This window comes from Streptomyces sp. DH37, assembly GCF_029813835.1.
Taxonomy (GTDB): Bacteria; Actinomycetota; Actinomycetes; order Streptomycetales; family Streptomycetaceae; genus Streptomyces.
Window position 1 is genome coordinate 1 of sequence record NZ_JARVKV010000006.1, and the last position, 108881, is coordinate 108881.

The 108881-nt window shown below is 74.4% G+C and carries 124 protein-coding genes and 3 pseudogenes; 33 read left to right on the forward strand and 94 right to left on the reverse strand.

Going from position 1 to position 108881, the window contains the following annotated elements; all coding sequences use genetic code 11:
* Positions 1 to 99: 99 nt before the first annotated feature.
* From fxsA to QC029_RS04855, 5 genes are all read right to left on the reverse strand, one after another.
* Positions 100 to 732, reverse strand: a complete 633-nt coding sequence (fxsA, locus tag QC029_RS04835; RefSeq protein ID WP_279554116.1) for an FxsA family membrane protein — start codon at positions 730 to 732, stop codon at positions 100 to 102.
* Position 733: 1 nt separating this feature from the next.
* Positions 734 to 1504, reverse strand: a complete 771-nt coding sequence (locus tag QC029_RS04840; RefSeq protein WP_279554117.1) for a polyprenol monophosphomannose synthase — start codon at positions 1502 to 1504, stop codon at positions 734 to 736.
* Positions 1501 to 3126 carry an apolipoprotein N-acyltransferase gene (gene lnt / locus QC029_RS04845; protein ID WP_279554316.1) on the reverse strand — a complete coding sequence of 542 codons (1626 nt, stop codon included), beginning with the start codon at positions 3124 to 3126 and terminating at the stop codon, positions 1501 to 1503. The genes QC029_RS04840 and lnt overlap by 4 nt, the downstream gene beginning before the upstream one ends.
* Positions 3127 to 3854: 728 nt before the next feature.
* On the reverse strand, positions 3855 to 5495 hold the full coding sequence (locus QC029_RS04850) for an amidohydrolase (protein WP_279554118.1): 1641 nt from the start codon (positions 5493 to 5495) through the stop codon (positions 3855 to 3857).
* Positions 5496 to 5571: 76 nt separating this feature from the next.
* The gene (locus tag QC029_RS04855) at positions 5572 to 6012 is read right to left on the reverse strand and encodes an Lrp/AsnC family transcriptional regulator (protein ID WP_279554119.1); all 441 of its coding nucleotides are present in this window, start codon (positions 6010 to 6012) and stop codon (positions 5572 to 5574) included.
* 206 nt (positions 6013 to 6218) lie between these two features.
* Here QC029_RS04855 and QC029_RS04860 point away from each other — a divergent pair, with 206 nt between their 5' ends.
* Both QC029_RS04860 and QC029_RS04865 read left to right on the forward strand, forming a co-directional pair.
* The gene (locus tag QC029_RS04860; protein WP_279554120.1) at positions 6219 to 6620 is read left to right on the forward strand and encodes a hypothetical protein; all 402 of its coding nucleotides are present in this window, start codon (positions 6219 to 6221) and stop codon (positions 6618 to 6620) included.
* A gap of 238 nt (positions 6621 to 6858) precedes the next feature.
* Positions 6859 to 7680 (forward strand): hypothetical protein, encoded by an 822-nt coding sequence (locus QC029_RS04865; RefSeq protein ID WP_279554121.1) that lies wholly within the window; start codon positions 6859 to 6861, stop codon positions 7678 to 7680.
* 75 nt (positions 7681 to 7755) lie between these two features.
* Here QC029_RS04865 and QC029_RS04870 read toward each other — a convergent pair whose 3' ends face one another.
* Positions 7756 to 8928, reverse strand: coding sequence for an acyl-CoA dehydrogenase family protein (locus QC029_RS04870; RefSeq protein ID WP_279554122.1), 1173 nt, complete (start codon positions 8926 to 8928; stop codon positions 7756 to 7758).
* A 214-nt stretch (positions 8929 to 9142) separates the two neighbouring features.
* On the opposite strand from QC029_RS04870, the gene QC029_RS04875 reads away from it, so the two are divergent.
* Positions 9143 to 10867 carry a bifunctional 3'-5' exonuclease/DNA polymerase gene (locus QC029_RS04875; protein WP_279554124.1) on the forward strand — a complete coding sequence of 575 codons (1725 nt, stop codon included), beginning with the start codon at positions 9143 to 9145 and terminating at the stop codon, positions 10865 to 10867.
* Between the two features lie 79 nt (positions 10868 to 10946).
* On the opposite strand, the gene QC029_RS04880 is transcribed toward QC029_RS04875, so the two are convergent.
* Positions 10947 to 11822 (reverse strand): alpha/beta fold hydrolase, encoded by an 876-nt coding sequence (locus QC029_RS04880; RefSeq protein ID WP_279554125.1) that lies wholly within the window; start codon positions 11820 to 11822, stop codon positions 10947 to 10949.
* 433 nt (positions 11823 to 12255) lie between these two features.
* Here QC029_RS04880 and QC029_RS04885 point away from each other — a divergent pair, with 433 nt between their 5' ends.
* The 4 genes from QC029_RS04885 to QC029_RS04900 all read left to right on the forward strand — a co-directional run bounded on the left by QC029_RS04885 (position 12256) and on the right by QC029_RS04900 (position 15994).
* Entirely contained in the window at positions 12256 to 13419 is a 1164-nt protein-coding gene (locus tag QC029_RS04885) for a S1 family peptidase (RefSeq protein WP_279554126.1), read from the forward strand.
* Between the two features lie 296 nt (positions 13420 to 13715).
* Positions 13716 to 13919: a cold-shock protein gene (locus QC029_RS04890; RefSeq protein WP_006373337.1), complete on the forward strand. Its 204-nt coding sequence runs from the start codon at positions 13716 to 13718 to the stop codon at positions 13917 to 13919.
* Between the two features lie 307 nt (positions 13920 to 14226).
* Complete coding sequence (locus tag QC029_RS04895; RefSeq protein WP_279554127.1) at positions 14227 to 15678, forward strand: DEAD/DEAH box helicase; 1452 nt, start codon at positions 14227 to 14229, stop codon at positions 15676 to 15678.
* Positions 15679 to 15796: 118 nt separating this feature from the next.
* Entirely contained in the window at positions 15797 to 15994 is a 198-nt protein-coding gene (locus QC029_RS04900) for a DUF2795 domain-containing protein (protein ID WP_279554128.1), read from the forward strand.
* A 115-nt stretch (positions 15995 to 16109) separates the two neighbouring features.
* On the opposite strand, the gene QC029_RS04905 is transcribed toward QC029_RS04900, so the two are convergent.
* Positions 16110 to 16313, reverse strand: coding sequence for a hypothetical protein (locus QC029_RS04905; protein WP_279554129.1), 204 nt, complete (start codon positions 16311 to 16313; stop codon positions 16110 to 16112).
* Positions 16314 to 16672: 359 nt separating this feature from the next.
* Positions 16673 to 17590 (reverse strand): phosphorothioated DNA-binding restriction endonuclease, encoded by a 918-nt coding sequence (locus QC029_RS04910; RefSeq protein WP_369281314.1) that lies wholly within the window; start codon positions 17588 to 17590, stop codon positions 16673 to 16675.
* 150 nt (positions 17591 to 17740) lie between these two features.
* Between QC029_RS04910 and QC029_RS04915 the strand changes: the two genes are divergently transcribed.
* A complete protein-coding gene (locus QC029_RS04915; RefSeq protein WP_279554131.1) occupies positions 17741 to 19489 on the forward strand; it encodes an alpha-glucosidase in 1749 nt (582 codons plus the stop codon).
* A gap of 49 nt (positions 19490 to 19538) precedes the next feature.
* Here QC029_RS04915 and QC029_RS04920 read toward each other — a convergent pair whose 3' ends face one another.
* Positions 19539 to 19934 carry a DUF1330 domain-containing protein gene (locus QC029_RS04920; RefSeq protein WP_279554132.1) on the reverse strand — a complete coding sequence of 132 codons (396 nt, stop codon included), beginning with the start codon at positions 19932 to 19934 and terminating at the stop codon, positions 19539 to 19541.
* 229 nt (positions 19935 to 20163) lie between these two features.
* On the opposite strand from QC029_RS04920, the gene QC029_RS04925 reads away from it, so the two are divergent.
* The 3 genes from QC029_RS04925 (at position 20164) to QC029_RS04935 (ending at position 22526) form a co-directional block, all read left to right on the forward strand.
* Complete coding sequence (locus QC029_RS04925; protein ID WP_279554133.1) at positions 20164 to 20475, forward strand: hypothetical protein; 312 nt, start codon at positions 20164 to 20166, stop codon at positions 20473 to 20475.
* Complete coding sequence (locus tag QC029_RS04930) at positions 20475 to 21212, forward strand: peptidoglycan-binding domain-containing protein (RefSeq protein ID WP_279554134.1); 738 nt, start codon at positions 20475 to 20477, stop codon at positions 21210 to 21212. The genes QC029_RS04925 and QC029_RS04930 overlap by 1 nt, the downstream gene beginning before the upstream one ends.
* Before the next feature lie 309 nt (positions 21213 to 21521).
* Positions 21522 to 22526, forward strand: coding sequence for a 2-hydroxyacid dehydrogenase (locus tag QC029_RS04935; RefSeq protein ID WP_279554317.1), 1005 nt, complete (start codon positions 21522 to 21524; stop codon positions 22524 to 22526).
* A 79-nt stretch (positions 22527 to 22605) separates the two neighbouring features.
* On the opposite strand, the gene QC029_RS04940 is transcribed toward QC029_RS04935, so the two are convergent.
* The 7 genes from QC029_RS04940 to QC029_RS04970 all read right to left on the reverse strand — a co-directional run bounded on the left by QC029_RS04940 (position 22606) and on the right by QC029_RS04970 (position 31845).
* Entirely contained in the window at positions 22606 to 25269 is a 2664-nt protein-coding gene (locus QC029_RS04940) for a cation-transporting P-type ATPase (protein WP_279554135.1), read from the reverse strand.
* A 145-nt stretch (positions 25270 to 25414) separates the two neighbouring features.
* Positions 25415 to 25795 carry a hypothetical protein gene (locus QC029_RS04945; protein ID WP_279554136.1) on the reverse strand — a complete coding sequence of 127 codons (381 nt, stop codon included), beginning with the start codon at positions 25793 to 25795 and terminating at the stop codon, positions 25415 to 25417.
* The gene (locus QC029_RS04950; protein WP_279554137.1) at positions 25792 to 26469 is read right to left on the reverse strand and encodes a DUF4389 domain-containing protein; all 678 of its coding nucleotides are present in this window, start codon (positions 26467 to 26469) and stop codon (positions 25792 to 25794) included. Before QC029_RS04950 ends, QC029_RS04945 begins: the two co-directional genes overlap by 4 nt.
* 14 nt (positions 26470 to 26483) lie before the next feature.
* Entirely contained in the window at positions 26484 to 27038 is a 555-nt protein-coding gene (locus QC029_RS04955; protein WP_279554138.1) for a flavodoxin domain-containing protein, read from the reverse strand.
* Positions 27035 to 27976 (reverse strand): universal stress protein, encoded by a 942-nt coding sequence (locus QC029_RS04960; protein ID WP_279554139.1) that lies wholly within the window; start codon positions 27974 to 27976, stop codon positions 27035 to 27037. Before QC029_RS04960 ends, QC029_RS04955 begins: the two co-directional genes overlap by 4 nt.
* Positions 27977 to 28171: 195 nt before the next feature.
* Positions 28172 to 30826, reverse strand: coding sequence for a pyruvate, phosphate dikinase (gene ppdK, locus QC029_RS04965; protein ID WP_279554140.1), 2655 nt, complete (start codon positions 30824 to 30826; stop codon positions 28172 to 28174).
* Positions 30827 to 30987: 161 nt separating this feature from the next.
* Complete coding sequence (locus tag QC029_RS04970; RefSeq protein WP_279554141.1) at positions 30988 to 31845, reverse strand: universal stress protein; 858 nt, start codon at positions 31843 to 31845, stop codon at positions 30988 to 30990.
* A 239-nt stretch (positions 31846 to 32084) separates the two neighbouring features.
* On the opposite strand from QC029_RS04970, the gene QC029_RS04975 reads away from it, so the two are divergent.
* The 3 genes from QC029_RS04975 (at position 32085) to QC029_RS04985 (ending at position 36212) form a co-directional block, all read left to right on the forward strand.
* Positions 32085 to 34796, forward strand: coding sequence for a GNAT family N-acetyltransferase (locus QC029_RS04975; protein ID WP_279554142.1), 2712 nt, complete (start codon positions 32085 to 32087; stop codon positions 34794 to 34796).
* Positions 34797 to 34828: 32 nt separating this feature from the next.
* Positions 34829 to 35548: a CBS domain-containing protein gene (locus QC029_RS04980; RefSeq protein WP_279554143.1), complete on the forward strand. Its 720-nt coding sequence runs from the start codon at positions 34829 to 34831 to the stop codon at positions 35546 to 35548.
* Positions 35549 to 35666: 118 nt separating this feature from the next.
* A complete protein-coding gene (locus QC029_RS04985) occupies positions 35667 to 36212 on the forward strand; it encodes a flavodoxin domain-containing protein (protein ID WP_279554144.1) in 546 nt (181 codons plus the stop codon).
* 105 nt (positions 36213 to 36317) lie between these two features.
* Here QC029_RS04985 and QC029_RS04990 read toward each other — a convergent pair whose 3' ends face one another.
* On the reverse strand, positions 36318 to 38033 hold the full coding sequence (locus QC029_RS04990; RefSeq protein ID WP_279554145.1) for a GAF domain-containing protein: 1716 nt from the start codon (positions 38031 to 38033) through the stop codon (positions 36318 to 36320).
* A gap of 333 nt (positions 38034 to 38366) precedes the next feature.
* Here QC029_RS04990 and QC029_RS04995 point away from each other — a divergent pair, with 333 nt between their 5' ends.
* Positions 38367 to 38651 (forward strand): DUF1540 domain-containing protein, encoded by a 285-nt coding sequence (locus tag QC029_RS04995; protein ID WP_279554146.1) that lies wholly within the window; start codon positions 38367 to 38369, stop codon positions 38649 to 38651.
* A 45-nt stretch (positions 38652 to 38696) separates the two neighbouring features.
* On the opposite strand, the gene QC029_RS05000 is transcribed toward QC029_RS04995, so the two are convergent.
* Both QC029_RS05000 and QC029_RS05005 read right to left on the reverse strand, forming a co-directional pair.
* The gene (locus tag QC029_RS05000) at positions 38697 to 39689 is read right to left on the reverse strand and encodes a nitroreductase family protein (RefSeq protein WP_279554148.1); all 993 of its coding nucleotides are present in this window, start codon (positions 39687 to 39689) and stop codon (positions 38697 to 38699) included.
* Positions 39690 to 39815: 126 nt separating this feature from the next.
* On the reverse strand, positions 39816 to 40070 hold the full coding sequence (locus QC029_RS05005) for a DUF1876 domain-containing protein (protein WP_279554149.1): 255 nt from the start codon (positions 40068 to 40070) through the stop codon (positions 39816 to 39818).
* A gap of 472 nt (positions 40071 to 40542) precedes the next feature.
* Between QC029_RS05005 and QC029_RS05010 the strand changes: the two genes are divergently transcribed.
* From QC029_RS05010 to QC029_RS05025, 4 genes and pseudogenes are all read left to right on the forward strand, one after another.
* Positions 40543 to 42147, forward strand: coding sequence for an AAA family ATPase (locus QC029_RS05010; protein ID WP_279554150.1), 1605 nt, complete (start codon positions 40543 to 40545; stop codon positions 42145 to 42147).
* 107 nt (positions 42148 to 42254) lie between these two features.
* Entirely contained in the window at positions 42255 to 43619 is a 1365-nt protein-coding gene (locus tag QC029_RS05015; protein WP_279554151.1) for a nicotinate phosphoribosyltransferase, read from the forward strand.
* A gap of 118 nt (positions 43620 to 43737) precedes the next feature.
* On the forward strand, positions 43738 to 44349 hold the full coding sequence (locus QC029_RS05020) for a TetR/AcrR family transcriptional regulator (RefSeq protein ID WP_279554152.1): 612 nt from the start codon (positions 43738 to 43740) through the stop codon (positions 44347 to 44349).
* Positions 44350 to 44457: 108 nt separating this feature from the next.
* Positions 44458 to 44574: pseudogene (locus QC029_RS05025) on the forward strand (IS5/IS1182 family transposase); the annotation flags it as partial.
* A 41-nt stretch (positions 44575 to 44615) separates the two neighbouring features.
* Here QC029_RS05025 and QC029_RS05030 read toward each other — a convergent pair.
* The 7 genes from QC029_RS05030 to QC029_RS05060 all read right to left on the reverse strand — a co-directional run bounded on the left by QC029_RS05030 (position 44616) and on the right by QC029_RS05060 (position 48832).
* Entirely contained in the window at positions 44616 to 45086 is a 471-nt protein-coding gene (locus QC029_RS05030; RefSeq protein WP_279554153.1) for a hemerythrin domain-containing protein, read from the reverse strand.
* Positions 45087 to 45481: 395 nt separating this feature from the next.
* Positions 45482 to 46174 carry a hypothetical protein gene (locus QC029_RS05035; RefSeq protein WP_279554154.1) on the reverse strand — a complete coding sequence of 231 codons (693 nt, stop codon included), beginning with the start codon at positions 46172 to 46174 and terminating at the stop codon, positions 45482 to 45484.
* Positions 46171 to 46563, reverse strand: a complete 393-nt coding sequence (locus QC029_RS05040; RefSeq protein ID WP_279554155.1) for a DUF6114 domain-containing protein — start codon at positions 46561 to 46563, stop codon at positions 46171 to 46173. The genes QC029_RS05035 and QC029_RS05040 overlap by 4 nt, the downstream gene beginning before the upstream one ends.
* A complete protein-coding gene (locus QC029_RS05045) occupies positions 46554 to 47174 on the reverse strand; it encodes a DUF6230 family protein (RefSeq protein WP_279554156.1) in 621 nt (206 codons plus the stop codon). The genes QC029_RS05040 and QC029_RS05045 overlap by 10 nt, the downstream gene beginning before the upstream one ends.
* A gap of 423 nt (positions 47175 to 47597) precedes the next feature.
* Positions 47598 to 47807 carry a DUF4236 domain-containing protein gene (locus QC029_RS05050; RefSeq protein WP_279554157.1) on the reverse strand — a complete coding sequence of 70 codons (210 nt, stop codon included), beginning with the start codon at positions 47805 to 47807 and terminating at the stop codon, positions 47598 to 47600.
* 124 nt (positions 47808 to 47931) lie between these two features.
* A complete protein-coding gene (locus QC029_RS05055; protein WP_279554158.1) occupies positions 47932 to 48237 on the reverse strand; it encodes a hypothetical protein in 306 nt (101 codons plus the stop codon).
* On the reverse strand, positions 48230 to 48832 hold the full coding sequence (locus tag QC029_RS05060; RefSeq protein WP_279554159.1) for a hypothetical protein: 603 nt from the start codon (positions 48830 to 48832) through the stop codon (positions 48230 to 48232). Before QC029_RS05060 ends, QC029_RS05055 begins: the two co-directional genes overlap by 8 nt.
* A 945-nt stretch (positions 48833 to 49777) precedes the next feature.
* On the opposite strand from QC029_RS05060, the gene QC029_RS05065 reads away from it, so the two are divergent.
* Positions 49778 to 51016, forward strand: coding sequence for a cytochrome P450 (locus QC029_RS05065; RefSeq protein ID WP_279554160.1), 1239 nt, complete (start codon positions 49778 to 49780; stop codon positions 51014 to 51016).
* Here the strand turns inward: QC029_RS05065 and QC029_RS31070 are convergent.
* From QC029_RS31070 to QC029_RS05080, 3 genes are all read right to left on the reverse strand, one after another.
* Positions 51006 to 51515: a DUF397 domain-containing protein gene (locus QC029_RS31070; protein WP_336621557.1), complete on the reverse strand. Its 510-nt coding sequence runs from the start codon at positions 51513 to 51515 to the stop codon at positions 51006 to 51008. The two genes, QC029_RS05065 and QC029_RS31070, sit on opposite strands and share 11 nt — an antisense overlap.
* 266 nt (positions 51516 to 51781) lie before the next feature.
* Entirely contained in the window at positions 51782 to 53029 is a 1248-nt protein-coding gene (locus tag QC029_RS05075) for a HEAT repeat domain-containing protein (protein ID WP_279554161.1), read from the reverse strand.
* A gap of 779 nt (positions 53030 to 53808) precedes the next feature.
* Positions 53809 to 55014, reverse strand: a complete 1206-nt coding sequence (locus QC029_RS05080) for a winged helix DNA-binding domain-containing protein (RefSeq protein WP_279554162.1) — start codon at positions 55012 to 55014, stop codon at positions 53809 to 53811.
* A gap of 122 nt (positions 55015 to 55136) precedes the next feature.
* On the opposite strand from QC029_RS05080, the gene QC029_RS05085 reads away from it, so the two are divergent.
* From QC029_RS05085 to QC029_RS05100, 5 genes and pseudogenes are all read left to right on the forward strand, one after another.
* On the forward strand, positions 55137 to 55562 hold the full coding sequence (locus QC029_RS05085) for a VOC family protein (protein WP_279554163.1): 426 nt from the start codon (positions 55137 to 55139) through the stop codon (positions 55560 to 55562).
* 20 nt (positions 55563 to 55582) lie between these two features.
* Positions 55583 to 55834, forward strand: a complete 252-nt coding sequence (locus QC029_RS05090; protein ID WP_279554164.1) for an aldo/keto reductase — start codon at positions 55583 to 55585, stop codon at positions 55832 to 55834.
* A pseudogene (locus QC029_RS31160) lies at positions 55831 to 55959 on the forward strand (aldo/keto reductase); the annotation flags it as partial. The gene QC029_RS05090 and the pseudogene QC029_RS31160, both read left to right, overlap by 4 nt.
* Positions 55960 to 56053: 94 nt before the next feature.
* Positions 56054 to 56380 (forward strand): aldo/keto reductase, encoded by a 327-nt coding sequence (locus QC029_RS05095; protein ID WP_279554166.1) that lies wholly within the window; start codon positions 56054 to 56056, stop codon positions 56378 to 56380.
* A gap of 255 nt (positions 56381 to 56635) precedes the next feature.
* Positions 56636 to 57652, forward strand: coding sequence for a YafY family protein (locus QC029_RS05100; RefSeq protein WP_279554167.1), 1017 nt, complete (start codon positions 56636 to 56638; stop codon positions 57650 to 57652).
* A 364-nt stretch (positions 57653 to 58016) separates the two neighbouring features.
* Here QC029_RS05100 and QC029_RS05105 read toward each other — a convergent pair.
* Both QC029_RS05105 and QC029_RS05110 read right to left on the reverse strand, forming a co-directional pair.
* Positions 58017 to 58166 (reverse strand): annotated as a pseudogene (locus QC029_RS05105) (peptidase C39 family protein); the annotation flags it as partial.
* Positions 58167 to 58374: 208 nt separating this feature from the next.
* Positions 58375 to 58656: a hypothetical protein gene (locus QC029_RS05110; protein WP_279554169.1), complete on the reverse strand. Its 282-nt coding sequence runs from the start codon at positions 58654 to 58656 to the stop codon at positions 58375 to 58377.
* Positions 58657 to 58868: 212 nt separating this feature from the next.
* Between QC029_RS05110 and QC029_RS05115 the strand changes: the two genes are divergently transcribed.
* The 3 genes from QC029_RS05115 to QC029_RS05125 all read left to right on the forward strand — a co-directional run bounded on the left by QC029_RS05115 (position 58869) and on the right by QC029_RS05125 (position 60011).
* Positions 58869 to 59480: a GntR family transcriptional regulator gene (locus tag QC029_RS05115; protein WP_279554171.1), complete on the forward strand. Its 612-nt coding sequence runs from the start codon at positions 58869 to 58871 to the stop codon at positions 59478 to 59480.
* A 129-nt stretch (positions 59481 to 59609) separates the two neighbouring features.
* Entirely contained in the window at positions 59610 to 59774 is a 165-nt protein-coding gene (locus tag QC029_RS05120) for a hypothetical protein (RefSeq protein ID WP_279554172.1), read from the forward strand.
* A 9-nt stretch (positions 59775 to 59783) separates the two neighbouring features.
* Positions 59784 to 60011 carry a hypothetical protein gene (locus QC029_RS05125; protein ID WP_279554173.1) on the forward strand — a complete coding sequence of 76 codons (228 nt, stop codon included), beginning with the start codon at positions 59784 to 59786 and terminating at the stop codon, positions 60009 to 60011.
* Positions 60012 to 60449: 438 nt separating this feature from the next.
* Here QC029_RS05125 and QC029_RS05130 read toward each other — a convergent pair whose 3' ends face one another.
* The gene (locus QC029_RS05130; protein ID WP_279554175.1) at positions 60450 to 60641 is read right to left on the reverse strand and encodes a hypothetical protein; all 192 of its coding nucleotides are present in this window, start codon (positions 60639 to 60641) and stop codon (positions 60450 to 60452) included.
* A 224-nt stretch (positions 60642 to 60865) separates the two neighbouring features.
* Between QC029_RS05130 and QC029_RS05135 the strand changes: the two genes are divergently transcribed.
* Positions 60866 to 61789, forward strand: a complete 924-nt coding sequence (locus QC029_RS05135) for a site-specific integrase (RefSeq protein ID WP_279554176.1) — start codon at positions 60866 to 60868, stop codon at positions 61787 to 61789.
* 144 nt (positions 61790 to 61933) lie between these two features.
* Here QC029_RS05135 and QC029_RS05140 read toward each other — a convergent pair whose 3' ends face one another.
* The 43 genes from QC029_RS05140 to QC029_RS05350 form a co-directional block, all read right to left on the reverse strand.
* Entirely contained in the window at positions 61934 to 62260 is a 327-nt protein-coding gene (locus QC029_RS05140; protein ID WP_279554177.1) for a hypothetical protein, read from the reverse strand.
* 176 nt (positions 62261 to 62436) lie between these two features.
* On the reverse strand, positions 62437 to 62751 hold the full coding sequence (locus QC029_RS05145) for a hypothetical protein (protein ID WP_279554178.1): 315 nt from the start codon (positions 62749 to 62751) through the stop codon (positions 62437 to 62439).
* Between the two features lie 30 nt (positions 62752 to 62781).
* Entirely contained in the window at positions 62782 to 63066 is a 285-nt protein-coding gene (locus QC029_RS05150; protein ID WP_279554179.1) for a hypothetical protein, read from the reverse strand.
* Positions 63067 to 63087: 21 nt separating this feature from the next.
* The gene (locus QC029_RS05155) at positions 63088 to 64029 is read right to left on the reverse strand and encodes a LysM peptidoglycan-binding domain-containing protein (RefSeq protein WP_279554180.1); all 942 of its coding nucleotides are present in this window, start codon (positions 64027 to 64029) and stop codon (positions 63088 to 63090) included.
* A gap of 62 nt (positions 64030 to 64091) precedes the next feature.
* Positions 64092 to 66134 carry a right-handed parallel beta-helix repeat-containing protein gene (locus QC029_RS05160; protein WP_279554181.1) on the reverse strand — a complete coding sequence of 681 codons (2043 nt, stop codon included), beginning with the start codon at positions 66132 to 66134 and terminating at the stop codon, positions 64092 to 64094.
* A 10-nt stretch (positions 66135 to 66144) separates the two neighbouring features.
* The gene (locus QC029_RS05165) at positions 66145 to 66765 is read right to left on the reverse strand and encodes a hypothetical protein (RefSeq protein WP_279554182.1); all 621 of its coding nucleotides are present in this window, start codon (positions 66763 to 66765) and stop codon (positions 66145 to 66147) included.
* Positions 66766 to 66775: 10 nt separating this feature from the next.
* Positions 66776 to 67696, reverse strand: a complete 921-nt coding sequence (locus QC029_RS05170; protein WP_279554184.1) for a hypothetical protein — start codon at positions 67694 to 67696, stop codon at positions 66776 to 66778.
* Positions 67696 to 68853 carry a phage tail protein gene (locus QC029_RS05175; RefSeq protein ID WP_279554185.1) on the reverse strand — a complete coding sequence of 386 codons (1158 nt, stop codon included), beginning with the start codon at positions 68851 to 68853 and terminating at the stop codon, positions 67696 to 67698. The genes QC029_RS05170 and QC029_RS05175 overlap by 1 nt, the downstream gene beginning before the upstream one ends.
* 1 nt (position 68854) lies before the next feature.
* Complete coding sequence (locus QC029_RS05180; protein ID WP_279554186.1) at positions 68855 to 69733, reverse strand: hypothetical protein; 879 nt, start codon at positions 69731 to 69733, stop codon at positions 68855 to 68857.
* 12 nt (positions 69734 to 69745) lie between these two features.
* Positions 69746 to 74788 (reverse strand): peptidoglycan DD-metalloendopeptidase family protein, encoded by a 5043-nt coding sequence (locus QC029_RS05185; protein ID WP_279554187.1) that lies wholly within the window; start codon positions 74786 to 74788, stop codon positions 69746 to 69748.
* A 22-nt stretch (positions 74789 to 74810) separates the two neighbouring features.
* Positions 74811 to 75164, reverse strand: a complete 354-nt coding sequence (locus QC029_RS05190) for a hypothetical protein (RefSeq protein WP_279554188.1) — start codon at positions 75162 to 75164, stop codon at positions 74811 to 74813.
* Positions 75165 to 75217: 53 nt separating this feature from the next.
* Positions 75218 to 75565, reverse strand: a complete 348-nt coding sequence (locus QC029_RS05195; protein WP_279554189.1) for a hypothetical protein — start codon at positions 75563 to 75565, stop codon at positions 75218 to 75220.
* Positions 75566 to 75656: 91 nt separating this feature from the next.
* Positions 75657 to 76247 (reverse strand): phage tail protein, encoded by a 591-nt coding sequence (locus tag QC029_RS05200; RefSeq protein ID WP_279554190.1) that lies wholly within the window; start codon positions 76245 to 76247, stop codon positions 75657 to 75659.
* 76 nt (positions 76248 to 76323) lie between these two features.
* Positions 76324 to 76722 carry a hypothetical protein gene (locus QC029_RS05205; protein ID WP_279554191.1) on the reverse strand — a complete coding sequence of 133 codons (399 nt, stop codon included), beginning with the start codon at positions 76720 to 76722 and terminating at the stop codon, positions 76324 to 76326.
* A complete protein-coding gene (locus tag QC029_RS05210) occupies positions 76722 to 77051 on the reverse strand; it encodes an HK97 gp10 family phage protein (protein WP_279554192.1) in 330 nt (109 codons plus the stop codon). Before QC029_RS05210 ends, QC029_RS05205 begins: the two co-directional genes overlap by 1 nt.
* A 12-nt stretch (positions 77052 to 77063) precedes the next feature.
* Entirely contained in the window at positions 77064 to 77426 is a 363-nt protein-coding gene (locus QC029_RS05215; RefSeq protein ID WP_279554193.1) for a hypothetical protein, read from the reverse strand.
* The gene (locus QC029_RS05220; protein ID WP_279554194.1) at positions 77426 to 77839 is read right to left on the reverse strand and encodes a hypothetical protein; all 414 of its coding nucleotides are present in this window, start codon (positions 77837 to 77839) and stop codon (positions 77426 to 77428) included. The genes QC029_RS05215 and QC029_RS05220 overlap by 1 nt, the downstream gene beginning before the upstream one ends.
* A gap of 9 nt (positions 77840 to 77848) precedes the next feature.
* The gene (locus tag QC029_RS05225) at positions 77849 to 78826 is read right to left on the reverse strand and encodes a glycosyltransferase family 4 protein (protein WP_279554195.1); all 978 of its coding nucleotides are present in this window, start codon (positions 78824 to 78826) and stop codon (positions 77849 to 77851) included.
* A gap of 56 nt (positions 78827 to 78882) precedes the next feature.
* The gene (locus QC029_RS05230) at positions 78883 to 79842 is read right to left on the reverse strand and encodes a phage major capsid protein (protein ID WP_279554196.1); all 960 of its coding nucleotides are present in this window, start codon (positions 79840 to 79842) and stop codon (positions 78883 to 78885) included.
* A 15-nt stretch (positions 79843 to 79857) separates the two neighbouring features.
* On the reverse strand, positions 79858 to 80457 hold the full coding sequence (locus QC029_RS05235) for a hypothetical protein (RefSeq protein WP_279554197.1): 600 nt from the start codon (positions 80455 to 80457) through the stop codon (positions 79858 to 79860).
* Positions 80458 to 80517: 60 nt separating this feature from the next.
* Positions 80518 to 81288, reverse strand: coding sequence for a hypothetical protein (locus tag QC029_RS05240; RefSeq protein WP_279554198.1), 771 nt, complete (start codon positions 81286 to 81288; stop codon positions 80518 to 80520).
* A complete protein-coding gene (locus tag QC029_RS05245) occupies positions 81269 to 82687 on the reverse strand; it encodes a phage portal protein (protein WP_279554199.1) in 1419 nt (472 codons plus the stop codon). Before QC029_RS05245 ends, QC029_RS05240 begins: the two co-directional genes overlap by 20 nt.
* Entirely contained in the window at positions 82684 to 84414 is a 1731-nt protein-coding gene (locus tag QC029_RS05250; RefSeq protein ID WP_279554201.1) for a terminase, read from the reverse strand. The genes QC029_RS05245 and QC029_RS05250 overlap by 4 nt, the downstream gene beginning before the upstream one ends.
* A complete protein-coding gene (locus QC029_RS05255; RefSeq protein WP_279554202.1) occupies positions 84407 to 84844 on the reverse strand; it encodes a hypothetical protein in 438 nt (145 codons plus the stop codon). Before QC029_RS05255 ends, QC029_RS05250 begins: the two co-directional genes overlap by 8 nt.
* Positions 84845 to 85548: 704 nt before the next feature.
* Complete coding sequence (locus tag QC029_RS05260; protein ID WP_279554203.1) at positions 85549 to 85764, reverse strand: hypothetical protein; 216 nt, start codon at positions 85762 to 85764, stop codon at positions 85549 to 85551.
* Between the two features lie 290 nt (positions 85765 to 86054).
* Entirely contained in the window at positions 86055 to 86600 is a 546-nt protein-coding gene (locus QC029_RS05265; RefSeq protein WP_279554204.1) for a bifunctional 2-polyprenyl-6-hydroxyphenol methylase/3-demethylubiquinol 3-O-methyltransferase UbiG, read from the reverse strand.
* Between the two features lie 38 nt (positions 86601 to 86638).
* Positions 86639 to 87313, reverse strand: a complete 675-nt coding sequence (locus QC029_RS05270; RefSeq protein ID WP_279554205.1) for a hypothetical protein — start codon at positions 87311 to 87313, stop codon at positions 86639 to 86641.
* Positions 87314 to 87615: 302 nt separating this feature from the next.
* Complete coding sequence (locus QC029_RS05275) at positions 87616 to 87888, reverse strand: MerR family transcriptional regulator (protein ID WP_279554206.1); 273 nt, start codon at positions 87886 to 87888, stop codon at positions 87616 to 87618.
* 116 nt (positions 87889 to 88004) lie between these two features.
* Positions 88005 to 88685: a GIY-YIG nuclease family protein gene (locus tag QC029_RS05280; RefSeq protein ID WP_279554207.1), complete on the reverse strand. Its 681-nt coding sequence runs from the start codon at positions 88683 to 88685 to the stop codon at positions 88005 to 88007.
* Positions 88686 to 88702: 17 nt separating this feature from the next.
* Positions 88703 to 89254, reverse strand: coding sequence for a hypothetical protein (locus QC029_RS05285; RefSeq protein ID WP_279554208.1), 552 nt, complete (start codon positions 89252 to 89254; stop codon positions 88703 to 88705).
* 15 nt (positions 89255 to 89269) lie between these two features.
* A complete protein-coding gene (locus QC029_RS05290; RefSeq protein ID WP_279554209.1) occupies positions 89270 to 89485 on the reverse strand; it encodes a hypothetical protein in 216 nt (71 codons plus the stop codon).
* A gap of 158 nt (positions 89486 to 89643) precedes the next feature.
* Entirely contained in the window at positions 89644 to 90129 is a 486-nt protein-coding gene (locus QC029_RS05295) for a hypothetical protein (RefSeq protein WP_279554210.1), read from the reverse strand.
* Between the two features lie 198 nt (positions 90130 to 90327).
* Entirely contained in the window at positions 90328 to 92331 is a 2004-nt protein-coding gene (locus tag QC029_RS05300) for a hypothetical protein (RefSeq protein ID WP_279554211.1), read from the reverse strand.
* Between the two features lie 11 nt (positions 92332 to 92342).
* Entirely contained in the window at positions 92343 to 93464 is a 1122-nt protein-coding gene (locus tag QC029_RS05305) for a hypothetical protein (protein ID WP_279554212.1), read from the reverse strand.
* Between the two features lie 22 nt (positions 93465 to 93486).
* A complete protein-coding gene (locus tag QC029_RS05310; RefSeq protein WP_279554213.1) occupies positions 93487 to 93702 on the reverse strand; it encodes a hypothetical protein in 216 nt (71 codons plus the stop codon).
* 6 nt (positions 93703 to 93708) lie between these two features.
* Positions 93709 to 94020 carry a hypothetical protein gene (locus tag QC029_RS05315; RefSeq protein WP_279554214.1) on the reverse strand — a complete coding sequence of 104 codons (312 nt, stop codon included), beginning with the start codon at positions 94018 to 94020 and terminating at the stop codon, positions 93709 to 93711.
* Positions 94021 to 94102: 82 nt separating this feature from the next.
* A complete protein-coding gene (locus QC029_RS05320; RefSeq protein ID WP_279554215.1) occupies positions 94103 to 94309 on the reverse strand; it encodes a hypothetical protein in 207 nt (68 codons plus the stop codon).
* Positions 94310 to 94349: 40 nt separating this feature from the next.
* A complete protein-coding gene (locus QC029_RS05325) occupies positions 94350 to 94655 on the reverse strand; it encodes a hypothetical protein (protein ID WP_279554216.1) in 306 nt (101 codons plus the stop codon).
* An 84-nt stretch (positions 94656 to 94739) separates the two neighbouring features.
* Positions 94740 to 94919 (reverse strand): hypothetical protein, encoded by a 180-nt coding sequence (locus QC029_RS05330; RefSeq protein ID WP_279554217.1) that lies wholly within the window; start codon positions 94917 to 94919, stop codon positions 94740 to 94742.
* Positions 94920 to 95003: 84 nt separating this feature from the next.
* On the reverse strand, positions 95004 to 95420 hold the full coding sequence (locus tag QC029_RS05335; protein WP_279554218.1) for a hypothetical protein: 417 nt from the start codon (positions 95418 to 95420) through the stop codon (positions 95004 to 95006).
* Positions 95421 to 95483: 63 nt separating this feature from the next.
* Complete coding sequence (locus QC029_RS05340) at positions 95484 to 95669, reverse strand: hypothetical protein (protein ID WP_279554219.1); 186 nt, start codon at positions 95667 to 95669, stop codon at positions 95484 to 95486.
* Positions 95670 to 95751: 82 nt separating this feature from the next.
* Positions 95752 to 96051, reverse strand: coding sequence for a hypothetical protein (locus QC029_RS05345; RefSeq protein WP_279554220.1), 300 nt, complete (start codon positions 96049 to 96051; stop codon positions 95752 to 95754).
* A 100-nt stretch (positions 96052 to 96151) separates the two neighbouring features.
* Positions 96152 to 96673 carry a hypothetical protein gene (locus QC029_RS05350; protein ID WP_279554221.1) on the reverse strand — a complete coding sequence of 174 codons (522 nt, stop codon included), beginning with the start codon at positions 96671 to 96673 and terminating at the stop codon, positions 96152 to 96154.
* A 277-nt stretch (positions 96674 to 96950) separates the two neighbouring features.
* On the opposite strand from QC029_RS05350, the gene QC029_RS05355 reads away from it, so the two are divergent.
* The 4 genes from QC029_RS05355 to QC029_RS05370 all read left to right on the forward strand — a co-directional run bounded on the left by QC029_RS05355 (position 96951) and on the right by QC029_RS05370 (position 98871).
* Positions 96951 to 97205 (forward strand): hypothetical protein, encoded by a 255-nt coding sequence (locus QC029_RS05355; RefSeq protein ID WP_279554222.1) that lies wholly within the window; start codon positions 96951 to 96953, stop codon positions 97203 to 97205.
* Positions 97206 to 97343: 138 nt separating this feature from the next.
* A complete protein-coding gene (locus tag QC029_RS05360; protein ID WP_279554223.1) occupies positions 97344 to 97976 on the forward strand; it encodes an NUDIX domain-containing protein in 633 nt (210 codons plus the stop codon).
* Entirely contained in the window at positions 97973 to 98386 is a 414-nt protein-coding gene (locus tag QC029_RS05365) for an NUDIX hydrolase (RefSeq protein WP_279554224.1), read from the forward strand. Before QC029_RS05360 ends, QC029_RS05365 begins: the two co-directional genes overlap by 4 nt.
* A 140-nt stretch (positions 98387 to 98526) precedes the next feature.
* A complete protein-coding gene (locus tag QC029_RS05370) occupies positions 98527 to 98871 on the forward strand; it encodes a hypothetical protein (protein ID WP_279554226.1) in 345 nt (114 codons plus the stop codon).
* Between the two features lie 54 nt (positions 98872 to 98925).
* Here the strand turns inward: QC029_RS05370 and QC029_RS05375 are convergent, their stop codons facing one another.
* From QC029_RS05375 to QC029_RS05460, 18 genes are all read right to left on the reverse strand, one after another.
* Positions 98926 to 99174, reverse strand: a complete 249-nt coding sequence (locus QC029_RS05375) for a type II toxin-antitoxin system RelE/ParE family toxin (protein WP_279554228.1) — start codon at positions 99172 to 99174, stop codon at positions 98926 to 98928.
* A 99-nt stretch (positions 99175 to 99273) separates the two neighbouring features.
* Complete coding sequence (locus QC029_RS05380; protein ID WP_279554229.1) at positions 99274 to 99561, reverse strand: hypothetical protein; 288 nt, start codon at positions 99559 to 99561, stop codon at positions 99274 to 99276.
* 230 nt (positions 99562 to 99791) lie between these two features.
* Complete coding sequence (locus QC029_RS05385) at positions 99792 to 100058, reverse strand: hypothetical protein (RefSeq protein ID WP_279554231.1); 267 nt, start codon at positions 100056 to 100058, stop codon at positions 99792 to 99794.
* The gene (locus QC029_RS05390) at positions 100055 to 100813 is read right to left on the reverse strand and encodes a site-specific DNA-methyltransferase (protein WP_279554318.1); all 759 of its coding nucleotides are present in this window, start codon (positions 100811 to 100813) and stop codon (positions 100055 to 100057) included. Before QC029_RS05390 ends, QC029_RS05385 begins: the two co-directional genes overlap by 4 nt.
* Entirely contained in the window at positions 100813 to 101436 is a 624-nt protein-coding gene (locus tag QC029_RS05395; protein ID WP_279554232.1) for a hypothetical protein, read from the reverse strand. The genes QC029_RS05390 and QC029_RS05395 overlap by 1 nt, the downstream gene beginning before the upstream one ends.
* Positions 101437 to 101504: 68 nt before the next feature.
* A complete protein-coding gene (locus QC029_RS05400) occupies positions 101505 to 101756 on the reverse strand; it encodes a hypothetical protein (RefSeq protein ID WP_279554234.1) in 252 nt (83 codons plus the stop codon).
* On the reverse strand, positions 101753 to 103138 hold the full coding sequence (locus QC029_RS05405) for a hypothetical protein (RefSeq protein WP_279554235.1): 1386 nt from the start codon (positions 103136 to 103138) through the stop codon (positions 101753 to 101755). Before QC029_RS05405 ends, QC029_RS05400 begins: the two co-directional genes overlap by 4 nt.
* Positions 103131 to 103355: a hypothetical protein gene (locus QC029_RS05410; RefSeq protein WP_279554236.1), complete on the reverse strand. Its 225-nt coding sequence runs from the start codon at positions 103353 to 103355 to the stop codon at positions 103131 to 103133. The genes QC029_RS05405 and QC029_RS05410 overlap by 8 nt, the downstream gene beginning before the upstream one ends.
* The gene (locus tag QC029_RS05415; RefSeq protein WP_279554237.1) at positions 103352 to 103591 is read right to left on the reverse strand and encodes a hypothetical protein; all 240 of its coding nucleotides are present in this window, start codon (positions 103589 to 103591) and stop codon (positions 103352 to 103354) included. The genes QC029_RS05410 and QC029_RS05415 overlap by 4 nt, the downstream gene beginning before the upstream one ends.
* Positions 103591 to 103851 carry a hypothetical protein gene (locus tag QC029_RS05420; RefSeq protein WP_279554238.1) on the reverse strand — a complete coding sequence of 87 codons (261 nt, stop codon included), beginning with the start codon at positions 103849 to 103851 and terminating at the stop codon, positions 103591 to 103593. Before QC029_RS05420 ends, QC029_RS05415 begins: the two co-directional genes overlap by 1 nt.
* A complete protein-coding gene (locus QC029_RS05425; protein WP_279554239.1) occupies positions 103848 to 104939 on the reverse strand; it encodes a DNA cytosine methyltransferase in 1092 nt (363 codons plus the stop codon). Before QC029_RS05425 ends, QC029_RS05420 begins: the two co-directional genes overlap by 4 nt.
* Entirely contained in the window at positions 104936 to 105217 is a 282-nt protein-coding gene (locus QC029_RS05430; protein ID WP_279554240.1) for a hypothetical protein, read from the reverse strand. Before QC029_RS05430 ends, QC029_RS05425 begins: the two co-directional genes overlap by 4 nt.
* 37 nt (positions 105218 to 105254) lie before the next feature.
* On the reverse strand, positions 105255 to 105512 hold the full coding sequence (locus QC029_RS05435; RefSeq protein ID WP_279554241.1) for a helix-turn-helix domain-containing protein: 258 nt from the start codon (positions 105510 to 105512) through the stop codon (positions 105255 to 105257).
* Entirely contained in the window at positions 105509 to 106327 is an 819-nt protein-coding gene (locus QC029_RS05440; protein WP_279554242.1) for a DNA adenine methylase, read from the reverse strand. The genes QC029_RS05435 and QC029_RS05440 overlap by 4 nt, the downstream gene beginning before the upstream one ends.
* Entirely contained in the window at positions 106324 to 106635 is a 312-nt protein-coding gene (locus QC029_RS05445; protein ID WP_279554243.1) for a hypothetical protein, read from the reverse strand. Before QC029_RS05445 ends, QC029_RS05440 begins: the two co-directional genes overlap by 4 nt.
* The gene (locus tag QC029_RS05450; protein ID WP_279554244.1) at positions 106635 to 107312 is read right to left on the reverse strand and encodes a hypothetical protein; all 678 of its coding nucleotides are present in this window, start codon (positions 107310 to 107312) and stop codon (positions 106635 to 106637) included. Before QC029_RS05450 ends, QC029_RS05445 begins: the two co-directional genes overlap by 1 nt.
* Positions 107309 to 108367 carry a hypothetical protein gene (locus tag QC029_RS05455; RefSeq protein ID WP_279554245.1) on the reverse strand — a complete coding sequence of 353 codons (1059 nt, stop codon included), beginning with the start codon at positions 108365 to 108367 and terminating at the stop codon, positions 107309 to 107311. The genes QC029_RS05450 and QC029_RS05455 overlap by 4 nt, the downstream gene beginning before the upstream one ends.
* A gap of 98 nt (positions 108368 to 108465) precedes the next feature.
* Positions 108466 to 108867 (reverse strand): GIY-YIG nuclease family protein, encoded by a 402-nt coding sequence (locus tag QC029_RS05460; protein WP_279554246.1) that lies wholly within the window; start codon positions 108865 to 108867, stop codon positions 108466 to 108468.
* Between the last annotated feature and the right edge of the window lie 14 nt (positions 108868 to 108881).

A 108881-nucleotide genomic window follows, 5' to 3' on the forward strand; every position in this document is an offset into this window, starting at 1 on the left:
GGCCACCGGTTGGTGGCCGGACCCTCGCGCCTCCGTGTTCTCCGCGGTTCTCCGTGTCTTCCCCGGGCTCGCGTCCTCCCGGGTTCCCGGACGGATCCGCTAGCGCGCTCCCCCGGTCTCCCCGCCGCGGTCGTCGCGGGCGTCGTCGCGCACGACCTCGCCCTGGACGACCTTGCCGTCGGGCCGGTGGATGCGGATGTGCTCCTCCGCGGTGCGCGCCTGCCGCAGGGTGTCCCCGAGGGAGCCGGGCGCGAAGCCGGCGTGGCGGCCGAGCCGGCGCTCCACGCCCCGGCGCAGCAGCGCGGCGGTCGGTGGGAAGACGCACAGCAGGCCGACCGCGTCCGAGAGCAGACCGGGCAGCATCAGCAGCAGACCGCCGAGCATCGCCAGCCCGTGCCCGCCGCGGGCGGACTCCGGCCGGGTCCGCGGCGCGGCGCCCGGCTGGAGGCTCTCGACGGTCTCGACCAGACCGCGCCAGGCACGGCGCCCCGCGTGCTTGACGACCAGGGCGCCGGACACGGCCCCCGCCACCAGGACGGCGAGGACGACCAGCCCGCTCGTGGCGTCCGCGAGCAGGGTCAGCAGCCAGATCTCCAGGATCACGAAGGCGGCCAGGCCCACGGGGACGAGGCTCCGCCGGGGCCGGCGCCCGGGCCGGGCGCCCGGGTCCCCCCGCCCGGGCCGGGACTGCTGCGGAGGGGGCTCGTACGGGTACGGTGCGCCGGTCGTCATGTCATCCAGTGTGCCTGCGTCCGAGCACCTGGTTCACGCGGGACCGCACGCCCCACGCGGTGACCCGCCACAGGGCCTCCACGAGGATGTCACGGCTCATCTTGCTGTCGCCGCGCTCGCGCTCGACGAAGGTGATGGGGACCTCCACCACCTGGTACCCGGCCTGCACGGCCCGGTGGGCGAGGTCGACCTGGAAGCAGTACCCCTGGGAGGCCACGTCGTCCATGCCCAGTCCCAGCAGGGTCTCCTTGCGGAAGGCCCGGTAGCCGCCGGTGATGTCCTTCAGCGGCATCCCCAGCAGCGTCCGGGAGTACATGCTGCCGCCGCGCGAGATGAACTCCCGGGACCTGGGCCAGTTGACCACGCGCCCGCCCGGCACCCAGCGCGAGCCGAGCACCAGGTCGGCGCCCTTGAGGGCGGTGAGCAGCCGCGGCAGTTCCTCGGGCTGGTGGGAGCCGTCGGCGTCCATCTCGACCAGGACGTCGTAGCCGTTGTCGATGCCCCAGCGGAAGCCCGCCAGGTAGGCGGCGCCCAGCCCCTCCTTGCCCTCGCGGTGGAGGACCCTGACCCGCTCGTCCTCGGCCGCCATCTCGTCGGCGACCTTCCCCGTGCCGTCGGGGCTGTTGTCGTCGGCGATCAGGACGTGGGCCTCGGGGACGGCGGTGCGCACCCTGGTGACGACCGGCCGGATGTTGTCGACCTCGTTGTAGGTCGGGATGATCACGAGGATCCTGCCGAGCGGATCCTTCCGGCGCTGTCGCGCGTCGTTCACTGCTGCTGCCTCTTCTCGTCCGTCCTGTTCACCCCGTGTGCCCGCCCCCGTCGGCCGGACACGAAGGCCGCGGCGCAGGACAGGACGCCCACGATAGCGAGGACCCACTCCGGCGCGGAGCCGATCCGGTCGGCGAGGGTGGTCCCGTCGCGCAGCGGGAGGTCGGCGGTGATCACGTCCCGGGTGAACTCCTGCGTCCGCTGCTCGATCGTCCCGTCGGGGGCGACGACCGCGCTGATGCCGCTGGGAGCCGCGGTGACCACGGCCCGCCCGTGCTCGACGGCCCGCAGCCGCGACATGACCAGCTGCTGCTCGGGCTGGCCGGTGTTGCCGTAGGTGGCGTTGTTGGTCTGGATCACCAGGGCGCGGGCGCCGTCGTTGACGGTGTCGCGCACGATCCCGTCGTAGGCGACCTCGAAGCAGATGACGTCGCCGAGCCGGGCGGGGCCGACGTCCAGCACCCCGGTGCGCTCGCCGGGCCAGAAGTCGCGCGGCACCCGCTGGAGGCGGGTGATGACCTTGCTGAGCTGGTCGCGGTAGGGGACGTACTCGCCGAAGGGCACCGGGTGCTGCTTGGTGTACGAGGCGCCCGGACCGGTCTGCGGGTCCCAGACGATGCCCTGGTTCTCGACGTAGCCCTCGCGCTCGGGGTGGTCGACGAGGGCGCCGACGAGGATCGGGACGCCGACGGCCTTCGCCGCCCGGTCGATGGCGTCGTACGCCTGCGGGTACCGGTGGGGGTCCAGGTCGGAGGCGTTCTCCGGCCAGATCACCAGGTCCGGCCGCTCCTCCCGGCCCGCCGCCACGTCGGCGGCCAGCTCCAGGGTGGCCCCGACGTGGTTGTTGAGGATCAGCATCGGACGGCCGAGGAAGTCCATGCCGGGCTGCTGGACGTTGCCCTGGACGACGGCGATGCGGACGGTGTCGTCCGCGCCGGTGGGGACCGGCACGGCGTGTCCGGCCGCGGTCACCGCCGCGGCCAGGGCCGTCGCCGCGGCGGCGGTGAGGGCCGGGCGCGCCGGACCGGGGCCGCCGGCCGCCCCGCCGTCCGCGCCGCTCCCGCGACTCCCGCGGCGGCGGGCGGCCACCGCGGCCGCTCCTGCGACGGCCGCCGCGGCGAGCAGGGCGCCGGTCAGCGCGACGGCGAAGGTGACCAGGGGCGCGCCGCCCAGGGCGGCCAGCGGGAGCAGCGGGGAGCCGGTGTTGGCGAAGGCCAGCCGGCCCCAGGGGAAGCCGCCGAAGGGGATCCGGTCGCGCGCCCACTCCTCGGCGACCCACAGGCAGGCGCCCCACAGCGGCCACAGCGGCAGCCGCGAGGTGGCGGCGAGTCCGGCGCCCAGCGGGACGAAGAACAGCGACTCGATCAGGGCCAGGCCGGACACCGCGTCCCAGCCGACGACGTGGAGCCACTTGAGCAGCACGAAGAAGAACGGCAGGCCCATGGCGAAGCCGAGCCAGGCTCCCTGACGGGCGGTCCGCCCCCGGGTGAGCAGGGCGATCACGGCGACGGCCGCGAACGACAGCGGCCACAGGCCGTACGGCGGGAAGGCGGCGGCCAGGGCGACGCCGCACCCGGCGGCGAGCGCCGTGCGCCACGCCTCGCGGCGCGCCAGGCGGGCCAGCCGGACGGGGAGCCGGGGCCGGGCGGGACGTCCGGCGGGCCGGGACCCGGCCGCACGGGCGGGGCCGGCGGCTTCCGCGGTGGCGGCGCCGCCGGACGCGGCGGCCGGGCGGGGGCGCGGCGCCTGGTCCGGCCGGCCGGCGACCGTGCCTCCGGTCTCGGCTTCGGCGGTGGTCTCGGGACCCGATGGCACGGTCGCGGCCTTCCTTGCAGATCGTGCGGTGACGAGCCCGACCGTACAACGCCCGGCGGCTCCCGTGGGGGCGGGGTGGGGCGTATGAGGAGGTTCCGCACGGGGCGGGCCCCGCCGGACGCGGCCGGGCCCCTCCGCGGGATCGGGGCCCGGCGCCCTTCGGGCCGGCCTGGGACCCGCTGGCTGCGGATCGACCGAGAGCCGTTGTCTACTGAGCCTCCGGGCCCCCACCCGGGTCACACCTGCCGACCGGCCGGGACCCTTCCGTCCCCGTGCCGCGGACGCTGGACCTGGCTCCCGGCCGTACGCCGGCGCGACGCACCGCTCATGACCCAGCTCGTTCGACGACTGCGTGCGGAGGATCCCCGGTCGGACGTCCTGTGGTGGACCCGGCCGAACCTACCCGCCGACGGCCGTCGCCTGTCAACAACCTCGTGACCTGCGGTTTTCCTTCAAACCAGCAGGTCAGTGCCGAGTGCGCCGCCGGAGGCCGGCGGGCCGGGGGGCATCGTTCGGCGGTACGGGCCCGGCCACCGTCACCCGTTCGGGTGCTCGTACACCGTCCGTCCGGCGACCACCGTCCGCAGGCAGACCGGCAGCCGGCGGCCCGGGGTGAGGTCGGGCAGGCCCGGGGTGCCCGAACGCGGGTCGGTGGACCAGGCGGCGATCCGGCCGTCGGGCACCTGCACCACCAGGTCGCCGGTGCGCCAGACCGCGTAGTCGGCCGGGGCTCCGGGGGCGAGGACGCCGGCGTCGTCGCGGCCGATCGCCCGCCAGCCGCCGCGGGTGTGGGCGGTGAAGGCGGCGCGCACGGAGATCCGGTGCTCGGGGGTGTGGTGGAAGGCCGCGGCGCGCAGGGTGCCCCAGGGATCGAGCGGGGTGACGGGGCTGTCGGAACCGAGCGCCAGGGGTACGCCGGCGCGCAGCAGGGCGGCGTACGGGTTGAGGGTGCGGGCGCGCTCGCGCCCCAGGCGCCGGGCGTACATGCCGTCCTCACCGCCCCAGGCGGCGTCGAAGGCCGGCTGCACGGAGGCGGTGAGGGCGAACTCGGCGAAGGCGGCGATGTGGGCGCCGGTCAGCATCTCGGCGTGCTCGACGCGGTGCCGGGCGGCCCGCACCCGGCCCGTGCCGACCCGCTCGGCGGCGGCGCGCACGCCGTCGGTGACGGCGGTGAGGGCGGCGTCGCCGATGGCGTGGAACCCGGCCTGGATCCCGGCCTCGGTGCAGGCGGCGACGTGGGCGGCCACGGCGTCGGCGTCCAGGTGGCAGGTGCCGCGGTGGTCGGCGTCGGCGTAGGGCTCGTGCAGGTGGGCGGTGTGGGAGCCCAGGGAGCCGTCGGCGAAGAGGTCGCCCGCGGCGCCGAGCGCGCCCAGCTCCCGCACCCGCCGCGCGTCCGCGGGGGAGGTGATGTGCTCGGCCCAGTAGCCGACGACGCGGGGGCCGGGCTCGGCGGCGGCCAGTTCCAGCAGGCCGGCGAGGTCGTCCTCGCTCGAGATCTCGGGGCCCGCGCACTCGTGGAGGGTGCCGATGCCGCGGGCGGCGGCGTGGCGCAGGGCGGCGCGCTGGGCCTCGGTGCGCTGGGCGGGGGTGACGGAGGCGTGGGCGACGGCGCGCACCGCGTGGTGGGCGTCGCCGGTCAGGGGGGCGTCGGGGGCGTAGCCGGACAGGCCGGTGACGCCGGGGACGAGGTCGAGCAGGGCGGTGGTGACCAGCGCCGAGTGGACGTCGACGCGGGTGAGGTAGAGCGGCCTCCGGCCGGCGGCCTCGTCGAGCTCGGCGCGGGAGGGGGGCCGCTGCCCGGGCCAGGCGCTGGCGTCCCAGCCGTGGCCGAGCAGGATCCGGTCGGCGGGCCTGGCCCCGGCGTGGGCCCGTACGCGGTCCAGGACCTCGGCGGGGGAGCGGGCGCCGGTCAGGTCCAGGCCGGTGAGCGCCAGGCCGGTCGCGGTGGCGTGGACGTGGGAGTCGGTGAAGGCCGGGGTGACGAGCGCGCCGTCGAGGTGGATCACCTCGTCGACGCCGTCGGCGAAGGAGTCCGCCGCTCCTTCCGAACCGACCCAGGCGATGCCGTCGCCGTCGACGACCATGGCGGTGGCGAAGGGGTCGGCGGGGCTGTGGACCTCGCCACCGCGCAGCAGGACGGTGCGGGGGCGGTCGAGGGGGGCCGTGCTGTCGCTCATGGCTGCCAGTCTCCCCCCTCCCCGCCGCGTACGGCCGCCGGGGTCGCCCGTGTGCCCCGCGCGCCGGGTCCGGGCCTCACACGCGGGGCGGCCGGGCCTCGTACGGGGTGGAGAGCACGACGGTGGTGCGGGTGGAGACCCCGGCCAGGGAGCGGATGCGGGCCAGCAGGTGCTCCAGTTCGATGGGGGTGGCGACCCGGACCTTGAGGATGTAGTTCTCGTCGCCCGCGACGCTGTGGCACGCCTCGATCTCGGGCACCTCCGCGAGCCGGTCGGAGATGTCGTCCGGCGCGCTGGGGTCGAACGGCTTGACCGAGATGAAGGCGGTCATCGGCAGACCGACGGCCTCGGGGTCGACGATGGCCGCGTAGCCGCGGATGACGCCGCGCTGCTCCAGTCTGCGGACGCGCTGGTGCACCGCCGAGGTGGACAGGCCGGTGGCCTTGCCCAGGTCGGTGTAGCTCATCCGCCCGTCCTTGACGAGCAATTCCACGATGCGACGATCCAGCTCCTCCACGACAGGCAACCTACTGCGCCGGGCGCACCACGGCACACCGGACGTGCGGCCCGTGGACACACGGGCGCGGCCGTGTGACGAACACCACATCCGCGCCCCCGTGTCCACGGGAGCGCGGAGATTACGGATGGGCAACGGAGGGAAATGCTTGCTGTGGCCGGGGCTCCCGCGAGCGGACGCCCGGCGGCCCGTCCAAGGGGGATTGCATGCGCAATGTGAAGTCGCTCCACGCCGGTCACCCGGACACCGAAGCCCATGAGGAGAGCGCCGAGGCGTACGACGCATACGAGACCTACGAGATCTTCCGGGTGGTCTGCCCGGACTGCGCGCAGCCGATCGCGCTGCTGGCGGACGAGGAGACGCTCCCCGAGCACGCGCTGTGCCCGACCCCGTGGAACCCCTTCGGCCTGACGGTGTGCCAGGGATCGGGGCGCTCGGTGGACGACGCCGGGCCGGAGGGCTCCGAGCACGAGGCCCAGGAGCGGGACGTGGCCACGCTGCTGACGCTCCCCGAGGGGCTGCACTGGCGGATGCAGCCGTTCTCCCACGTGGGCGGCCCGGGTACGCACCCGATGCGCGTCCCGCACGGGCGGCACCCGCGCCACTGACGGCTCACGCCTCCTCCCCGTCGCCGGCGGGCGCCGTTCACGGCCGCGGCCACCAAAGCCGCGCTTCCTCGCCGCGCGGGCCGGCACCGCCGGTCCGCGCGGAGACTCGGCAGCGGAACCGCTCCGCGGGCCGTTCCCCGTCGGTTGGTGACGGAGCCTCAGCACCCTCCCCCACCGGGCCGTCAGCGTCCGGTGCCGTTCCCGGAGGGGGGTACGGGCGAGTCACCAGGAGGCTGCCATGCGGTCCGGCACCGGCCGTTCCGTCGCATCCGGGCGGACGATCGGCACGGTGCCGGTCATCGGCGCCCTCGCCGCCACGCCCGCGGCGCCGGCCGGCCAGGGCCGGGAGGACGACGGCCGCGGGACGGTGAGCACGCCCTACGGCCCGCTCACGCCCACGGACCGCGACTTCGTCCGCAGGGTACGGCTCGCCGGCCTGTGGGAGCCGCCCTCGGAGCGGCGGGCGCAGGAGCGCGGCTCGCGGGAGGAGGCCGGGACCGCGGGCTGGCACCTGATCGAGGGCCACACCGAGCCGGACCGGATGTCCGTCGACGCCGGCCGCGCGCTCGGCGTCGAACCGGCCGACCGGCCCGGCGAACGGCAGCGGCAGTGGTCCGCCGCGGCCGGCATCGACCCCGACGAGCCGGGCCCGGTCGCCGACGGCCTACGGCTCGGCGGGATCCTGGTGGACGCCCGGGGCCGGACGTTCTACCGCTTCGACGAGGACTCCGCCCGGCCGGTGAAGTCCAGCCGCGCCGGCGAGTGCCTGGAGACCTGGAAGCCCGCCGAGCCCGCCGAGCCCGCCGACGGGAGCCTGGTCGAGGACGTCGGGCCGGAGCTGCTCGGCACCCTGGAGCGCCCCGGCGGCACCGAGCAGCTCCCGATCGACTGCCGGCCGCCGTACTGGTTCACCGGCGACACCGGGCCCGGCGACGTCGACGGGCACGGCCGGGGCGGCGCCTGGCACGCCGTGGCGGAGGACGGCGGGGAAGGCGCAGTGGGACCGGCCGCAGCGCATCGGCCCCGGCGGGCCGGCGCGGCGGGACCGCGGCGCCGGTGACCCCCTGTGACCCCCCTCGGGCGGGAGGCCACGGGGCCGCCGCGTACGCGCGTGAGGCGTGCGCGGCGGCCGGCGTCAGCGGCTCTCGGGCCCGGCCAGGTGGCGGGCGATGACCACCCGCTGGATCTGGTTGGTGCCCTCGACGATCTGGAGCACCTTGGCCTCCCGCATCAGGCGCTCGACGGGGTAGTCGCGGGTGTAGCCGTACCCGCCCAGGAGCTGCACCGCGTCGGTGGTGACCTTCATCGCGGCGTCCGTGCAGAACAGCTTGGCCATCGCGGCCTGCCGGGCGAACGGCTCCCCGGCGTCACGCAGCCGGGCGGCGGCCAGGTACAGGGCGCGGCCGGCCTCGATCTGGGTGGCCATGTCCGCGAGCATGAAGCGCACGCCCTGGAAGTCGGAGACGGGACGGCCGAACTGCTCGCGTCCGGCGGTGTAGGCCAGGGCCTCGTCGAGGGCGGCCTGGGCGACCCCGACCGCGCAGGCGGCGATGCCGAGCCGGCCGGAGTTGAGGGCGTCCAGGGCGATGGGGAAGCCCTGCCCCTCCTCGCCGATGCGGCGGGCGTCGGGGACGCGCACCCCGTCGAAGTGGACCTGGGCCGTCGGCGACCCGCCCATGCCCATCTTGCGCTCGGGCGCGGCGGCGCTGAGCCCCTCGGCGTCGCCGGGGACGAGGAAGGCGGTGATGCCGCGCGGGCCCTCTCCCCCGGTGCGGGCCATGACGGTGTAGAAGTCGGCGACGCCGCCGTGGGTGATCCACGCCTTGGTGCCGTCGATCACCCACTCGTCCCCGTCGCGGGCGGCGCGGGTGCGCAGCGCGGCGGCGTCGGAGCCGGAGGAGGGCTCGGACAGGCAGTACGCGCCCAGCAGCCCGCCGGCGAACATGGCCGGGAGGTGCTCGGTGCACTGCTCCTTGGAGCCGTAGTGGGCCAGGGCGTGGCAGGCGAGGGTGTGGACGCTGACGCCCAGGCCCACGGTGAGCCGGGCCGCGGCCAGCTCCTCCAGGACCTGGAGGTACACCTCGTAGGGCTGGGCGCCTCCGCCGAACTCCTCGTCGTAGGGCAGCGAGAGCAGGCCGGACTCCGACAGGAGGGTGAAGGTCTCGCGGGGGAAGCGGCCAGCTTCCTCCTCCTCCGCCGCGGCCGGCCGGATCTCGCGCTGGGCGAGATCGCGCACCAGGGCGAGGAGATCGCGGGCCTCCTCGGTGGGCATCCGGCGTTCCACCGGCTGGGGGCCGTACTCGGTCATCGCGGCGCTCTCCTCCCTGTCGGGCGCTACGGCGGCGGGCGCTGGGGTGGAGCGGCGCCGCCGGGACGTGATGCCCGGCCGAGGCCGCCTCCTCGGGTTGCGAGAGCGGCTGACCAGCGGCTGTGGCGATTGGAGTATGCCCGATAGGCGGCCCCGCGTCACCGCCGGGCGGAGATCGGCGGCGGTTGTCGGTCCCCGCTGCGAGACTCGCCCCATGCGGGACGATCGGGACTCCACGGCGGGGGACGGGCGGGAGCGCGCGGTGCGCTGGGCGGTGGCGGTGACCGCCGAGGGCGCGGCCCGGCTGTGCCCGCTGGACGGGCGGGGGCGCGCGGCGGGCCCGGTGGTGACCGAGCCGGACGTGGCGCGGGCCGTCGCGTCGCGGGCCGCGTCCGGTTCGGCCGTCCGGTGGGTGTGGCGGTCGACGGCGGAGGTGTATCCGCGGCTGCTGGACGCCGGGGTGCGGGTGGAGCGGTGCCACGACGTGGAGGTGTCCGAGGCGCTGCTGCTGGGCCACGAGGGCCGGTGGGGCGAGCCGCGGTCGCTGGCCGCGGCCCTGGCCCGGCTGCACCGGTCGCCGGTGCCGGACGACCCGCCGCTGCCCGCGGCCGACCAGCAGCCCTCGCTGTTCGCGCCGGGCCCGGTGCCGCTGCCGCCGGGCACGGATCCGCTCCGGGCCCTGCTGGAGGTGTACGCCGAGCAGGTGCGGCGGGTGGAGGCGTCCGGGAGCCCGGAGCGGCTGCGGCTGCTGCTGGCGGCGGAGTCCGCGGGGACGCTGGTGGCGGCGGAGATGAACCGGGCGGGGGTGCCCTGGCGGGCGGACGTCCACCGCGAGCTGCTGCGGGAGCTGCTGGGCGAGCGCTATCCGGGCGGCGGCGAGCCCAGCCGGCTGGCGGAGCTGGCCGAGGAGGTCTCGCGCGCGTTCGGGCCGGGGGTGCGGGTGCGGCCCGACCTGCCGGCGGACGTGGTCCGGGCGTTCGCGCGGGCCGGGATCCGGGTGCCCTCGACCCGGGCGTGGGAGCTGCGGAAGGTCGACCATCCGGCCGTCGCCCCGCTGCTGCGCTACAAGACGCTGTACCGGCTGCACACCGCGCACGGCTGGTCCTGGCTGCGCACCTGGGTGCGCGACGGCCGCTTCCACCCCGAGTACGTGCCCGGCGGCTCGGTCACGGGCCGCTGGACGAGCAACGGCGGGGGCGCGCTGCAGATCCCCAAGGTGGTGCGGCGCGCGGTGGTGGCCGACGAGGGGTGGCGGTTGGTGGTCGCCGACGCCGACCAGATGGAGCCCAGGGTGCTGGCCGCGGTCTCCCGCGACCGGGGGCTGATGGAGGTGGCCGGAAGCGGCCGGGACATGTACTCGGTGCTGTCGGACCGGGCCTTCGGCGGCGACCGGGACCGGGCCAAGCTGGCGCTGCTGGGCGCGGTGTACGGGCAGACCTCGGGGGACGGCCTGCGGCACCTGGCGGACCTGCGGCGCCGCTACCCGGCGGCGGTGGCGTACGTGGACGAGGCGGCGCGGGCCGGCGAGGAGGGCCGTCTGGTGCGCACCTGGCTGGGCCGCACCTGCCCGCCGGCGGCCGCGCGGGATGCGGACGCCGGGGACGGCGGGGTCGGGCCGCCCGAGGCGGACGCGGCGGACGGCGGCGCGGCCCGGGCCCGCGGCCGGTTCACGCGGAACTTCGTGGTGCAGGGCAGCGGGGCCGACTGGATGCTGCTGGTGCTGGCCTCCCTGCGCCAGTCCCTGGCCGGGATGCGGGCCGAACTGGTGTTCTTCCAGCACGACGAGGTGATCGTGCACTGCCCCGCCGAGGAGGCGGAGGCGGTGGTGGAGGCCGTCCGCGCGGCGGGCGAGCGGGCGGGGCGCGCGGCCTTCGGCGAGACCCCGGTGCGCTTCCCGTTCACCACGGCCGTGGTGGAGTGCTACGCGGACGCCAAGTGAGCCGGGCGGGGCGCGGGCCGGCCCCCGGCCCGCCCGCGCCCCGGAACGGGGCTCAGCCCGTCCGCGCCCGTTCCGGGACTCAGTCCGTCCGCGCCCGTTCCGGGGCGAGGAAGGCGCGCAGCGCTCCGGCGAGCTGCTCGGGGGCCTCCTCGGCCATGTGGTGGCCGCTGTCGATCGTGCCGCAGGTGACGTCGTCCGCCCAGTTCCGCCAGATGCCGGGGATGTCCGGGTAGAGGTCGCCGAGGTCGTCCTTCTCGGACCACAGCACCAGCGTCGGGCAGGTGATCCGGCGGCCCGCGGCCCGGTCGGCCTCCTCGTGGCGGCGGTCCACGGTCAGCCCGGCGCGGTAGTCCTCCAGCATGGCCCGCACGGTGGCCGGGTCGTGGACGGCCCGCTGGTAGTCCTCCCACGCCTCGGCGCCCATCCTCTCCTCCGAGCCGCCGTACCAGGCGGCGGGGTCGGCGAGGATGGCGCGCTCGGGCTTGTCGGGGACGGCGAAGAAGAACCAGTGGTACCAGGCGCGGGCGAAGCGCTCGTCGCAGCGGGCCAGGTGCTCGCTGATGGGGATGCAGTCGCCCACCGCCAGACGGGTCACGGCCTGCGGCGCGTCCAGCGCGAGCCGGTGGGCGACGTAGGAGCCCCGGTCGTGGCCGAAGACGGCGAAGCGGTCGTGGCCCAGGCGCCGCATCAGCTCCCGGCAGTCGCGGGCCATGGCGCGCTTGGAGTACGGCGTGTGGTCGGCGTCGGTGGGCGGCTTGGAGGACTGCCCGTAGCCGCGCAGGTCGGGGCAGACGACGGTGTGGCCGTCCGCGAGCAGGGGCGCGACGCGGTGCCAGGTGGCGTGGGTGCGCGGATGGCCGTGGAGGAGCAGCAGCGGCGGCCCGGATCCGCCGTGCCGTACCCGTAGGACCGCGTCGCCCACGTCGATCCGCTCCAGCGCGAAACCGTCGAACACGCCCGCTCCCTCCGTCGGCCGTCCTGCCGGCCGCCCCGCGCGTGCCCGCCGGCGCGCCGCACGCGCGGGCGGGCGGGGCCCGCGGGGGCACGGCCGTGTGCCCGGGTACACCGGCTTCCCGCGTTCCGAGGAGTCACACCACGGGCGACGCGGCGCAGGCCGGCGTCGCCGGACGCCCGTCACGGGCCGGCGCGCACCACACCCCGGAGGAAAGGACCGCTCCGAGGCCCGCACCGGCGACCGAGCCCGGCGGCGGGCTCCCGCGGCCCGGCCCCCCACGGCGGGGGGACCGGGTCGGCCACCATTGGTATGGACATGACTCCAGATCCCTTCTACGCTCTCCTGGACCAGACCTGAGAGCGCTCTCATGTCTCCGCTGTCCGACCCCACCTCCACCTCGACAGGTAGAGCCGACAGAAGGAGAACCATCGTCATGCGACGCAGGATCGGTGTGCGCGCGGGCCTGTCCGCGCTGCTCGCGCTGGGTGCGCTGACCGCCACGGGGGGCGGGCTCACGTCCGCCTCGGCCGCCCCCGCGCCCGGCGACGGCGCGCCCGCGCGGGCGCTGGTGGACGCCATGGAGCGCGACCTCGGGCTGACGGAGCGCCAGGCGCGGGAGCGGCTGCGGCAGGAGGCGGCGGCCATGGAGACGGCCCCCAGAGCCGAGCGGGCCGCGGGCTCCGCCTTCGCCGGCTCCTGGTTCGACGCCCGCTCCGGCGAGCTGGTCGTCGGCGTGACCAGCCCCGGCAAGGCCGCCGCCGTACGGGCGACGGGCGCCGAGGCCCGGATCGTCGAGCACAGCGCCGAGGAGCTGGACGCCGCCAAGGCCCGCATCGACGCCCGGGCGGAGCGGAAGGCGGCTCCGGAGGCGGTGAGCGGCTGGCACGTCGATCCCCGCGCCAACACCGTGGTGGTCGACCTCGTGAAGGGGGCCGAGCGCGACGCCGCGGTGCGGGGCTTCCTGGCCGACGCGCGGAAGGCCGGCCCGGTGACGGTGCGCGAGACCGCCGGCGAGGCGCCCCGCACCTTCGCGGCCGGCGTCGTCGGCGGCGACCCGTACTACACCGGCAGCGCCCGCTGCTCCATCGGCTTCTCGGTGCACGGCGGCTTCGTCACCGCCGGGCACTGCGGACGCGCGGGGGACTCCGTGCGCGGCTGGGACGGCTCGCAGATGGGCGCTTTCCGGGGCTCGTCCTTCCCCGGCAACGACTACGCCTTCGTGAGCACCGGCCACGGCTGGTGGACGGTCCCGGTGGTGCTGGGCTGGGGGACGGTGCCCGACGTCCTGGTGCGCGGCTCGGCCGAGGCCCCCGTCGGCGCCTCGATCTGCCGTTCCGGCTCCACCACCCGCTGGCACTGCGGCCAGGTGCTGGCGAAGAACGAGACGGTCAACTACAGCCAGGGCGCCGTCCACCAGATGACCAAGACCAGCGTCTGCGCCGAGCCCGGCGACTCCGGCGGCTCGTTCGTCAGCGGCGACCAGGCCCAGGGCGTCACCTCGGGCGGCTGGGGCAACTGCTCCGGCGGCGGCCAGACCTGGTTCCAGCCGGTCAACGAGATCCTGTCGGTGTACGGCCTGACGCTGCACACCGCCTGACACCGCGCCCGGGGGGTGCGCGGAGGAGGGGTCGCCCGGTGCCGGCCGGGCGGCCCCTCACCCCTTCCCCGGGCACACCCGTCAGGGGCGGGCGCGCCCCCGCGCGGGGGCGGGATCTGTGTTACGTTGGTCCACGTTGCAGTTTTGGTACCCATGAACTTTGTGCGCGCCTGACGGTTTGTGACCTTCAGGCGCGTTTGTTTTGTCCGGCTCTTCCGGTGGGGTCTCATTGCGGCGACACGGGAGTCCACGCGGTGTGGATTTCCCGCACTGCCCCGTACATGGAGGAGAAAAGCATGGCTACTGGCACCGTGAAGTGGTTCAACGCGGAAAAGGGCTTCGGCTTCATCGAGCAGGACGGCGGCGGCGCCGACGTCTTCGCCCACTACTCGAACATCGCCACCCAGGGCTTCCGCGAGCTCCACGAGGGCCAGAAGGTCACCTTCGACGTCACCCAGGGCCAGAAGGGCCCGCAGGCGGAGAACATCCTCCCCGCCTGACGGCGCCGCGTTCGGTGAACGCGTCGCACAGCACCACCCAGAGCCGGGGCCCGCACCACAGGGTGCGGGCCCCGGCCGTGCTGCCGCTCCGGCGCCCGGCGCACCGGCTCTCCGCCGTGCGCCCTCCCGGCCGTCCGGCCGGCCCTCCGCGCGGCGTCGCGGCCGACCGCGGCCCGGCCGCCGGTTCCCCGCCGCGCCACGGCAGCGCGATCCGCTCTTTCACCGGCTCGTTCCCGCGATTCTCCGCCCGGCCACATCCGCGGAGTCTTCCCCGGCACGCGCCGCACCGAGGAAGGTTCCCCTCCGTATGAACTCGAACTCCCCAGCCCGTTCCACCCGTCGTCGCCGCCCCCGTTCGGGGGGCGCCGCGCGGATCCCCGCCCAGAGCCAGGCCCGCGGCCGCGAGAAGGCCCCGCGCCGGGACGAGCCCGTCGCGCCGGCCGGCACCCCCGGTCTGCCCCCGGCCGCCTCCTTCGCCGAGCTGGACATGCCCGCGCCGCTGCTGGAGACGCTGAGGCAGCAGGGCGTCACCGTGCCGTTCCCGATCCAGGCGGCCACCCTGCCCGACTCGCTGAACGGCCGCGACGTCCTGGGGCGCGGGCAGACCGGTTCGGGCAAGACCCTCGCCTTCGGACTGGCCCTGCTCGCCCGTACCGCCGGCCTGCGCGCCGAGCCGCGCGGCCCCCTCGCCCTGGTGCTCGTGCCCACCCGGGAACTGGCCCAGCAGGTCACCGAGGCCCTCACCCCCTACGCGCGGGCCCTGCGGCTGCGGATGACCACGGTCGTGGGCGGTCTGTCGCTCGGCCGCCAGGCCGCCGCGCTCAGGAACGGCGCCGAGGTGGTCGTCGCCACCCCCGGGCGGCTGAGGGACCTGGTCGAGCGGGGCGACTGCCGGCTGGGCGAGGTGCGGACCACCGTGCTGGACGAGGCCGACCAGATGGCCGACATGGGCTTCCTCCCGCAGGTCACCGCCCTGCTGGACCAGGTGCGCCCCGACGGCCAGCGGATGCTGTTCTCCGCCACCCTGGACGGCGACGTGGACCGGCTGGTGCGGCGGTTCCTGTCCGACCCGGTGGTCCACTCCGTCGATCCCCCCGCGGGCGCCGTCACCACGATGGAGCACCACATCCTGCGGGTGAGCACCGACGACAAGAACGCCGTCGCCACGCGCATCGCCGCCCGCGACGGGCGCGTGATCATGTTCGTGCACACCAAGCGCGCCGTGGACCGGCTGGTCAGGCGACTGCTGGCCAGCGGCGTCCGGGCAGGCGCGCTGCACGGCGGCAAGTCCCAGAACCAGCGCAACCGCACGCTGGAGCAGTTCAAGGACGGACAGGCGACGGTGCTGGTGGCCACCAACGTGGCCGCCCGCGGCATCCACGTCGACAGCCTCGACCTGGTGGTCAACGTCGACCCGCCCGCCGACCACAAGGACTACCTGCACCGCGGCGGCCGTACCGCGCGGGCCGGCGAGTCCGGCAGCGTCGTGACCCTGGTCACCCCCGAGCAGCGCCGCGAGGTCGACCGGATGGTGGCCGCCGCCGGTGTGTCGCCCCAGGTCACCCCGGTCCGCTCCACCGGTGAGGAGCTCGCCCGGATCACCGGGGCGAAGGCCCCCTCCGGCGTTCCCGTGGTCCTCGCCACGCCGCCCGCCGAACGGCCCCAGCGGCCCCGGCGCGAGACGCCCGCCTCCCGCGGGCGCCGACGGCGTCCGGCGCGGGGGCGGCGTACGCCGGGCGCGGCGGGCAGCGCTTCCTGAACGGCTCCCGTACGGCCCGGCCACCCGGCCGTACGGGACGGGCCGCCGTGCATGCGCCGTGAGCCGCCGGGGTACTCCGGCGGCTCACACGGCACACAGCCCGCACGGGAGGCATCCGATGGCGAAGATCAACAACCCGATCGAGCTGCAGAAGGCCCTGGGCGGCGTGGACTATCCCGCCGACCGCGAGTCCCTGGTCAGGAACGCCAAGGAGAAGGGCGCCAAGAAGGAGGTCGTGGAGGAGCTCTCGTCGCTGAAGAAGGACCGCTTCGACGGGCCGGACGACGTGAGCAAGGCGGTCTTCGGCAACGGCTGAGCCCGCCGCCCGCCACCACGGCGCCGCTCCGGGGCGCGACCGCCGAGCGGTCGCGCCCCGGAGGCGTCGGAGGCGTACGGGGGCCGACGGGTTCCGCCGCGCGGGCTTGCCGCGGCTAGCGGCCGCCCTCGTCCTGCTCCCCGGTGAGGTCCTCGCGGTCCACACCGGCCTCGGACATGGCGTCCTCCAGCTCCCGCCCGACGTTCCCCCGGTCCTTGTTGGCCTCCTCGGCCCTGCGGGCGGACTCCTGGCCCTGCTCGTCGAAGACGACCTGGTCGGTCTTCTCGGTCTTGGGGCGGCTCTCCTCGGGCATGGTCATGGCGGTCTCCTCGGCTTCGTGACGTCTGTGGTCGGTTGCGACCTTTTGTGATCGCTTGTGACAGGAGGACGCCGTACCCGCTCCCGGGCGACGCATGCGCATCGGCGCGGGAACCGCGGACACCGGCGCAGCGCCGGTCACGGCGGCGGGGCACGGGGTTCCGCCCGGTCCCCGGCGGGCGGGGCCGGTGACCGGGCGGACGGCGCCGGGCCGCACCGCGGCGCGCGAGCCGGGCTCCGGCGGCAGCGGGCGCGCCGTACCGGCCGTCGGGCGCGTGCCCGGGGAGGCGCGGCCGAGGGTCCTCGCGCCCGGCGCCCGCGCCGCCGCGGCGCGTTCCACCCACCGGCGCCCGTGACGGGTCAGGCGGTCGCCGTCAGGCGGTCGTGCTTGAAGACCTGGCGGTCGTGCCAGCGGACGAAGGCCTCGTCGACCGGCGGCCGTCCGGGGCGGGGCCTGGCCAGCGGGGCGTCGTGGAGGTCGTCCACGGCCCGGCCGGCCCGGCCGCGGGCGGTGTAGCGGGGGGAGACGCGGATGCGCAGGTCCGGGGTGAGACCGAGCGCCCCCAGGTCGAACAGCGCGTGGTGCAGGGCGCACAGCGCGAGACCGTTGGACAGCTCGTCGGGGCCGTCCTGGCTGTGCCACCGCACGTGGGCGGCCTCCAGACCGGCCGGGTTGCGGCCCAGCGCACCGTCGTAGCCGCACATCGCGCAGGCGAAGGCGTACGCGTGCAGCACCCGCTCGGCGAAGTCCGGCCGGCGCGGACGGCGGCGCCGGACCGGCAGGGCGAGCGCGGCCTCCTCCACGGCGGTCAGGTCCAGTCCGGCGTCGGCGCGGATGGCGGGTTCGAGCGCGGGCGTGAAGTGGAGGTCCAGCAGGAGCCGGGCGGCGGCGGCCAGGGTGCCGGGGTCGGCCAGGAGGCGTTCGACGGCCGGGCGCAGCCGCCCGGTCGCGCCCCGGGCGCGCAGCCAGGAGCCGCCGCGCGAGGGCGCGCTGGGCAGCGGACGGCCGTCGGCGTCCCGCGGGTCCCACAGGGTGCGCTCCAGGTGCACGAACGGCATGGCCGCGCGGTCGGCGGCCTTCGCGTGCGGGCCGTAGTCGTCGATCATGCGGCTGACCGGCTCCTCGGCCTCGGCGTAGGCCACCGCCGTGCTGCCGGTGGCGGCGAACCGGCCCAGCAGCCACAGCACCAGCAGCGGCTTGTGGGGCGCGCGCCGCGTGCCGACGGTGGCCCGCCGCAGGTTCGCCAGCGCGGACAGCAGGTCGTCCTTCGCCGTCACGTCCCTCGCCACGTTCCTCGTCACGTCCCTCGTCACGGGGCCACGGCCGGCCGGTCCCGCGCCGGGAAACGGGGGTGAGGACCGGCGCCTCCCGGGTAGGTCTCCCCCGCACCGGCCGCCCGGCCGGCCGACCGATGCGAGGTTCGACACGTGACCGAGACCGCCGGCGCAGACGAACCGTGGTGGAAGACCGCCGTGGTGTACCAGATCTACCCCCGCAGCTTCGCCGACTCCGACGGCGACGGGATCGGCGACCTGCGCGGGATCGCCGAACGGCTCGACCACCTGGCCGGGTTGGGCGTCGACGTGCTGTGGCTCTCGCCCGTCTACCCCTCGCCCCACGACGACAACGGCTACGACATCAAGGACTACCGGGACATCGACCCCCTCTACGGCACCCTGGAGGACTTCGACCGTCTGCTGGCCGCCGTCCACGGGCGCGGCATGCGGCTGATCATGGACCTGGTGGTCAACCACACCTCCGATGAGCACCCCTGGTTCACCGCCTCCCGCGACGGCGGCGCGGACGGCCCGATGCGCGACTGGTACTGGTGGCGCCCCGCCCGGCCGGGCACGGTCCCCGGCACGCCGGGCGCCGAGCCGAACAACTGGGGTTCGTTCTTCTCCGGGCCCGCCTGGGAGTGGGACGAGGCGTCCGGCGAGTACTACCTGCACCTGTTCTCCCGCAAGCAGCCCGACCTCAACTGGGAGAACCCCCAGGTGCGGCGGGCGGTGTACGCCGTGATGCGCTGGTGGCTGGACCGGGGCGTGGACGGCTTCCGGATGGACGTCATCAACCTGATCTCCAAGGACCCGTCCCTGCCCGACGGCGAGGTGCCCGCCGGCGGCCGGTACGGCGACGGCTCCCCGTACTACGTCTGCGGTCCGCGCATCCACGCGTACCTGGCCGAGATGCACCGCGAGGTGTTCGCGGGGCACCCGGAGAGGCTGCTGACGGTCGGCGAGATGCCCGGGGTCACCGTGGAGGAGGCGCGGCTGTTCACCGATCCGGCGCGGGCGGAGGTGGACATGGTCTTCCAGTTCGAGCACGTCGGACTGGACCACGGCCCCGGCGGGAAGTTCGACCCCCGCCCGCTGCGGCTCACCGAACTGAAGGCGTCGCTGGCCCGCTGGCAGACCGGGCTGGACGGGGTCGGCTGGAACAGCCTGTACTGGAACAACCACGACCAGCCCCGCGCCGTCTCCCGCTTCGGCGACGACGGGCCCGCCCACCGGACGCGGTCGGCCAAGGCGCTGGCCACGGTGCTGCACCTGCACCGCGGCACGCCGTACGTCTACCAGGGCGAGGAACTGGGCATGGCCAACGCCCCGTTCGCCTCCGCCGCGGACTTCCGCGACATCGAGTCGCTGCGCCACTTCGCCGAGGAGGTCCGGCACGGCGCCGACCCCGGGGCGGTGCTGGAAGCGCTGCGGGTGATGGGCCGCGACAACGCCCGCACCCCGATGCAGTGGGACGCCACCGAGCACGCCGGGTTCACCGAGGGCACCCCCTGGCTGGCGGTCAACCCCGACCACACGGAAGTCAACGCCAAGACCCAGCTCGCCGACCCGGACTCCGTGTACCACCACTACCGCCGGCTGATCGCCCTGCGGCACACCGAACCGGCCGTGGCCTTCGGGGACTTCACCCTGCTGATGCCGGACGACGAGCAGGTCTACGCCTTCGTCCGACGCCACCCGCACGCCCCGGACGGCGTCACCGAGCTGCTCGTCCTGGCCAACCTCAGTTCCGAGGCGGCCACCGCCGCCGTCCCCGGCGGCTGGGCGGGCACGGAGGTGCTCGTCACCAGCCACCCCGCCGGCGCCCCGCTCTCCTCCCCCGTCACGCCCCTCGCGCCCTGGGAGGCCCGCGTCCACCGCCGTACGACGGGCGGGTGAGGGCGGGTGAGCCCTTCCCGCCCCGCTCCCGCCCCCGCTCCCGTCTCCGTCAGGCCCGTTCGGCGGAGGGGCCGCCCCGGGAGGACCAGGGAACGGTCGGCTGGAGCACGGCCTCGGTCAGCGCGCGGGTGCGCAGGGCGGTGACCTCCTGGTACTCGGGGTCGGCGACCATGCGGCAGAACGCCTCCCGGCTGGGGTAGCGCACGAGCAGCACCGCGTCCCAGGCCTGGCCGTCCTCGGCGACCAGGGCCGTCGTGCCGTCGCCCGCGTAGAGCACCTCGGCGCCGTAGCGCTCCAGGAAGCGCTCCTTCAGGTGCCGCGCGTACTCCCCGTAGGAGGCCCGGCCGTCCGGGGCGAACCGCAGCAGGTTGAGCATGACGACCGGGCCTCCCGGGTCCTCCGCCAGCATGCGCTTGAGGTCGGCTCCGGTGGGATCGACGGCCATGGCGTCTCCTTGTCGTCACGTCGGTGTGCCGGTGTCCCGCCGTCGCCGGGGGACCGGCAGGAGCTTAGACGCGCCGACCGCCCGCTGCATACCGTCTGGTCGGTCAGTGTTCCGCGGCCGAGGTTCACCGATACGGCCGAGCCTGCCCCGGGCGCCGGCGGGTAGGCCCCTTCCCGCACCGCGGCGCACGACCGCTCGCCCCCACCCCTTCGGCTGCAGGAGAACCACCTTGCCCTCCCCACTGTCCTCTCCCCCGTCCCCCTCGCCCTCCTCCCCACCGTCCCCCGCGCCCTCCCCCAGACCGACCCGGCGCGGCTTCCTGGGCCTGACCGGCGTGACGGCCGCGGCCGCCGCCGGCGCGGTCGCGCTTCCCGCCCTGGGCCCGCTCGGCACCGGCACGGCGGTCGCCGGGTACCGGCTCCCGGCGGTCACCCACCCCTACCACCCGGCGGCCCTCTACCCCGAGGACTCCGACGACGACGCCCCCGGCGAACCCCTGAACGCCGGGGTGGGCTGCTGCCAGGAGCGGGTGGACGCCTGATGGCCGTCTTCGTCCCCCGCCCGGCCTGGGGCGCCCGCGCCCCGAACAACCGGCCCACCGCCATCACACCGGGGAACGGCGGCACCACCGTCCACCACGTGGGCGGCACCCGCACCGCCCGCGCCGACCACGGCGAGTGCGCCGCCCAGGTGCGCGGCATCCAGAGGCACCACATGGACGGCAACGGCTGGGCCGACATCGCCTACACCTATCTGGTGTGCGTCCACGGCCACGTCTTCGAGGGCCGGGGGCCGTGGGTGCGGACCGCCGCCAACGGCACCGACGCCGGCAACCAGAACTGGTACGCGGTGTGCGCGCTCACCGGCGGCTCCTCCTCGGACTACGACCCCGTCACCGACCAGCTCCTGGACGCCTTCCGCTGGTCGGTCGCCAACCTGCGCGACATCGGCGGCGCGGGCGGCGGGATCAACCGGCACAGCGACCACCTGCCGACGTCCTGCCCGGGCAGGCTCTCCTCCTACGTGCTGGACGGCTCGATGGAGCCCGGCGCCGGCCCGCCCGCCTGGCCCGGCGTCTACTTCAGCCACCCGCCGGCCACCGAGCACCCCGGCGTGCGGCTGTGGCAGCGGCGGATGCGCGAACGCGGCTGGTCCCTCGGCACGGACGGGCGGTACGACGCGCGTTCCAAGGAGGTGTGCGAGCGCTTCCAGGCACGGCACGGCCTGATGGTCGACGGCGTCGTCGGCCCGAAGACCTGGGAAATCGCCTTCCGCTGAGCCGTCGGCCCCGGGCGCCGGACCCGCCCCGGACCACCCGTCCCGGAGCCCTCGCGCGGGCCGGGTGGCCCGTTCGGCCCCGGGCCGCGCGGAGGCATCCACGGAAGGCTCGCGGGCAGCGTGTTCAACGGGGCGCCGGCCGGGGACCCGGCACCCCGCCGGCCCGCCCCGGCCCGCCCCGGCCCGTGCGGGTCCGGCCGGCCGGACCCGCACGGGCACGCACGGGCACGGACGGACACACGGACAGCGAGGGAGACAGCGGTGGAGGAAGCGGTGGACGGCACGGTGGACGGCGTCACGGGGAAGGCGGTGGACATCGTCGCCTACGGGGTCGTCGCCGACGAACGGCCCCTGCTGGAGAAGGCGTTCGGCGGGCGGCACCGCCTGCGCTGCCTGGACCTGGTCCTGGACCGGGACACCGCCGCGACGGCCGCCGGGTGCGCGGTGGTGTGCAGCAGCGTCAACGACGTGCTCGACAGGGACGTCCTGGCCGCCCTGGCGAACGGCGGAACCGAGCTGATCACCCAGCGCGCCACCGGCCACAACAACATCGACCTGGCCGCCGCCCGGGAACTGGGCCTGTCGGTGGCGCGCGTGTCGCACTACTCCCCCTACTCGGTGGCCGAGTTCGCCTGGGCCCTGGCACTGGCGGTCAACCGCCGGGTGACCCGCTCGGTGGTCCGCACCCGCGACTTCGACTTCCGGCTCAACGGCCTGATGGGACGCGACTTCCACGGACGCACCGCCGGGATCCTGGGCACCGGGAAGATCGGCGCGGCCTTCGCCCGCATCGCCGCGGGCTTCGGCATGCGCCTGCTCGGCTCCGACGTCGCCGAGAACCCCGAGTGCCTGGCGCTGGGCATGGAGTACGTCGACCGCGACCGGCTGTTCACCGAGTCCGACCTGGTCAGCCTGCACCTGCCCCTGCTGCCCGACACCTACCACGTGGTCGACGGCGACGCCCTGCGGCGGATGAAGGACGACGCGATCCTGATCAACACCAGCCGGGGCGGCCTGATGGACGCCCACGCCCTGGTGGAGACCCTGCGCGAGGGCCGGCTGGACGGGGTGGGGCTGGACGTCTACGAGGAGGAGGCCGGGGTGTTCTTCTTCGACCGGTCGCTGGACGTGATGACCGACGACACGCTCGCCCGGCTGATGACCTTCCGCAACGTCCTGGTCAGCTCCCACCAGGCGTACTTCACCCACGACGCGGTGGAGCAGATCGTCGGGGCCACCGCGCTCAACGTCGAGGACCACCTGGCCGGGCGCACCGGCGACAACGTCCTCGTGCCGCCGCCCGCCCCGCGCTGACCGGGCGGCGCCGGCCGGGGGCGGGCGAGGACGGCGGCGCGGCCGTTCCCGCCCGGCCCGGCCGTGGCGCCCCGGCACCTCAGCCCGCCGGACCGCGCCGGGCGCCCGCCGGACCGCCGGACGGCGCGGGACCGCGCGTGGAACGGCTCTCGAACCGGGCCCCGGCGAACCCCGCCGCCCCGGCGGCCAGGACGGCCGCCGGGGCGGGCCCGCCCAGCGGTTCGGTGAGCAGCACCGTCCGCAGGAACGGCACCGCCACGGTGGCCGCGCCCAGCACCGCCGCGACCAGCACCGACGCCGGCAGGAGCGGGTTCTCCCGCGTCAGCAACCGCTCCCGCAGCCCCAGCACGACGCCGAGCTGGGCCGCCAGCAGGGACAGGAAGAGCGTGGTCTGCCACGGCTGCCCCGCACCGCGTGCCCACAGCGCCGCCGCCAGGCTCGCGGCCGTCATCAGCCCGGCCAGCCGCAGGATCCGCGGCCACAGGCCGTCGCCGAGCACGGACCGGCCGGGGGACCGCGGCGGCCGGTGCATGGCGCCCGGGGAGACGGGTTCGGCCACCATGGCCGCGCCCGTCAGACCGTGGGCGAGCAGGCCGATCCACAGGATCTGGCCCGCCCTCAGCGGCACCACCAGGCCGAACAGGGGGCCGGTCAGCATCACCAGGATCCCCGCCGCTCCCCCGGCCAGGCCGTGGAGCAGGAAGCGGCGGATGTTGTCGTGGACCCGCCGGCCCTCCTCCACCGCCGCGACCACCGTGCGCAGCTCGTCGTCGGCGAGCACCAGGTCGGCGGCCCGCCGGGCGGCCTCGGTGCCCCGCCGCCCCATGGCCACCCCGATGTCGGCCCGCCGCAGCGCCGGGCCGTCGCCGACGCCGTCGCCGATCACGGCGGTCACCGCGCCGCGCGCCCGCCAGGCCCGGACGACGTCCACCTTCTGCCGCGGGTCGGTGCGGGCGAACACCCGTACCGCCGAGGGGTCGGCGATCTGCCCGGCGGCCAGGGCGCGGCCGGTGACCACCTCGGGGGGCTCGGTGGGCGCGGCCCCGTCGGTGCCGGTCGGCCCCGGGCCCCGGTCGAGGATGCCGAGCCGGGCGGCGACCGCGCGGGCGGTGGCCGGATGGTCCCCGGTGATCATCACGGGGGTGATGCCCGCCTCCCGGCAGGCGGCGACGGCGGCCCCGGCCGCCTCCTCGGGCGGGTCGCTCAGCGCCGCCAGGCCCAGCAGCCGCAGCCCGCCGACGGCCTCCTCCCAGCCTGCGGGCGCTTCGCCGAGCGGACCCGACGCCACGGCCAGGACGCGGTAGCCCTCCGCCGACAGCGCGGCGGCCTCCCGGTGGGCGCGTTCCAGCCGCTGGGGCGTCTCGTCCAGGACCGAGCCGTTCAGGACCGCCTCGGGGGCGCCCTTGAGGCACACCACGCACCCCCCGGAGGGCTCCCGGTGGACGGTGGTCATGCGCCTGCGGAGGCTGTCGAAGGGCACCTCGCCGATCCGGGGGTGCTCGCGCAGCACCCCGGCGCGGTCCAGGCCCGCCTCGGCGGACGCGGCCAGCAGGGCCGCCTCGGTGGGGTCGCCGAGCGCCGACCGGCCCTCCTCCTCGTGCGGGGGCCGCGGCGCGGCGTCGCTGCACAGCACGGCGGCGGTCAGCAGGGCCCGTACGGCCTCCGTCGCGGCCGGGCCGGGCGGCCCGTCCCCGGCCGGCAGCCCGGCGGCCGGCCCGGACCCGCCTCCGGTGAGACGGACCGTGCCCTCGGGGGTCCACACCCGCTCCACGGCCATCCGCCCCTCGGTGAGGGTGCCGGTCTTGCCGGTGGCCAGCACGGTGACCGAACCGAGGGTCTCCACCGCCGACAGCCGCCGCACCAGCGCGTCGCGGGCGGCCATCCGCCGGGCGCCGAGGGCCAGGGCGAGGGTGACGACGGCCGGCAGCGTCCCGGGGACGGCGGCCACCGCCAGGCCGATCGCGACGAGGGCCATCGTCTCCAGCGTCTGGCCGCGGGCCAGGCCCAGCAGCAGGACCACCAGGCACAGGCCCACCGCGACCGCGGTCAGCACCCGGCCCAGTCCCGCCAGGCGGCGCTGGAGCGGGGTGGGTTCGCGGCGGGGGCGCTGCGGGACGGCGACGCGGCCCGGCGCGCTGTCCGCCCCGGTGGCGGTGACGGCGGCCACCGCGCGGCCGCGTACGACGACGGTGCCCGCCCGCAGGGCGGCCCCCGGGCCGGCGGCGCGGACGTCCTTGTCCACCGGCGCCGACTCGCCGGTCAGCGCGGACTCGTCGACCGACAGGGCGGAGGAGCGCAGCAGGTCCGCGTCCGCCGGGACGATGTCGCCCTCGCCGAGCAGGAGCACGTCGCCGGGCACCACCTCGGCCGAGGGCACCTCCCGCTCGGCGCCGCCGCGCACCACCCGGGCCAGGGGCGCCGACAGGGCGGCCGGCTCCGCGACCGCGTGGTCGGCGCGCCGCTCCCGGACCACCCCCACGCCCGTGCCGACCACGATCACCAGGGCGATGACCAGCGCGTCGCCGTGGTCGCCGGTCAGCACCGCCAGCACCACCGCGCCGAGCAGGACCAGGACCAGCGGATCGCGCAGCCGCGCGGCCACGCGCGCCCACGGCGGCGTGGCCGGCGGCCGCCCCACCTCGTCGCGCCCCGGCTCCGCCAGGCGCCGGGCGGCCTCCTCCTCGGCGAGGCCGTCCGGGCGCGCGGCCCGGGGCGCGGAGGGGAGGGCGGGCGGATCCTGCATGGTCTGCTCCGGTTCGTCACGTGTCCGCTCGGGGCCGCGGCGGGGGCTCGCGGCCCGGCGCCTGCGTCCGCAGGACCGCGCGCCGCACCGGGCCGGTCCGGCGCGGGCCCCGGCGCGGGGCGGGGTCTCAATGCGGGGCGGGGTCTCAGTACAGGGAGGCGGGCCAGGCCAGCGTCACGGCCAGGATGATCCCCGCGTCCAGCGCGATGCCCAGCAGCAGCCACGGGTCGAACCAGACCACCTTCAGCACCAGCCCGCCCGCCGCCGCCACCACCGCCGCCGGGGCCCACCAGCCGGCGTCCGCCAGCAGGGCCACGCCCGCGATGGCGTACAGCAGGGCCGTGACCACCGCCAGCCCCGTCGCCGCGGCCCGGGAGGTCTCCTCGGTGACGTGGGCGGCCGACAGCGCCCAGGAGCGGCTCGGGGAGAAGGGGGGCGGGTTCTCGGGGTCCGGCGGCGTCACCCAGATCCTGAAGTGGACCAGCGCGTGCGCGACGAGGAGGACCACCGCCACCGCCCTGATCACGGCGCCCGCTCCGGCCGCGGTTCCGAGCCGCCCATGTCCAGCCGGAAGGGCGGATAGACGTCCGTCATCAGGGCCGCGTAGGCCACGACCCGCAGCACCCAGCGGTTGAGTCCGACGATCAGGTCGAACAGCCCCTTCGGGTAGGTGCGGGTGAAGGCCTTGGCGATGATCGCGATGAACGCCAGGACGGTGATGAGCCCCGCCGACCAGAACCACTGCCCCTCCGCGCCGCCGCCGCTGCCGCCTCCGCCGGCGAAGAAGGCGATCACGATGTAGTGCGGGATCGCCAGCAGCCACCACTTGACCAGGACCAGGCCACGCGAGAGCCGCTCGGGGTAACCGATGTCCAGCCGCGCCGGGTAGTCCGGCTCCCGGTCCAGGCTGAAGGGCGGGTAGCGGTCGGTGGCGAACGCGCCGGTCGAGTAGAAGGCCACGCGCCAGCTCCAGCGCAGCACGCCGACGTTGAAGTCGAACAGCGGCCTGGGGTAGCGCGCGGTGAACAGGATCGCGAAGAACGCGACCACGCTCACCACGAGGAACGCGCACCACAGGAGGAACAGCACGAGGTAGTGCGGGATCAGCAGGATCCACTTCACCAGCCACAACCACCTCGACAGCGGTTCGTCCAGTTCCGCGTCCACCGCCACGGGCCGGCGGGTCTTGGATGCCGCCATGGAGACCACGGTGATCAGCTCCTTCGTTTCCCGGCGTTCGGAGCCGCCCGGGTCCGGCCGGGGACCGGGCGCAGGGAGCGGGCGACGGCGTCGGCGAAGGCGTCGACCGCCTCCCAGTCGCGGTAGTCGCCGTAGCGCAGGCCCATCGCCCGGAAGACCGCGCGTCCGGCGCCGGACAGGTTCTCCGGCGCGACGACCCCGGAGAACATGGCGTGGTCGCGGGGGCCGAGGTCGGCCAGGACCTCCTCGGTCACCCTCGGCTCCTCCCTGGCCGCCATGGGCCTCCACGGGCCGCGCAGGGCCGCGGGCATGCCGACGCTGAAGATCCACACCGGCCGGCCGGCCAGCAGCTCCCGGTGGGCGTGGACGAACCCGGTGGCCGCCGGCAGCCAGGCCATCCCGTGGACGGCGCTGCCCAGCACGAAGGCGTCGTAGCCGCCCACCTCGCCGACCGCCTCCAGGGACGCGGTCTCGGCCTCGACGCCCCGCGCGGCCAGCCGGGCCCCGATCCGCTCGGCGATCTCGCGGGTGGAGCCGTGGGCGCTGGCGTACCCCACCAGAACGGTCATGATCCCCCTCCTCCCCCGCCGTGTCCCCCGCCGCGCGGGACCGGCACCACGAGCACCGGGCAGTGGGAGTGGTGGAGCAGGGAGTGCACCACCGGACCCAGCCGCATCGCCAGCCGGCCGCGCCCGCGGTGGGCGGCGACCACCACCACGTCCGCCGTCTCGCTGGCCTCGACCAGGGCGTGGGCCGCGCCGCCGTTGACGGCCCTGACCTGCGCGCGCACCTGCGGGTACCGGCTCCGGAACGGATCCAGCACCCGTTCGGCCGCGGCCGCCTCGGCACGCGCGACCCGCGCGACGTCCTCGCGCCGCGGACTGGTGGGCACCAGCGGCTCGCCGGGCGGGGCGAGGTGCCGGTAGGTCCAGGCGTGCAGCGCCACCAGGCGGGCGCCGCGCGCGGCGGCCTCCCGGAAGGCCAGGCCGACCGCGTCGGCGTCGGCCTCGCTCTCCACGCCCAGCACGACGGTGTCGTACCGGGCGCGGTCGTGCTCCGGCGGCGGGTCGCCGCGCACCACCATCAGCGGTCCGGCGGTGTGCGCGGCGACCCGCAGCCCCACCGACCCCAGCAGCAGGCCCGTGAACCCGCCCAGCCCGCGGGAGCCGACGACGGTGAGCGCCGCCCGGTGGCTCAGGCGCACCAGGGCGTCCGGGGCGTCCTCGTCCACGGCCGAGGCCAGCACCTCCAGCCGCGGCGCCAGACGCCGGGCCCGTCCGGCCGCCGCCTCCGCCAGCGCCCGGGCGTCCTCGCGGGAGGGGGTGTGCGCGGCGGGCTCCGCCCCGGTCTGCGGGAGCGCGGCCCACGGACGGCCGTGCACGACCTCCAGCGGCACCCCCAGGCGCCGCGCCTCGGCCGCCGCCCGCTCCAGCGCCAGCTCGGCGTGCCGGGAGCCGTCCACCCCGACGACCACATGGCCCCGGGGCCCGGCTGCGTCGGCGTCCATCGTCGTTCCTCCCGTCCTGCCGTGCGCGACGGGGCACCGGCATGCGTCCCGTCACCTACCAGCCTGGCCGGAAAAGTCCGTTTCCGCCTGGGGCCGTCCGTCCCCCCGGTGGTCCGTTCGGCCCCGTGCGGCGGGCGGACGCCGGGCCGCTCCCGCCCGGCCGTCCCCTGATCACCGCCCGGCCGTCCCCCGGTGTCACGCCGTCGCCGCCCGCCCCCGGTCCGGGCCGAGGGCCGCGCGGCCCGCCTCCAGCCGGGCCACCGGCACCCGGAAGGGGGAGCAGGACACGTAGTCCAGGCCCACCTCGTGGAAGAAGTGGACGGACTCGGGGTCGCCCCCGTGCTCGCCGCACACCCCCACCGTCAGCCCCGGCCGGGCGGCACGGCCCTCGGCGACCGCGATCCGCACCAGACGGCCCACCCCCTGCCGGTCGAGCGTCTCGAACGGCGAGGTCTCGATGATGCCCCGCTCCAGGTAGGCGGAGAGGAACGACGCCTCCACGTCGTCGCGGGACAGGCCCCAGGTGGTCTGGGTCAGGTCGTTGGTGCCCAGGGAGAAGAACTCCGCCTCCCGCGCGATCCGGTCCGCGGTCAGCGCCGCCCTGGGCAGCTCGATCATCGTGCCGACCGGGCAGCCGACCTCCACGCCCGTCTCCCGGGAGACCTCCGCCAGCACGGCGTCCACCTCCTCGCGCACCGTCCGCAGCTCGTCGGAGGTGTCCACCAGCGGCACCATGATCTCCACCCGCGGGTCGCCGCCGTCGCGCAGCCGCCGCGCCACGGCCTCGCCCACCGCCCGCACCTGCAGGGCGATCAGCCCCGGCACCACCAGGCCCAGCCGCACCCCGCGCAGCCCCAGCATCGGGTTGTGCTCGTGCATCCGCTCCACGGCCCGCAGCAGCCGTACGTCGTGCGGGTCGGGCTCGCCCCCGGCCGCCTCGGCGGAGGCCACCCGCACCGCCAGCTCGGTGTGGTCGGGCAGGAACTCGTGCAGCGGCGGGTCCAGCAGGCGGATGGTCACCGGCAGGCCGTCCATGGCCTCCAGCATCGACACGAAGTCGTCGCGCTGCGGCGGCAGCAGCGCCGCCAGCGCCTCCTCGCGCTCGGCGTCGCTCCGGGCCAGGATCATCGCCTCCACCAGCCGCCGCCGCTCGCCCAGGAACATGTGCTCGGTGCGGCACAGGCCGATGCCCCGCGCGCCGAAGCGGCGGGCCCGCTCGGCGTCCTCGGGCGTGTCGGCGTTGGCCCGCACCTGGAGGCGGCGCGCGGCGTCGGCGTGCTCCATCAGCCGGGCCACCGCCTCGACCACGCCCGGCCGCCGCTCCCCCGTCTCGAAGTACCGCATCACCGGGGAGCCCACCAGCGGCAGCTCACCGAGGTAGACGGCGCCGGCCGACCCGTCCACGGACACCACCTCGCCCTCGGCGACCACCGTGCCGCCCACGGTGAAGCGGCGCGCGGCGGCGTCGATCCCGATGTCCTCCGCACCGCACACGCACACCCGGCCCATCCCCCGGGCCACCACGGCCGCGTGGCTGGTCTTGCCGCCCCGGCTGGTCAGGACCGCCTGGGCGGCCACCATGCCCGGCAGGTCGTCGGGCGTGGTCTCGCCGCGCACCAGCACGACCCGCTCACCGGCCGCGGCGCGGCGGACGGCCTCGGCGGAGTCGAAGACCACCGCCCCGAAGGCCGCGCCCGGCGACGCCGCCACACCGCGGGCCAGCGGCGCACCGGCCCCCTCGGTGTCGAAACGGGGGAACATCAGCCGGGCGAGCTGCTCCCCGCTCACCCGGTCCAGCGCCTCGTCCCAGCCGATCGTCCCCTCGTCCGCCAGCTGGGCGGCGATGCGGAAGGCGGCCTCGGCGGTGCGCTTGCCCACCCGCGTCTGCAGCATCCACAGCCTGCCGCGCTCGATGGTGAACTCGATGTCGCACAGGTCCCGGTAGTGCCGCTCCAGCGCCGCCATGTGGTCGCACAGCTGCGCGTAGCACTCGGGCTGCAGACGCTCCAGCTCGGCCAGCGGCACGGTGTTGCGGATGCCGGCGACGACGTCCTCGCCCTGGGCGTCGGCCAGGTAGTCGCCGTAGACGCCCTGCAGCCCGGTGGCCGGGTCGCGGGTGAAGGCCACACCGGTGCCCGAGTCCGGGCCCGTGTTGCCGAACACCATCACCTGGACGTTGACGGCCGTGCCCAGGTCGTCCGGGATGTGCTCGCGGCGCCGGTAGACCCGGGCGCGCTCCACGTTCCACGAGGAGAACACCGCCCGCACCGAGCGCCGCAGCTGCTCGCCCGGGTCCTGCGGGAACTCCTCGCCCGCCCGCTCCCGCACGATCCGCTTGAAGTCCTCCACCAGGAGCCGCCTGTGCCCCGGATCGGGGCGGCGGGCCAGCGCCTCGGAGAACAGGGCCCCGTCGATCCCCAGCACCGTGGTGCCGAACATCTGGATCAGGCGGCGGTAGGAGTCCCAGGCGAAGCCCTCGCGCCCGGAGCTCTTGGCCAGGCCGTGCACGGAGGCGTCGTTCAGCCCGATGTCGAGGATCGTCTCCATCATCCCCGGCATGGAGTAGCGGGCGCCGGAGCGCACCGACAGCAGCAGCGGATCGTCCGGGTCGCCCAGAACACGGCCGGCGGTCCGCTCCAGCGCCGCCAGGTGCTCGGCCAGCTCGCGCTCCAGCCCCTCGGGCTCGGCGCCGGTGGCCAGGTAGACCCGGCACGCCTCGGTGGTGACGGTGAAGCCCGGCGGCACGGGCAGGCCGATGCGGGTCATCTCGGCGAGGTTGGCGCCCTTGCCGCCGAGCAGGTCGGCCTGCTCCCGGCCGCCCTCGGCGAAGTCCTGGACGTAGCGGACCATGGTCGTCCTCCTCAACGGCTCGACGTCCGTACGGGCCCTGGCGTACGGGCCCCGGCCCGGCAACGGAACGCCTCGGCGGATGGGGTCGCGGGGTCCCTGCGCGGATCGCCCGGCGCCGGCCCGCCCCGCGACGGGCCGGCCGGGCCGTGCAACGGCGCGGCTCAGTCGTGCGGGACGACGGCCACCGGCGCCGGCGAGTGGTGCATCAGCGCATGGGTGACCGGCCCGGTGTGGAAGCCCAGCCGGGCACGGCGGTTGCGGCGCCCCACCACCACCAGGGAGGCGTTCTCGGCGGCCTCCAGCAGATGGTGGGCGGCCCTGCCCACCACGGCCCGCGGCCTCACCTCCACCCCCGGGTGCCTCTCCCGCCAGGGAGCCAGCACACGCGCCAGGGCGTCGGCCTTCTCCTCGGCCAGGTCGTCGATCAGACGGGGGCTGACGGCCACCGGGTTGATGCCGTACACCGGCGGCGGGTCCCAGCCGTGGACGACCACCAGCGGCGCCCCGCGCCGGACGGCGGCGTCGAAGGCGAACTCCAGCAGCTCCTCGCGCGGCCTGGCCAGGTCCAGCCCCACCACGACCTCGGCGGTGTCCCGCTCGGCCGTCCCGGCCCGCACCAGCACCACCGGGCACCCCACGTGCGCCACGGTGGACAGCGCCACCGAGCCCACCAGGAAGCCCGCCAGCGCCCCCCGGCCCCGCGAGCCCAGGACCAGCAGCCCGGCCTCCCCGGCCGCGTCCCCGATCACCTCCGCCGGACGGCCGGCCAGCCGCTCCACGGCGGCATCCAGCCCCGGGTGGCGGCGGACCAGATCGGCCGCCGTCTCGTCCGGCAGCCCCTCCCACCGCTCCCGCGCCTCCGGGTCCAGCTCCGAGAGGACCCTCGGGTGGGAGTCGCTCTCCTGCACGTACAGGAGCCGCAGCGGCAGCTCGCGGCGCAGCGCCTCGCGGGCCGCCCACTCCGCGGCGGCCAGGCTCTCGCGCGAGCCGTCCAGGCCCACGGTGACGGTGCGGGTCATGGTGTGTACCTCCAAGCCTCCGGACGGAACGGCCCTCCGCTCCTCTTCCAGGCTGCTGCCGGGTACCCGCGGCCGCGAGGGGACACAGGTCCCGACGGGTGGACCCGACCGGCCCGACCGGCGGCCCGCCGGGACCGGCAGGGGGCCGAACGGTCCCCCGTCCGGGTCCCTGCCGGCCCTGGGAACCCCCCTGCCCCCGCCCCACCCTGGAGACGAGGCAGACGGAGAGAGGACCGGCCATGACAGGCACCAGGGGCACCACGGACACCGCACCCCCCGTACGGCGGACCCACGCGCTGCTGGCCGACGGCCGGACCGTGGAGATACGCCCCGCCCGCCCCGAGGACCGCACCGGCGTCGAGGGGCTCTACGAGCGGATGTCGTCCGAGAACCTGCGCCTGCGGTTCTTCGGCTCCGGCCGCGGACTGGGCCGGCAGGCCGCCCGCCGTGTCTGCGGCCCGCCCCGCCCCGGCAGCCTGGCCCTGCTCGCCCTCCACGAGGGGCGGGTCGCGGGCATCGCCGAGTACGAGGGCGACGACGGCGGCACGGCGGAGGTCGCGCTGGCGGTGGCCGACGAGTTCCACCACCGCGGCGTGGGCACCCTGCTGCTCGAACACCTCGTCCACGCCGCCCGCGCCGCCGGCGTCACCGTCTTCACCGCCGGCGCCCTGGCCGACAACCACGCCGTGCAGAAGGTCTTCGTCGACCTCGGACTGCGCACCACCCGCCACCACGACGACGGCGAGGTCCGCTGGACCATCCGGCTGGACCCCGACGAGCACTACCTGACCGCCGTCGACGAGCGCGCCCGCACCGCCGACACCGCCAGCCTCCGCCCCCTGCTGCGCCCGCGCTCCCTCGTCGTGGTCGGCGCGGGCCGCTCGGAGGGATCGGTGGGCCGGGCCGTCCTGCGCAACCTGCGCCGCACCGGCTTCACCGGCCGCCTGCTGGCCGTCAACCCCGGCGCCCGCTCCGTCGAGGGCGTCCCCGCCCACCCCTCGGTGACCGCCCTCCCCCAGGCCCCCGAGCTGGCCGTCCTCACCGTCCCCGCCCACGCCGTGGCCGAGACCGCCGAGCAGTGCGGCAAGACCGGCGTCCGCGCCCTGGTCGTCCTCAGCTCCGGCCTCGACGCCGAACAGGGCGCCGCCCTGCTGGCCGCCTGCCGCCGCCACGGCATGCGCCTGGTCGGCCCCAACTGCCTCGGCGTCGCCAACACCGAGGACGGGATCCGGCTGGAGGCCACCTTCGCCGCCGCGCCCCCGGAGGCCGGCACCGCCGGAGTCGCCGTGCAGTCCGGCGGAGTGGGCATCGCCCTGCGCAGCGGACTGACCCGCCTGGGCATCGGCGTCTCCACCTTCGCCTCCCTCGGCGACAAGTACGACGTCAGCGGCAACGACATGCTCCGGTGGTGGGAGGGCGACGGCCGCACCGGCCTGGCCCTCCTCCACCTGGAGTCCTTCGGCAACCCGCGCGCCTTCTCCCGCACCGCCCGCCGCGTCGCCCGCCGCATGCCCGTGCTCACCGTCGACGCCGGACGCTCCGAGGCCGGACGCCGCGCCGCCGCCTCCCACACCGCCGCCGCGGCCACCCCCACCATGACCCGCGGCGCCCTGTTCACCCAGGCCGGAGTGATCGCCACCCGCGGCATCGGCGAACTCCTCGACGCCGCCGCCCTCCTCCACTCCCAGCCCCTGCCCACCGGCACCCGCGTCGCCGTGGTCTCCAACGCCGGCGGCGCCGGAGTCCTGGCCGCCGACGCCTGCGCCGAGGCGTCCCTGACCGTCCCCGAACTGCCCGGCGCCCTCGCCGCCGCGCTGCGCGGCGCCCTGCCCCCCGGCGCCTCCACCGCCAACCCCGTCGACGCCGGCGCGGCCGCGACCGGCCCGCAGCTGGCCGACTGCGTGGGACGGCTGGCCGAGCACGGAGGCGTGGACGCCGTCCTGGCCGTCCTGGTGCCCACCGCGACGGCCGCCGCCACCGGCGACGACCCGGTCCGCGAACTGCTGCGCGCCGCCTCCGCCCACCCCTCCCGCACCATCGTCGCCGTCCTGCCCGACCAGGCCGAACGGGTCCGGCTGCTCCACACCGGCGACGGCACCACCCTCCCGGCGTACGCCGACCCCCAGGACGCCGCCCGCGCCCTGGCCCACGCGGCCGAACGCACCCGCTGGCTCGGCCGCCCGCCCGGCGAGGTCCCCGAACTCCACGGCGTGGACACCGAGGCCGCCCGCGCCCTCGTCGACGCCTTCCTCGCCGGCCACCCCGCGGGCGGCTGGCTCGACCCCCGCGACTGCGCCCGCCTCCTCGACCACTACGGCGTCCCCCGCCTCCCCCAGGCCTGGGCCGACGACGAGGACACCGCCGCCGAGGCCGCCGCCCGCCTGGCGGGGCCGGACGGACGCGTCGCCCTCAAGGCCCACTGGCCCGGCCTGCTCCACAAGAGCGACCAGGGCGCGGTGGTCCTCGACCTCGAGGGCGAGGACGGCGTACGCACCGCCTGGCGGGACCTGACCGCGCGCCTGGGCGACGCGATGACCGGCGCGATCGTCCAGCCCATGGCACGGCGCGGCACCGAACTGGTCGCCGGCGTCGTCCAGGACGAGGTCTTCGGCCCCCTGGTCCTCTTCGGCCTCGGCGGCACCGCCACCGAGGTCCTGGCCGACCACGCCGCCCGCCTCGCCCCGCTCACCGACCGGGACGTCCACGACCTGATCACCGCGCCCCGCTGCGCGCCCCTGCTGTTCGGGCACCGCGGCGGCGGGCCGGTGGACCTCGACGGCCTGGAGCAGATCCTGCTGCGGCTGTCCCGCATGGCCTGCGACCTGCCCGAACTCGCCGAGGCCGATCTCAACCCGGTCGTGGCCCGGCCCGACGGCACCACCGCCGTCGACGCCCGCGTACGCCTGCTGCCCAGGCACGCCCACGACCCCCACCTGCGCCGGCTGCGCTGACACGCCCGCCGGAGAGAGACACGGAGGACACCATGAAGCACGAAGCGGTCGGCGCCGTCATGACGACCGACGTCGTCAAGGCCCGCCCGGCGACCCCCTTCAAGCAGATCGCCCGCCTGCTCGCACGGCACGGCGTCAGCGGCCTGCCCGTCGTGGACGACGACGACAAGGTCCTCGGCGTCGTCTCCGAGACCGACCTCCTCACCCACCAGGCACGCCAGGGCGCCGAGGGCTCCGCGCACCGCGCACCGCTGACCCGCGCCGCCCGCCGCGGCGCCGCCTCCGGCCGCCCCCTCACCGCCGGCGAGCTGATGACCGCCCCGGCCGTCACCGTCCACGCCCTGGACCCCGTCGCGCGCGCGGCCCGCACCATGGTCCGGCACGGCGTCCAGCGGCTGCCGGTCCTGGACGAGGAGGAACGCCTCGTCGGCATCGTCACCCGCCGCGACCTGCTGGGCGTCTTCCTCCGCCCGGACGCCGCCATCCGCGCCCAGGTCGTCGACGAGGTCCTGATCCGGTCCCTGTGGCTCTCCCCCGACACCGTGGGGGTCACCGTCGCCGACGGCGTGGTCACCCTGACCGGACAGGTCGAGCGCCGCAGCGAGATCCCCGTGGCCACCGCCATCATCCGCCGCCTCGACGGCGTGGTCGACGTCGTCAGCCACCTCTCCTACCGCCTGGACGACTCACGGCTGCGGCCCGAGGAACCCGCACTCCACGGCATCGCCGACAGGTGGCTCCACCACCACTGACGCGCCGCCCGCGGAAGGAGGCGCACCACCGGCCGCGCGGGGCACCCACCCGGCCCGCGCGGCCCCCGGCACGGCCGCGCACCGCCACGCACGGCCACGCACAGGAAGGCGATCACCGATGACCACCCCGCACACCCCGCAGCACCACGTACTCGTCGCCTACGGCTCCAGGAACGGCTCCACCGCCGAGATCGCCGAATGGATCGGCCGAGCCCTGCGGGAGAGCGGCCTGACCGCCGACGTCCTGCCCGCCGGCGAGGCCGCCGCGCTCGACACCCTCGACCCCTACGACGCCGTCCTGCTGGGCTCCGGCCTGTACGCGGGCCGCTGGCTCCGGGAGGCCACCCGCTTCGCCCGCCGCCACCGCCGGGCACTGGAACGGCTCCCGGTGTGGCTGTTCAGCAGCGGCCCTCTGGACCCCTCCGCGGGCGAACGCGACATCCCGCCCGCCCCCGGCGCGGCACGCGTCGTCACCCTGCTCGGCGCACGCGGCCACACCACCTTCGGCGGCCGGCTGGACCAAAACGCACGCGGCTTCATCGCCCGGCAGCTCGTCGCCCGGGGCAGGGGCGGCGACTTCCGCGACCGCGAACGCGTCCGGCGGTGGGCCCACTCGGTCGCCGGCGAACTCGCCCGGACCGACCGGACCGCCCGGAGCATCTGAACCCGGTCCCGGTCCCACTCCCACAGGAGCCCGGCCGCACGGGAAGGCACGGCGAGGACCGGGCCCCGCGGCGGGGCGGGACCCGCGGCAGGCCGTGCGCCGCGCTCAGCCCCCGCTCAGCGGCACCCGCCACACCAGACGGGAGCCGCCGGACGGCGGCCTCTCCACCAGCAGCTCACCGCCGAGCTTCTCGGCCCGCTCCGCCAGGTTGACCAGACCGCTGCGACGGCCGCCCTCCGGAACGCCCACCCCGTCGTCGGCCACCGTGGCGGTCAGGGACCCGTCCGCCACCACCAGCGAGACCTCGGCCGCCGTGGCGCGCGCGTGCCGCGCCACGTTCGACAGGGCCTCCGCCAGCACCGCCACCACATGATCGGCCACGGCCGGCGGCACGTCGGTGTCCACCAGCCCCTCCATGCGCAGGGCCGGGGTGAACCCCAGGTTCCCCACGGCCTCCTCCACCAGCCGGGCCACCCGCACCCGCAGCCCCTGCCGGCGGGACGGGCCGCTCCCGTGGCTGCGCAGGCCGAAGATCGTCGACCTGATGATCTTGATCGTCTCGTCCAGGTCGTCCACGGCCCGCAGCAGGCGCTCGCTCGCCTCCTGGTGCTGGACGAAGCGCACCGCGCTCTGCAGCGTCATCCCGGTGGCGAACAGCCGCTGGATGGCCAGGTCGTGCAGATCGCGGGCGATGCGGTCGCGGTCCTCCAGCAGGGCGACCTGCTCGGCGGCCCGCCGCCGCTCCGCCAGCTCCATGGCCACCGCGGCCTGTCCGGAGAAGGACGTCAGCGGCGCCGTCTCCGTCTCCGTGAACGGCGCCCGTCTCTCCCGGCGCGCCAGCAGCAGCACACCGTGCACCCCGTCGCCGGCGCCCATCGGCACCGCCACCACCGGGCCCATGCCCTTCCAGCGCCCCGTACCCGCCGTGATCCGGGGGTCGTCCGCGATGTCGGCGCTGGTGATCGCCTCGCCGGCGGCCAGCGCCGCCCCCACGAACGACCCCTCACGGGGCAGCACCAGCCCCCGGAACCCCTCGCTCCCCTCCCCCTCGGCCAGCACCACCTGGAGGTTGCCGGTGTCCTCCAGGGGCAGGGCCAGCACGCCCAGGTCGGCGGAGAGGATGTGGCGCGCGTGGTCGACGACCAGCGCCAGCACCTCGTGCTCGTCCACCCCGGACAGCAGTCCGGCGGTGATCTCGGCGTTGGCCTCCATCCAGCGCTCGCGGTTGCGTGCCTGCTCGTAGAGGCGTGCGTTCTCGATGGCCACGCCCGCCGCCACGGCGAGGGTGGACAGCACCGCCTCGTCCTCGGCGTCGAACTCCCGGCCGCCCCGCTTCTCGGTCAGGTAGAGGTTGCCGAACACCTCCTCGCGCACCCGGATCGGCACGCCGAGGAAGGAGTGCATCGGCGGGTGGTTGGGCGGGAAGCCCGAGGAGTTGGGGTGCTCGGCCAGCTCCGGGATGCGCAGCGGCTCCGGGTGGCGGATCAGCTCGCCCAGCAGTCCGTGGCCCGACGGCAGCGGGCCGATGGCGTCGATCAGCTCCTCGTCGACGCCCACCGGGATGAACTGGGACAGCCGGCCGTCCTCGCCGATGACGCCGAGGGCGCCGTACTCGGCGTCGACCAGCAGCACCGCGGCCTCGACGATCCGCTGGAGGGCGTGGGCCAGGTCCAGCTCCTGCCCCACCGACATCACGGCCTCGAGCAGGCTGTGCACCCGGTCCCGGGTGCCCCGCACGGCGTCGACGCGAGCCTGCAGCTCGTCCAGCAACTCGTCCAACTGCAGCCGAGGCAGACGCCCTGCGTCCTTCTCGCTCCCCATGCCATCCGGTCCTTCCGTCAGGCCCAAGAGCCTTTTCCCCAAAGGTAGTGGTTCACCCGGGCGGACCGCCGTCCCACCCCCGTCCCGTCCCCGGTGCTCCCCCGGCGCCGTGCCTCCCGGCCGCTCCTCGGGGGAGGCCAGTCGCGCGCATATCGTCTTTTCGTCTGCTTGGCATACTTTTTCTGCCGAGAGGCCGACGGCCCGTCGTACCCGTCCTTCGGGTGAACTCCGGTCCCCGGCAGGGGGGCACCGCCACCCGGCGGGAACCACTCCCCGGGCGGCCGCGCCCGCAGGCGGACGCCGGAGAACACCCGAGGAGCACTGGAGACCCCCATGGAGATGCCCGCTGTCACCGAGTGCGCGGTGGAGCCCTGCGTGTACAACAGGGAGCACGCCTGCCACGCGCTCGCCATCACCGTCGGCGACCCCCTGCACGCGCACTGCGACACCTTCTTCACCGCCCCGCGCAAGGGCGGGAGCCCCGAGGCGGCCGCGCACGTCGGGGCCTGCAAGATGTCCGACTGCCGGTACAACACCGACTTCGAGTGCCAGGCCACCGGCATCTCGGTGGGCGCCCGGCACGACTCGGCGGACTGTCTGACCTACTCCCCCCGCTGACCGCGCCGATCCCCCCGCCGGGGGGATCGGCGGGACCGGGGGCGGCTAGGGCTCGATGTCGAGCACCTCGTCCGGCGGGCGGCGCGGGGTGCCGGGCCCGGGCGGGCCGTAGCCCAGCCGCAGCACCATCTGCACCTGTCCCCTGCCCGACACCGGGTCGCGCAGCGGCCAGCGCAGGTCGGGCCACTCCACGGGCTGGTTGGCCGGCGAGCACACCAGGTCCTCCAGGGTGGCCAGCAGCAGGACGCGCTCCATGGCCTGGCCCGCCCGCAGCCAGTCCTCGGGCCGGTCCTTCAGGGTGCTGAGCAGGGCGACCTGCGGGGAGCGCTCGAACCGCGCCGGGCGCCGTCCGGGCACCCGCCCGGCGCCCGCGAAGTCCCGTACCGGGGCGCGTCCGTCGAGCCTGCGCGGCCCGAAGGCGTACCCGGGGATCCCGTCGTCGGCCAGGTCCGCCACGGCGGTGTCCACATGGGTCCAGCGCGCCAGGTCCTCCGCCTCGCCGCGGTCGGTGCGGTTGCGGGCCTCGGCCTCCTCGACCAGTTCCAGCACCCACCGCAGGTGCCACGGACTGGGGAAGTCCAGCAGGCCGCCCTCCCGGCGGGCGGCGTCGGACAGGGCGGTGCGCAGCGTCCCGGGGATCTCGGTCTCGGCGAACGGCAGGCGGCTGGTGTGCCGGCGGTGGACGGCCGGGTGGAGCGCGCCGAGCTCGCCCTCGCCCCTCTCCGGACCGGCCGGCCGCACCACGGCGAGCAGGGCGGGGTCGTCCGGGTCCGGCAGCAGCCGGACCACCGCGCGCCGCCCCTCGTGGGCGAGCGCGACCCTCAGGTTGAGCAGGGCGGCGCCGCAGCCGATGTGGAGGGCGCGCGCGTCGGGGTCGGCGTGCGGCAGGGCGCGCCCGAAGTCCGCGCGCACCTGGAAGACGCCCTCGTCCCTCAGATAGCGGAAGCGCCACGGCTGGGCGTTGTGCATGGACGGGGCCGCGGCGGCGTCGCGGACCAGGGCCGTGACCCGCTCCTCGGGCAGTGGCTGCGTGCTCACCGGACCTCCCCGGTCGTGGCTCGCCGGCCGGTCGGTGTGCGCGGGGCCCGGCGCGACGGCCGGACCCCGGCGCGCGCCCGCGGGCGGGGGCGCGCCGGGGTCCCGCCGCGCCGGCTCGGGCCGGACTCAGGGACCGGGGTGCGCCACGCCCTCGATGTCGCTGCGCGCGACGCTCAGCAGCTTCTGCGCCAGGTCGTTCATCGCACGGCCCGCCGCGAGTTCGTCGCCGATCTCCGGGATGTCCCTGTCGTGTGGGTTGCGCCGCGCGACACCCTGCCCGGTGATCGCCGTGCCCCCGAGGTCCAGCACCGCCTGGGCCTTCGTCGTCCCCCCGTCCTCGTAGAGGTGGAGGCGGACCTTCCAGTCCTGTGTGTGCGCCATCGTCTGCTCCCTGTGGTGGTGCGGGACCGATGCGGTCCGGACGCGTTCGGCCGGACCCCGGGCCCCGCTGCCGCGGGACGGGGGCGGGGGCGGCGGCCCGCCCGGTGTCCGCGCCCGCCGCGGTCCTCCGCGTGACCGTGCGCTCCCGCGGCGCTCTCCGTCCGCCGCCGTGGTGCGGCCGGGCGGACCGGCGGCGCACCGTCGGCCCGCCCGGGCGCGGAGCGCCCGCCGGGTCCGTTCGCCGCGGTGGTCGTCGCATCGGGCATCGACGGCACCTCCTCGGCGTCGATGCGCGTCCGGCCTCTTCCTCCACGGTAACCCCGGGGCCACGGGGGTTCCATCGGACGGCGCACGGTCCGCGCCCCCGGTCCGGACGGGGCGGCGGGGTTTCCGGACCGGGCCTCCCCGGTACTCCCCACCCGGCGCCCGGGCGGCCCGGAACCGCCCATCCGCACAGCCAGGGAGCGACAGGATGCCCACACCTCGAACCACCGGTCCCGCACCCCGGGCCGACACCGGACCGGCGGTGGCGCGGTCCCCGCGCGCGGACGTCCGCGAGACCCACACCGCGGTCCTGTTCTTCCTCGGGGACCGCGTCTACAAGCTCAAGAAGCCGGTCGGCCTGGGGTTCGTGGACTTCACCACCCCCGCCGCCCGGCGGCGGGGGTGCGAGCGGGAGGTCGCGCTCAACCGCCGCTTCGCGCCCGACGTCTACCTGGGGATCGCGGAGGTCCGCTGCCCCGGCGCGTTCCCCGGCGCGTTCGCGGGCGGGCCGGCGGACGGGGACGCGGGCGGGTCCGGCGAGCCCGAGCCGCTCGTGGTGATGCGCCGCATGCCGGCCGAGCGCCGTCTGGCCGACATGGTGCGCCGGGGCGCGGACGTGGAGGATCCGCTGCGGGCCGTGGCGCGGCTGCTCGCCGCGCGGCACGCGGACGCGCCGCGCGGCCCGGACGTGGCGCGCGAGGGCACCCGGGACGCGCTCGCCGGGCGCTGGGAGGCGAGCTTCGCCGAGGTCCGCGACCTGGCGGACGAGATCGCGCCGCCCGACGGGCTGGCCGAGACCGAGCGGCTGGTGCGCCGCTACCTCCGGGGCCGCGAGGTGCTGTTCCAGACCCGCATCCGGCAGGGGCGGGTGGTCGACGGCCACGGCGACCTGCTGGCCGAGGACGTCTTCTGCCTCGACGACGGCCCGCGCGTCCTGGACTGCCTGGAGTTCGACGACCGGCTGCGCCACGTCGACGGCCTCGACGACGCCGCGTTCCTCGCGATGGACCTGGAGCGGCTGGGCGCGCCGGACGCGGCGGCGTTCTTCCTCGCCCGGTACAGCGAGTACTCCGGGGACCCCGCGCCGCCCTCCCTGTGGCACCACTACGTCGCCTACCGCGCCTTCGTCCGCGCCAAGGTCTCCCTCATCCAGGCCACCCAGGGCGCGCCGGACGCGGCGCAGCGGGCGCAGCGGCTGGTCACCGCGGCCCTGCACCATCTGCGCGCCTCCGCCGTGCGGCTGGTCCTCGTCGGCGGGCTGCCGGGCCGCGGCAAGTCCACGCTCTCCGGGGCGCTGGCGGACCGGCTGGGCGTCACGCTGCTCAGCAGCGACCGCCTCCGCAAGGAGCTGGCGGGCGTCCCGGTGGAGCAGCCGTCGGCCGCCCCCTACGGCGAGGGCCTGTACACGCCGGAGTGGACGCGCGCCACCTACGCGGCCCTCCTGGACCGCGCGGCCGCCCTGCTGTCCTCGGGCGAGTCGGTGGTGCTGGACGCCAGCTGGACGGATCCCGAGCAGCGCGAGGCGGCCCGGCGGGTGGCCGAGCGCACCAGCGCCGACCTGGTGGCCCTGCACTGCCGGACGTCGGGCGACGTGGCCGCGTTCCGGCTGGCCAACCGGCCGCGGGGGACGTCCGACGCCGGGCCGGAGGTGGCCGCCGTGATGGAGGCCCGGGAACCGCCGTGGACGGAGGCCGTCTCCGTGGACACAGGCGGCCCGCTCCAGGCCGCGGTCGACCGGGCGCTGGCGGCCGTGCGCCCGTACGGGACCGGTCGCGCGCCGGCCTTCCGCCGTCCCTATATGGAGCCGGACTGACGGTCCGTGGGCGGCCGGCCCCGCCACGCTCGGACGCGGCGCGGACGTGCGGCGCGGACGTGCGGCGCGGACGTGCGACCGGAGGAGCGCGGACGGACACTTCGGGTATGACCGGACAGATGACCGTCCCCGGAGCGCTCACCACGGACGTGTACGAGGTGAGCATGGCCCTGGCGTACCTGCGCGAGGGCATGACCGGCGAGGCCACCTTCAGCCTGTTCGTGCGGAAGCTGCCGCCGCGCCGCGGCTTCCTGGTGGCGGCGGGCCTGGAGTCGGCGCTGGCGTACCTGGAGGGGCTGCGGGTCGGCTCCGCGGAGGCGGCCGCCTTCGCCGAGGCGCTGCACCGCCCGGTGGAGGACCTGGAGCCGCTGCGGGGACTGGAGTTCACCGGCGAGGTGCGGGCCGTGCCCGAGGGGCGGATCGTGCTGGCCGGCGAGCCGCTGCTGGAGGTGACCGCCCCGCTGCCGCAGGCCCAGCTCGCCGAGACCTGCCTGCTCAACCAGCTCAGCCACCAGACGGCGGTCGCCTCCAAGGCGGCGCGCTGCGTCCTGGCCGCCGCGGGCCGCCCGGTGGTGGACTTCTCGCTGCGCCGCACCCACGGGGTCGAGGCCGGTCTGCGCATGGCCCGGCTCGGTTCCCTGGTGGGCTTCGCCGGCACCAGCAACGTGGCCGCGGCCACGGCCTACGGGATGCCGGCGGTCGGCACCATGGCGCACTCCTTCGTCGAGGCGCACGAGGACGAGGAGGCCGCGTTCCGCGCCTTCGCCCGGGCCCATCCGGGCCCGGTGACCTTCCTGGTGGACACCTACGACACCGAGGCGGGCGTCGGGACGGCGGCGCGGGTGCTGCGGGACCTGGGGTACGGGCCCGGCTGCGCCGTCCGGCTCGACAGCGGCGACCTGGGCGCGCTGGCCGTGCGCGCGCGGCGGATCCTGGACGGCGCCGGACTGCCGGAGGTGCGGATCGTCGCCAGCGGCGGCCTGGACGAGCACGCCGTCGACCGCCTGGTGCGCTCCGGCGCCCCGATCGACGTCTATGCCGTGGGCACCCGCGTCGGGGTCTCGGCCGACGCCCCCTATCTGGACTCCGCCTACAAGCTGGTCGCCTACGGCGGGCGGCCGGTGATGAAGCTGTCCGCGGCCAAGGCCACCGCCCCGGGGGCCAAGCAGGTCTTCCGCGGCCCGGGCGCCGCCGATGTCGTCGGGCTGCGGGACGAGGCGCCGCCGCCCGGCACCGAGCCGCTCCTGGAGACGGTGATGACCGGCGGCCACCGCGTCGCCGCCCCCGCGCCGCTCGCGGCCGCCCGCGAGCGCTTCGAGGCCGATCTGGCCCGGCTCCCGGACGAGGCCCGGCGCATCGACGACCCGGTGCCGCCCGAGCCCGCGGTATCCGGCGCCCTGGCCCGCCTCACCGAGGAGGTCCGCGACCGCATCCGCGCGCGGGTGCTCGGCGGCCGGGTGGCGGGCGGCTGAACCGGGCGCCGCCGCGCGGGCGGCGGCGCGCCGGGGTACGCGACCGGGGCCCCGCCCGTCCCGCCCGCCCCGGCGGCACGCGTCGGCCCGTCCCGCCCCCTCGGCTACGCTTCCCGCGATGACGACGCAGCGCAGAAGCCCCGGCACCGCCCGGCGCAGCCGGGCCACCCGCCGGGCCATCCTCGACGCCGCGCTGGAGCTGGCCGGGGAGGTCGGGTACGCCGGGCTGAGCATCGAGGGCATCGCCGCCCGGGCCGGCGCGGGCAAGCAGACGATCTACCGCTGGTGGCCCTCCAAGGGGGCGGTGCTGTTCGACGCGCTGCTGTCGCTCTCCGAGGGGCAGGACGGGGAGCCCGCCGAACTGCCGGACACCGGCGACCTGGAGGCCGACCTGAAGACGGTGCTCCGCGCCACCGTCGACGAGCTGAACGACCCGCGCCTCGACGGGCCGATGCGCGCCCTGACGGTGGAGGTCCTCCTCGACCCCGCCCTCGCCGCCGACTTCGCCGAGCGGCTGGACGGGCCGATGAGGGAGCTCAAGCTCCGCCGTCTGCGCAGGGCCCGCGAGGCGGGGCAGCTCGCCCCCGGCGCCGATCTGGAGGTGGCCCTCGACCTGATCTGGGGACCGCTGCAGAGGCGCTGGCTGCACCGTGAGGGACCGCTGACGGCCGAGTTCGCCGACGCCGTGGTCGAGACCGCCCTGAACGGCCTGCGTCCCCGGCCGAGCTGAGCGCCTGGTCGTGCCCGGGGGCGCCGGCTCGGCGGCGACGGGCACGGTCCGTCCACGGGAACGTCACCCGCCGCCCGACGGCACGCCGACGCCGTCCGGAGGGGCGCCCCCCGCCGCGCGACCGTCGACGTGATCCGCCACGTCGTCGGCACCGGCCGCGAAGGGCGGGCCCCGCCCGGAGACTTCCCGCCCCGGCGGACCCGCCGCGGGTCCGCGGCCCGCTGGAAGGTGGCGGCCACCACCGCCGCCCACGGTCCGGTCCGGGGTCACATCGGGCCCAGCGCCTCCCGGGGCGCGGCCGCCAGCTCAAGGGTCTCGAGCACGGTGAGCAGTTGCCGCTCCTCGTAGCGGAAGTGGTTCTCCATGATCGCGGCGATGCCTTCGAGGTGGTGGTCGAGCTCCTCGGGCGGCGCGGCCCGGTCGACCGCGGCACGGAGGCCGCCGAGCAGGTGGGCGATCATCGAGTGGTCCTGCTCGAGCGAGCGCAGCACGGGGCGGAGTTCCGGGTGCGCGGCTGCGACGGCCGGGAACAGGGTGCGGTCCTCGCCCTGGTGGTGGCCGTCGAGGGCCGCGCAGAAGCCGTGGCAGTACAGCAGCAGTTCACGGGTGGCCGCCTCACCGGGGGCGCCGTCGGCGAGGGAGGCGCGGGTCACGGCCAGCGCTTCCCGTAGCCGGTGGTGCACCTGGCGGAGTTCTCGGCTCCAGGCGACGAGCCTGGTCGTCTCGCGCTCAGTCACGCGAGAGCGAAGGGTGCGACGAGTGCGAGCGCATCGTCGACCTCCTTCGGTCCGGCGCCTCCATGCCTGACACGGTCTGCCACCGGCACGCGACGCTTCCCGCACACTACCGCGCCTGCCGCCTCGCCGGTACCGCCGCCGTCCCGCACGCCGGGCGTGACGGCCCACGCGGCACCCGGCGAGCGCCACGGCGATGCGCGGGTTCCGCACCGTTCCCGCTGCCCCGGCGGCCGCCACCCGCCCGGGCTCCCCCATCGGTTCTCCATCGGCCCGGTCCGGGAACGGGCGCCGGCGCCCCGTCCTTCCGGCGGGCCGGAGCGTACGCGCGGCACGGGCCCCGGGCGGCGGCCTGGTCGCCGCCCGGGGCCCTTCGGAAGGGACCGACGCCCGCGGGGCTAGCCGGTCACGGTGATCTGCGACGCGGGGTCGGTCACGTCGGTGATGTTGTAGGCGGCGTTGAAGACGGAGCTGGTGGCGCTGGTCGGGCAGCCGAATCCGCCGACGACGTCGACGGGCACGGAGGCGTTGGTGAAGGTGAGCCTGGACGGCGCCCCGTTGGTCCAGGCGCCGGAGATCGAGGCGGCGCCGTCGGGCGCGGCGGTCACGGTGCAGTTGGCCAGACCGCTGGTCTTCAGCACGAAGCCGCCGCTGGGCATGGTCAGGCTCGCGGTGGACGGCGACCCGTGCTGGACGGAGACGCCCCACTCGCCGCTGGTGGTGATGGAGGCGGAGACGCCCGGCATGCTGGTCCGGCACGAGCTGTAGGTGGGCGGGTTGAGGGGGTTGGAGACCGGGCCCGCGGCGTTGCTGTTGTCCGGCGCCTCCGGGACGCGGTTGGCGTCGCCGGCGCCCGCGGGGACGGAGCTGGAGACCGTGCAGGTCACCGTCACCGCACCGGCCTTGAACGTGGCGCTGCCGGTCAGGTTGGCGGCGAAGTAGTGCCCGGCGGGGGAGACCGTCGTGGGGCCCGCGACGGCGGCCGGTCCGGCCGCGGCGCTGCCGGCCCCGGTGAGGGTGAGGGCGGCGGCGGCCGCCAGGCCGGCGCCTATGGCGAGGGGGGTGCGGGAACGTGACGGACGGTTGATCACGCTTCCTCCTTGACTGTCGGGGGGTTGGGGTGGGGGGACACCGGCGCGGGCGCCTCCGGCTGCCAGCCGAAGACGAGCCCGCCGCCGACGACACCGGCGACCGTTCCGATCAGGAAGCCGCCGAGATTGGAGAGGACCAGCGCGGACGCGGCGACCATGACCGTGAGGACGCCCGCGAGGGTGCGGTGGTGCGGCGTGAACCAGGCGGACAGGCCCAGCACGACCATGACGGCTCCCAGGAGGACGGACGCGGTGCCCGCGACCCCCTGGTGCAACATGACCTTCAGCGGGGCCAGGGGGATGGCGGCGATCTCCACGCCCGCGGCGACGGTGACCAGCCCTCCCCAGAACGGCTGGCTCCGGCGCCAGCGCCGCCACCTCAGAAGCATTCGCGCTTGCCCTTGGTGATCTTCATGCTGAGGTCGGCGAGCTTGAACGTGCCCGCGTTCGTCGCCCACGCGGTCTGCTCCAGATCGCGGATCTCCAGGGTGTCGGCCTGCTGGGAGAAGGCGTCCTGCATGCCCTGGCCGCCGTCGGGGCCCTTGTCGAGCGTGGAGGCGTCACGGCCGATCTCGATGTTCGAGAACGAGGCGTCGCCCGAGAGCTGGGTGGCGTCCACGAACAGGTCGGTGGCCTCCACCGGCTTGTCGCCGGTGCCCGCGGAGAGCTTCAGCGAGATGTCGCCGAGGACGGGCAGGGTGGTGACGACCGACTGGCACAGGCTCTCCATCCGCGCCTGCCTGATGCCGGTCACCGCGACGGGCAGCAGCTGGTCGCGGGCGTTGACGTCCACGCTGCCGTACTGCACGAAGCCGGTGCCGGTGAGCCGGTCCGCGGACACCTTGAACTGCTGCCCGGACACGGCGAACGACGCGGCGAGGGCCCCCTCGGCCAGCGCCACGGCCAGGACGCCGGTGACGGCGAAGCCGGGGACGCACACGGCGGCGAACCTGCGCCATCTGACGCGGCCGTCCACGGGTCTTTCCTGATCGTCCTTCATCACACACCCCTCCGGCGGCGCCCGCGAGTCCTCGCGGACGTGCCTCTGGCATACGGACTGCGATGGATCGGTGCTGGGTAGCGTCGGCCCGGCGCCCGACGGGCACCGGTCCGGTACGTACGGTGGCACGGCTCCGCCCCGCGCCTCCACGGGGCGCACGGGGGGACGTCCGGTATTAGTGAACATGTCAATACCGGCGAGTAGGTTGACTGTATGTACGCCACCGGTCACTGGCAAGGTTCCGTGCAGTCCCTTTTCGGCCATTCGCCGCGGTCTCGCGTTCCGCCCGCCCGGGCGGCGCCGAGCCCTGCGGAAGCCGCGGGTCCCCGCGCCGGAGGACCGGCCCCGGAGCCCTCTTGGGGCTCCGGGGCCGGTCCGGTGCGCGGTGTGTGGTGTGGTGCGCGGTGTGCTACCGCCGAAGCGTCAGCGGCCGCCGCGGCGGCCGCGGCTCGTCGTCGTCTTCCGGTATCCGAACGGACCGGGAAGGTCCATGGACGTGGTGCGGCGCCCGGTCGAACTGACCGTGTGACGCGGCCCCTTCCCGCTGCCCAGGGTGAACGACCAGGAACGGCGGTTGATGTTCAGGCGCACCCCGGGCAGGATCCGGAAGCTCCTGCGGAACGTGACGGCCATGCGGTCCTCCTCGACTCGGCTGTCCTCGGCGTTCCCGGCGGCGAACCGCCCTGCCGAATGCGGATGTCGTCCGTGTTCCCGGCTCCGGCCCGGCCGAACTCGCCCGCCCGGCCGGGCCCCGGGCTCAGCCGGACCCGCCCGCCGTACCGCCCTCCCCCTCCTCCGCAGGGGGAGCCAGGCGGGCCGCCTCCGCCAGGGCCTGCTCCCTGCTCATCCCGACGAGCACGCCGGCCGGGACCGCCGCCGCGGCGCAGCCGCCGTCGTGGTCGTACGCGAGGTCGTCCAGGAAGCCCTGCCTGCGGAGGGACCACACGCGCGGACGCACCGTCAGCGGGCGCCCGCGCAGCAGCAGCGGCCCCCCGCACACGCAGCAGTGCGTCACCTCCGGCTCCCACGGGCCGCCGACGGCACGCACGACGGGCTCAGACATCGCGCCCCTCCCCTCCGTCCTCTCCCCGCCCGCCGGCGCGGGCGGCGCGCAGCAGCGTCCTGCGCGTCCACCACTCGCTCAGCGTCCACTCCAACTCCGCCAGGGCGCCGGCCGCCAGCACCGCGCTCGCCGCCCAGCGGCACACAGCGTGCCAGAACGAGGCGCCCTCGGGGGCCGCGAGGGCCAGTGCGCCACCCGCGCCCAGCAGGGCGATCCCCAGGTTGTAGGTCAGCGCCGCCCGGCGGCTCAGCCGCAGCCACTCCCCGAAGTGACGGCGCTGCTCCCGCCGCAGCACCTCGCCGGAGGGCCTGCGGGAGTCCGGCGGGTGCCAGGACTCCACGTCCGCCGGGGAGTAGAGGTGCCGGCGGGCGTGGAAGCCGTACTGCACGCTGCCGACGAGCGCGGCGAAGGCGAGGGTGAGCAGCAGCATCGCCGGGCCGGGCCAGCGGAACTTCTCGGCGTCGGCGCCCAGGACCCCGACGGTGGCGATGCAGGCCCCGGCCAGCAGCGGCGCGGCGACGAAGTGGGCCGCCTCGGCCGCGCCGCCGTGGCCCAGCGGCACCGGCCTCCCCCAACTCCCCGGCTCGTCGGCCATGTTCTCCCCCTCCGCCGCCCGCGCCCCGCGTACCGCTCGGCCCAGTGTCACGGCCGGGGGCGCGGGGCGCAAAGCGCGTTCCGGCCCGGCGGCGTGCCGGGAAGCAGCGGGCGGCCTCGCGCCGGTCCGGTTCGGTGGAGCGCGGCCGGATGACGGACGGCACGCCGAACGGCACCGGTCCCGGGCCGATTCGGGTACTGCCTCCGGCGGCCGGCGGCGCTCAGCGAGCCGGCCACCCCGGCGTTCACCCCGGAGCAGGCCGCCACCGGGTCGCGTCCGCGGTGGCGTGGGACGTACGAGCCGGACACCGGAGGCTCACCGCGGCGATGCCGCTCAGCCCGGGAACAGGGCGCGCGCACCATGTCACCGCCCTTCGGCGGGCGTGGGAGTGTCCGCGCGGCGAACCGGCACCGGCCCGGTGGTCACGGGAGCGGCAGGTGCGCTTCCGCCGCCGCCGTCCACGTCCCCGCGATCGCCGTTGCGCGAAACCCCGGTCGGCGCGGCGGGAAACCCTCTCCCGCGCCCCTCCCCCGCGCCCCGCCGCGAGCCGTCGGGCGGTTGGACCCGTACGTCGGCGGCGGCCGCGACCGCCGGGACAGCCTCGCGCGGCGGACGGCCGGGGATCCCCCACGCCCCGTACGCGTCGCCGGAATCCTTCCGAGGCGCGAGCGGCGGGACGGATCCCACCCGCCACCCCGCCACCTCCACCGCATTGACCGATTCCGCCGTAGCCCGGAGGGAGGCGGGCGGCGGACCATGACCGGGTGCGGTGACGGACCGGTCGCACCGTACGGACGCACCGGCGTGACGGGGACGGGCCGAGCGGCCGGCCGGGACGGCCCGGCCCGCGGAGGCGGCGGTGTGCGCGCACGCGCTCCGCGGCGCCCACGCGTCCCGCGACCGCGCACCGCCCGCACCGCCGGCCCCTCCCACGAGGAGACCCCGATGGACCGACAGCCGATGGACCCACCGGTCCTCGTACTGGATCCCAACGGCGCCGACCGCCGGGCCGAGGACGCCGCCCTGCGCGCCCGCGGTCCGGTGGCTCCGGTGGACATCCTGGGCGTGCGCGCCTGGGCGGTCACCGACCCGGAGGTGCTCAAGGGGCTCCTGACCGACCCGCGGGTGTCCAAGGACGCCTACCGGCACTGGCCGGCGTTCCCCGACGAGATCGTCGGCCGGTGGCCGCTGGAGCTGTGGGTGAGCGTGCGGAACATGTTCACCGCCTACGGACCCGAGCACCGGCGCCTGCGCCGGCTGGTCAGCCCGGCGTTCGCGGCCCGCCGCGTCACCGTCCTCGTCCCGCGCATCGAGGCCGTCGCCGCCTCCCTGCTCGACGACCTCGCCGCCGTCCCGCCCGGCGAGAGCGTCGACCTGCGCGAGCGCTTCGCCCACCCCCTGCCGGTCCAGGTGATCAGCGAACTGATGGGCCTGCCCGACCACTCCCGCTCCGACTTCGGCCGCACCGTCGACGGGGTCTTCGACACCACCCTCACCCCCGAGCAGGCCGCCGCCAACACCCGGGAGCTGTACGGCGTCCTGCGCGACCTCGTCGCCGCCAAGCGGGCCCGCCCCGGCGACGACATGACCTCGGTCCTGATCGCCGCCCGGGACGAGGGGGGCGACGGCTCCGCCCTCAGCGAGGAGGAGCTCGTCGACACCCTGCTGCTGGTCATCAGCGCGGGGCACGAGACCACGGTCAACCTCCTGGACCAGGCGATCGTCGCCCTGCTCACCCACCCCGACCAGCTCGGCCACGTCCGCGCCGGACGCGCCGGCTGGGGCGACGTCATAGAGGAGGCCCTCCGCTTCGAGTCGCCGATCGCCCACCTGCCCCTGCGGTACGCCGTCGAGGACATCCCCGTGCCCGGCGGGCCGGTGATCCGGCGGGGCGAGGCGATCCTCGCCTCGTACGCGGCGGCCGGCCGCCATCCGAGGCTGCACGGCGACACCGCCGACTCCTTCGACGTCACCCGGCCCGGCAAGGAGCACCTGTCCTTCGGCCACGGCGTCCACTTCTGCCTCGGCGCCGCCCTCGCCCGGGCGGAGGCCGGGGCCGCTCTCCCGGCCCTCTTCGCCCGCTTCCCCGACCTGCGCCTCGCCGTCCCCGCCGACGCCCTGCGCCCCAACGCCGGCCTGATCTCCAACGGCCACGCCTCCGTCCCCGTCCACCTCACCCGCTGAGGGGCGACGGCGGCCAGGCGCCCGGCGGCGGCCCCGCGGGACGGGGGCGCGGACGCGACGCGAGCGTCGGACGTACGAGCGGGACGCCGGGGCGAGGAAGGACGCCCAGGCGTCCGGCCCGACCGCGCCGGGCCGTGTCCTCGGAGCCCCGTACGTGGACGGTGCCGGTACGGGCGGCGGCCTCGACGCCCTCACCACCGGCTCCACTGCTGTAACTGCTCTTGGACCAGGAAAGACCGGCCGAGCCCTCCCCGGCGTGCGGCAGGAGTTCGGCAGCCGGGCCGACGGCGTGGTGAAGCCCCCGGCAGACGGGTTGCCGACCGAGAGAACCGTCTCCACCAGAGGCTTCGCATGCCCGCCCACCCGCCGGGCGTCGACGTGCCCGGTGCCGCCCTGTGCTCCCTGGCCACTCGTCTACGGCGGCACCGCCGCGCGATCGGCTCCCGCCGGCCCCGGCCGCCAGACCCTGCTCACGCCCGCCCACCTGCGGACGGAACACACCTGTGCCCAGCCCGCGGCCCGAACCCGGGCCGCCCGCCCCGCTCCGCGTCCCCCTCCCCCGCCATCGGCTCTGCGCTGCACGAGCTCCACCTGGCAGCCGGAGCAGCCTTCCGCTCGTCCGCCGAGCCGTCGCCGCCGAACTGCCGTCCCCTCAGCGGAAACTGGTGGAGGGCCCGCTTTCCTGCCTCGGAGCAGTGCAGCGTTCAGGACGGCTCTGACACCGGATCCGCCCGACGCCGCATCCGGCAGCGGGCGCCCGTCCCCCTATGCGGGCATCTCCGCGTAGGCGCGCATCGCCGCGCGGTCCTGGGGCAGGCCCCACGCCCGCAGGATCTCCAGGAAGTTCACCCATCGCCACGTGCCGTCGTCGAGCGCGGCCAGTACGCGGACCAGGCGCTGCTGACGGCGGTCCAGGTCCGCGAACGCCGGAAGGCCGGTGGGGCGCTGCCCGCCGAAGGCCAGGTGCAGGGCTGCCGCGGCGACCGCGAAGCCGGCGGGCCCCGTGGTGGCGGCCAAGCCGTCCGTCACGGCGTCCAGGGCTTCGGCCGGGTAGCGGTCGGCCAGCTGGGTGAGGCTCGCCGCGGCGTAGCCGCGCAGGTCACCCTCGTGGAACAGGATGCCGGGCGGGCCGGGCTCCGGCGGGTCCGCCTCGGCGGCGGCCAGTTCGGCGAGCACCTCCGTGCCCACCGCGACTCCGGAGTCCGTGCTGCCCAGGCGTGCCAGGGCGGTCGCCGCCGCCCACCGCACCGCCCGGTCCCCGGCGGTGAGGAACGTCCGCAGCCTGTCGGCCTGGGTGGCATCGCCCAGCAGGCCCACCGCCACCAGCGCCGTGGCCACCACGGCCCGGTCGGTCTCGCGGTCGAGCAGATGGAGCAGGTGCGGCACCGTGCGGCCGGCCTCCTCCGGGAACCAGGCCAGCAGGTACGCCGTGGCCGCGCGCACGGCCGGATCGTCGTCGCCCAGCAGGGCGCACAGGGCCGGCACCTCCTGCCGCACCGCGTCGTAGGCGCCCAGTTCGGCGTCGGCAGCCCGCAGTTGCGCGTCGACGTCGAGCATCGCGCGGTGCATCTCGCGCACGCGCCGCTCGCCCTCGTCGGGCGCCTCCGCCACCCACGTGTCGTACTCGGCGCGTATCTGCTCCGGATCCTCCGCCGCGAACCGCGCGACCTCCTGCCGCCAGCCGGATATGTCGACGCCGCCCGGCAGGTGCGCCTCGTCGTAGCCGACGGCCAGCGCCGCCAGCAGTTCCAGGGCCTCGTGCCGGTCGGGCAGCGAGGCGTCGGCCGCCATGCGGGCCAGGAACGGCACGGCCGCGGCCGACGCCTCGTAGCGGCTGCCCTGGTGGAAGATGTTGCCGTACAGCTCGTGCAGGGCCTTGGCCCGCTCCTCGGCGTCCGCCCCGCACAGCGCCCGCAGCTGCCCCGGGACGTCGTCCGCGGCTCCGTAGGCGTGCTCCAGGGCCGACCAGTCGACCGCGTCCAGCCCGGCCAGGGGATCGTTCTCCGTCGTCATGAGCGGCAAGGTCTCACACCGCTCTGACATCCAGGGCCTCCGCCCGGTGCATTCCTGCCCCGCGAGCCCTGGCCCCTCACCACACCGAACGCCGTTCCCTGACGCGGCCGGCTCCAGAGGAAAGGGCCCGGAGCCGATGCCCGGGGAGTCCGGAGTACCCCATGGTGCCCTCACGGCCCGCACAGGCGCTGGGCGCGCGGTCGACCGGAGACGCGCCGGGCCTGCCCGAGGACTGGACGAAGGGAGTGTTCCGCTGTGACGCGTGCGCACGAGGAAGAGGTCCCGGACCGGATCGCCGAGGGGCTCGTCCACACCGAGTCGGAGGCGGCCTTCCTCACCGCTCGGCGCCGTACCGAGCAGGTCTTCGAGTACGACCGCACGCCGCCGGGTGAAACGGAGAGACGCCGACGGACGAGGACCTCACCGCACGCGCTGCCGGACGTCAGGCGGTTCCCCCCGGACCGCCGGACGGGGCAGAGGGAGGGGCGCCCGCGTTGCGGAGGCCGGCGCGGTAGACGGTCGCGGTCCTCCCGCGGCGGGGCGGCGATACCGCACCGCCCGCCATGACGGGCACGGCTACGGCTTCCTGGGCGGCACCACCCGGCTCAGCCCCGTCCACGGGAACGGGTTCCGGTCGACGGCCCGCCCATCGTCGCGGTTGCCTTCCGTCACCGCCGGAAGTGGGACAGAGCCGCTCGCTCGACAGCCCCCGGACGCGGCCTCGCCGTGCCGCTCCACAGAAGTCGCGCCGGGACCCGTTCTCGCGACGGAGGCCGGTGTCACGTCCTCATCGCGGGTGAGGTGTAGACGGGGGTGACGCGGAAGCCGTCGAGCCAGGCGGTCAGCCGTTGCGCCTCCTCGTCGAGCAGGCGTCGTTCGGCGGGGGTGACGGACTCCAGCAGCCGGAGGTGTACGCGTCCGGCCACGTCCTGCACCCAGCAGCCCACCACCCGGCCGTCGACCCAGGCGGTCGTACCGGCGTTGCCGCGGCGTTCGAAGAGCTGGGCGCGGTGCGGGCCGAGGTAGAAGTCGCGGCCGCACCAGCCCATCACGGTCGGGTCGAGGACGGGCAGCAGTGCCGCCCAGCGGCCGGGGTCGGTGACCTCCTGGAGGTCGTCGGGCAGCAGCCAGCCGGTCGCTGCGGTGTCCAGCGTCACGGGGAGCGCGCCGAGGTCGGCGAGGGCGGTGCGGACGGTGGTCCTCGTGGCTCCGAGCCACCACACCAGGTCGTCCTCGGTGCCGGGGCCGAAGGTGTACAGCCAGCGGCGCACGATCTCGCGGTAGCCGGCGGCGGGGTCGAGTGCGGCGGGCGGGGCGCCGAGCCAGTGGCGCGTCAGGGTCCAGCGGGGACGGGAGGCGTACCAGCCGGCGGTGTTGGTGCCGCGGACGATGTCGGCGGTGGCGCCCAGTTGGGTCAGTACGCGCGAGGCGGTCCAGGGGTCGCCCGGCCTGACCGCCACCTTCACGTCGATCGCCGGTACGGCCCGGCGGATCTCCCGGGCCGTGAGGCCGTCCGCGGCGGTGGTGAGCAGGGCCAGGACATCGGCGCGGGCGTGGTCGAGCCAGGCATGGCCGTCGGAGGCGAGGCCGGCCTCGACGACGTCACCGGCCATGCGGGCGCGCTCGGCGGCGGCGACCCGGGCGGACGGACCCGCCCAGGCCGCGGGGAGCAGGTCGCGGGGGAAGACGAACAGGGTGCGGCGCATGGCGAGCTGCCTGACCAGACCGCGTTCGATGAAGAGGGCCCGGTCCACGTCGGCGGTCGTCAGCGCGTTCGTGCGGGCGTGGCAGGAGAGGTGGACGGTGGCCGGTTCGGTGGCGTGCAGGACGGTCATCGCCCGGGTGACGTCCTGCGGTGATCCGGCGCGGAACGAAGGGGCCAGCATGTGCCGGACGGCGAGCCGGGCGCGGCGTTCCGCGTCGGTGACGTGGCGTACGGGCGGGCCTGCGGCGTCCGGTGACCGGCGGGGGAGAACTGTCGGCATGGGGGGCATCGTCCCCGGGGTACAGGTCATTCCCTGGCCTCTACCCCTGTGAATGTCTCCCCTGCCGGGGCACACGGCCCCGGCGGCCCGCGAGGGCCGGAAAGAGGAACAGGAACCACGGCATGAGCATCAGGACCGTCACCCACATCAACCTGCGCGGCAATGCCCGGGAAGCGCTGGAGTTCTACCGGTCCGTCTTCGGTGGTGACCTCGTCGCCGTCACCTACGCCGACCTTCGGGCGGTGACCGAGCCGCAGGAGGCCGACCGGCTCTCGTGGGGTCAGGTGACCTCGCCGGCGGGCTTCCACGTCATGGCCTTCGACGTCCCCTCCGCACGGCCGTACGACCAGGGTGTGAGCTCCTACTTCGTCTCCGTCCGCGGCACGGACGCCGACGAGATCAGCCGCTACTGGCACAGGCTCCGCGAGGGCGCCACCATCGTCTCCGACCTCGCCCCGTCCGCCTGGGCACCGCTGTACGGCATGCTCACCGACCGGTTCGGCGTCACCTGGACCCTCGACGTCGCCACCGAGTACGTCCCCTCCTGAACGGCGCGAGGACCACGGACGTGAGGACACGCGCACCGGGGCGGACCGGCATCCGGTCCAGCCCCTGCCGCCTGGGCACCGTGGTGTTCGGCAGACCCGGCAGTCCCGACCACGAGGACCGCGCCCGCACCGTCCACCGGGCCCTGGACGCCGGCGTCAACCTCATCGGCACCGCCGACGTCCACGGGTACGGCGGGACCGGGGAGATCACCGGCGAGGCCCCGAGGGCCGGCGCGACGACGTGGTCCTCGCCACCGCGTCCCACGGCGTGACGGGACGGGATCCGAACCGGCGTGGAGGCTCACGGCGCTGGATCACGACCGCGGTCGAGGACTCCCCGCGCCGGCTGAGGGTCGACCGCGTCGGCCTCTGCCGGATCCATCGTCCCGAGCCCGGTACGGACCTCGAGGAGACGCTTCCGGCGCTCACCGGCCTGCCGCGCAGCGGCACGGCGCGGCCGTCGGCTCCTCGGACTCCCCGCTTCGGGGATCGTGGAGGGGCGGTGGCCCGCCGGGCGGCGCGGGCCGGCCCGTCCGCGCACCGAGCAGCCGACGTGCTCCGTCCTCAACCGGGCGACCGAGCGCGAGGTGCTGCCGGTGCGTCGGCGGTACGGCGTCGGCACGCCGGTGTGGAGCCCGCTCGTCTCGGACGTGCTCGCCGGCCGCCACCGCGAGGGGCGGCCCCCGGACGGCCGGCGGTCGCAGTGGGGGCCGAAGCACCTGACCGACGAGCGGGCCCTGGACCTGGTCGAGCAGCTCATCGCCCTGGCCCGGGAAGCGGGGTGCCGATCACCCCCATGGCGACGGCGTTCGCCGTGAACCACCCGGACGTCACCTCGGCGGTCATCGGCCCGCGTACGCTCGCACACCCGGAGGACCTGCCGGCGGGCGCGGGCGTGGTGCCGGAGGACGCGCTCCTCGACCGCACCGACGCGCTCGTCCCGCCCGGCGGGCACCGCCGGAACCCGGTCCACCCACCGGGTACGGGGAGAACGACACCGGGACGGACCGGAACGGCGCCCTGCCGCGGGACAGCGGTCGACAGCCCGGGGGAACGCGAGAGAGGACGGGAATGTGCCCACCAGTTCGGCACCGGCGGCATCGCAGCGCCTGCTCAACCTCCTGAGCCTGCTCCAGACCCGCCGGGACTGGCCGGGCGCGGTCCTCAGCGAACGCCTGCACGTCAGCCCGCGCACCCTGCGCCGCGACATCGACCGGTTGCGCGACCTGGGCTACCCCATCACCGCGACCAGAGGACCCGACGGCGGTTACCGGCTCGGGGCCGGTACCCGGCTGCCGCCCCTGCTCTTCGACGACGACCAGGCCGTCGCTCTCGCCATCGCCCTGCGGACGGCCGTGGTGAGCGGCGCCGGGATCGAGGAGGCGGCCGGGCGCGCGCTGGCCACGCTGAGCCAGGTCATGCCGGCCCGGCTGCGCGCCCGCATCGACGGCTTCGACGTCACCCCGGTCGCGCACGCCGAAGGGGACGGTCAGCCGGCGGATCCTCGGACGCTGCTGGCCGTCGGCGCCGCCGTCCGCACCCGTGAGGAGCTGCGCTTCGACTACCGCACGCCGGGGCGGACGGAGGACCACGAGGCCCTCCGGCCGCCCCGGCAGGTGCAGCCCCATCACCTCGTCGCCCGTGCCGGGCGCTGGTACCTCGTCGCATGGGACCCCGGGCACCAGGACTGGCGTGTCCACCGCGTCGACCGGATGACGCTACGCAGCCCCAACGGCCCCCGCTTCACCCCCCGCGAGCTGCCCGGCGGCGACGTGGCGTCCTTCCTGGCCGCCCGCTTCAGGGGCGCACAGGACACCGACGCCTGGCCCTGCCGGGCCGACGTCGTCATCGGTCTCCCTCCCGACCGGGTCCTCCCCTTCGTCGGGGACGGCATCGTCGTGGCGACGGAGCCCGACCGCTGCCGCGTCAGGGTCGGCTCCTGGTCCTGGGCCGGCTTGGCGGCATGGCTGCTGCGGTTCGACGCCGACATCGAGGTGGTGGACTGCCCGGCCCTCCGCCGCGCCTTCGCCGTCGCAGCGGCTCGATCGGCCCGTGCCGCCGGAGGCGACGACACCGATGCGGCCGGGTGAGCCCCCGCCCGGCGCGGCGAGACGTGCACGGTGGCCTCCGGGCCCCCTGGCACCGCCGTGCTCGCCGGGACCGCCGAGCTCGCGGATCCGGCCCCTCCTGGCCGTCCTTGGTGCCCGCGGGAACACGGGCCTTGTAAGTCCCATCCGTTGACGCAGGCCGGGGCCGGGGCTCGCGCTTCTCCTCGGTCATGCCGGCCCGGATGTCGACCCGGTCACCGTTCTCCAGGGCGGCGTCCAAGCGGATCCCCTTGACGGTGGACGGGGCACCGCTCCATCAGGACCACGGCGCACCGTTACGGCCGCCTCACCGCCGACGGCCCCGCGTGCCTGCCGGCAGGCGCGCGGGGCCGTCCTCGGCGGCGGGTCAGCGGATGCCGAGCTCCCGCAGGGCGCGGCGCTGGGCCGGGGAGGGGTGGGCCGGGAAGAGGATGTAGCAGACGCCGCCCGTGCCGCTCCGCACCCGACCGTTGGCGTCGTACCGCTTCGTCCTCAGCCAGATGTTCTCGAACTGACGGCAACAGAGAGGCCCACCTGGAGGCGTGTCCGGTTGAGTCACTTCTGGCGCCCTGACCTGCTGAGATCTGTTGAGACGCATTGTGATTCACTGAGACAAGTTGGGCTCGATTCCTCTCCCCGTGCGCTCCCCGCTCCCCAGATTCTCCCCAGGAACTCTCCCGCTGAAGGCCGCGCGACAGGCCGTCTACGGCCGGTCAGGGCGCTGTCTACGCGTCGGACTTCCCCAGTTGGCCGGGCTCGTAGATCTCGCCGCGCCGCTCGGCGGCACTGCGCCGGTCGGCCTCCAGCGCGAGCACGCACTTCCGGCAGGCCCGTACCTCGTGTTCGCCGCCGGCCTGCGGTCGAACCCGGCCGATCCGCGCGGTGTCCACGCCCGTGCGGGCGCAGCGGAAGCACGTGCCCGGTCTCCAGCGGTAGCAGTCGAGGATCTTCTCCTCGGTCGGCATGAGGGTCCTCCTGCTGAGCGACGGCGTGGGGGCGGTAGTCATCCGTGTGCCTCCCGCGGGTTACTGCATGCGGCCTACAGCGGTGCTTCACCCCTTCGAGTGAACAAGTGTTCGAGTGCCCGGAAATGCGTCCAGCCCTGCGGCAGTCACAGGCGGCAGGGCTGGCGTCCGTGATCTCTACGCTAACCGCTATGTAGCAGTTTCAACAGCCTCTCCTACGGTGGCGATCTCAAGATCACTGCCCGGGGGCTGCCATGGTGGACGCGCCGCACCGACGGCTCGCCGCCGCACTGCGTCAGCGCATCACCGACGGCACCTATCCCCCCGGATCCCGCTTCCCTTCCCACCGTCAGATCGCCGATGAACACGGCGTCGGCGCGGGCGCCGCCTACCAAGCCGTGGCGCTCCTCCGTCGGGAGGGCCTCCTGGACGGCCGACCCGGCGCCCGGCTGACGGTGGCCTACCCTCCGGCCGTGCGCACCCTCACCGATCCGGATGCCCCGTGGCCGCACGGGACGGGCGATGTGGAGCGGGGCACGGTCCAGGCCGACGGGGAGCTGCGGGCCCGGCTGGGGCTGGCCCGCCGTGTCGCCGTGCAGTGGGAGCGGGCCGAACTGCTGGACCCCGACGGGCGGCCGGCACTTCTGCTGACCCGCTGGTGGCGCGGCGCGGTACCCCGTGAGCACGCCGCGGTGCGGTGCGAGCTGCGGCCTCATCAGATGACGGCCGGGGAGGCGGCGGCGCTGGGTCTGGCGGCGGGGACGGCGGCGCTGTTGGTGGAGCGGACTCGGCTGGACGAGACCGGGCGCCCGGTGGAGACGGCTGATCTGGTCCTCCCTGCGGACAGGTGGCGGGTGAGTCTGTAAGGAGCGTTCCTCTGGACGCCGATTTGACCACGGCCCTGGCATATGCGGGAAGGGTGTACAGGGAACGGATCTTCGCTGGACACGGATTTGTCACTTCCGGTGTCACACCAGGCGCGTAATCTGCTGGGCGTGGACACTCCCGAGCGGCTCCCGACGGCGGACGAGGCGAACGCCGCGCTGCGGGCCTACGCCGCCGGCCGCCGGTCGTGGACGGCGGCCGAGCTGGAGGAGCTGGACCGGCTGCGCCGGGCGTGGGCAGAGGCGGTCCGCCGTGAGTGGGCGACCGCGGCGTAGCATCCGGGCGTGGACGTACCCGAGAACCTGATCGAACTGCAGAGGGCGTCGAACGAGGCCCGCGCGAAGCTGGAGGCGGCGACCAGCGAAGAGGAGCGTCGCGAGCAGCGGGAGGCGTGGCGCATGTGCGCCGAGGCCGTGCAGGCGGCCATCACCCAGCACGCCGTGGAGCAGAGCCTGAACCGGTACGAGCTGGGGCAGGCAGTGAAGGACGCGGCCCGGCAGCCGGAGGCGTGAGGAAGCCCCGCCCGCGACAGGGGACGCGGACGGGGCAGACCGGGGGTCAATCCTCCTCGGGGAACAGCTCGCTGCAGGACGTGTAGTGCACGGGCGCGCTGTCGATGCCCCACTCGCCGGTCTTCTTGTCCCACCAGCCGTGGCGGTGGTCGGCGGTCACGAACGCCATCGTGTAGCCGCCATGCGACCAAGCGCGGATCACGTCGAGGCCGGTCGACCGGGTGATGCGTCGGGTCGACTTCGGGCTCAGCCTCTGCGCGCTCACGCCGCTCCCCCTTCGTCTGGTGGCCCCGCCTGCATCAGGGGCGGGGCCGTGTCCGCAGCCCGGCAGCACGACGGATGGGACGTCTCCCAGTGTGGCACCGGCAGGCGACAGCGGGCGGCGGACACGACAGCGCCCCGCCGACCGGAGCCGGCGGGGCGGGCCGGGGATCAGGCCTACTCGACCTTGAGCTCCGGATGGAGGCGCAAGTTCGTGCCCGAGGTGACGCGCAGCGGCCCGGAGATACGGGCAGTCACGCCCCAGGACGTGCCGAAGACCGGGCACGGCTGGCGCACGGCGATGTCCTCGGCGGGGACGCCGGCGGCGACGAGCTGGCCGACTTGGCTGCTTGCTTCGGTGAGGTCCATGGGCTCATTCTCTCGCGGCTGCGTCTCGCCGGGAGTGGTTCGGGCAGGATGCGGCGAGTCCTGGTGGCCTCCCCCTGCGTGCTCGTCAACCGGCGTTTCCCGGACCGGAGTTACCGCAGATAGCGGCATACTATCTGCGGTAGCAGCGGAGGTGACCAGCGCGAACGGAGGCCCCGGAGGCTACCGACTCCGGAAACTATCTGCGATAGAAGGGGTTGCCTCCCTTGGGAACCGTCCACGCCCTGCCCCGCGCCGCCGACGCGCCCACCGTCGCGCACGCCGCCGCGGCCTTCCTCGACACCATCCGCGTACTGAACACCCGCCGCGCCTACACCGTCGTCCTCGACCGGCTCGCCGCCCACTACGGCGACCGGGCCCACCTCGACGACGTCGCCGACCCCGACCGGCTCGCCGCCTGGTTCACCGAGCAGTGGGGCGCCGCCGCGGCCCGCACCTGGAACACCCGCATGAACGCCCTGCACTCGGCGACCGCCTACTGGCGCGAGCAGGGCTGGCTCGCCAGCGACCCCACCGTGCGGCTGCGGATGCGCACCGCGCCCGCCGACCGCGATCGCGCCCTGTCCCGCGCCCAGGTGGAGAAGCTCCTCGGCGACAAGAGCAGCCCGCTGCGCGACCGCGTGCTGTGGCACCTGCTCTACGAGACCGCGGCCCGCGCCGAGGAGGTGCTCCGTCTGGACGTGCCCGACCTCGACATGCCGGCCCGCACCGCCCGCACCCGGCGGAAGGCCGGGGCCCGGGACGTCATCGCCTGGCAGACCGGCACCGCCCGCCTGCTGCCGCGCCTGCTGGCCGGGCGCCGCTCGGGCCCGCTGTTCCTCACCGACCGGCGGGCCCGCCCCTCGGTGGCGCTGGCCGACGTCGACCCGGACAGCGGGAAGGCGCGCCTGTCGTACCGGCGGGCGGCCGAGCTGTTCGAGGAGCACACCGCGCGGGTGCTGGGCGAGAAGGCGACGCTGCACCAGTTGCGGCACTCGGCGCTGACGCATGCGGCGGAGGATGGGGCGAGCACGCCGATGCTGATGGCGTTCTCCGGACACACCTCGGTGCGCTCGCTGGCGAAGTACGCCCGGCCGTCCGCCGAGGCGCTCGCCCGCTGGCAGGCCGAGCGGGACGGCGCGCGCCGCTGACCTGGGATACGGCATGTTATCGGGGGGTGTACCTCCCCTGAGCACGACGAAGTGCCCCCTCTCTCCCCCATGAACGGGGAGAGAGGGGGCACTCGTTTCTACGCCTCGGGCCGGCCTTCCACGACAGGGCCGGTCCGGGGTCCGTCACACTCCAGTTCGATCGTGGGGTTCGCTCTGGGCCCGCCACACCATCCAGGTCCGCTGCACCATCAGCACGGCGATTGCCAGGACCACCGCCGTCCGCACGCTGCGGAGCACAGCCGCCGGGCGGCCCTCCGGCCACACGGTGATGAGCACGGTGTACAGGCACAGGACGCCGATGGCGCTCGGGAGTGCCATCAGGTTCCGGCCCACGTCGGACCGCCACCACGGCGCCTTCCAGTGGTAGACCACTACGAACGCCGCGCACGCCAGGAATGCCAGCCCCGATACGATCACGTTCGCCCACCGATCGACGCTCAGGTCGCCCATTTCACGACCCTCCCTCCAGGGCCGAGCGGATCCGCTCGGCGAAGTTGTTCGCTGCCCTCTCCCGTCGCAGTCGGGCCGCGATGGCTTCGACTGCTGGACGGCGCTCCTCTGCTTCTCGGTGAGCGTCGCGGGCCCGCTCCAGCGCTTCTGATGCGGCTTGATGCCCAGGGGTCGGCTTACCCTTGCGCATCAGTCGCTTGATCCACTGGAGCACGGGGCACCTCCTCCCGGGCGGGCGCAGGACGGGGTAGAGAGGTCAGTACGTGCCCGCTGATCTTCGCGATTTCCAGCAGCTCTGCCGTCTGCTCTCTTTCCTCCTGTCGGGCTTTCTCGGAGGTGGCGTGCGCTTCACGCCACAGGTCCCGCTCTTCCTTCATGTCCTGCAGGGCTGACCGCGGCACGAGACGGCCAGCGAGGACCATGAGGAAGACGATGGCGAGGAGGGCGACCGCGCCGCCCTGGGTTGGGTCAATGCCGAAGGTCTCGGCCACGGTCGCTCTCCCTTGCTGTAACTGGGTCAACTACACGCCCGGGGCGGTGGAGGCGCTGTTCTTCGGGCCGATGGCGCGGGCGACGAGGCCCTTCACCAGGGAGCCGACGGCGGCCAGGCCTGCGGCGGCGGCCGTCTCCCAGAACGTCGCGGAGAACAGGTCGCCGGGGCCGGCGGCCAGGGCGACGCCGGCGAAGGCGACGAGGAACGTGGCGATGATCCGCTCGATCAGGTCGCGGGCGTAGGTGCTCGCGGTCTTGACGACGGTCTCGACGTCGCCGCGGGAGGGCAGGCTGGGGGTGCTCGGTGTGGTCATGGCAGATCCGATCTGTAGGGGTTACCGCGGCGGGAGCTTGAGCTCCTGGCCAGGGCTGATGGTGTCGGCATCGGCGAGGCCGTTGAGCTTGGCGATCTCGCGGTAGCGGTTGCCGTCGCCGAGCCGGGAGGCGGCGATGGACCAGAGGGTGTCGCCGCGGCCGACGGTGTAGATCGTGAGCCCGGGGACCCTGAGGGTCTGGCCGACGCGGAGGAGCTCCGGGTCCTTCAGGCCGTTGAGGTCGACGAGGACGGGCACGGTCGTCTTCCACTGGCGGGCGATGCCCCAGAGGGTGTCGCCGGACTTCACCGTGTACGTGGTGGTCGACGGGGCCGGGCTGGGTGTCGACGCGGGCGCGGGGGTGCCGGGCTTGGTGGCGAGGCGGGCCCGCACTCGGTCGCGCATCGCCTTCATGGTGAAGCCGCGGGGGTCGACCTTGCCGGGCTGCCACTCCAGGTGCCCGATGACGGACTCGGCCTTCCAGCCGTGGTGGCGGCAGATCGCGGCGGCGGCCTTCTCGATGGCCTCCAGCTGGGCGGCGGGCCAGGGGTCGCGGCCGTCGCCGAGGTTCTCGCACTCGAAGCCGTAGAAGTAGCGGTTGCCGTCGGTGTTGGTCTCGTTGTCGGCCGGGAGGTCGGCTTCGGCGATGACGGCGCGCAGCACGTCGCCGTCGCCGGAGCCGGCGTGGTTGGCGCGGCCGTAGCCGACGAGGTGGACGGTGCCGTCCTTGGTGATGACGCCGTGGCACAGCGGGCCGGGGAGCTGCGCGTACCCGCGGCGGCAGATGTCGACGGTGCGGGCGGAGCCGGACGTCACGGTGTGGTGGATCATCACGCCGTTGACGGGCCCCCAGGGGCCGACGTGGTTGCGGTTGTGGTTGCGCCAGTCGCCGACCTCGACGACCTTGCAGCCCTCGGCCTTGAGCTTGGCGCGGAACTCGGTAGCGGACATGGGTTGGGCCATCGGGGCCTCCTTGCGGGCATGAAAAAGGCCCCGTCGGACGGGGCTGCGGTGGTGCGGGCGGGTCAGGCGCCGGTGTCGTAGGGCGACAGGTTCGGGGAGGTGGAGGCGTCGACCGCGTCGGTGGGGTTGCCCTGGCCGAGCCAGTCGTTGCCGAAGCGCCGCACGCCGGTGTTCCCGGCGGTGATGGACAGGGCGTTCAGCGCCTCGAAGCCCGACCCGGACTTGCGGTACGTGTTGTTCGTGATCGTGATCCCGGCCGTTGAGGTCGTGACTCGGATGCCGTAGCCGTTGCCGTCGACCCGGGCGGCGCCGCGGATGAAGTTCCCGTCGATCTTCAACCTGACCCCGGCCGTGACGTGGATGCCGTTCACGCCCAGCCGGCTCAGGTGGTTGTGGGCGATGAGGACGTCCGTGCAGGACCCGGCGGTGATGCCGCTGACGTCGGCGTCGTCGATCCGGTTGTTGGCGACCACGCCCTCGGTCGTGGAGGTCTGGCTGATGCCGGTGCCCGCGTTGACATCGCGGATGACGTTGCCGGTCACCGCGTAGTGGTCGACGAAGGTCAACCTGATGCCGTTCTGCGTGTTGACCTGCTCGATCACGTTGTCGGCGACGGTGACCATGCGGACGCGGCCGGTGGTCTCGCCCTCGATGATGATGGGCTCGTCCTCGGCGCCGGTGTTGCGGAACGTGCAGCCGACGACGACGGCGCCGGACTGGGCCTGCGAGGCGCTGGTCTGGGTGCCGGACGTGTTGATGGTGTCGTTCGTGCGGGCCGTGTCGACGGTGCGGACGCGGACGCCGGACGCGCAGTTCACGAGCTGGCAGTTCGCGACCACGACGTCGTCCCACGAGTAGGCGTGGACGGCGTAGTCGACGAGGCCCTCGAAGGTGCAGTCGGTGACGCGGATGCGCTTGTGCCAGCGGCCGATGCGGGCGGAGTGGGAGCCGACGCCGCGCGCCCACGCGGTTGTGCCCGCGGTGCCGGACGCGCCGAAGTAGCAGCCCGAGACGCTGACGTCCTCGACGGGGGTGAAGTCGTAGGGGCCGAAGCCGCCGAAGTAGCCGCTGCCCGCGGCCAGGTCGAGCTGGATCGCCTCCGAGTTCTCCCGGCCGCCGGTGTCGACGAAGCCCAGGAACCGGCTGTCCTGGATACGCACGTCCTTGCAGGCGTTGGCCTCGATGGCGTGGTAACCGGGCACGTCCCTGATCTCCACGCCGCGCACGAGGATGTTCTGCGCGTGGCCCAGGGAGATGCACATGCGCGGGTTGGTCAGGCCGGTGGTCGTGGCGCGCATGTCCCACACGCCGCCCTCGATGATGAGCCCGCCGTGCCCGGTGTAGCCGCCGAAGTCCTGGTCGGCGTCGCCGTTGAGCAGCAGCGTCGCGTCGGCCGCGCGGCGGAAGACCGCGCCGGGCAGCAGCGTCAGCCGGGTGTTGCGGTAGATCCGCAGTGGCAGCGTCGCCAGGCGGTACGTGCCGGGCGGGACGATGACCCAGCCGCCGCCGTAGGTCGCCGCGGCGGACAGTGCGGCCTGGATCGCGGGCGCGTCGTTGGTGCTGCCGTTGCCGGTCGCCCCGTAGATGCGCGGGTTGAAGATCCGCATGCCGGTGAGGGCGATGCCGCCCGCCGCGTCGAGGATCCCGCCCACGGTCAGGTCGCCGGTGGTGTTCAGCGAGTCGACGGTGGCGCCGCCGGCGACGGTCATGCCGGACGCCACCGTGGCCCCGCCGCCGAGGGTGACCGGTGCGGTGACGGTGCCGCCCTCGGCCTTCTTCAGCGCGTCCGCCACCGCGGCGTGCGCCTCCTGGGCGAGCTCCCGCCCCGCCTCGTACCAGCGCACCGGACCGCTGGGCCCGTTGTACTCGTACTCGATCGCGCTGACCCCGTCCGCCTTGAACGTCCGGATCGCGCCGGGGGCATCGGACGCGGGGCCGTTGGTGCGCAGCTCGGCGATCGGCGTGACGCCGTCCGCCTCGTACAGTGCGGTCACCAGCGCGCCGGTCCCGGCCGCGCGCACCAGCACCGGATAGTCCGGCACCACCGCGCCGGTGCTGGTGGTCAGGACTGCTGCGGGGTTGCCGCCGTAGGTGTACAGAGCCATCGACGCCCCCTCAGTCGAGCCAGTAGTAGCCGCTGATGTTCACCCACGGGGTGCCGGCGGTGGACTCCTGGTTCCACCACACGAGCGTCCCCGGCGGGCCCCACGTGCTGCTCGGGTTGTCGGCGCCGACGATCTCGACCTTGCCGACGCCGGAGGCGATGTCGCCGGCCAGCGAGGTCGGGCACGGGTAGGTGGCCTGCGTCACCGGCGCGAGGTTCGTGGGCACGGCGCAGATCGCGGCGCCGGACGTGCCGACGATGTTCGACTCGTCCGTTTTGGCGATCCTGCCGCGCAGATAGACCTGGTTGCCGACGCGCCGGTACTGGGCGGGCGGGCTGGAGACCGTCATGCCCGCGGCGGGGGTGACGTTCTGCCAGCTCTCGTAGGGCTCCCACACGGTCGTCCACACGTCCGGGCTCACGCCGGTCTTGATCCACAGGGTGCCGTTGTCGGCGACGACGGCGGTGCTGACGGGCGCCCCGGCGAACTCGGTGTCGCGCTCGGCCTCGTTGGTGACGTGGTGGAGCAGGCGCGGGTCGATGGCGGCGGCGAGCGCGGCCAGCTGCCCGGAGCCCGCGGGCGCGTCACCGCCGTCCGGGACGGGCAGGTCTGCGTATCCGATGGTGGCCAAGGGGCGTCTCCTATGCAGAGAAGCTGATGGTGATCTTGCCGCCGCTGACCGCCATGTAGTTGCGGGTGCCGGTGTCGTAGATGGCCAGACCGCGGGCGGCGCCGGAGGCGAGCTGGGTGACCCACGAGGCGGGCAGGGCCGCGGTCCTCGTGGCGCCGACGGAGAGGGACATGACGTCCTCCGGGCCGGAGTTGATGTTGAGCTGGCCGCCCGGCGCGCTGGTGTAGTCGTGCAGGTACGCGCGCACCGGGCGGGAGGCGTTGACGCCGCTCCCCCGCCGCCGGGTGAACGTCACCCGCATGTCGGCCACGGTCTTGCCCGTGCAGGCGTCAGCGATGGCGGTGCCGTAGAACCAGGCTCCACGCCTGTTGCCGCCGCCGGTCCAGTCGCCCTGCATCGGGTAGTCGACGTAGTCGTCCGGCCTCCCGTTCCGCCACGAGCCGGACGAGGTCGGCGAGATGGTGACCGTCTTCGGGGCCTGCACGGGCGGAGCGTCCGGCGACGGGTCGACGACCGCGCCGACCGGGTAGTACAGCTCGATCTGCCCGGCCGCGCTCTGGCGGAAGTACGGCAGCGCCGATGCCTGCTGCCAGCCCGTCCCGGCCGGGGCGCCCACACCCCACGTCACCGAGCGGACGACCTGCGCCTCCGCGGCGATGGTCCGCACCGACTCCTCGCTGGCCTCGCCCGGGTCCGGGCCCACCCGGTACTCGACGATCGGGTGCGCGCCCAGCCGGACCACCACCCAGTCACCAGCGCGGCGGCCCCGGTAGGCGTCCGTGCACGGCACGTCCGTGACTAGCGACCCCTGCAGCATGATGTTGACCCGGCCGTCCTCGGTGACGTCCACGACCTGGGCGCTGACGCGGGTCGGCCCGCTGGGGCCGGTACGCGCCGTCTGCTCACTCCACAGGACCGCCTCGTCCGCCATCACAGCCTCCTCGAGGTCGTGCGGGTCGAGCAGGACATGGAGGCGGCGCCGAGCGTGTAGGACAGGGAGTCGATGAGGTGCCGCTCCCACCGGCCCGGCTCGGTCTCGACCTCGACGACGTCGCCCGGCTCCAGCGCCGGATTGCACACTGCGGTGAGGCTGAGCGACGCCTGCAGGCCGAGGCTGTCGGCGAGCTTCGCCCGGGCCACGGCCTGCGCCTGCGGCATCGAGGTGATGAGGGCGTCGGAGTGGCGGGCGACCCGCAGCCGCACCCAGTGCAGGCCCTCCCGCTGCGCCGCCAACGGATCCTGGATCGGGTCCGGCCCGGCGTAGGTCAGCGAATTCGGGTCGGAGTCCCACGCGTAGGCCGGGCCGATGGCCGCGCCCTCGCCGCTGCTCTCGCCGGAGACGGCCCAGACGTTGGCCAGACCCTCGCTGCTCTGCTCCTGCTGCGGCTCGACCAGGACGCCGCCAACACCCGCGCCGATGCGCCACACGATCGGGTCGTCGATGGTGGGCACGGGGCCGACGGTGATGACGCCGCGGGCGTCCGCCCAGATCTCCCCCGCCAGCGCCTGCGCGATGCCCGTGCCCTGCCCGGTGGAGTCCGCTCCGGCGGCCAGCACCGACCACCGGTCCTCCTCGGCGAGGAACGACGGCACCGGCGTGTCCGGGTCGACCCCGGCCCGCCACGCCACCGACGCCCCGGGCAGCGCCGCAGCCACGAGCGCCTCGATCAGATCCTTCGCCCGGCCGGGGCCGATGGTCTGCGGCGCCGGGAAAGAGGCGGCCCGCAGTTCGTCCTCGACCCCGCCGAACTCCACTTCGATGCCGGTCTTCGTGAGCCGGCAGCGCGTGACCGCGTACCGGCCGGCCGGGAACCACACTGGGGAGGAGCGAGGCAGTGTCACGCCCTGCCACAGGCGCACCGCGGTGGAGATGGGGTTGATGCCGTCCCGGCCCAGGGCCACGCCGGTCAGGGTCGCGGAGCCGGTGTAGCGGGCCTCCGCGGTGCGCGAGGCGGTGATCTGCGCCGACCCCGCGACCAGCCCGCACGACTGCCAGGTCAGGCCGCCGTCGTTACTCCACTCCGCCCGGTACGGCCGGCCCACCGCCTGCGGCAGCGCGGCCAGCACCTCCGCGCTGATGCGCAGCACCTCACACCGCCCCGTTCACCGCGGCCGACGCCCACGACGGGTAGCTCGCGGCGAACGCATCCCACGTGGCGAACCGCTCGCCGACCACGTCCCAGGACCAGCCGGGCACCCGCAGCGGCTGCCCGGCGGTGTCCGGCCGGGCCACCTGCACCACCTGCGCGGTGAACGTCCGCGGCTGATCCGGGGTGGACACCGTCGACTCCTGCGGGGAGCCGAACAGGGCGTACAGGTCGGGCCGGTGGTAGCCGGGCAGCGTCTGGATCAGCCGCACCCCCGGCGTGGTCAGCAGCTCCCGCAGCGCCTCGATCTCAGCCCCCTCGGCGTCGATCGTGATGTCCGAGGTGCTCGCCGAGTACACGTCCTGGCTGGCGGCCGGGTACTGCGAGCCCTGCACCTGCGCGGAGTCGATCCGGGACTCCCACTGCAGCGTCGGCCAGGACAGCACCGTCACCCGCGCCGACAGCGACGGATCGTCGATGCTCTTGATCCACACGTCCGCCGGGGGCGTCGGCGCCGGGACCGTGACCGCCAACGACGAGGACGGGCCGGTGGTGCCGTCCGCGTAGATCGGCGTGGCCGTGTACGCCACCCCGACGCCCAGCGGCGCCTCGTGGTCGTAGGCCGAGCCGACCCCGCCCACCGCCCACGCCGCATCCCCCGAGCGGACCGGCACCACGGCGGCCGACCCCGGGTCCTGCCGCACGATCCGCACCCGCAGCACATCCGCCGCGTCCGCCAGCGGGGTGCCGGCCGTGTAGTCCACGGCCAGCACCACACCCGCGTGCGTCTCGTCCACCGCCGCCGTCAGCCAGCCATCCGGGCTGACCACCTTCACCGGAGGCGACACCACCGGCGCCGACAAGTCCACGATCATCGGCATGAGGTGCCTCCTCTACTGCTTGACTCCGGCCTGCAGGCGACGGCGGGCCCGCGCGAACCCCGCCTGAACACGGCCCTCCGCGAGCTCCTCGACGTAGGCGTCGAACTCCCGGTCGGCCACCCGCAGCGCCAGCCGGTCACCCGGCTGAAGACCGGAGACGGTTTCCGCGCCGCGGGCGGCGAGAGTGGACATGTCCCGGAACTGCTGCGGTGTGAGCACCGCCTCCGGCTGGGACAGGCCGTTGAACCCGAGCTGTCCCGGCATGAGCCAGCCGCCCGAGTCGTAGCCGCCGGGCCGGTCGTAGGCCCGGGCGAGCCCGCCGTACTGCGCGAGCGCGTACCGCATGGACGAGTAGATGTTCGCCAGCGGATCCACCGAGACGCCGTACATCTTCGGGCCCTTGCCGCGGAACTGTCCGGCGTGCCGCTCGAACGTCGGGCGGATGACCTGCATCAGTCCGACGCTCGGGTGGCCGCGCTGCCAGTTGATATCCCACCGGTTGACCGCGCGCGGGTCGCCGCCGGACTCCTGGTTCATCCGCCGCAGCGTGGTGTTCGCCAGGCTCCTCGGCTGGCCGACCAGCCCCAGGGCGCGCAGTACCACCGACCGCCAGCGCTCCACGCCCCGACCGCCCGACGGGCCCCCGGCGCCGTTCAGGAGCGGCATCGGGTCGATCGCCCGCCCGTTCTGCCGCGCCTCCAGGTGGAGGTGCGGGCCGGTGACATTGCCGGTCGCGCCCACGCTGCCGATCCGCTGCCCGGCGCCGACACGAGCACCGACCTTCGTCATGATCTTCGACAGGTGGGCATACAGCGACTGCAGGCCGCCGCCGTGGTCGACGACCACGTGCATCCCGTAGGGGCCGCCGTTGCGGGCCCTGGATACCCGGCCGTCGGCCACGGCCCGCACCGCGGCGCCGACCGCCGCCGGGAAGTCGAGGCCGGTGTGCCGGCCCGATGCCCAGCGGGACCCGGCGACGCCGAAGCGGGTGCCGAACGCGGCCGTTACGGGCTTGACCCACTGGCCGGTCGTGGCGGTCGCTGCGCCGAGGACCCGGTCCTTCAGCACGGACAGCATCCGCTGCGGCAGGCGGGCGAGCATTTTCGCCCAGCCCGAGGAGCCGATGTCGGCGATACGGTCCTTGATGAAGCCGACCGCCTTGTCCCACATCTTCGAGGGGCTGGTCAGGAAGTCGGCGCCGCTCATCACAGCACTGCCGACCCTCTTCGCCTTGTCTGTGACCCAGTCGACGATGCCGCCGTCGGCGAAGCCCGGCAGTCCCAGAGCCCGCTGTACGCCGCTGATGCCGCCCGCGCGGGCGGCGGCGTTCATGGCATGCACGTAGCCGGGGCCGACCGCGCGGGTCCACTCCGGCCGCATGACGGCCTCGCCTCCGGACAGGGCGGCGAGGTGGACGTCCCGGCCCGGGGTATAGCCGGGCAGGACACCGCCGGTGGCGAAGCCCTTCGGGAGTTTCACCTCTCCGAGCTTGTCCATGCCGACGAACCCGGCGACCTTGTTGAAGACGCTCCGAATGCCCTTGTTGTAGACCGTCTCGATGATGAACTTCACCGGCTTTTTGGCGATGTCGCCGACCTTGTCCCAGGCCTTGCCGATGCCGTCCTTGGCGGTCTCGAAGCCCTCCCTGACCTTGCCGATACCCTGCCGGATCAGATCGAAGGCCGGCCTGATTCCCTTCTCCCACAGCCAGGTGGCCTTGTCGGCGATCCAATTGAATACGGGCTGGACGGCCTTCTCCCACAGCCAGCCGAAGGCGTCGCCGAGCTTCCCGATAGCCCAGCGCACGAATCCGAAGTACCGCTTGACGATGTTGTTCCACCACCACCGGAACAGCCCGGCGATGAAGTTGAACACCGGCCGGATGACCTTCTCCCACAGCCAGGTCGCCACCCAGCCGATACCCCGGAACGCCCCCCGAACGAGCTGGAAGTACCGCTTGACGATGTTGTTCCACCACCAGGCGATCAGCGCGCCGATCCACTTGAAGACGGGCGAGAGCACTGCCTCCCACAGCCACATGGCAATGCGGCCGACCATCTTCCAGTAGGCGATGATGAAGCCGATATACGGCTTGATGATGTACGTCCACAGCCAGACGACGATCTTGCCGATCCACTCGAACACCGGCTTCAGTACGGCATTCCACGTCCACAGGGCAGCGATCTGGATCCACTTCCAGGCGGTTTGCACGCCGGTGCGGAACCAGTCGAACCTGTTGTACGCGTAGATCACTGCGGCGACGAGCGCCATAATTCCGATGACGACCAGGGTGATGGGATTCGCCGACATGGCCAGGTTCAGCGCCCACTGCGCGATCGTCCACAGCTTCATCGCGATGATCGCCAGGTAGATGGCCTGAATCATCCACGGGGCTTTGTCCGCGATAATTCCGATCGCCTCGGCGAGCCCGCCGAGCACCATGAGGAGCACGGCGGAGATGGGCGCCAGGGCCTTGCCGACATCGATGAAGGCGACACCGAGTTGCCGCAGGAACTCGCCCAGCTTCGGCGCCGTCACCGAGCTGTACTCCAGGAACTTCTCGAACTCCGGGCTGCCCTTCAGCGAGGTGCCCCAGTCGGCGAAGCGGCCGGTGATGGACCGCATCCGGCCGTCGATAGAGTCCATGTGCGGCATGAACGCCTGCAGGATGCCGCCGACGCCGCGGCCGATGTTGGCCAGGGAGACACCCAGGCCGATGATCGCCGGGCGCACCGAGCCGGCCAGGTCCTTCTTGAACTCGGCCCAGCCCTCCGAGCGGAACGCGCGCGAGGCGCGGTCCTGGAGCTCGCCGATCGCGTCGGCGGCCTCGCGGACGAACGGCGTCAGCCCCGGCAGTGAGCGGCGCATCCCGTCCAGCGCCCGGGTGAAGATCGGCATGATGTGCGGCTGCAGCTCACGCGACCAGCCCCGGAACGCCTCCCGCAGCGCCATGAACGCGTTGAAGGTGCCGCGCGTCGCCGGCGTCATGGCCGCCAACTTCTGCTGGTACTTCGCCTGCGCCACCGCAGCCTGGTCCGCGGCGCCGGCCGCCGACAGCTGCGCAGACTGGACCTGCCGCTGCGCGGAGGCCACCGCCTCGGCCGCCGACTGCTGGGCGACCGCGACGTTCGCCGTCGCCTCCGACACACGCTGCTGCGCCTGCGCCACCTGCCGGGCCGTCTCCACCTGCGTGCGGGCAGCCTCGGTCTGCGCGTCCCGCACCGCCCGGGCACGGTCCGCGACCTGCCGCTGAGCAGTAGCGAGACGCTCCTGCGCCTGGCGCACCACGTCCGAGCCGTCCACCCCGGCCCGGGACGCCTCCTGCTGCTCCTCGCCCAGCCGCTTGGTCTCGGTCTGCTGGTCCTTCAGGCGCTGTACCGCCTGGTCGTAGGCCAGTTGGGCGCGCTGCCGCTCCAGCAGCGTCGCCCTCGACCCGGCTGCCTGTGTCGCGGCGAGCCGGGCCTGCGCCTCCTGCACCGCCAGCGCCGCATCCCGCTCCGACAACTGGGCATTCGCCAGGCGGCTGGACAGGTCCTCCAGCTGCTGGGCGGCGTCCCGGCGGGCCTGGGTGAGGTCCTGCTGGGCCTGTCGGGCGGTGCGCTGCGCGTCCACCAGGGACCGCTCGGCGTCCTGCACGGCGCGGGCGGCCTGCTGGTTGCGCTGCGCCGCCTGAGCAGCCACGTCGGCGGCGTTCTGCCGCGCCTGGACCACCTGCTGCTGCGCCTGGGTGATCTGCCGGGCCGCGTTGCGCTCGGCCGACGCCAGGGCCTGCTGCGCGGACTCCAGTTGCAGGGCCCGCTGGGCCGCCTGGGCGGCGACCTGGCCGCCCTTGGCGGTGGCGGTGGCCGCCGCGTCCTGGGCGGTCTTCTGCGCCTCGAGCGCTTCCTTGATGTCGAGGAACGCCGGCACCGCTGCCGCGCCGAGCGCGCCCACGCCGGCCCCCGCCGCCAGCGCGGCAGCAGCGATCGAGCCGATCCCTGCGGCGAGGACAGGAACGGCGGGGATCGCGGCCACGCCGGCGACAGCGATCGACAGGTGCAGCAGCGCCCGCACCGCGCCACGAGTGTTGATGTTGACGTTCGCGGTCTGCCCGTCGAGGCGGTTGACCATCGCCTGCACGGTGGCGAGCTGGGCCATCGCGGCGCCGGTGTCGACGCGGATGTCGACATCAGCGTCGGATGCGGCCAGGACCTGCAGGCGTGCCTGGATCGCCTCGATGCGGGCCATCGCGGTGCCAGTGTCGATGTCGATGCCGACGCGCTGGTCGGCGAGCTGCCCGAGCTGGGCGCGCAGCCGCATCACCTCGATCTGCGCCGGGGTGGTGTCGGCGGTGATGTTGACCTCGGGCAGGGACGCCTGGGCCTGCTGGACGGCGGCGCGCAGTCGCTGTCCGAACGTGCCGTCGGTCTCCACGCGCACGCGCGCGGGGTCGCGTTCGAGGCGGTCGATCTCCTCCCGCATTGCGGCGAGCTGCGCGATGGCCGCCGCGGTGTCGGCACGAACCGCGACGTTGGGGTGGGCGGCGCCGATCCGGCGCAGCCGCTCCTCGATGTCGGCGGCCTCCGCCCGGGCCGCCGCGGCGTCGACATCGACACCGATCGTCTTGTTGCTGAGGGTCTCCAAGCGGGCCCGCAGCCGCGCCAGGTCGGCGTCGACGCCGGTGTCGGACAGCCGAACGTCCAGCCGCGGCATGCTGCGGAAAGCGGCCTGCAGACGGGCCCGCAGGGAGCGGGCGAAGGCGCCGCCGGTGTCGTTGCCCTGCCGCGTGGCGGCCGGGCGTGCGGCGCGCCCGCCCTGGGTGATGCCGTCCCGCAGCGCGCCGCGGATTTCGGCGGTGATGCGGGCGGCGATCTGGGACCCGATCTGCTGGCCGATGGACAGGCCGATGGTGCCGACCTCGGACCGCATGGCTCCGCTGAACGAGCGTCCCGCAGCCGTGCCGGCGTCCTCGCCTGCGCGGGTCGCGGCCGGGACCAGCGCGCCCCGCAGTCGGCTGTAGATGCCGCGGGTGTTGGGGACGACATCGACCTCGACCGAGCCGACGGAGATCGCCACAGCAGGCCCCCTCTCCGGCGGCTCAGGCCGCGCCTCCGTTGATGAGCCGGAACAGGGTCTGAGCGGACTGCTCGGTGAGCGGCGCCGTCTTCTTCTTCGGCGGCTTCGCGCCCGGCCGGCGGATCGGCTCTGGCGGGTCCGGGCGGTCCTTCTTCTTCTCGGTGTTGGCGCAGATGAAGGCGTACTCCAGGTGCGCGATCCGGTCGGCGACCACGGCGAGGAGCTGCTCGACCTGGCTCCAGCGGCCCTTCTCCGGCTCGCCCCGCTCGGACACCTCGGCGAGGTCGTCCTCGGGCATGGCGTTGCGGATCGCGGTCATCGTCGCCGACTCGGGCGGCAGGTGCTGGACGAGAACCCGCAGCCGCCGCCACGACATCGCCCCGCGGTGCACGTCCAGGACGTCCAGGCCGCGCTCCAGAAGGTCGGCCTCTACCGCTTCCGCGTGTTCTTGGAGGACCTGCGCGGTCCACTGGATTTCCCCAGGGCCTCACCGGCCGCCTCGGCCGCGTCCTGCGCGAACTTGCCGATGCCTTCCATGTCGGGGTCGAGGTCCTCGTAGATGGCGTAGTCGTCCTCGTGGAGCACCAGCCCCATGAAGGTGTCCATGTCGCCGCTGTTCAGGGCGCGCAGGGCGGAGGCCCGCCAGCGGGTCGCGGGCCGGACGCGGACGTCCTTGGTGACGCCGTCGTACCCGGCGAGCGGCACGGTGACGTACTCGCCCTCGGTGGCCTCGATCTCCTGCGCCTCGACGGCGGTCGTCTCGCTGGTTGTGGTCATGGCAGCGCGGGCCTTCCTCTCTGCGGCGCGGGCTGGATGGGTAGGTGGCGGGCCGGGCCCGCGCCAGGACGGCCCGCCACCAGCTCAGGGGTCAGGACCCGGTGTAGGCGGGCGTCGCCGGGACCGAGTCGGTGTGGTAGACGGTGTTGCCTGCGTCGTCCGGGTAGGCCGTGACGGTGATCTGGTAGCCGGACATCTCGTCCTGCTTGAACGTCACGTCGGAGCGGTCGGAGATCTCGCCCTGGGGGACGTAGAAGCCGCGGGCGTTGTCGCCGTCGAGAACGACGAACCACCACGAGCGGCGGTCCGGCGTCGGGCTGGCGGTCTCCGCGAAGCTCGTGAGGCCGGTTCCGCCGTCGGGGGTGAGGTCTGCGGCGGGGATGCGGAACATCACCGACTGGACGGCGACGCGCGCGGTCTCCCACAGCGTCACCTGGAACGTGCGCACGGACTGGGTGATGGTGGTGCGCATCGGCGAGGTCTGGCCCCACGGGGTGAACGTCTGCGACTCCTCGTCGAAGCCGTAGACGAGGCCGTCGTCGCTGATGGCGCCGAGCGGCTCCCACGGGGCGATGGGCTGGTCCAGCGGGGATGCGGGGGCGGTGGCGCCGGTATCGGCGACCCAACCGCCGCCGTTCGCGCCGATGATGGTGAGGTCGGCGGCGCGGGTGATGTTGACCATGAGGGGTCTCCCAACGTGCGAAAGCCCCGCGCATGGCGGGGTTCGGGTTACAGGTCCGGCGCGGGCCTGGGGCCGGTCAGGAGACCGGGTGGAGATGCATTCGATAGGTCGCCCCCGCGCGGCGGAGGGCGGTGTTCTCGTAGGGGCGGACGGCGGGCCGGGAGACGGTGCGCACCAGCCCGAACACCGCGTTGGCGGTCTGGGAGCCGCGCAGTTCGGTCAGGTACAGGCCTCGGACTGTCCTGGCGAGGTCGAGGGCCGCGCCGCGGGTGGCCGCGTAGACGTTGATGTCCACCAGTGGCCGGTCCAGGCGGAATCCGTCGTCGTCGCCGCCGACTACCTCGATCTGCACCGTCGGCAATTCGTTCAGCAGGTTGTTGTCGAGCTCGTCGCGGACCACGACCTCCGGGCCGAGGCGGGCCTGGGTCCAGCCGATCAACTCCACCTCGACGTCGACCTCGCCGACGGCGGTCATCAGCGGCCCCCGACCGTGGCGGCGCGCAGCAGCACGTGGTGGGCGGGCACCCGCTCGGTGCCGTACTCCACCCAGCGGGCATACGGCGCGGAGTTCCACACCACGGCGACCGCACGGTCGCGGCGCCGCCCGCCCCGGCGGTGGCTGGTGACGTGCCAGGAGCCCTTGTACAGCCCGGGGTGCGGGTCGCGGGCGGCCTCCCCCACCGGGGAGATCGCCACCGCCACGTCGCGGATCACGCCGGCGCGGCGCCGCATCTCCGCTTCGATCATCGGTGAGCGCAGCAGTTCACCGACGCCCTTGTTCTTCATCCGGAACCTGGCTGCCATAGGGGCCTCCTCTCAGCCGGTGACCCGGTCGGCGGCGAACTGCACCGGACCGCGCGTGCCCGTGAACGGGGAGCGGCCCCAGTCGCCCGGCTCGCCCGTGATCTCGCACCGCACACCCCGCACGATCACCCCGTCCGTGGTGCGGACGTCCGAGCCGGCCGGGGCGTACACCGTCCAGCCGACGACGACCGTGTCCCGCCCCTGCTGCTCGTCCCCGCCCACGTTCGGCGACGCCTGCCGCGGAGTGACCACGCAGCCGGGCAGGTCGAAGGACTCGTCCGGGCCCGGCAGCGGCTGGCCCCGTGGGTCCCGGCCCGGCGAGGGGCCGGTGCGCACGATCCGCACCGTCTCCCCGAACGGATACGGGGCCGGCACTACGGCCACCCCCAGCCCGGCTCGTACTCGCCCGGCACGAAGTCGTCGCCCACCGGCCAGGTCGGGGACGGGTCCGCCGTGGCCGGTGTCGGGTCGACCGTGAACGCCCCGCCCCGGCCCGCCGCGCTCTTGAGCGCCGCCTTGTCGGCCTTCGTCAGGTACAGGCCGCCGGAGCCCTGCGGGCGCTGCACCGACATCGGGCCGATCGTCTCGTAGCTGACGCTCTGCGGATTGGTGTAGGCCCGGCCGGCGGCCGACAGCACCACCGCGGTGGCCTGGTCCGGCAGCGGCTTGACGACCGTCTCGCACAGTGCGACCGCCTGCGCGATCAGCAGATCCGCCCGACCGCCGTTGATCTCCGGCAGGTCCAAGTACAGGGCGAGGTCCTCGGCGGTCGGGATCACGAACGCCACGGCAGCCTCCTATCGGGCCAGAGCCTCCACGGCATCGCGCCAGGCGGCCAGTTCCTCCGCCGGGTCGAGCTCGGCGCTGCGGGCCTTCGCCCGCTTGGACGCCAGTCGGTACTCGGCCGGCGCCGCGAGCTTGCGCAGCACCGCCTCCCAGCCGTCGGTGTCGCCCCGGTCCACGAAGATCCCGGCCTCGCCGAGGGACTCGCACAGGCCCGGCGTGGGGTGCGCGACGACGGGGATGCCGGAGGCGAGCGCCTCCACGCCGACCCGGCCCCATGACTCATACGAGGACGGCATCAGCAGCACGCGCGTGCGGCCGTACACCTGCTCCCGCATCCGGGAGCCGTCCACGTGCTCGACGATCTCGACGTTCGGCAGATCCGGCAGGATCTGCTCCCCGTAGGCGCCGCGCACCGCGAGGAACTCGGTGTCGGGCATGCGGCGGGCGAGCTTCTCCAGCACCCGGCCGCCCTTCTCCGGGTTGCAGTTGACCAGCGTCACGGCCGTACCCGGCTTCGTGGCGTACTCGGCGGCGAACACCGGCGGCCGGACGATCAGCGACTGTCCGGGGCGGATGCCCCTGGGGTACTCGGCGAAGAACAGCTCCGCCTCCCGCTCCATCCAGAGCGAGTTGTAGACCGCCAGCGCGGTACCGCCCGCGGCCATGTCGCGGAACGTGGGCCGGTGCGTGTTGTGGCACAGCACCACCACAGGCTTGCCGTAGCCGCGGGCCAGCGCCGCCGTACTGGGTACGCACTCCAGGTGCGAGATGAGCACGTCCGCCTGCCGCGCCGCCGTCCCGAAGTCCAGGTGGGCCTGCAGCGGCACCACCCGGATACCCCGGTACTCATACGGCTCCCGGGCCTTGCCGTACCGCGACAGCCACACGGATACGTCGTGCCCGCGCTCCACCAGAGGCCGCAGCATGGACACGAGCATGTGCTCGGCCCCCGCGTTGTGCTCCGGCGGCATGAGGTGCACGCGGGCCACGATCCGCAGCGGAGCGGCCGTCCCGCCCGGCGCGGAAGCCGGGACAGCCCGCCCCATCAGGAACCGCTCGGGGTGCCGGTGAAGCGCACGAACGCCTCCGCGTCGCCCAGGACGAAGCCGTAGTAGGCCTCGGCCAGGAGCAGCACCAGGTTCTCCTGGAACGCCGAGTGCACGCCGCCGTCCTCGTCGATGTACGTCGCCTCGCGGGACAGGCGGATGCTGATCTCCATGCCGACGCCGTAGGCGGCCTGGGAGAAGTCCCCGCCGATGGCGCGCAGGCCCGAGTCGACCGAGGTGGACTGGCGGCGGAGCTTGCCCGAGACGCTGCGGGAGTAGGCGATCGGCTCGCCGATCAGCTCACCCTGCAGGGCCGCTCCGGTCCCGGCGCCCGGCTGCCGCGTGGCCACGAACAGCGGCTCGCCCGTGGTGGACGTGGCGGCGAGGAGCTTCGGCTTCAGCCGGTTGTCGGCGACGGTACCGGTGTAGTCCCAGTCGTCGTCGATGATCTCCTCCATGCCGGAGACGAAGTCGCCCCAGATGCCGCCCTGGTTCTGCGCGGTGGTGCCCAGCGCGACGGTCTTGGAGGTGGCCGCCAGGTAGTCGGCGAAGGGCCCGGTGCCGCCCTTCATGTTCTTGCCGTGGATCGTGGCCATGTCGAAGGCCCGGGCGAACGCCGTCGGCAGGTCCCGCTGCAGCTGGGTCCACAGGCCCGCCGCGTTGGACTGCGCGACCTCCATGCTGACCGGGATCAGCACGGCGATCTTCTTGCCGGACATCTGCTTGACCTCGACGCCGCCGCTGGACAGGGGCTTGCGTCCACCCTCGGACACCCAGTCGGCCATCGGCACGTCCAGCGGCACCGGCACCGCGGTGTTCGCCGTCATCGACAGCGGCACCCGGCGGGCCAGGGACATGACCGCCGAGCCCTCGACGGACTTCTCGAAGATGGGGCCGACCAGCGTCTCCGGCAGGAAGACGGGGTCGACAGTGGACAGCTTGAGCGGCTCTGTGGCCATCGGGGACTACCTCTCTCAGTGGCCCCGTGCGAGGCCCTGCGTCAGGAAGGCGGCGAACTCGGCCGCCGGATCGTTGGGGGTTCGGTTTCCGTTGCCCGAGGAGCCCTGCGAGCGGTCCGGCCGCGGCGGGCGCGCGCCGGTGTCGACCGGCTTGCCCAGGTGCGGCTTGCGCTTCAGCAGGTCCTTCAGGTCCCGCTGGATCGCGTCCGTGTCGACGTCGCCGTCGTCGCCCACGTAGGAGTCGAGGTCGAGGAACGCGTGCGCGTCCTCCGGGTCGGCGAACTCCGTGGCGGCGAGCGCCTTTACCTCCGAGCGCACCGCGCGCTGCCGGAAGGCCTGGATGCGCTGCTCCGCCGCGGTGAGCTGCTCGGTGAGGCGTTCCTGCTCCGACTTCTGTGCCTCTTCCAGCTCCCGCGCCTTCTGCGCGAGGGGCTCCAGCTCCTTGGCGGTCGTGCGGTACTTCGCCGCCTCCTTGCGGAGCTTCTCGATCTCCTTGCGCGCGGCTTCCGGGTCGGCCCACGGATCCGTCTTGCCGCCCTCCGCCTCCAGGGCGGTACCGGGCTCCTGCGGCTCGGCCGGCTTCTCCGACTCAGGGTTCGGGTTCTCTTCGGGCATGGTGAAACGGCCCTCCAGGGGCTGAGACGAGGCCGCCTCCGGGGCAGCCGATGGGATGGGTCAGTGAGCCGCGGGCAGTTGCTGCCCGTGCTCGGCGAGCGCCCGCCGAAACCGCTGAAGCTGCTCGCCCGGATAAGGGGCGGCGTACTCCCGGTACAACCGCTCCCACTCCTTCGCCTTGTCGGACAGCTCGAACCGCTGCCCACGGAACACCGGGACCACGCCGCAATGGCAGTTGTCGTGGGCCCGGAAATCCGCCGTCTCCTGCTCGTAGACCGCGCCGCGGATCGCCAGCATCTTGCAGAAGGAACACGCGCCCAGTGCCGCCGCCCGGGCCCACGCCACCGCCTGCCTATCTCGGCGCACTGCCTCTCGGACCGTGTCCCGCCCCTGATCGGCGACCAGCTTCTGTGCGACCTGCTCGGCCTTCTTCTCCGCCCGCTCCAGCCGGACCTCGATCGGCTTGCGCTGTGCCGGCGTCGCCTCCTCCTCCGGCCGCGGCCACAGATCCTTCGTCGCCCACCGCAGCGACTCGTCGACCTGCTCCTCCGGCGGCGGGCCCACCAGCGGCACCGTGAACGAGCCCGTCACCCGGGCAGCCACCCGCTGCGCCTCGTACCAGTCCGCCGCCAGCGCGCTCGACGCCTGCCCGTACTGGTCCACCACAGCCCGGGTGGCCTCAATCCAGTCCGGCACCGTCTGCTGCAACCGCGACGGGATGATCAGCCTCCGGAGGCGGCGCATGTCCCGCACCAGCAGCCGTGTCAGCCCGCGCTGAGCTGCCCGGTACCGGTTCGCCGCGTCGCCACCGTCAGAGACTGTCGTCGCCATCGTCGCCCTCCGGCTCCGGCGACGGCTCCTCCTCGCCGCCCTCGCCCAGTCCGGCCAGGCGCTCCAGCAGCGCCGAGCCCTGCGCCCGGCGCCGCTCAGCCAGCACCCGCTGGCGCTGGTCCTCCGTAAGGCCGGCCATCTCCAGCGCCACCTCGGAGTCGGCGGGCAGGATGCCGGCAGCGACCATCTTCACCGCGGCATCGGTCTGCGCCGCGATCGTCGGCGTCGCCGGGTTTCGCCACACGCACTCGATCCGGCGTTCCCGCGGCGGCGGCTCGCCGTCGCGGAACCACAGCGCCAGTCGCATTGCGTCCCGGTGCGTCGCCCCGAACCTGCGGATGCGGCGCTCGGCCTTCTTCACCAACTGCGCCTCCGAGGAGCGGATCGCGTCCGCGCTCGCCGGATTGTCGGTGGTGTACCCCAGGTAGTGCGGCGGCAGCCCCAGCTGCGTCGCCATGATCCTGGCGTACAGGTCGACGATCTTCGTCATGCCGGTCGGGTCGTGCGCCGCGAACTGGCCCACGCTCGGAATCTGGCCGTCCTCGTCCCGCTCCAGCGCCAGCACCCGGCCGATGTACGTCTCCCACGCCGACTTCGCGTTGCCCTCCGCGTCCTGAAACGCCGACTCGCTCGCGCCGAGGATGTAGCGCTGCGGCGCCCCGAAGAACTCCGCCGCCACCTCCATACCCATCAGCCGCCGGCACGCCGCGTCCGTGATCGACATGACCTCCGGGGTGATCTCCGACCGACCCACCCGGTCCGCCGTTCGCTGCCGGTTCGCCATCCGCAGCACCGGCACAATCCCCAGATTGTGCTGATCCCGGTCCAGGACCTCCCAGCCGCCGTTGGTCTCCGCCGCGTGGATCGTCTCGAACGGCAAGTACAGCGTCACCATGCGGACGCCGTCCTCCACGCTCTCCCGCAACGCGGACGTCGCCACCCGCAGACGCGCATCCCACAGCATCGTCATGTCCAGCGGCGACTCGAACGTCATCAGCGGCGGCGCATCGCCGTCGTCCGCCGAGCCGACCGTCAGGTACTCCCGGCCGTAGGTCAGCGCGTCCAGATGCCCCAGGCTCGACTCGTCGAACCAGTCGTTCGCCTCGGCGATCTCCTCCAGGTCCGACGCGTCCGAGCCGTCCGCCCAGCGGAACGCCTCCAGATCCAGGCGCTGCTCCAGCGCCTCCACACCGATCCGCGGCCAGCCGATCACCGTGTGCAGGCCCTTGAGTTGCGGCGGGATTGAGATACCCAAGTCCCGGATCAGCTGCTCGCCGTTGAAGTACGCGTCCAGCAGGTCCAGCTTGAACCGGGCCGACAGCAGATCCGAGCGCAGCGCCGTGATCAGGTTCGCCTCGTCGTCCGACAGCGACAGCAGGGGAAGCGTCGGAGTGGTCACCGCAGCACCACCACCCTTCCCTTACCGCGCGCCGCAGAACGCTTCGCCCACACCGCCGAGTTCAGCACCATGCGGCGCAGCATCCGCGCCCCCACCGCACACACCGCGAGGTCCACCTTGCGGGCCGACTCGCGGTGCTCCTTGCCGATCGTGTAGCCCCACGCGTTCGTCCGCCGTCGGGCGTTCGCGATGTGCTGCCGCAGCACCTTGTGGCCGTCGTGCGTCAGTTGCCGCTCCAGCACATCCCGGTAGAAGCGGTCCACGGCCTCGGTGAACACCTGCTGGCGTCGGCGGTCCCGCATGTCCCACATCACCGCGTGCCGGTTCGCGCCGCTGGTCACCGCCTTCACCTTCAGCCGCTTCCCATAGCGCTGCGCCCACGCGTCGATGTAGCCGTCCCAGTAGCGCTCGCCGTCCGCATCGTCCTGACCGGCGCCCGGGTCGGCGAAGAACGCGACCGGACGGTACTCGGCGAACACCCGGTCCACCACGCCGTCGACCTCCTCGCGCGGCACCCGCCACGGCCGCCCGTCCGGCCAGTTCGCCGGCCGCTGCCACACCCCGAACGTGACCACATGCCCATCCGACATGCGGCAGCCCACCAGGCCCGTCGCGTCGTCCGACTTGGAGCCGTCGAAGAACAGCACCAGCTCGTCGCCGCGCTGAAGCTCGATGCCCTCGTGTGGGCACGCGTCCCACTCGTAGCGGGCCAGGAACGCGTCCTCGGCCGCCACGATCTGGTTGAACCAGAACCGCCGCGACCGCGACGGCGGGTTCCGCGGGTCCAGGATCGACGCCTTCAGCCGGCCCACGTCCAGCCACGTCGAGTCCCCGCGCACCGCCCTCAGTGTCGGAACGATCCACGCCTCGGTCAGCTTCGCCTCCGCCGGGGCCTCCAGCGAGTCGTAGAACAGGCCCGTGTCCACCGCCCGCCCGGCCTCGGCCGCCTCGAACGCCTCCCGGGTGCGCTCCGCCACGCTGTCCTCGCCCGGCTCGTAGGCGTTGGTGTTCGCCAGCGTCCGGGCCTGCCCGTCCGCCGACTTGGTGGCGTTCCGCTCGATGACCGCGGCCATCTCGTGGCCCTGGTTCGCCTCCACCCAGTGATGGGTCTCGCCCATGCTCACGAACGTCGGCCGGCCGCCCTCCAGCGCCCGCGGCGAGGAGGTGACAGCCTCGATCCGGGCCCGCCCCTTGTCGGCGTAGATGATCTCCTTGCCGAGGTCGATGCGGTACTCCTCGATCGCCCGCTTCGTCAGGATCGCCGGGAACAGCGTCATCGTGTTCCGTGTCTGGTCCTGCGATACCGCGGCGATCTGCACCCACGCCGCCGGATGCTGTACCCCCAGCGGCTGCCCGGGCGGCACGCCCCACTCGTTGCCCTCGTCCGCGACCTCGCCGAACCGACACGGACCGACGAACTCGAACGCCGACCAGGTCGCGACCAGCGGGTCCTTGCCCCAGCCCTTCAGTCGCTGGATCACGCCGTCGCGCCACAGGAACCGGTTCGTCGCCGGGTCCATCGCGTACCACCACAGCGTCAGCCGGGCCTGTTCCGGCGTGTACCGCCAGGGCTCCCCCACGTGGTGCTGCAGATACGTCGCCGTCCACGCCAGGCAGTGCCAGCCCAGCGTGTACTCCGGCAGGATGAACCGCCCGTCCGGGCCTCGTTTCCACGTCGGCCCGATCGTGAACGGCTCGACGACCTCGGGGACCTCCTTCTCAGCCACCGATGCGGGACTGGTAGTCGGCGATCGCCGTCACGGACGCCGGGACCGCGCTCGCGGCCGGCTTCCGCTCCAGCTCGATCCGGGCCCGGCGCCGGTCCCCCTCCGTGGTCAGCAGCCGCGCCATCACCGAGTCCAGAGCCGATACGTACTGGCCGTTCGGCGGCCGGTCCGACGACAGGCCGCGCGACATCAACTCCGCCGCGTACCGGGCCACCGCCCAGTCCGACGGCTCGTAGAACTGGGCCTGGCCCGACTCGCGCAGCGACAGGTACCAGTCCCGCGCGATCGGATGCCACGCCTCGTCCGGCTCCGGCAGATCCGGCAGGTCGGCAGGCGGGCCCGGCGCCGCCTTCACCGGCTCCGGCCCCTCTTCTTTGTTGCGCCTGCGGCGCTCCTCGGTGCGCTTCGGGATGGGTCCACGAACGCCCATGACGACCTCCAGGGTCTATGGCCCGCCTCCGGGGCGGGCTCGATCGGGCGAGAAATGCAGCGGCCGGCCGCCTCCGGGGCGCGCCGGTCACCATGAGTTACTGCGGGCCGGGCCTCTGGAAACCCGTACAGACGGTCAGGTGCTATACGGCCCCGATCGGAAAGATCATGGGGGGAAGATCATCCCCCCAGGTGATCATGGTTCGATGATCAAGGAAACTCAGTCTTGATCACTCCTGCTCGTGCAGCCAGGCATGTGCCGCCACGTCCGTGAGGTCCGGCTCCAAGACGACTGCCGGTGCGCCGGCTACCGAGGCAGTCGAGCGAACGTCCAGAACGATCGGCACTTCAACGCCGCACTCGGAACACCGCTCGTACACCGTGCATGTGGCGCTCACGCCTGCCTCATCCGCCTGTCTGCCCTGCCGGCCGGCGCCACCCAGCCCCCTGGGGCGCGCCCTACCGCCTGCCTCGTCTGCCTGCGTTGGCCCTGCTGCCTGGCCATGTCCCTGTGCGCTCGCGGTGCATGCGCGCGCAGTAGCCCTTGGCCCGCGGTCCGAGGTACTTAGACAGCTGCTGGTTGCAGCGCTTCCAGTCACCCGCTGTTCCCCATCGGATCTTGGCGGCGCCTGCACCCTGACCCCAGTACCGCCTGAGCGTGGCCGCGTTACCGCCTCGTCCTCCGCCTCGCCTTGCCACAGTGGATCACTCCTCGGCTGTCGCCTCTGGTGTGTCGTCTACCCGCTGCACGCTGGCCACTTGCTCGGTGGGCAGAGCGAGGACCACGGTGCCGCCCTCGGTGTGGGGCTCGCCCTGGGTGAATACGACCCACCCTCGGAGGAACGAGACGTGCAGGCCGGGGTCTTCGATGAGGACGTCGCCCTGCTGGCCTTTGGTGTGGCGGACGAGGTAGCCGGGCATGGGCGTTCACCTCAGTCCGGGGTGCGGCTCCTGGGGCCTTCTGCGGCCGGGCTTCGCGCGGGGGGCGGCGTTTCCTTCGGCGGAGGACTTCTGATCGTGGCAGGGGCCGCACACGCCTTGAAGGCCGGCGTCCGAGTGGTCGTCAGTCTTGGCCACGATGTGATCGCAGTGCGTGGACGGGCGAACGCCGCACAGCTTGCAGATCGGGTCGCGGGCCAGGATGCGGGCCCGGATCTTGTGCCAGCCCTTCGGGAGCCGGGCCTTACGATCCGAGCCCTGCCAACCGCCACTCATCCGCGCCGACTCCACCACCACACGCCGAGCGTGTCCCCGCGGTACGTCTCGACTCCGCCGCCGAGGTTGCGCAGCACGCCGTCCATGTCGTCGGCGTCCCAGTGGTGAACGTGCGCCTCGGCGGGGTTGCCGTCGACCTCGCCCTGCGGGGCCTCCACGATCGGCACCGACACGAGGATGTGCCACGCGCCGGCGGCTTCGATCCGCTGGAGCAGGGCGACCGCGTCCTCGCGGGGCATGTGCTCCAGGACGTCGCCGCAGATGACGAGATCCCGGAAGTACAGGTGGTCCGGGGCTTCGCGGGCGTCCATGACGTGGATCTCGTCGTACCGGTCGGTGCGGGTCTTGGTGTTCTTCAGCTTGTACTTGGTGATGTACGGCTTGTGGATCTCGACGGCTGTCCACCACACGCCGCGGTGCTCGGGCCGGAACAGGCGCGCGTAGGTGCCTTCGCCGGGGCCGACGTCGCACACGGTGTCGGGCCGGTGCCGCCGGAAGCGCTCCAGCGACCAGTCCTTGCCTTCGTCGATGCTGGTGGGCACGGCGGCCTCCCTCTCGTCTGGGGCCGCCGTGCGGCCAGCTACTGCAGCGCCTGCTTGAGTTCGTCGACCTGGGGTCCGGTGTCCTGGGCGGGGATCGCCCACCGGTAGGCGGTGCCTGCTCCGTCGACGTACATGAGCGTGCCGCCTCTGGCCGCCTGGGTGGTGGTGAGGTCGAATGCGGCGGACGCCCACTCGAAGGTGCCGGGCTGGATTTCCCCACCGGCGGTGAAGCCGTCGGGCGTGACGTTGAACGCGGTGCCGCTGCCGGTGTCGACGGCTTGCCCGTCGGCGCCGACCCACTTCCAGCCGCCTCCGTCGATGGGCGCGGCCTGGGCCGCGGCGACCGCGTTGGTGGGCCGCACCTTGACGCTCACGACGACGAACACGTCGTTCTCCGGTGTCTCGCCGGTGGCCTGCTTGGCGTAGACGACGGTGGTCGGGGTGACCTCGAGCGCGCCGGCCCCGCCGGACCCGATGGTCTCTGCGGGCTTGCCGAGTTCCAACGTCTCCTCGGCCGGGGCCTCGTCCTGCTGGGCGGCCTCGCAGTGCTTCACCCATTCGGCCTGGCTCAGCTCCGGGTCGTCGCAGTCGACGGCCGGCTCGCTCGTCGGGGCCGGTTCGGGCTTGGCCTTCGGCTCGTCGCTGCCTCCGCCGCATCCGACGAGAACGGCGAGGAGGACGGCTACGGCGGGCGCGGCAAGACGGTGGCGCATGATCCCCCCACGGGATGGTGCTGTTGGTCGGGCCATCCTGCCCGAGCACTGGCCGCCGCGTGGGGGGTTCGTCAGAAGACACCGAAGGCCGACAGGACGATCAGGACCACGATGAGGATGACGATGAACGCGAGTGCGCTCCGCCATGGCCCCTGCATGGGGACCTCCAGAGGGTGGGCCCGCCCCGGTCGACTTCACCCTCGGACCGGGGCGGGAGTGGATGGGCCTGCTGCCCGGCGCGCCCAACACCGGGCAGCAGGCGGCGCCCCAGCGGGGGGAATCGCGGGACGCGTTGAGGGTGGTCAGGCGGCGCGGACCTCTTCCTCGCGAGGCTCGGGCGGCCGGCCGCGCTTCACCAGCGAGGCCGCGTACACGGTCGGCAAGTGGAACAACTCAGGGCCGTCGTCACCGAGGTCCACGGGCTCGATCTTCCGGCGCCGCTTCCAGATGCGGATGGTGTCCGGCTTGACCCCAGCGATCCGCGCGGCCTCTTGGACGTCGCCAAGATGGTCGCGGTCCTTGATGAGCTGTACGGGCGGGTTGGGGAAGCGCACTTCGCCGATGGAGGCTGGCATGGCACCTCCCCTGCAACGCAGAACCCCCGCCGGAAGTGTCACGGCGGGGGTTCGGAAGCTGTGAAGGACAGATGTCCCACGATCACTTCCAGACTGTACATTTACCGGCGATCAAGTCAAGCGTTCTTGCGGGGTGGCGGCGCGTTTCGTCGTCTGGAGCCTCCTCGGCCAACTTGAGGACGCGCCTTCACGAACTCCTGAAGCTCCTCGGCGTAGTGGAACCATTCGGTGTCATCGATACGGTGATAGCGGAACCTGCTGTGCAGGGCGTACTCCAGCTTCTGGCCGCCGTCGAGAAGCAGGATGACGTTCTGCACTCTCAGAGAGAGCGCGATGAGGCGGGACTTCAGGTTGGTTGTGTACCCGATCTTCACTCGGTCTCCGTTGAGGAGGAAGTACACCACCGGGTTGTGCGGGCCATCCAATGGAAGCTGTCGGACGATGGCAGCCTCCTCCGTGGTTGCTACAGCTGGCCCTTCGTAGACCGGGATCACTGGCGCTTCCCAACGCTCCGCACCTTGGTCGTATAGCCGCCCCAGGTGGACGAACTCGCGTCTGCCGATCTCACGCGCCAGAAGGATGACCGCTTGGTCCCTGTGGTCGACGCAGAGGCGTATCTCCTTGCCAGTGACGGACACGCCGCGGCAGTTATCAACGGAGCAGCCTGTTGAGACAGCCGTCGACCGTGTGGTGATCCGTACTCGTGCACCGCATCCGCAACGGTAGGCGCCGCGGCCTCGGAGTGCGTCGAGGGCCATGGTCCGCCCGCATCCGCAGTTGACGATGTGCTCGGTCATGGAACCTCTCTTCCCCGTCAGCCCAGCGCCCCGAGCACGGCGAGGAGCTTCCGCGTCCCACCAGGTCCCCAGTCGGGGCAGATGACGGCGAGCTGCCGGGCGTCGAGGACGGCCCGGTAGGCGTCGACGCTGACGGGCTTCCAGGTGGCGGCCAGGTCGCGGCGGCGCATCCGCCCGCCGAACGCGGTCATGATCTCCCCGTCTCTCGTGGTGCAGGGCATGACCTCGTCCTCGACGACGCGGCAGCCGTGCCGGGAGGCGGCCCGGCGGACCCGGTCGGCGACCGCGGGCTCGGCGAAGCCGCAGACAGCGGCCCGCTGCTGCCAGCGGCGCCCGTCGTAGCCGGACCCGTCACAGCCGGGCTGGGAGTTGGTGGTGAGGAATCCGGCCCGGTTGGCGGCAGCCAGCAGCGGCATCAGTTCGCGGGTCTCCTCGTCCGGGCCGCAGTTCGGCACGTAGCCGGGCTGGGAGCCGATGCGGCCCTCCAGCCAGCGAGCGGTCAACTCGCCGAGGTCGGCGACCGTGCGGGCGGTGGCCCAGGTGCGGCGGTCGGTGCGGGGCATGCGCATGGCGGTCTCCTTCGGTCAGCGGCGGGTGGGGACGTGGCGCTGAGTGGGGTCGTGGTCGGCGTGGTACGAGGCGGCGAGGATGGCCCCGGTCGCGCTGGTGTAGGGCGTGTTCTTGAGGTCGGGGCAGCCTGAGCAGATGACGCGGAACTCGCCGGCCTTGTAGTCGGCCTGGGCGTAGACGAACGCCCCGTCGGGGGTTTCCAGGATCTTGCTGATGCGCTCGTATGCCATGGGGTTCTCCTTCTGGCGTGGTCGGGTCAGCGGTTGGGGTCGTCGTCGGCGCGGTGGAGGCAGAAGCCGCAGCGGGTCCAGCCAGGCGGGTTGTCGTCGGCGCCGCAGAACCAGCAGGCGGCGTGGAGGATCGCGTGCACGGGTCTCCTTCGATGGGGTCAGATGTGGCGTGCGTCGGCGAGGGTGGCGGCGGCGCCGAGGATCCGCGCGGCGTGCTGGGGACCGCGCAGCAGGTGGTCGTTGGCCTCGGGCACGGTCTCGACGTCGGGCCCGAACTCGGCCCGGATGACCTCCAGCAGCAGCACGCACGCGTCGACCTCGGTGCCCCAGTCGCCGCCGGCTTCGGCTCGGATGGCGCCGCGCAGGCACCGGCGGCCCTGCTCGTCGACGAGCCGGCCGGTGCACCAGCCGGAGGCGATGCGGGCGGCGGCCCGGTGGAGGCACGCCGCGACCGGGGTGCTGTACGGGCAGGGGGCGGGCTCCGGACCGGGCAGCGCGCCAGGGAGGCGGATCACGTCCGCCAGGTCGAGGGGGCCGGAGTCGGACACGGCCAGCGCGGCCAGAGCGAGCCGCTCGTCGAGGTCGAGGGGCGCGGCGGGGGCCGCGGGCGGGGCCGGGCGGGCGGTCAGGGCGGTCGCGAGCATGACGGTCTCCAATCATGGATCTTCTTCGCATATAGGGCGTGACAGGGGGCGTGACGGCCCGTGACGTTGCAGGTCAGAGCGCTGGGGGTGGGCGTGACGGGGGCGTGACGCGTCACGGGCGAACCGGCGCCGTCACGGCCCCGTCACGGGGGGCGTCACGGCCTTGACCTGCGGCGTCACGCCCCCCGATCCGGCTGTTCAGTCCTCTTCGCCGGTCAGTTCGATCACGGTGTCGAGGTAGTAGCCGCGGCCTCCGCGCCACTGCCGGGTCTTCATGTCGACCTTCGGGGCGATCTCGGCGGCGGCGTCCCGCAGGGCCTTGAGGAACCGGTCCCGGGCCTGCTCGGTCTCCTCGCCGTCGGCGGGCGCCCAGTCCTCGGGCGCCGCGGCGGCGACGTACTCGTACAGCTCGACGGTGGTCATCCGCTCCGGGTCGCCGGCGGCGGTGAACGCGGCCCGGGCGAGCTCGATCGGCTCGGGCAGCCGGTCGTGAGGGCGGACGGTGTCGAGGTCGTCGAACGTCACCCCGGCCGCGTCCAAGGACTCGGCGTCGATCCAGGGGCGGCCCGCGGCGGCACGCTCGGCCGCGCGGCGCTTGCCCTCCTCCGGGCTCATGGCGATGACCTTGTGGATGAGGGGGTCGGTGGAGCCGCCGCCCATGATGTAGACCTTGCCGGCGTCGGCGGGGTCTTCACCCTGGGCGGGGTGGAGCCGGTCGGGCCGCCAGCCGTTGGCCCCGGCACCCTGCCCGAACACCTGCAGCACGTCCTGGTGCCGGGACGGGCCGACGATCTTCAGGGCGATGGAGTCGGCGATGGCGGCGCCGATCGCGTCCTTGGTGGCCTCCTGCGCGGCCAGTCCGATCTGCACCCTACTCTTCCGCCCGACCCGGAGGATCGCCACCACTAGGGCCTTGGCCCGCTGGGACAGCTGCGGGTACTCGTCCACCAGGGCGACGATCGCCGGGTAGCGGCGAGACGGAACCCAGTTGTCGCCCATGCCGAGCTTCCCCAGCAGCGTGGCCCGCGCCTTCGCGATCGCCAGGAGCTTCTCCAGCACCGCCTCGATCAGGTGCATCTGGTCCGCGCCGACGACCCGCACCCCGACCGCCTCGGCCAGCGGCTCCAGGCCGTTGCCGCCCGGGTCGAGGTCGACGACCACGACGTCGTCGCAGGCGGTGAGCACGTCGCCGATGGAGCGGAGGGTGACGGACTTGCCGCCGCCGGACGCGGCGATGGCGAGGAAGTGCAGGCCGAGGAACGACAGTTCGGTGTGCTGCCCGTCCATGCGCAGCGCGACCAGCGCCTTGTCCCGCATGCGCAGGCTGTTCGGGGCCCGCTCCGGGAGGGCGGGCATCGCCTCGAACGGGTCACCTTCGACGAGACGGAGGACGACTTCGGAGCGGCGCTGCCGGTTGGGCTGGCACAGCAGCCCGTCGGCGGGCAGGTCGAGGGGGGTTTCCAGGTCGGGGGCCTTGGCGATGAGGTCGGACGGCTTGCCCTTGCGGAGCCGCACCGCGACCTCCCAGCCCCACGCGTAGTGGCGGCGCGCTTCGACCGCGGCCACGTCGACGCCTTCGGAGAGCAGGGCGCGGCGCACGCATTCGGCGGCTTCGGTGCGGGTGCCGGCGTCGGCGATGGGGAACGGGTCGCCGTCGGCGGCGCCGATCTCGATGCGGCCGGGGTCGTCCTGGGCGGCGATGGCCTGGGGTCGGCCGCGCCAGGCGCCGTAGGCGACGGTGACCATGCTCATGAGGATGGAGATCCACAGGCCGCCTTGCAGGGCGCCGTATCCGGCGGCGGTCGCGGCGGGGGCGGCCCAGGCGCCGGTCTTCGCGCTGTAGACGAGCCGGTGGTGCTTGTACTCCTCGCGGTAGTGCGTCACGAGGTTCTTCGCGGCCCGCTCGGCGTCGCGGTCGCCCTTGGCGGCCTTGAGGTCGGCGCGGGCGGTGTGGATGAGCTGGGGGTAGTCGTCGCGCAGCCCGTCGACCCAGGCGCGGCCGAGGCGCCAGTAGCCGCGGGCGGCCCAGCCGAGGTAGAGCCGGTTGGCGGCGGCGTGCCTGGCGAGGGCCTGCCCGGAGTGGATCCAGGCGGGCCGGTCGAGGGCGGCGCCCTGGTGCTCGACGACGCTGCCCTCGACGAGGGTGAGGTGCGGGGTCTTCTCCACGCTGACCGCGTGGTCCTGGGTGATCGGCGTGGCCATGACGGGACTCCTCAGTGGTGGTGGCCGTTGACGACCAGGTGCTTGCGGGCGGTGTCGGCGGCGACGGCCTTGGCGATGGGGTGGAAGGGGACGCTGTCGTTCTTGGTGCGGCGGTGCGGCGGGGGCTGCCGGCGGCCGGCCTTCTTCGGCTTCTCGGAGGGGCTCTTGGAGGAGGGGGGGAGATCGGTAGCGACCTGCGGCTTCTTGATCCTCGGGGCGGCCTTGCCGGGAGGCGTCGGCAGCACGAACCCGGAGGCGTTCAGCCGCGCCTCGATGCGCTCGCGCACCTCGTCCTTGGTGGGCTCCTCGCCGGCCTTGGCAGCAGCCAGGGCGACGGCGGAGCGCGCCGCGTAGGCGTGGAGCTTCGGCGTCATGCCGGGCTCGGCGGTGCCGTGGACGATGAGCCACGCCTGCGCCCACGCGTCCTCGAACGTGAGGGAGCCGTAGGGGGCGGCGGAAACGAGCCGGTCGGCGACCTTGGCGACCGTGCGGTGGTCCCGGCGCCGCTTGCGCTCGTGGCGGGCGCGCTTCTTCTCCTCGGCCCGCTTGCGGGGGTCGCCGGTGGCGGCGGACAGGGTCATGACCCACTGCCGCACCTCGAAGAACAGCGGGCCGAGCATGGTGACCGCGGCGAGGCCCCAGCCGACGAGCGCAGAGGTCTCGGCGCCGTGGATGTAGTTGATGCGGGCGGCGAACGCGGCGGCGGCGACGCAGAAGCCGCGCAGCAGCCAGCGGACCCAGGCGGGGAGTTTCTTCTCGTCGGCGTAGGCGACGCCGGCGGCCATGACCCAGGCGGCGCCTTCGAGCGCGAACGGGACGGGCAGCAGCATCAGCGACTTCTTCACGAAGTAGGCGATCTGCGCGGGGAGGGCGGCGGCGGCGGAGGCGGCGACCAGGGCGAGGGTGCCCTTGCGGTAGACGTTGGCGGGGGTGAGCTGCTTCTCGCGGCGCTGGGCGCGGGCGGCCTTGCGCTGCGCCTTGTCGCGGCGGCGCTGCGCCTTCTCGGCCCGCTCCTCTTCGCGGGCGGCGCGGCGCTCCTCGCGGGCGAGCTTGGCGGCGAACGCCTTGTCGCGGCGCCGCTCCTCGGCCTCGGCGGCCTGGTTGAGCCTGCGCTCCTGGGCCCAGGTACTCATGGCGGGTCAGTCCCTTCGGGGGTCAGGTGGTGGTGTGGTGGCGGTCGCGGGGTGCGGCGGGCTCGCGTAGGGGCGGCGGGTCCAGCGCCCATTCGAGGAGCAGGGCGACCAGGAGGAGGCCGCCGATCGCCCAGCGCGCGGCGGGCGAGGCGTCGAGGTCGACGAACCAGGCCAGGCCGGCGACCATGAGCGCGAGCCGCAGCCGGGCCAGGCCGACGATGAGTCCGAGGTAGGCCACGGCGGGTCAGCTCCAGGTCCAGGGCTGGCGGGCGCGGGCGGCCCGGCGGGCGCAGGCGGCGAACGTGGTGGCCTCGTTGGCCCAGTCGCGGGGAATTTTCCGGTGGCGGGCGGCCCGGTCGAGGATGTCGGCGATGCGCCCGGCCTGCCGGTGGCCGATCTCGGTGACGTCGGCGAACCGGCCGTCGAACAGGTCGGCGATCTGGGCCCAGTCGCGGCCGGGCAGGACGTGCGCGAGGTGCTTGCCGAGGTCGGCGAGGTGGCCGTAGGAGCGGTGCATGCGGCCGTCGTTGGTGCCGTGGCTGATGGTGACGCCCATCGGGTTCTCCTTCGAGTCGGTTCGGGTGGGGTGCTGGCGGTTCCCCTTGGCGCCCGGTCGGGCCGGGCGCCGCGGGCAGCGGTCAGCGGCTCTTGCGGGGGCCGCCGAAGCGGAACGGGACCTTGGCGGCGGCCTCGTTGGCGGCGGCGTTCAGGCGCTGGTACTCGGGGGTCTCGTAGTCGATGCCGGCGCGGCGCTCGCGCTCGCTGTTCTCGTGGAGCGCCCGGTCGGCGTCCTTCATCCGCTGGATCGCGGCCTTCTCCTCGGGGGTGGGCTTGAACAGGCCCATGTCGGGCTCCTCTCGGGTCGGTGGGGTGGTGCGGTGGTCGTCAGTCCTGGTCCTGGAAGGCGTCGAGCTGGTTCTCCAGCTGGGTGTTGCGCTCGCGGAGGGCGCGGGCCTCGGCCTGGGCGTCGCGCCGCGCGGCGTTGGCCTGGTCGAGCTCGGCGCGGAGGGCGGCGATGCGCCGCTCGGCGTCGGCGCGGGCGTGCTCCAGGGCGGCGGCGAGCTGGCGGGCGGTGTGGTCGAGGCGGGTGACGCGGCGGCACCACTCGACGGGCGGGGTCTCCGGGTCGGTGTTGTCCCAGGCGCCGGCCTGGTCGAGGGTGCGGCGGGCGGTGTCAAGAACGGGGTCCATGGGGTCTCCTTCTGGTGAGTGGGTAGTCCGGGGCTGTCCCGGCTCCCCACGGCGCCCGCACGGGCGGGCACCGCAGGCAGCCGGTCAGCGTCCGCGCGCCCAGCCCCACAGGCCGATGACCTGGTCGGTGACGTCGGTGACGCGGCCGGACTCCAGCTCGGCGGCCCGGTCCTCCAGCCGCCGCGCGGCGTCGTCCTTGCCGCGGCTGCGCAGTTCCTTGGCGGCGGCGCGGTTCTGCTCGGCCTGCCTCTTCATGCGGGACATGGGGCTCCTCTCGGTGTGGTCCGGGGCTGTCCCGGCTCCCCGCCCCCGGCCGCCCGCGGTGGGCGGTCGAGGACAGGCAGCCGGTCAGCGGCGGACGAGCTGGCGGGCGGTGCAGAGGTCGACGATGCGGGCGACCTGGTCCTCCAAGGCCCGCAGCTCCCGGTCGGTCTGGGCGCGCCGCTTCTGGTCCGCCTCGGCGCACTCGGCGAGGTAGTCGGCGAGGGTCTGGCACGGCGGGCTGTCGTGCAGCGGCCCGCACCGCAGCCACGCCCCCGCGGCGGACACGGCCCCGCACATCGGGTCGCCGGTGGCCCGGCTCTTGCGGTCGAAGGTCCACGGCACGGCGAGCTTCCGGCCGCCGGTGGGCAGCCGGAACTCGGCCACGGCCCAGTAGGTGCGGCCGAGCTGCACGGAGCGGGAGAACTTGGCGGCCTCGCGCTGGGCGCCGTGCCGGCCGCGGGCGGTGGTCAGCACGTCGTCGATGGCGTCGATGAATCCCATGTGGGTTCCTCTCTGGGGGTGGGTGGCCGTGCCCGATGGGGAGTAGGCGGGCACGGCCACCGGTCAGGGGCGGTTGGTCTGGTCGATGACGCGGAGGAGGATGCCGACGACGGCCTGGAGATGACCGATCTGGCTGAGCAGGTCGCTGGTGCCGGCCTGAGCCCAGTCGGCGGACTCCGAGTCGGCGAGGGCCTGTCGGGCTCGTTCGACCGATCCGCGGTCCAGGTCGTCCAGCTCGATACGGCTCACCGGGGCCTGCTCTCGCTGCGCCGGTTGACCTCGCGGACGCGGCGCCGCAGTTCCTTCCAGCCGGCGTCGTCCAGGCCGGTGGTCATGCCGCGACCTGCTGGGGGCCGCACAGCTCGACGCCGAGGTTCTCGCCGGGGTGGGCGGCGTCGTACTGGAACGCCTCGGTGAGGAGCCGCTCGGCGGCGTACTCGTCGCCGGCGTGGCGGGCGGCGTAGTAGTCGGTGACGATCCGGGCCCGGTAGGCGTCCTGCTCGGCGGCCTCGGCCCAGGCGGCGTCCAGCTCGGCCTCGGCGACGGTGGTGCGCTCTCGGCGGAGCGCGGTGAACGGGTAGACGCGGGCGCTGTCGCCGTCGGACAGGATGGTGGCGAAGGTCGTGGACATGTGGGTTCCTTTCGGGATGAATGGGGCGGTGAAGAGCAAGGGGGTGCCGCGCCCGCGGTGCGCGGGGAGGAAGCGCCCACAGGCGCGGCAGGGAGAGGGGTTAGAGGCTCTTGCCGGGCTCGCGGCGCGGCAGCGGCATCTTCGGCGCGGGGGCCGGCGGGGCGGGCTGGCCGGACGGGCGCGGCTGGAGGCCGGCGGCGCGGAGTGCGGCGACCGTCTGGAGCTGCCGCTCGATCTGGTCGAGGTGGGCGCGGGCCTGGTCGAGGAACGCACGCCCGGCGTCGGGCCCGAGCTCGGCGGTGGCGCCGTCACCGGGGGCGTCGAGCATCAGGAACGGCTCACCATCGCCCCACTGGCAGACCTCGGAGGCGAGGATCTCGCAGAACCCGTCACCCTCGGGCGCGGCCAGGGCCTCCATGCGGCCCCGGTGCAGCACGTCGGACAGGGCGGCGTAGCGGCCGGTGTGCGGCTCCATGCACCACTCGGGGCACGGGATCTCCACCTCGACACCGGCCACGGTCACAACGACCGGGCGAGCGGCAAGGGAGAACGGGATCGGGGCGCCGGTGTCGACGCTGATCGCGGCGCACACGGGCGCACCGCTAGACTGCGAGCTAGCCATCAGGGGGTTCCTCTCACGGGACCTGGTGGTGAGGGCCGGCCTGCGAGGTAGGAGTCGCGGAGTCCGGCCCGTTCTTCTGTTGTGCGACGGCGCCCGCGGACTGAGTCCGGTAGGAGTGGGCACCGGCACGACTGAACTCCGCGAAGCGGGGCTCCGTCGCGTCTACTTTGTTGCAGGAACAGCATTGCACGGGACCGCCTGCCGCCGCAACAAAGTGGACGGATATTCCTGCAAGCCGTCTAGTCGGTAGACGGCCTAGCGTGAGAACATGCCAGGCATGGCAGCGAACACCCCGACACTCGACGAAGCCGAGAAGGCTCGCTGGCTGCGCAAGCTCGATCGAGCCACCGCTGCCCATGAGAAGACGCGTCGACAGCTTGACCAGTTGGTCGCCGACGCCCGCGAAGCGGGAGTCCCTCTCACTGCGATCTCCGAGCACACTCCCTACAGCCGTGAGTGGGCACGCAGGATCGCCGCGCGAGTGACGGCAGCCCGCGCTGAAGACCAGCAGAGCGACTCTGGCAGCGCCTGACTGCGGAACGGTGTTCTCCATGCCTCTCAGCCAACCCGCGCCCGCACTGGGCGGCCATGACCTCCCGGTGCAGTTCCAGCGCAGCAGCAGTGCAGCCGTAGTGCAGTAGCCCGCCGACGCCCGCCGGGAGGGGCCATCGTGGACGTCATCGACACGTGGACAGGGCGGACTGCCTGCGCGCTCCAGGCCGCGATGCGCGATACGAACGAGGCGTTCGCGGCCCGGCTCGGCGTCGCGGTCCGCACCGTCGCCGGCTGGCACGCGCAGCCGGGCATCGTCCCCCGGCCGGAGATCCAGCAGGCGCTCGACACTGCGCACGAGAGGGCGGGTGAGGCAGTGCGGCGGAGGTTCGCGGCTCTCGCCCGGCCGGCCGGGGTCGCCCAGCCGCAAGCCCTGCGCGTGGCCATCACCGTGGTGGTGCGCGGGGAGGACGTGCTCCTCGTCTGCCGCCGCGGCGACGGCCAGCTCGCGTGGCAGTTCCCGGCCGGGGTGGTGAAGCCCGGCGCCTCCCCGGAAGCGGTCGCGGTGCAGGAGACCCACGCGGAGACCGGCGTGCACTGCGCGGTCCGCGAGCACCTCGGCGAGCGCGTCCACCCGGTCACCGGAGTCGCCTGCGACTACTACCTCGCCGACTGGCTGGCCGGCGAGCCCACGAACCGCGACCCGCTGGAGAACGTCGACGTCGCCTGGGCGCCGATCCGCAGCTTGACCCGCTTCATCCCCGCCGACCGCATCTACCCGCCGATCACCGCCGCACTGGAGGCAGCATGACCGACAGCACCACCGAGCAGCCCGGCATCTCCGCCGCCATCGTCGTCCGCGAGGGCCGCGTTCTCATGGTCCGCCGCCGCGTCAAGGAAGGCGAGCTGTCTTGGCAGTTCCCCGCGGGCGGCATCGAGGCGGGCGAGACCCCCGAGCAGGCCGCCGTGCGCGAGACGTTCGAGGAGACCGGGCTGACGGTGGACGCCGTCAAGCTCCTCGGAGAGCGCGTGCACCCCAAGACCGGGCGGCTCATGTACTACGTGGCCTGCTCGACCGGTGTCGAGGGCGAGGCCCGCGTCGCCGACGCCGACGAGCTCGCCGAGGTTGCCTGGATCACCCACGGCGAGATCGCCGACTACGTGCCCTACGGGCTGTTCGAGCCCGTACAGGAGTACCTCGATGGCGAACTGCCGCACTGACCCACCCCTCCGCCAGCCCCCGCCTGGGTGATCCGGGTGGGGGCTGGCTGGTGTGCGCCTCGGGTTGTCCGGTCACGCCCTGCCCTACCGTCCGGTCGCTGGCGAGACTGCTGCCGCTGACCGACCAGAGGGGGACGATCATGAGCAAGGCATGCCCGGGGTGCGGAGAGTCCAGCCAAGTGCTGGACCTGCCCGCGTTCTGGAAGTCGCTGGCGCCCGGGGCCGAGTTGAAGGCGGAGCTCGCCCAGCCGCCGTCGTATGCCCCGGCGTGGCTGCCCGTGCTGGGCCTCGTGGTCGCCGGGGTGTGGCTGCTGGCCGCCGGCTCGCTGCTGGGCCTGGTGGCGCTGGCCGCCGGGGCCGGAGCGGGCTGGGTGGCATGGACCCGGTTCCAGGAAGCCGAGGCCGCGCGGGAAGCGTGGGCCCGCTCGCTGTACTGCCGCAAGTGTCCGGGGGTGTTCCTGCCGGAGCAGGCCAAGGTCGCGTAGCCCGCGCAACGACGAAGGCCCCCGCCCGGGATGGGCGGGGGCCTTGGCGTGCGGTCAGCCGAGGTAGGTGATCTCCAGCACGGTGAGGGTCTTCATGTTGTGGCCGACGAGGAGGAGCGCGGTGACGTCTCCTGCGACGACCCGGCGTATGACCTCGTCCTCGATGTCGCCGTAGGGCCGGGTGGCACCGATGGGGTCGTCGCAGGCGTCGGCGAGGGCGAGGGTGAGCTGCTCGCTGACGTGCTGCGGCAGAGCGTCGTACACGGCCTCTGCCGCAGGGTCGTACTTCAGGCGATAAGTCACGCATGTTCCCCAGTTGTGATGTTTGCTCCGGAACAGCTCTCCACCCCCGGCGGGAGATAGCGTAGCCGCTCCGGAACAGCGCGTGACCTGCTTGTCGGATTAGGCCGCACCACGTGCGCGGATGCGCTCGGCTTCCTGCCGGACGCGGTCGGTCGCGTCGATCCACTCGCCGGGCGGCTCCTCGCCCCGGGCGTCATACTCGGCGAGCCTCCGGCCGCGCTCCACAGCGGCGAGGGTGTCCTTGGCGATCCGCTCCCACTTCGCGAACACGCCGAGGAGCTGGTGGGCCGGCGCCCGGTTGATCTCGGACAGGAAGCGCTGCGCTAGATCCGGGCTGCCGAGAGCTTCGCGGATACGTTCGATGGTCCACTGCTCGCCGCTGCTCATCTCAGCCCCAAGATCACATGCCCCACGGTGATATCGGTTCCGAGGGTAGCGGGAAAGTTGCGGTCTGAGTTGTGGAGTAGTCAACATCCCCCACACGTACAAGCGTCTTGCTGTACGCCATCCGGGCTCATGCAGCGGACGGGTGTGCGCCTCTCCACCTCGGGCGGGCCGCGCGGGCGCCCCTCCGGCGGCGGGGAGAGGCCGGGAGGGGCGCGGCGGCGGGCAGGATGTCAGCCCGGGCGGGTCCGCGCGATCGCCGCGCACTCCAGCGCGTCGGCTTCCTGGCCGATGGCCCCAGCGGTGGCCTCGAACGCTTCCGCGGCAGTCTCCGGGCCGCATTCGGGATCGTCGGCGAGGTTCCGGCAGGAGTCGGCCACAGCCCGCAGATAGGCGATCACCGCGGCGGCGGGCAGGTACGGCTGCCCGTCGTCCGCGGTCACGATCGGCAGGCCCGCGGCCGGAGACGGCACATGCTCGTCGTCGGGGTCGTCGGTCACGCCGCCCCACCGAAGTCGAGCACCAGGTTCGACAGCCGTTTCGCCGCGGCCTCCGCGTACCGCTCGTCTGCCTCGATGCCGACTGCGCGGCGGCCGGCCTGCCGGGCGGCGTCCAGCGTGGAGCCGGACCCGGCGAACGGGTCGAGGACCAGGCCGCCGGGCGGGCAGGCGTAGCGGATCAGCGGGTCGAGGATGCCGATCGGCTTTTCCGTCGGGTGTAGAGCGCGGCCGTGCATGGAGCGCACCTGTATGACCGACCGCATCAGGCGCGGCCCCCCGTCCTCGGAGAGGTAGGCGCCAGTGCCAATCTCGCCCATATGCGGGGGGCGCTGCTTGCGCCGCACGGCGCGGGCGGTTGCATCCAGTGTGGTCGGAACGTCGCGGTGCTGGTCGCGCCAGTCGCCGCGGTACCAGTGCAGGACGTTCTCGTGGACGCGCTTGAAGCGGTCGTTCTGGAAGCCGGAGCCGTTGTGCTTCTCCCAGACGACGTCCTGGGAGAGTTTCCATCCTGCCGCGGTGAACTCCAGGCCGCGGGCGAGGAACATGCGCATGGAGCCGAAGCACCACATCGACCGGGCGACGCTGGCGGCGAGGGTGGGCCAGCCGTCGGGCCACCGGTCCCAGGCGAGGGAGGTCTCGCCGTAGGGCGGGTCGGCGACGACGAGGTCGACCTGCAGCCCGAGGCCGGGCAGGAGTTCGCGGGAGTCGCCCAGGTAGAGGGCGACCGCGTCGTCGGCGTAGTACGGGACGGCCATCACGCCGCCCTCCTTTCGGCTATGGGCCGCAGGGCCCGGAGCTCGGCGAAGCCGTACTGGGCGCCACACGGGCAGCGCTTCCCGGGCGTGGACAGCGTCACGGACAGGGGCCCGCCGCAGTCGGTGCAGGCGAGGGTGACGCGCCGTTCGGGCCGCTCGCCGGTGACCATGCCGGTGACCCGGCCGTGCCACTGGCGCAGCTCGCCGTGGTAGTCGTCGACCGCCGGGAAGCTGGCGTACATCCACGGCCCGTTGTCGGCGAGGAACCCGCACACCGCGGCCAGCGTCTGCTCGTAGGTGCCGCGGCCCGGCGCCGGATCCCAGCCCAGCTCGTCCCGCACGGCCTGCTCCCACCCGGCGAAGATGTTCACCAGGCCGCCGGCTGCGCGCAGGTTCAGCACCTCCCCGCCCGGCAGCGGCGCCCCCTTCGACCCGGACACCGGCCCGGCGCCGACCCCGCGGGAGGACGGCAGCAGCAGGGCCTCGGTGCGCCGGTACAGGCCGGGCATGTCCCGGATCATCCGGCCGCCGGCCTGCTCGCACAGGGCGCAGGCGTAGCGGCCCGTCTCGTGCTCGAGCAGGTGGCGAGCGCAGATCACACAGCGGTCGGCGGTGTCGTCCATGGGTGGCTCCTCGGTGCGGCGGTACGGGTGCAGGGGGCCCGGCCGGTGGGGGCGGCCGGGCGAGGGGGCTACTGCTGCTGGGGCGCGGGCGGGTGCGGGACGCGGCCGAGCACCTCGGCGCACTGGCAGCCGTCCACGGGGTCCCAGGACGGGCAGACGCTGTCGAAGTCGGCGCGGTGACCGCAGGGGTCGTTCCACCAGCCCGCGGCACAGCCGCACTTGGTGTCGTCGTGCCAGCGGGGTACGGGCTGGAGGCAGAGGCCGCAGACGAGGTGCGGGTTTGCGAAGGTGACGTAGGTGTGGACTCGGGTGTGGGTCACGGCCTGCTCCTGTCGGTGTCGAGGGCGCGGATGGTGGGGCAGGGCCATGGCACCCAGCCGCCGGTGATCTGGTTGCAGTGGGCGCAGTAGTCGGTCGTGTCGTCGCCTGCGAACCGGTACTGCTGGTGGAGGGCGCGGACACGGTCGAGGGCGGCGGCGTCGCGGCGCTGCTTCTCTGGGTGGTCGCCGTCGAGGGCGGCGGACAGTTCGCTGAGGAGGTCAGCGGCGGGGCTGGGGAGAAGCCGGTCGCGCCAGGTGTCGCGGACGGCGGTGACCCGGTCGAGGGCGGCCTCGCGCACGGCGGCCAGGCGGACGGCGTGGCCGGGCTCGCTGGACGCGGCCACGAGCCGCTTCATCCAGTCGATCTCAGCGCGGGCGTTGGCGAGCTGCTGTCGCGCGGCGCGGAGTTCGCCTTCGGTGTTCTTGGCGCGCTGCTCGGCGTCAACGCGGGCGGCCTCGGCGTCGTTGCTGCACTGGTGCGCGATGCGCGACAGCTCGTCGGCCTGCTCGGCGCGGAGCCGAGCGTCGGCGTACCGCTGGATGAGGTCGACGGTCTCCTCGGCCTGTCGGTCCCGCTGCGCGCGCAGCTCGGCGTCGGCCACGGCCATCACGGCGTCGGCCTCCCCGTAGTGGTGCTCGCTGGGGAGGTCGTTGCCGGAGAGCGCGTGCTCGTAGTCGTACCGGTGGATGGCGCGGGCGTACTGCTGGCGGCGGCCCTCGCTGTCCCGGCGGTTCGGCATCCACTCGCAGGCGCATCCGTCGGCGCAGCCGTACACGCTGCGCTCGTCGGCTGTGTGCGGGCAGTGCGGGCACTGGCGGCGGCCCTCCTCGGCCGGGGCGGGCTCCGGCTGGGTGCAGCCGGGATAGTGGCCGACGGACCGGCCGCAGCAGGCCTTGGGCGGGAGACGCCGGCCCTCGACCGCGGCGAGCCGGCGCTCGGCCTCCCCGTACTTCCGCTGCCACCCGTCGGCCTCCGCGGCGACGCCCTCCAGGTGCGCCTGGGCGCGGGCGGCCTGCTCGGCGCAGGCGAGCTGCATGCCGGTGTGCTCCTCGTCGGCCTCCCGTATGGCGGCGGCGGTGATCTCGTGGGCGACGACCGGGTCCAGGTCCCGGTCGGCGGTGACCACGGCCAGCCACCGCGCGTACCGGGCCGCGTCCGGACCGTCCGGGGCGGGCTCCTGGGCCGGCGGGGCGGGGCGGCCGAGGACGCGCAGCACCGCGCCGGTGACCTCGCCGACAGCCGCCTCGTGCTCGGCGTTCGTGTTGTGCTCGGGGTACTCGTCGAGGACGCGGCTGACGGCGGCGGCGATCTGCTCGGGCAGGGAACCCGGGGTCGCTGTGTGCCCGCCTGAGGCGTTGGGGCGGGCGGTGGACTCAGTCATCGGCTCCTCCTGCGGGCCGGCGGTCTTCGTAGAGGCCCATCTCGTCGGTGAGGGCGATCAGTTCGGTGAGCGCGGCACGCTCGGCCGGAGAGGCTGTGCGCCCGCCTGAGGCGTTGGGGCGGTTCGATGCGAGGCGAGGGCCGGGGGCGGGCTGTTCGGCGCTCTGCGGGCCGCCTGCGGGCTCCTCGGGCGCGCTGGGGGCTGGAGTGTCGGTCACGGTCGGGGCTCCTCGGTGGTGAAGCTGATGACGATGGCGTCGTCGGTCGGGTGGAGGCTCAGCGCGTTGTCGGCGAGCGGTGTGTCAGCGGGCAGGCTGTGCGCCTCGCGGTAGGCGGCCTCTGCGGCCTGCCACGCCTTCACGACCTCGGCGGACGGAGCGCCCCAGGGCTCGGCGGCGGGGACGATCCATTCGCGGCGGATCGTGGTGACGGTGCGGGTGGTGAACGTGGCCATCAGCGGCGCTCCTTCGGGTCTGTGTGGTCGTCTCGCGGGCTGTCGGCGGGCGGGCGGGGCTCGGGAAGGCCCGGCGGCTGCACGGGCCTGAGGCGGCGTCTGGCCGCTCTGGCGGCGGCCCGTCTGGTGGCCCGGTTCGGGCGGGGCGGCTCGGCACCGTCGGCGAGGTGCTCCTCGCCCGTCCAGGCGAGCCGGGTCTCCCAGCCGGTGCCGGGCCGCGGGGCGTGCTCACCGCGCGGGCTGGACGACGGGGCGGTCACGCGGCCACCCCCTGCTCGGCGGGGACGGCGGCCGGGACGGGCAGGCCCGTGGCAGCGGCGAGGACGTGCGCGGCCAGCAGCGGCGGCACAGCGTTCGCTATCTGGAGGAACCGGCGGGACTCGCTGCCCTGGAACGGGTAGCCGGCGGGGAAGGACTGGAGAACCGCGGCCTCGGCCAGCGCCAACGGGCGCTTCTCCAAGTCGCCGCGGCCGTCGACCTTCACCCACTGGTAGTCGTGGCGGGCGTGCCTGGCCACCAGCGTTCCGGCGGGCTGGTCCAGGCGGCGCACGGTGGCGTTGGCCCGCTTGCCCTGCCGCAGCACCCACCAGGAGCGGGCCTTCTCCGTCAGCGCCCACGACGGCCGGTCGCACGGGAACTCGTTGCCCCCGGCGGTGCGCCGCTCGCCGCGGGTGTTGACCCGCATCCCGGCCGGCAGGTCGAGGGCCTGGGCCATCGTCACCCAGGCGGGCCGGGCGGTACCGAACAGGTCGACGCCGGAGTGCTCGGCGTGGGTGGGCTCCGGCGGGGCCACGGACCGGGTACGGGAGGCGATGAGGATCGCGCGGCGGCGGGTCTGGGGGACGCCGTAGTCGGCGGCGTTGAGGACCCCGACCCACACGCTGTAGCCCCAGGAGCGGAGCACGGCGGCGTACTGGCGCCACAGCGGCAGCACGTCGGGTACCTGCTCCAGTACCACCCACTCGGGGCGGAGCGCCTGGAGGAACCGCATCGGCTCGGCGGCCAACAGACTGCGCTCGTCGCGGACCGCGGCGCGCAGTTCGGCGCGGGTGTCGCGGCCGTGGGCGAGGTCGTGGACGGCCTGGTGCACGGCCGCGAGGTCGGTGAGGCCGTCGCGTTTGCCGCTGGCGCTGAACGTCTGGCACGGCGGGGAGGCGATCAGCCCGCGGGCCAGGCCGGTGAACGGCCGGGTGGGGTACTGGGCGACGTCGCAGCGCACGGTCAGGTGCCCGGCGGCGGCGCGGGTGGCGCAGGCGGCGGCGTCCCACTCCAGGCCGACGGGGCGCATACCGAGGCGGCGGGCGGCTTCGTCCCAGCCGCCGGGGCCGGCGAACAGGTCGACGATCACGCCGCCACCTCCTGGGCGTGCCGGGCCGCGGCGGCGCGGCGGCTGCGGGCGGTGCGGCGGGCCTGGCGCTGCTCGGCGGTCGGCTCCTCCCAGCCGTGGAACCCGACCGCGGGGTGCCACTGGGTGCCGTGGACCTCGGCCGGGTCGGAGCACCAGCGGCAGCCGTCCACCGCCGCCGGAGGCAGCGCCCACTCCGGGTCACGGTCCAGCGAATCCGGCGGCAGCGGAATCGGGTTGAAGGCGGGGACAGGGGCGGGGGTGGTGAGTGCGGGCTGCATCGGGTCTCCCGGTGGTTGGCGTGGTGGGCGGTTGGGGTCAGGCGGCGCGGAGGGCTGCGGCGAGGGCGCGGCGGTTCGCGGCAGCCTGGGCGGGGCTGATGGGCTGGCGGCGGCGGTCGAAGTCACGGACCCGGGCGGGCAGCTCCTCGGCCAGCAGCCGCTCGTCGGCCGTGACCGGGCGGGCCAGTCGGTTGCGGTGGCGGTTGACGGTCGCGCGGTGGCAGCCGAGGCGGCGGGCGATGTGCTCGTCCGAGTGGCCGGCGGCGATCAGAGCGGCGATGTCGGTGCGGATCACGCGGGCACCTCCTCGAAGAGGGCGATCCGCCCGGCCAGCTCGCGGTTGGACCACAGCACCTCGGTGCGGCCCTTCGCGGTCTGCGCGTTGCCGGTCATGGTCTGCTGCTCGTACCGGCGCCAGCCGGCGTACAGCTCGGCGTAGAGCGGGCTGTCGTAGCCGGACAAGACGACCGCGGCCCGGCAGTCGGCGAGCGCGTCCGCCAGCTCCCGGTGCTCGGCCTCGCCCTTCATCTCGACGCGGTAGTTGCTGTGCGGCCGCGTGCTGCCGAGATACGGCGGGTCGACGTACAGCAGCACCTCTGGGCACCCGCCGTACTTCCCGATCAGCGTCAGCGCGGGCAGGGACTCCAGCGACACGGCGTGCAGGCGCTCGGCAGCTGCGGCCATGCGGTCGACGTAGCCGTCCATGTAGCCCGGCATCGAGGTGGACGACCCGGCGGGGGCGATGTAATGCCGCCAGCCGGTGTTGCGCAGCGTCCCGGCGCGGCCCTGGGCGAGGCGGCACCACACGCGGCGGGCGGTCTCCAGCTCGTCCGTGGTGGGCTCGTAGGCGGCGGCCTGTTCGGCTCTGCTGTGCGGGGTGAGGGCGCAGACGCGGATCAGGTCGGCGGGGCGGTCGCGCAGGACGCGCCAGAACGTCATCAGGTCGCCGTCGAGGTCGTTGACGGTCTCCATGCGGGACGGTCGCTTGGCCAGCAGCACGGACAGGGACCCGGCGTAGGGCTCGACGTAGTGCTCGTGGGCGGGCAGCAGGGACACGATCCACGGGGCGATGCGCTGCTTGCTGCCGAAGTACGGGACGGGACTCTTCACGCGGCGGCCCTCCTGGCCTCGGTCTCGCGCTGGGGGTGGACGTGGCCGTCGCGCAGCGGCCGACCCTCGAGGTGGCACTCGATCCCGGGCTCCACCTGGCAGGCCGGGCACACCGCCGTCGCGCGGGCCCAGGCCGTCACCCGGGCCGGGTGCGGCTGCGGCAGGCGCCGGGCGTTCGCCCGGACGACGCACGGCCGGTGCTCCCCGGCCTCGCAGTGCGGGCACGGCACCGAGCGGGCCGGGTGCTGCTTCGCGCGCAGCAGGCCGCGGATCTCGGCGGGCATCGGGGCGGCAGGCTTACGGGACATCAGGCACTCTCCTCGGTGGTCATCTGGCGCTCGAGCGCGGCCAGGGCCGCAGCCCGCCGCTGCTCGATCTCCTCGGGGGTCTCGCGGTAGGCGGGCTCGCCCTTCGCGACCCGGCGGCGGGCCGGGTGAACGGACTTGGCGTTCCGGCCGCGCAGCGCCGTCTTGCACGGGCGGCCGATCGGGGCGTGGCAGACGGGGCACTCGACGCCGAGCGGGCCCCGGCGCGGCTTCGGCTGCTCCTCGCCGTCCTCGCCCGGCACCGTCCGGCCCACGGCCGCCAGCTGCTTGGCGACGTCCTCGTGAGGGCCGCCCGTCAGCATCGGTGCCGTCTCCGCTGGGGCTATCTCGCCGGCCGCGGTGGCGGCGAGCCGGCCGCGGTAGCGGGCCAGGTACTGGCGGGGGTCCTCGTCCGGGTCGCCCTCGTACACGAAGTTCGCCAGCCGCTCGGCGCGGATCGCATGCCGGTGGGTGCGCACGTCGTGCGGCTGGATCCACAGCCGGTCGCCGGGGTTCTTCGGCGGGGTGCCGTAGAACCGGGCGACGGCGTCGAAGCAGTCCCGGTCCAGCGGCAGGTCCCGCAGGGCGACCGCCCAGGCGCGGGCAACGGCCTCGGACGGCTTGCGGTTGTCGAACGCGGCGCAGGCCGCCAGGAGCTTCGCGGCGTCGTCGGGGGTCACTGGTTCTCCTCTCCGGAGGCGAGGGCCAGCCAGCCGGCGACGGTGGCGTCGGTGCCGGTGAGGGTCTGGCCGGTGGGCAGCTGGATGACGTTGCCGGGCGCGCCGTGCTTGATCAGGTACTGGTTGGCGTCGGCGATCCACTTCTGCCAGGCGGCGTACCAGTTGGGCTTGCGGCGGCCTTCGGACTGCCAGTGCCAGATGAACTTCTGGGTCTCGTGGTCGACGTCGACGCGGGGGAAGGTCTGCTGCGCCCAGCGGCGCATGCCCTCGGTGAGTTCGAAGTCGTCGGGGATCTCGTGGGGAGAGGGGCGGCCGTCAGGCCGCTGGGCCTCGGCCCCGGCGGCGGGAGCCTGCTCGACTGCGCCAGCCCCCTCTCTCTTGGGGCTGGGGTTAGGGGCAGGGGTAGGGGCAGGGGCAGGGGTACGCGCGTGTGACGCGCCCGCGCGCCCGCGCGTAGAGGGTCTCGGACCCCCTTCGGCAGGGGTATCGGAGGGGGTTTCCGAAGGGGTTCCGGAGGGGGTTGTCGAACCCCTTCCGGAGGGGTCGGGGGTGAGGTTCCCGAAGGCTCGGCGAAGGGCCTCGATGTGGTCGGCGACCTGCTGCCGGATCGACGGCCCCTCGGTGCCGTTGCGGAGCTTGGCAGGGGCGTCGCTCAGCTCCTCCAGCGGGATGCGGTCCATCTCCTCCAGCAGCGCCCGCTGGAGCCGCTTGGAGGAGATCTCCATGGCGCCGGAGACCATGGCGCCCATGACCCTCGGCATCCGCCACACGCCGTCGTTGCGGACGAACGAGCGGATGAGGAGTTCCTCGGTGTCGTCGTCGACGACGACGAAGCGCGCCTCCTCCAGGGTGGCAATGCGCTTTTCCAGCTCGGCGACCGTGAGGCCGCGGGCCTTGCGTGCCCAGCGCCGCAGGGTGAGGTCCAGCAGGCCGGCGTGGTTGAGGTTGGGCTGGCTGATGAAGAAGAGGTAGAGGCGCTGCTCTGCCTCTTCCAGGTTGATGAAGTCCTCGTCTTCCCAGATGGAGGCGAGGATGCGGCCGTGTCCGCGTGCCATGAGAGTGCTTCCTTAGGACGGTGGTGGGTCAGGACGAGGCGGGGCTGCACAGCACGTGGGGCCTGCTCTCGCGGAGCAGGGCTCGCCCGCGCTGGCCGTCACCCCTCGTCTGCGAGCTGCGGGGGCGGCGGGATGTAGAGGGACTCGTCCACCGCGCGCCATCCGCGCCGGGGCTTCGGTCGCATGACGTTGAACTGCGGGTTCTCTCGCCGTATGGCGGCGGCTTCTGCCACGTAGGCGCCATAGCGTGTCGGGTAGAAGGACACGGCCACGTAGCGGGCTCGCGCTTGCCAGTCGGTGTTGCACCGATGCCAGTTCCACCGGTCGGGCAGGTTGCGGCTGATGCCGATGTACAGCGGCGACCGGCTGGCGTCGTAGAAGCGGTAGAGCGCGCAGCCGTAGATGGCGGACTTCTGGAGCTTGCGCTCCTGATCCGTCACGGCTTCCAGCCAGACGGCATGCGGATCGAAAGGACGAAGCGGGAGATGCCTGGGCTTCATGAGAATGAGAATAC

Coding starts and splice junctions, on each gene's coding strand:
- QC029_RS04955 (WP_279554138.1), bottom strand. CDS start 27,038: ATGACCGTTCTGGTGGGGTACGCCAGCGCCCACGGCTCCACCCGCGAG.
- QC029_RS05235 (WP_279554197.1), bottom strand. CDS start 80,457: ATGCCCGAAGAGAACCCGAACCCTGAGTCGGAGAAGCCGGCCGAGCCG.
- QC029_RS05330 (WP_279554217.1), bottom strand. CDS start 94,919: ATGTCCCGCATGAAGAGGCAGGCCGAGCAGAACCGCGCCGCCGCCAAG.
- QC029_RS04950 (WP_279554137.1), bottom strand. CDS start 26,469: ATGGCGGCATCCAAGACCCGCCGGCCCGTGGCGGTGGACGCGGAACTG.
- QC029_RS05405 (WP_279554235.1), bottom strand. CDS start 103,138: ATGACTGAGTCCACCGCCCGCCCCAACGCCTCAGGCGGGCACACAGCG.
- QC029_RS05355 (WP_279554222.1), top strand. CDS start 96,951: ATGGCAGCGAACACCCCGACACTCGACGAAGCCGAGAAGGCTCGCTGG.
- QC029_RS04960 (WP_279554139.1), bottom strand. CDS start 27,976: ATGGACGCCGACGCAGCCGGGCCCCGGGGCCATGTGGTCGTCGGGGTG.
- QC029_RS04985 (WP_279554144.1), top strand. CDS start 35,667: ATGACCACCCCGCACACCCCGCAGCACCACGTACTCGTCGCCTACGGC.
- QC029_RS04905 (WP_279554129.1), bottom strand. CDS start 16,313: ATGACCATGCCCGAGGAGAGCCGCCCCAAGACCGAGAAGACCGACCAG.
- QC029_RS05395 (WP_279554232.1), bottom strand. CDS start 101,436: ATGGACGACACCGCCGACCGCTGTGTGATCTGCGCTCGCCACCTGCTC.
- QC029_RS05195 (WP_279554189.1), bottom strand. CDS start 75,565: ATGACCACAACCAGCGAGACGACCGCCGTCGAGGCGCAGGAGATCGAG.
- QC029_RS04980 (WP_279554143.1), top strand. CDS start 34,829: ATGAAGCACGAAGCGGTCGGCGCCGTCATGACGACCGACGTCGTCAAG.
- QC029_RS05445 (WP_279554243.1), bottom strand. CDS start 106,635: ATGTCCCGTAAGCCTGCCGCCCCGATGCCCGCCGAGATCCGCGGCCTG.
- QC029_RS05275 (WP_279554206.1), bottom strand. CDS start 87,888: ATGCCAGCCTCCATCGGCGAAGTGCGCTTCCCCAACCCGCCCGTACAG.
- QC029_RS05060 (WP_279554159.1), bottom strand. CDS start 48,832: ATGGCCGACGAGCCGGGGAGTTGGGGGAGGCCGGTGCCGCTGGGCCAC.
- QC029_RS05290 (WP_279554209.1), bottom strand. CDS start 89,485: ATGGCATACGAGCGCATCAGCAAGATCCTGGAAACCCCCGACGGGGCG.
- QC029_RS05305 (WP_279554212.1), bottom strand. CDS start 93,464: ATGAGTACCTGGGCCCAGGAGCGCAGGCTCAACCAGGCCGCCGAGGCC.
- QC029_RS05335 (WP_279554218.1), bottom strand. CDS start 95,420: ATGGGATTCATCGACGCCATCGACGACGTGCTGACCACCGCCCGCGGC.
- QC029_RS05155 (WP_279554180.1), bottom strand. CDS start 64,029: ATGGCCCAACCCATGTCCGCTACCGAGTTCCGCGCCAAGCTCAAGGCC.
- QC029_RS05005 (WP_279554149.1), bottom strand. CDS start 40,070: ATGGCGCACACACAGGACTGGAAGGTCCGCCTCCACCTCTACGAGGAC.
- QC029_RS05180 (WP_279554186.1), bottom strand. CDS start 69,733: ATGCCGATGATCGTGGACTTGTCGGCGCCGGTGGTGTCGCCTCCGGTG.
- QC029_RS05115 (WP_279554171.1), top strand. CDS start 58,869: ATGGTGGACGCGCCGCACCGACGGCTCGCCGCCGCACTGCGTCAGCGC.
- QC029_RS05350 (WP_279554221.1), bottom strand. CDS start 96,673: ATGGCTAGCTCGCAGTCTAGCGGTGCGCCCGTGTGCGCCGCGATCAGC.
- QC029_RS04970 (WP_279554141.1), bottom strand. CDS start 31,845: ATGACCCGCACCGTCACCGTGGGCCTGGACGGCTCGCGCGAGAGCCTG.
- QC029_RS05370 (WP_279554226.1), top strand. CDS start 98,527: ATGAGCAAGGCATGCCCGGGGTGCGGAGAGTCCAGCCAAGTGCTGGAC.
- QC029_RS05255 (WP_279554202.1), bottom strand. CDS start 84,844: ATGGGCGTTCGTGGACCCATCCCGAAGCGCACCGAGGAGCGCCGCAGG.
- QC029_RS05260 (WP_279554203.1), bottom strand. CDS start 85,764: ATGCCCGGCTACCTCGTCCGCCACACCAAAGGCCAGCAGGGCGACGTC.
- QC029_RS05110 (WP_279554169.1), bottom strand. CDS start 58,656: ATGACTACCGCCCCCACGCCGTCGCTCAGCAGGAGGACCCTCATGCCG.
- QC029_RS04975 (WP_279554142.1), top strand. CDS start 32,085: ATGACAGGCACCAGGGGCACCACGGACACCGCACCCCCCGTACGGCGG.
- QC029_RS05210 (WP_279554192.1), bottom strand. CDS start 77,051: ATGGCAGCCAGGTTCCGGATGAAGAACAAGGGCGTCGGTGAACTGCTG.
- QC029_RS05010 (WP_279554150.1), top strand. CDS start 40,543: ATGCCCACACCTCGAACCACCGGTCCCGCACCCCGGGCCGACACCGGA.
- QC029_RS05320 (WP_279554215.1), bottom strand. CDS start 94,309: ATGGGCCTGTTCAAGCCCACCCCCGAGGAGAAGGCCGCGATCCAGCGG.
- QC029_RS05170 (WP_279554184.1), bottom strand. CDS start 67,696: ATGGCGGACGAGGCGGTCCTGTGGAGTGAGCAGACGGCGCGTACCGGC.
- QC029_RS04940 (WP_279554135.1), bottom strand. CDS start 25,269: ATGCAGGATCCGCCCGCCCTCCCCTCCGCGCCCCGGGCCGCGCGCCCG.
- QC029_RS05345 (WP_279554220.1), bottom strand. CDS start 96,051: ATGTCCACGACCTTCGCCACCATCCTGTCCGACGGCGACAGCGCCCGC.
- QC029_RS05045 (WP_279554156.1), bottom strand. CDS start 47,174: ATGAAGGACGATCAGGAAAGACCCGTGGACGGCCGCGTCAGATGGCGC.
- QC029_RS05270 (WP_279554205.1), bottom strand. CDS start 87,313: ATGCGCCACCGTCTTGCCGCGCCCGCCGTAGCCGTCCTCCTCGCCGTT.
- QC029_RS05280 (WP_279554207.1), bottom strand. CDS start 88,685: ATGACCGAGCACATCGTCAACTGCGGATGCGGGCGGACCATGGCCCTC.
- ppdK (WP_279554140.1), bottom strand. CDS start 30,826: ATGGTCCGCTACGTCCAGGACTTCGCCGAGGGCGGCCGGGAGCAGGCC.
- QC029_RS05160 (WP_279554181.1), bottom strand. CDS start 66,134: ATGGCTCTGTACACCTACGGCGGCAACCCCGCAGCAGTCCTGACCACC.
- QC029_RS05295 (WP_279554210.1), bottom strand. CDS start 90,129: ATGCTCGCGACCGCCCTGACCGCCCGCCCGGCCCCGCCCGCGGCCCCC.
- QC029_RS04850 (WP_279554118.1), bottom strand. CDS start 5,495: ATGAGCGACAGCACGGCCCCCCTCGACCGCCCCCGCACCGTCCTGCTG.
- QC029_RS04885 (WP_279554126.1), top strand. CDS start 12,256: ATGCGACGCAGGATCGGTGTGCGCGCGGGCCTGTCCGCGCTGCTCGCG.
- QC029_RS05430 (WP_279554240.1), bottom strand. CDS start 105,217: ATGCAGCCCGCACTCACCACCCCCGCCCCTGTCCCCGCCTTCAACCCG.
- QC029_RS04920 (WP_279554132.1), bottom strand. CDS start 19,934: ATGGCCGTCGATCCCACCGGAGCCGACCTCAAGCGCATGCTGGCGGAG.
- fxsA (WP_279554116.1), bottom strand. CDS start 732: ATGACGACCGGCGCACCGTACCCGTACGAGCCCCCTCCGCAGCAGTCC.
- QC029_RS04875 (WP_279554124.1), top strand. CDS start 9,143: ATGCGGGACGATCGGGACTCCACGGCGGGGGACGGGCGGGAGCGCGCG.
- QC029_RS05075 (WP_279554161.1), bottom strand. CDS start 53,029: ATGACGACGGAGAACGATCCCCTGGCCGGGCTGGACGCGGTCGACTGG.
- QC029_RS05205 (WP_279554191.1), bottom strand. CDS start 76,722: ATGACCGCCGTCGGCGAGGTCGACGTCGAGGTGGAGTTGATCGGCTGG.
- QC029_RS05085 (WP_279554163.1), top strand. CDS start 55,137: ATGAGCATCAGGACCGTCACCCACATCAACCTGCGCGGCAATGCCCGG.
- QC029_RS05055 (WP_279554158.1), bottom strand. CDS start 48,237: ATGTCTGAGCCCGTCGTGCGTGCCGTCGGCGGCCCGTGGGAGCCGGAG.
- QC029_RS05050 (WP_279554157.1), bottom strand. CDS start 47,807: ATGGCCGTCACGTTCCGCAGGAGCTTCCGGATCCTGCCCGGGGTGCGC.
- QC029_RS05365 (WP_279554224.1), top strand. CDS start 97,973: ATGACCGACAGCACCACCGAGCAGCCCGGCATCTCCGCCGCCATCGTC.
- QC029_RS05455 (WP_279554245.1), bottom strand. CDS start 108,367: ATGGCACGCGGACACGGCCGCATCCTCGCCTCCATCTGGGAAGACGAG.
- QC029_RS04860 (WP_279554120.1), top strand. CDS start 6,219: ATGCGCAATGTGAAGTCGCTCCACGCCGGTCACCCGGACACCGAAGCC.
- QC029_RS05190 (WP_279554188.1), bottom strand. CDS start 75,164: ATGTCGTGGCGGCGGCTGCGGGTTCTCGTCCAGCACCTGCCGCCCGAG.
- QC029_RS05460 (WP_279554246.1), bottom strand. CDS start 108,867: ATGAAGCCCAGGCATCTCCCGCTTCGTCCTTTCGATCCGCATGCCGTC.
- QC029_RS05415 (WP_279554237.1), bottom strand. CDS start 103,591: ATGGCCACGTTCACCACCCGCACCGTCACCACGATCCGCCGCGAATGG.
- QC029_RS05065 (WP_279554160.1), top strand. CDS start 49,778: ATGGACCGACAGCCGATGGACCCACCGGTCCTCGTACTGGATCCCAAC.
- QC029_RS04865 (WP_279554121.1), top strand. CDS start 6,859: ATGCGGTCCGGCACCGGCCGTTCCGTCGCATCCGGGCGGACGATCGGC.
- QC029_RS05300 (WP_279554211.1), bottom strand. CDS start 92,331: ATGGCCACGCCGATCACCCAGGACCACGCGGTCAGCGTGGAGAAGACC.
- QC029_RS05080 (WP_279554162.1), bottom strand. CDS start 55,014: ATGCCGACAGTTCTCCCCCGCCGGTCACCGGACGCCGCAGGCCCGCCC.
- QC029_RS05315 (WP_279554214.1), bottom strand. CDS start 94,020: ATGGGCGTCACCATCAGCCACGGCACCAACGACGGCCGCATGCACCGC.
- QC029_RS05020 (WP_279554152.1), top strand. CDS start 43,738: ATGACGACGCAGCGCAGAAGCCCCGGCACCGCCCGGCGCAGCCGGGCC.
- QC029_RS05040 (WP_279554155.1), bottom strand. CDS start 46,563: ATGCTTCTGAGGTGGCGGCGCTGGCGCCGGAGCCAGCCGTTCTGGGGA.
- QC029_RS05230 (WP_279554196.1), bottom strand. CDS start 79,842: ATGGCCACAGAGCCGCTCAAGCTGTCCACTGTCGACCCCGTCTTCCTG.
- QC029_RS04870 (WP_279554122.1), bottom strand. CDS start 8,928: ATGACCGAGTACGGCCCCCAGCCGGTGGAACGCCGGATGCCCACCGAG.
- QC029_RS04990 (WP_279554145.1), bottom strand. CDS start 38,033: ATGGGGAGCGAGAAGGACGCAGGGCGTCTGCCTCGGCTGCAGTTGGAC.
- QC029_RS05140 (WP_279554177.1), bottom strand. CDS start 62,260: ATGGGCGACCTGAGCGTCGATCGGTGGGCGAACGTGATCGTATCGGGG.
- QC029_RS04900 (WP_279554128.1), top strand. CDS start 15,797: ATGGCGAAGATCAACAACCCGATCGAGCTGCAGAAGGCCCTGGGCGGC.
- QC029_RS04930 (WP_279554134.1), top strand. CDS start 20,475: ATGGCCGTCTTCGTCCCCCGCCCGGCCTGGGGCGCCCGCGCCCCGAAC.
- QC029_RS04995 (WP_279554146.1), top strand. CDS start 38,367: ATGGAGATGCCCGCTGTCACCGAGTGCGCGGTGGAGCCCTGCGTGTAC.
- QC029_RS05285 (WP_279554208.1), bottom strand. CDS start 89,254: ATGCGCATGCCCCGCACCGACCGCCGCACCTGGGCCACCGCCCGCACG.
- QC029_RS04895 (WP_279554127.1), top strand. CDS start 14,227: ATGAACTCGAACTCCCCAGCCCGTTCCACCCGTCGTCGCCGCCCCCGT.
- QC029_RS05200 (WP_279554190.1), bottom strand. CDS start 76,247: ATGGTCAACATCACCCGCGCCGCCGACCTCACCATCATCGGCGCGAAC.
- QC029_RS05380 (WP_279554229.1), bottom strand. CDS start 99,561: ATGAGCAGCGGCGAGCAGTGGACCATCGAACGTATCCGCGAAGCTCTC.
- QC029_RS05015 (WP_279554151.1), top strand. CDS start 42,255: ATGACCGGACAGATGACCGTCCCCGGAGCGCTCACCACGGACGTGTAC.
- QC029_RS05325 (WP_279554216.1), bottom strand. CDS start 94,655: ATGGACCCCGTTCTTGACACCGCCCGCCGCACCCTCGACCAGGCCGGC.
- QC029_RS04890 (WP_006373337.1), top strand. CDS start 13,716: ATGGCTACTGGCACCGTGAAGTGGTTCAACGCGGAAAAGGGCTTCGGC.
- QC029_RS05150 (WP_279554179.1), bottom strand. CDS start 63,066: ATGACCACACCGAGCACCCCCAGCCTGCCCTCCCGCGGCGACGTCGAG.
- QC029_RS05130 (WP_279554175.1), bottom strand. CDS start 60,641: ATGGACCTCACCGAAGCAAGCAGCCAAGTCGGCCAGCTCGTCGCCGCC.
- QC029_RS05240 (WP_279554198.1), bottom strand. CDS start 81,288: ATGGCGACGACAGTCTCTGACGGTGGCGACGCGGCGAACCGGTACCGG.
- QC029_RS05390 (WP_279554318.1), bottom strand. CDS start 100,813: ATGGCCGTCCCGTACTACGCCGACGACGCGGTCGCCCTCTACCTGGGC.